General features: G+C 40.8%; 89 protein-coding genes, 17 tRNA genes, 3 rRNA genes and 5 pseudogenes (1 of these 114 running past the window's edge). 87 read left to right on the top strand and 27 right to left on the bottom strand.

Annotated elements, in window-relative coordinates; all coding sequences use genetic code 11:
• Positions 1-67: 67 nt before the first annotated feature.
• Together LOC50_RS08715 and LOC50_RS08710 are read left to right on the top strand one after the other, a co-directional pair.
• The gene (locus tag LOC50_RS08715; protein WP_250653058.1) at positions 68-658 is read left to right on the top strand and encodes an ATP-binding cassette domain-containing protein; all 591 of its coding nucleotides are present in this window, start codon (positions 68-70) and stop codon (positions 656-658) included.
• Positions 655-1,767 carry a DUF6136 family protein gene (locus LOC50_RS08710; RefSeq protein WP_250653057.1) on the top strand — a complete coding sequence of 371 codons (1,113 nt, stop codon included), beginning with the start codon at positions 655-657 and terminating at the stop codon, positions 1,765-1,767. The genes LOC50_RS08715 and LOC50_RS08710 overlap by 4 nt, the downstream gene beginning before the upstream one ends.
• Here LOC50_RS08710 and fadE read toward each other — a convergent pair whose 3' ends face one another.
• The gene (gene fadE / locus LOC50_RS08705) at positions 1,768-4,230 is read right to left on the bottom strand and encodes an acyl-CoA dehydrogenase FadE (RefSeq protein WP_248534384.1); all 2,463 of its coding nucleotides are present in this window, start codon (positions 4,228-4,230) and stop codon (positions 1,768-1,770) included.
• A 308-nt stretch (positions 4,231-4,538) separates the two neighbouring features.
• Here fadE and LOC50_RS08700 point away from each other — a divergent pair, with 308 nt between their 5' ends.
• Complete coding sequence (locus LOC50_RS08700) at positions 4,539-5,303, top strand: class II glutamine amidotransferase (RefSeq protein WP_013464565.1); 765 nt, start codon at positions 4,539-4,541, stop codon at positions 5,301-5,303.
• Positions 5,304-5,417: 114 nt separating this feature from the next.
• Here LOC50_RS08700 and LOC50_RS08695 read toward each other — a convergent pair whose 3' ends face one another.
• The 5 genes from LOC50_RS08695 to cmoA form a co-directional block, all read right to left on the bottom strand.
• Positions 5,418-6,215, bottom strand: a complete 798-nt coding sequence (locus tag LOC50_RS08695; RefSeq protein ID WP_250653922.1) for a DUF3108 domain-containing protein — start codon at positions 6,213-6,215, stop codon at positions 5,418-5,420.
• Positions 6,169-6,816, bottom strand: coding sequence for a phosphoribosylglycinamide formyltransferase (gene purN / locus LOC50_RS08690; protein WP_250653056.1), 648 nt, complete (start codon positions 6,814-6,816; stop codon positions 6,169-6,171). Before purN ends, LOC50_RS08695 begins: the two co-directional genes overlap by 47 nt.
• Entirely contained in the window at positions 6,816-7,868 is a 1,053-nt protein-coding gene (gene purM, locus LOC50_RS08685; RefSeq protein ID WP_016899473.1) for a phosphoribosylformylglycinamidine cyclo-ligase, read from the bottom strand. Before purM ends, purN begins: the two co-directional genes overlap by 1 nt.
• A 197-nt stretch (positions 7,869-8,065) precedes the next feature.
• Positions 8,066-9,034 carry a tRNA 5-methoxyuridine(34)/uridine 5-oxyacetic acid(34) synthase CmoB gene (gene cmoB, locus LOC50_RS08680; RefSeq protein ID WP_138627579.1) on the bottom strand — a complete coding sequence of 323 codons (969 nt, stop codon included), beginning with the start codon at positions 9,032-9,034 and terminating at the stop codon, positions 8,066-8,068.
• Positions 9,035-9,046: 12 nt separating this feature from the next.
• Complete coding sequence (gene cmoA / locus LOC50_RS08675; protein ID WP_004588942.1) at positions 9,047-9,772, bottom strand: carboxy-S-adenosyl-L-methionine synthase CmoA; 726 nt, start codon at positions 9,770-9,772, stop codon at positions 9,047-9,049.
• Between the two features lie 116 nt (positions 9,773-9,888).
• Here cmoA and LOC50_RS08670 point away from each other — a divergent pair, with 116 nt between their 5' ends.
• A complete protein-coding gene (locus LOC50_RS08670) occupies positions 9,889-10,575 on the top strand; it encodes a DUF3334 family protein (protein ID WP_069439913.1) in 687 nt (228 codons plus the stop codon).
• A 130-nt stretch (positions 10,576-10,705) separates the two neighbouring features.
• Here LOC50_RS08670 and LOC50_RS08665 read toward each other — a convergent pair whose 3' ends face one another.
• Together LOC50_RS08665 and LOC50_RS08660 are read right to left on the bottom strand one after the other, a co-directional pair.
• On the bottom strand, positions 10,706-11,038 hold the full coding sequence (locus LOC50_RS08665) for an EamA family transporter (RefSeq protein ID WP_250653055.1): 333 nt from the start codon (positions 11,036-11,038) through the stop codon (positions 10,706-10,708).
• An 840-nt stretch (positions 11,039-11,878) separates the two neighbouring features.
• Positions 11,879-13,135, bottom strand: a complete 1,257-nt coding sequence (locus LOC50_RS08660) for an adenylosuccinate synthase (RefSeq protein ID WP_036983139.1) — start codon at positions 13,133-13,135, stop codon at positions 11,879-11,881.
• A 122-nt stretch (positions 13,136-13,257) separates the two neighbouring features.
• On the opposite strand from LOC50_RS08660, the gene LOC50_RS08655 reads away from it, so the two are divergent.
• Positions 13,258-14,148, top strand: coding sequence for a LysR family transcriptional regulator (locus LOC50_RS08655; RefSeq protein ID WP_036983137.1), 891 nt, complete (start codon positions 13,258-13,260; stop codon positions 14,146-14,148).
• A gap of 119 nt (positions 14,149-14,267) precedes the next feature.
• Positions 14,268-15,281, top strand: coding sequence for a DUF5924 family protein (locus tag LOC50_RS08650; protein ID WP_036983135.1), 1,014 nt, complete (start codon positions 14,268-14,270; stop codon positions 15,279-15,281).
• A 19-nt stretch (positions 15,282-15,300) separates the two neighbouring features.
• On the opposite strand, the gene LOC50_RS08645 is transcribed toward LOC50_RS08650, so the two are convergent.
• On the bottom strand, positions 15,301-15,801 hold the full coding sequence (locus LOC50_RS08645) for a M48 metallopeptidase family protein (RefSeq protein WP_250653054.1): 501 nt from the start codon (positions 15,799-15,801) through the stop codon (positions 15,301-15,303).
• A 27-nt stretch (positions 15,802-15,828) separates the two neighbouring features.
• On the bottom strand, positions 15,829-16,677 hold the full coding sequence (locus LOC50_RS08640; RefSeq protein WP_036983496.1) for a DUF72 domain-containing protein: 849 nt from the start codon (positions 16,675-16,677) through the stop codon (positions 15,829-15,831).
• 237 nt (positions 16,678-16,914) lie between these two features.
• Between LOC50_RS08640 and aspS the strand changes: the two genes are divergently transcribed.
• Positions 16,915-18,693, top strand: a complete 1,779-nt coding sequence (gene aspS / locus LOC50_RS08635) for an aspartate--tRNA ligase (protein WP_248474330.1) — start codon at positions 16,915-16,917, stop codon at positions 18,691-18,693.
• Positions 18,694-18,782: 89 nt separating this feature from the next.
• A complete protein-coding gene (locus tag LOC50_RS08630) occupies positions 18,783-19,382 on the top strand; it encodes a pentapeptide repeat-containing protein (protein ID WP_036983130.1) in 600 nt (199 codons plus the stop codon).
• Between the two features lie 35 nt (positions 19,383-19,417).
• Here the strand turns inward: LOC50_RS08630 and LOC50_RS08625 are convergent, their stop codons facing one another.
• Complete coding sequence (locus tag LOC50_RS08625) at positions 19,418-19,741, bottom strand: hypothetical protein (RefSeq protein ID WP_008111621.1); 324 nt, start codon at positions 19,739-19,741, stop codon at positions 19,418-19,420.
• 120 nt (positions 19,742-19,861) lie between these two features.
• On the opposite strand from LOC50_RS08625, the pseudogene LOC50_RS08620 reads away from it, so the two are divergent.
• Positions 19,862-20,600 (top strand): annotated as a pseudogene (locus tag LOC50_RS08620) (alpha/beta hydrolase).
• A gap of 71 nt (positions 20,601-20,671) precedes the next feature.
• Here the strand turns inward: LOC50_RS08620 and LOC50_RS08615 are convergent.
• Positions 20,672-21,874, bottom strand: a complete 1,203-nt coding sequence (locus tag LOC50_RS08615) for a bifunctional alpha/beta hydrolase/OsmC family protein (protein WP_250653053.1) — start codon at positions 21,872-21,874, stop codon at positions 20,672-20,674.
• A 427-nt stretch (positions 21,875-22,301) separates the two neighbouring features.
• Here LOC50_RS08615 and LOC50_RS08610 point away from each other — a divergent pair, with 427 nt between their 5' ends.
• Together LOC50_RS08610 and LOC50_RS08605 are read left to right on the top strand one after the other, a co-directional pair.
• Complete coding sequence (locus tag LOC50_RS08610) at positions 22,302-23,141, top strand: isopenicillin N synthase family dioxygenase (RefSeq protein ID WP_076921619.1); 840 nt, start codon at positions 22,302-22,304, stop codon at positions 23,139-23,141.
• Between the two features lie 171 nt (positions 23,142-23,312).
• Positions 23,313-24,710, top strand: a complete 1,398-nt coding sequence (locus LOC50_RS08605) for a DEAD/DEAH box helicase (protein WP_076921621.1) — start codon at positions 23,313-23,315, stop codon at positions 24,708-24,710.
• 70 nt (positions 24,711-24,780) lie between these two features.
• Here LOC50_RS08605 and LOC50_RS08600 read toward each other — a convergent pair whose 3' ends face one another.
• On the bottom strand, positions 24,781-25,527 hold the full coding sequence (locus LOC50_RS08600) for a DUF3307 domain-containing protein (RefSeq protein WP_076921623.1): 747 nt from the start codon (positions 25,525-25,527) through the stop codon (positions 24,781-24,783).
• Positions 25,527-26,150 (bottom strand): hypothetical protein, encoded by a 624-nt coding sequence (locus LOC50_RS08595; protein ID WP_036983119.1) that lies wholly within the window; start codon positions 26,148-26,150, stop codon positions 25,527-25,529. Before LOC50_RS08595 ends, LOC50_RS08600 begins: the two co-directional genes overlap by 1 nt.
• 139 nt (positions 26,151-26,289) lie before the next feature.
• Here LOC50_RS08595 and LOC50_RS08590 point away from each other — a divergent pair, with 139 nt between their 5' ends.
• The 9 genes from LOC50_RS08590 to LOC50_RS08550 all read left to right on the top strand — a co-directional run bounded on the left by LOC50_RS08590 (position 26,290) and on the right by LOC50_RS08550 (position 36,259).
• On the top strand, positions 26,290-26,784 hold the full coding sequence (locus LOC50_RS08590; RefSeq protein WP_250653052.1) for a LabA-like NYN domain-containing protein: 495 nt from the start codon (positions 26,290-26,292) through the stop codon (positions 26,782-26,784).
• A 187-nt stretch (positions 26,785-26,971) separates the two neighbouring features.
• On the top strand, positions 26,972-27,898 hold the full coding sequence (nudC, locus tag LOC50_RS08585; RefSeq protein ID WP_250653051.1) for an NAD(+) diphosphatase: 927 nt from the start codon (positions 26,972-26,974) through the stop codon (positions 27,896-27,898).
• A gap of 3 nt (positions 27,899-27,901) precedes the next feature.
• Positions 27,902-29,080, top strand: a complete 1,179-nt coding sequence (locus tag LOC50_RS08580; RefSeq protein ID WP_250653050.1) for a cystathionine beta-lyase — start codon at positions 27,902-27,904, stop codon at positions 29,078-29,080.
• Positions 29,081-29,223: 143 nt separating this feature from the next.
• Positions 29,224-30,051 carry an ABC transporter permease subunit gene (locus LOC50_RS08575; protein ID WP_250653049.1) on the top strand — a complete coding sequence of 276 codons (828 nt, stop codon included), beginning with the start codon at positions 29,224-29,226 and terminating at the stop codon, positions 30,049-30,051.
• Positions 30,048-30,956 carry an ABC transporter ATP-binding protein gene (locus LOC50_RS08570; RefSeq protein ID WP_250653048.1) on the top strand — a complete coding sequence of 303 codons (909 nt, stop codon included), beginning with the start codon at positions 30,048-30,050 and terminating at the stop codon, positions 30,954-30,956. Before LOC50_RS08575 ends, LOC50_RS08570 begins: the two co-directional genes overlap by 4 nt.
• Positions 30,956-31,330: a PH domain-containing protein gene (locus LOC50_RS08565; RefSeq protein WP_036983105.1), complete on the top strand. Its 375-nt coding sequence runs from the start codon at positions 30,956-30,958 to the stop codon at positions 31,328-31,330. Before LOC50_RS08570 ends, LOC50_RS08565 begins: the two co-directional genes overlap by 1 nt.
• A gap of 207 nt (positions 31,331-31,537) precedes the next feature.
• Positions 31,538-32,326, top strand: a complete 789-nt coding sequence (locus LOC50_RS08560; protein WP_250653047.1) for a putative porin — start codon at positions 31,538-31,540, stop codon at positions 32,324-32,326.
• Between the two features lie 139 nt (positions 32,327-32,465).
• Positions 32,466-33,794, top strand: coding sequence for an IS4 family transposase (locus tag LOC50_RS08555; RefSeq protein ID WP_250653046.1), 1,329 nt, complete (start codon positions 32,466-32,468; stop codon positions 33,792-33,794).
• Between the two features lie 188 nt (positions 33,795-33,982).
• On the top strand, positions 33,983-36,259 hold the full coding sequence (locus tag LOC50_RS08550) for an acyl-CoA dehydrogenase (protein WP_036983100.1): 2,277 nt from the start codon (positions 33,983-33,985) through the stop codon (positions 36,257-36,259).
• A gap of 122 nt (positions 36,260-36,381) precedes the next feature.
• Here the strand turns inward: LOC50_RS08550 and LOC50_RS08545 are convergent, their stop codons facing one another.
• A complete protein-coding gene (locus LOC50_RS08545; RefSeq protein WP_036983098.1) occupies positions 36,382-36,831 on the bottom strand; it encodes a hypothetical protein in 450 nt (149 codons plus the stop codon).
• A 145-nt stretch (positions 36,832-36,976) separates the two neighbouring features.
• Positions 36,977-37,945: a cysteine synthase A gene (cysK, locus tag LOC50_RS08540; RefSeq protein ID WP_013464591.1), complete on the bottom strand. Its 969-nt coding sequence runs from the start codon at positions 37,943-37,945 to the stop codon at positions 36,977-36,979.
• A gap of 377 nt (positions 37,946-38,322) precedes the next feature.
• Here cysK and LOC50_RS08535 point away from each other — a divergent pair, with 377 nt between their 5' ends.
• The 12 genes from LOC50_RS08535 to LOC50_RS08480 all read left to right on the top strand — a co-directional run bounded on the left by LOC50_RS08535 (position 38,323) and on the right by LOC50_RS08480 (position 43,777).
• The gene (locus LOC50_RS08535; protein WP_036983096.1) at positions 38,323-39,474 is read left to right on the top strand and encodes a dicarboxylate/amino acid:cation symporter; all 1,152 of its coding nucleotides are present in this window, start codon (positions 38,323-38,325) and stop codon (positions 39,472-39,474) included.
• Between the two features lie 167 nt (positions 39,475-39,641).
• Positions 39,642-40,292: a UvrY/SirA/GacA family response regulator transcription factor gene (uvrY, locus tag LOC50_RS08530; RefSeq protein WP_013464592.1), complete on the top strand. Its 651-nt coding sequence runs from the start codon at positions 39,642-39,644 to the stop codon at positions 40,290-40,292.
• 9 nt (positions 40,293-40,301) lie between these two features.
• A complete protein-coding gene (uvrC, locus tag LOC50_RS08525; protein ID WP_036983092.1) occupies positions 40,302-42,125 on the top strand; it encodes an excinuclease ABC subunit UvrC in 1,824 nt (607 codons plus the stop codon).
• Positions 42,126-42,167: 42 nt separating this feature from the next.
• Complete coding sequence (gene pgsA / locus LOC50_RS08520; RefSeq protein ID WP_013464594.1) at positions 42,168-42,713, top strand: CDP-diacylglycerol--glycerol-3-phosphate 3-phosphatidyltransferase; 546 nt, start codon at positions 42,168-42,170, stop codon at positions 42,711-42,713.
• Between the two features lie 138 nt (positions 42,714-42,851).
• Positions 42,852-42,927 (top strand) — tRNA-Gly (locus LOC50_RS08515).
• Positions 42,928-42,955: 28 nt separating this feature from the next.
• Positions 42,956-43,029: transfer RNA gene (locus LOC50_RS08510), tRNA-Cys, on the top strand.
• A 36-nt stretch (positions 43,030-43,065) separates the two neighbouring features.
• Positions 43,066-43,152: transfer RNA gene (locus LOC50_RS08505), tRNA-Leu, on the top strand.
• Positions 43,153-43,218: 66 nt separating this feature from the next.
• Positions 43,219-43,294, top strand: a tRNA-Gly gene (locus LOC50_RS08500).
• 39 nt (positions 43,295-43,333) lie between these two features.
• Positions 43,334-43,420: transfer RNA gene (locus LOC50_RS08495), tRNA-Leu, on the top strand.
• Between the two features lie 65 nt (positions 43,421-43,485).
• A tRNA-Gly gene (locus tag LOC50_RS08490) sits at positions 43,486-43,561 on the top strand.
• Positions 43,562-43,579: 18 nt separating this feature from the next.
• Positions 43,580-43,653 (top strand) — tRNA-Cys (locus tag LOC50_RS08485).
• A 37-nt stretch (positions 43,654-43,690) separates the two neighbouring features.
• Positions 43,691-43,777: transfer RNA gene (locus LOC50_RS08480), tRNA-Leu, on the top strand.
• Positions 43,778-44,484: 707 nt separating this feature from the next.
• Here the strand turns inward: LOC50_RS08480 and LOC50_RS08475 are convergent.
• Positions 44,485-45,903, bottom strand: coding sequence for an alanine/glycine:cation symporter family protein (locus LOC50_RS08475; RefSeq protein ID WP_036983090.1), 1,419 nt, complete (start codon positions 45,901-45,903; stop codon positions 44,485-44,487).
• Positions 45,904-46,540: 637 nt separating this feature from the next.
• On the opposite strand from LOC50_RS08475, the gene LOC50_RS08470 reads away from it, so the two are divergent.
• The 8 genes from LOC50_RS08470 (at position 46,541) to ihfA (ending at position 57,605) form a co-directional block, all read left to right on the top strand.
• Positions 46,541-48,076: ribosomal RNA gene (locus LOC50_RS08470) — 16S ribosomal RNA — on the top strand.
• 290 nt (positions 48,077-48,366) lie between these two features.
• Positions 48,367-51,253, top strand: a 23S ribosomal RNA gene (locus LOC50_RS08465).
• A 195-nt stretch (positions 51,254-51,448) separates the two neighbouring features.
• Positions 51,449-51,563, top strand: a 5S ribosomal RNA gene (gene rrf / locus LOC50_RS08460).
• The 16S, 23S and 5S rRNA genes sit together here, the layout of an rRNA operon.
• 511 nt (positions 51,564-52,074) lie before the next feature.
• On the top strand, positions 52,075-53,130 hold the full coding sequence (locus LOC50_RS08455; protein ID WP_036983088.1) for a DUF2066 domain-containing protein: 1,056 nt from the start codon (positions 52,075-52,077) through the stop codon (positions 53,128-53,130).
• Positions 53,130-53,840, top strand: a complete 711-nt coding sequence (gene hda / locus LOC50_RS08450) for a DnaA regulatory inactivator Hda (protein ID WP_171034748.1) — start codon at positions 53,130-53,132, stop codon at positions 53,838-53,840. The genes LOC50_RS08455 and hda overlap by 1 nt, the downstream gene beginning before the upstream one ends.
• A gap of 82 nt (positions 53,841-53,922) precedes the next feature.
• Positions 53,923-54,903: a phenylalanine--tRNA ligase subunit alpha gene (gene pheS, locus LOC50_RS08445; RefSeq protein WP_013464600.1), complete on the top strand. Its 981-nt coding sequence runs from the start codon at positions 53,923-53,925 to the stop codon at positions 54,901-54,903.
• A 15-nt stretch (positions 54,904-54,918) separates the two neighbouring features.
• Entirely contained in the window at positions 54,919-57,306 is a 2,388-nt protein-coding gene (gene pheT / locus LOC50_RS08440) for a phenylalanine--tRNA ligase subunit beta (protein ID WP_036983086.1), read from the top strand.
• 2 nt (positions 57,307-57,308) lie between these two features.
• On the top strand, positions 57,309-57,605 hold the full coding sequence (gene ihfA / locus LOC50_RS08435) for an integration host factor subunit alpha (protein WP_008114070.1): 297 nt from the start codon (positions 57,309-57,311) through the stop codon (positions 57,603-57,605).
• 90 nt (positions 57,606-57,695) lie between these two features.
• On the opposite strand, the pseudogene LOC50_RS08430 reads toward ihfA, so the two are convergent.
• Positions 57,696-58,193: pseudogene (locus LOC50_RS08430) on the bottom strand (DUF2989 domain-containing protein); the annotation flags it as partial.
• Between the two features lie 348 nt (positions 58,194-58,541).
• Between LOC50_RS08430 and LOC50_RS08425 the strand changes: the two are divergent.
• The 10 genes from LOC50_RS08425 to ccoG all read left to right on the top strand — a co-directional run bounded on the left by LOC50_RS08425 (position 58,542) and on the right by ccoG (position 71,620).
• Positions 58,542-59,984 (top strand): glyceraldehyde-3-phosphate dehydrogenase, encoded by a 1,443-nt coding sequence (locus LOC50_RS08425; RefSeq protein ID WP_036983084.1) that lies wholly within the window; start codon positions 58,542-58,544, stop codon positions 59,982-59,984.
• Positions 59,985-60,177: 193 nt separating this feature from the next.
• On the top strand, positions 60,178-61,305 hold the full coding sequence (locus LOC50_RS08420; protein ID WP_036983082.1) for a M14 family metallopeptidase: 1,128 nt from the start codon (positions 60,178-60,180) through the stop codon (positions 61,303-61,305).
• Between the two features lie 373 nt (positions 61,306-61,678).
• Positions 61,679-63,181: an alanine/glycine:cation symporter family protein gene (locus LOC50_RS08415; protein WP_036983081.1), complete on the top strand. Its 1,503-nt coding sequence runs from the start codon at positions 61,679-61,681 to the stop codon at positions 63,179-63,181.
• 123 nt (positions 63,182-63,304) lie between these two features.
• Positions 63,305-63,631 carry a hypothetical protein gene (locus LOC50_RS08410; protein WP_013464606.1) on the top strand — a complete coding sequence of 109 codons (327 nt, stop codon included), beginning with the start codon at positions 63,305-63,307 and terminating at the stop codon, positions 63,629-63,631.
• A gap of 1 nt (position 63,632) precedes the next feature.
• Positions 63,633-63,914 (top strand): YeaC family protein, encoded by a 282-nt coding sequence (locus LOC50_RS08405; protein ID WP_013464607.1) that lies wholly within the window; start codon positions 63,633-63,635, stop codon positions 63,912-63,914.
• A complete protein-coding gene (locus LOC50_RS08400) occupies positions 63,904-66,588 on the top strand; it encodes a DUF349 domain-containing protein (protein ID WP_036983079.1) in 2,685 nt (894 codons plus the stop codon). The genes LOC50_RS08405 and LOC50_RS08400 overlap by 11 nt, the downstream gene beginning before the upstream one ends.
• Before the next feature lie 101 nt (positions 66,589-66,689).
• Positions 66,690-67,244, top strand: a complete 555-nt coding sequence (locus LOC50_RS08395; protein ID WP_024601178.1) for a YceB family lipoprotein — start codon at positions 66,690-66,692, stop codon at positions 67,242-67,244.
• Between the two features lie 64 nt (positions 67,245-67,308).
• Positions 67,309-68,610 carry an ABC1 kinase family protein gene (locus LOC50_RS08390; RefSeq protein WP_036983077.1) on the top strand — a complete coding sequence of 434 codons (1,302 nt, stop codon included), beginning with the start codon at positions 67,309-67,311 and terminating at the stop codon, positions 68,608-68,610.
• 55 nt (positions 68,611-68,665) lie between these two features.
• Complete coding sequence (locus tag LOC50_RS08385; RefSeq protein WP_036983075.1) at positions 68,666-70,084, top strand: sigma-54 interaction domain-containing protein; 1,419 nt, start codon at positions 68,666-68,668, stop codon at positions 70,082-70,084.
• Between the two features lie 153 nt (positions 70,085-70,237).
• The gene (gene ccoG, locus LOC50_RS08380) at positions 70,238-71,620 is read left to right on the top strand and encodes a cytochrome c oxidase accessory protein CcoG (RefSeq protein ID WP_033102667.1); all 1,383 of its coding nucleotides are present in this window, start codon (positions 70,238-70,240) and stop codon (positions 71,618-71,620) included.
• 44 nt (positions 71,621-71,664) lie between these two features.
• On the opposite strand, the gene LOC50_RS08375 is transcribed toward ccoG, so the two are convergent.
• The 3 genes from LOC50_RS08375 to LOC50_RS08365 form a co-directional block, all read right to left on the bottom strand.
• Positions 71,665-72,072, bottom strand: coding sequence for a hypothetical protein (locus tag LOC50_RS08375; protein WP_036983074.1), 408 nt, complete (start codon positions 72,070-72,072; stop codon positions 71,665-71,667).
• Positions 72,073-72,123: 51 nt separating this feature from the next.
• Positions 72,124-73,038: a M14 family metallopeptidase gene (locus LOC50_RS08370; protein ID WP_036983072.1), complete on the bottom strand. Its 915-nt coding sequence runs from the start codon at positions 73,036-73,038 to the stop codon at positions 72,124-72,126.
• Positions 73,039-73,160: 122 nt separating this feature from the next.
• The gene (locus LOC50_RS08365) at positions 73,161-73,688 is read right to left on the bottom strand and encodes a helix-turn-helix transcriptional regulator (protein ID WP_036983070.1); all 528 of its coding nucleotides are present in this window, start codon (positions 73,686-73,688) and stop codon (positions 73,161-73,163) included.
• A 183-nt stretch (positions 73,689-73,871) separates the two neighbouring features.
• Here LOC50_RS08365 and LOC50_RS08360 point away from each other — a divergent pair, with 183 nt between their 5' ends.
• The 3 genes from LOC50_RS08360 to LOC50_RS08350 are packed head-to-tail and all read left to right on the top strand — an operon-like array spanning position 73,872 to position 78,297.
• On the top strand, positions 73,872-74,924 hold the full coding sequence (locus tag LOC50_RS08360; protein ID WP_248534189.1) for an HlyD family secretion protein: 1,053 nt from the start codon (positions 73,872-73,874) through the stop codon (positions 74,922-74,924).
• Positions 74,925-77,999, top strand: coding sequence for an efflux RND transporter permease subunit (locus tag LOC50_RS08355; RefSeq protein WP_036983067.1), 3,075 nt, complete (start codon positions 74,925-74,927; stop codon positions 77,997-77,999).
• Positions 77,992-78,297 (top strand): DUF3240 family protein, encoded by a 306-nt coding sequence (locus LOC50_RS08350; protein WP_036983065.1) that lies wholly within the window; start codon positions 77,992-77,994, stop codon positions 78,295-78,297. Before LOC50_RS08355 ends, LOC50_RS08350 begins: the two co-directional genes overlap by 8 nt.
• Positions 78,298-78,347: 50 nt before the next feature.
• Here LOC50_RS08350 and iadA read toward each other — a convergent pair whose 3' ends face one another.
• Both iadA and LOC50_RS08340 read right to left on the bottom strand, forming a co-directional pair.
• Positions 78,348-79,499 (bottom strand): beta-aspartyl-peptidase, encoded by a 1,152-nt coding sequence (gene iadA / locus LOC50_RS08345; protein WP_250653045.1) that lies wholly within the window; start codon positions 79,497-79,499, stop codon positions 78,348-78,350.
• Between the two features lie 141 nt (positions 79,500-79,640).
• Positions 79,641-80,975 (bottom strand): annotated as a pseudogene (locus LOC50_RS08340) (TonB-dependent receptor domain-containing protein); the annotation flags it as partial.
• A 451-nt stretch (positions 80,976-81,426) separates the two neighbouring features.
• Here LOC50_RS08340 and LOC50_RS08335 point away from each other — a divergent pair.
• Both LOC50_RS08335 and LOC50_RS08330 read left to right on the top strand, forming a co-directional pair.
• Positions 81,427-83,127, top strand: a complete 1,701-nt coding sequence (locus LOC50_RS08335) for a cyanophycinase (protein ID WP_036983063.1) — start codon at positions 81,427-81,429, stop codon at positions 83,125-83,127.
• Positions 83,128-83,217: 90 nt separating this feature from the next.
• Positions 83,218-83,769 carry a flavodoxin family protein gene (locus tag LOC50_RS08330; RefSeq protein WP_024601163.1) on the top strand — a complete coding sequence of 184 codons (552 nt, stop codon included), beginning with the start codon at positions 83,218-83,220 and terminating at the stop codon, positions 83,767-83,769.
• 58 nt (positions 83,770-83,827) lie between these two features.
• Here LOC50_RS08330 and LOC50_RS08325 read toward each other — a convergent pair.
• Positions 83,828-84,421, bottom strand: a pseudogene (locus tag LOC50_RS08325) (hypothetical protein).
• Positions 84,422-84,810: 389 nt separating this feature from the next.
• Between LOC50_RS08325 and scpC the strand changes: the two are divergent.
• The 3 genes and pseudogenes from scpC to LOC50_RS08310 form a co-directional block, all read left to right on the top strand.
• Positions 84,811-86,304 carry a succinyl-CoA:acetate CoA-transferase ScpC gene (gene scpC / locus LOC50_RS08320; RefSeq protein WP_036983061.1) on the top strand — a complete coding sequence of 498 codons (1,494 nt, stop codon included), beginning with the start codon at positions 84,811-84,813 and terminating at the stop codon, positions 86,302-86,304.
• A 165-nt stretch (positions 86,305-86,469) separates the two neighbouring features.
• Entirely contained in the window at positions 86,470-86,718 is a 249-nt protein-coding gene (locus tag LOC50_RS08315) for a hypothetical protein (protein ID WP_008114111.1), read from the top strand.
• A 436-nt stretch (positions 86,719-87,154) separates the two neighbouring features.
• Positions 87,155-87,514 (top strand): annotated as a pseudogene (locus LOC50_RS08310) (transposase); the annotation flags it as partial.
• A 410-nt stretch (positions 87,515-87,924) separates the two neighbouring features.
• On the opposite strand, the gene LOC50_RS08305 reads toward LOC50_RS08310, so the two are convergent.
• Together LOC50_RS08305 and LOC50_RS08300 are read right to left on the bottom strand one after the other, a co-directional pair.
• Positions 87,925-88,001 (bottom strand) — tRNA-Pro (locus LOC50_RS08305).
• A gap of 116 nt (positions 88,002-88,117) precedes the next feature.
• Complete coding sequence (locus LOC50_RS08300) at positions 88,118-88,741, bottom strand: arylesterase (protein ID WP_250653043.1); 624 nt, start codon at positions 88,739-88,741, stop codon at positions 88,118-88,120.
• On the opposite strand from LOC50_RS08300, the gene LOC50_RS08295 reads away from it, so the two are divergent.
• The 23 genes from LOC50_RS08295 (at position 88,742) to LOC50_RS08185 (ending at position 107,961) form a co-directional block, all read left to right on the top strand.
• Entirely contained in the window at positions 88,742-89,455 is a 714-nt protein-coding gene (locus LOC50_RS08295) for an ABC transporter ATP-binding protein (RefSeq protein ID WP_250653921.1), read from the top strand.
• Complete coding sequence (locus tag LOC50_RS08290; protein ID WP_250653042.1) at positions 89,445-91,946, top strand: ABC transporter permease; 2,502 nt, start codon at positions 89,445-89,447, stop codon at positions 91,944-91,946. Before LOC50_RS08295 ends, LOC50_RS08290 begins: the two co-directional genes overlap by 11 nt.
• A 132-nt stretch (positions 91,947-92,078) precedes the next feature.
• Complete coding sequence (ruvC, locus tag LOC50_RS08285) at positions 92,079-92,603, top strand: crossover junction endodeoxyribonuclease RuvC (RefSeq protein WP_008114131.1); 525 nt, start codon at positions 92,079-92,081, stop codon at positions 92,601-92,603.
• A 2-nt stretch (positions 92,604-92,605) separates the two neighbouring features.
• Positions 92,606-93,223, top strand: coding sequence for a Holliday junction branch migration protein RuvA (ruvA, locus tag LOC50_RS08280; RefSeq protein WP_036983054.1), 618 nt, complete (start codon positions 92,606-92,608; stop codon positions 93,221-93,223).
• A gap of 7 nt (positions 93,224-93,230) precedes the next feature.
• Complete coding sequence (gene ruvB / locus LOC50_RS08275) at positions 93,231-94,238, top strand: Holliday junction branch migration DNA helicase RuvB (RefSeq protein ID WP_013464636.1); 1,008 nt, start codon at positions 93,231-93,233, stop codon at positions 94,236-94,238.
• Positions 94,239-95,112: 874 nt separating this feature from the next.
• Complete coding sequence (tolQ, locus tag LOC50_RS08270) at positions 95,113-95,817, top strand: protein TolQ (protein ID WP_036983052.1); 705 nt, start codon at positions 95,113-95,115, stop codon at positions 95,815-95,817.
• Positions 95,804-96,235: a protein TolR gene (gene tolR / locus LOC50_RS08265; RefSeq protein WP_016899822.1), complete on the top strand. Its 432-nt coding sequence runs from the start codon at positions 95,804-95,806 to the stop codon at positions 96,233-96,235. The genes tolQ and tolR overlap by 14 nt, the downstream gene beginning before the upstream one ends.
• A gap of 4 nt (positions 96,236-96,239) precedes the next feature.
• The gene (gene tolA, locus LOC50_RS08260; RefSeq protein ID WP_036983050.1) at positions 96,240-97,145 is read left to right on the top strand and encodes a cell envelope integrity protein TolA; all 906 of its coding nucleotides are present in this window, start codon (positions 96,240-96,242) and stop codon (positions 97,143-97,145) included.
• A gap of 8 nt (positions 97,146-97,153) precedes the next feature.
• On the top strand, positions 97,154-98,512 hold the full coding sequence (gene tolB / locus LOC50_RS08255; RefSeq protein WP_013464640.1) for a Tol-Pal system beta propeller repeat protein TolB: 1,359 nt from the start codon (positions 97,154-97,156) through the stop codon (positions 98,510-98,512).
• A 35-nt stretch (positions 98,513-98,547) separates the two neighbouring features.
• Positions 98,548-99,087, top strand: coding sequence for a peptidoglycan-associated lipoprotein Pal (pal, locus tag LOC50_RS08250; RefSeq protein WP_036983049.1), 540 nt, complete (start codon positions 98,548-98,550; stop codon positions 99,085-99,087).
• A gap of 13 nt (positions 99,088-99,100) precedes the next feature.
• Complete coding sequence (ybgF, locus tag LOC50_RS08245) at positions 99,101-99,853, top strand: tol-pal system protein YbgF (RefSeq protein WP_036983047.1); 753 nt, start codon at positions 99,101-99,103, stop codon at positions 99,851-99,853.
• Positions 99,854-100,024: 171 nt separating this feature from the next.
• Positions 100,025-100,100, top strand: a tRNA-Lys gene (locus LOC50_RS08240).
• 71 nt (positions 100,101-100,171) lie between these two features.
• A tRNA-Lys gene (locus tag LOC50_RS08235) sits at positions 100,172-100,247 on the top strand.
• A 65-nt stretch (positions 100,248-100,312) separates the two neighbouring features.
• Positions 100,313-100,388 (top strand) — tRNA-Lys (locus LOC50_RS08230).
• 73 nt (positions 100,389-100,461) lie between these two features.
• A tRNA-Lys gene (locus tag LOC50_RS08225) sits at positions 100,462-100,537 on the top strand.
• Positions 100,538-100,609: 72 nt separating this feature from the next.
• Positions 100,610-100,685 (top strand) — tRNA-Lys (locus tag LOC50_RS08220).
• 73 nt (positions 100,686-100,758) lie between these two features.
• Positions 100,759-100,834, top strand: a tRNA-Lys gene (locus tag LOC50_RS08215).
• A gap of 319 nt (positions 100,835-101,153) precedes the next feature.
• Positions 101,154-101,229: transfer RNA gene (locus tag LOC50_RS08210), tRNA-Lys, on the top strand.
• 150 nt (positions 101,230-101,379) lie between these two features.
• A complete protein-coding gene (gene nadA, locus LOC50_RS08205; RefSeq protein WP_036983045.1) occupies positions 101,380-102,420 on the top strand; it encodes a quinolinate synthase NadA in 1,041 nt (346 codons plus the stop codon).
• A 166-nt stretch (positions 102,421-102,586) separates the two neighbouring features.
• Positions 102,587-102,676, top strand: a tRNA-Ser gene (locus LOC50_RS08200).
• 181 nt (positions 102,677-102,857) lie between these two features.
• Complete coding sequence (gene csm6 / locus LOC50_RS08195) at positions 102,858-103,994, top strand: CRISPR-associated ring nuclease Csm6 (protein WP_250653041.1); 1,137 nt, start codon at positions 102,858-102,860, stop codon at positions 103,992-103,994.
• Between the two features lie 70 nt (positions 103,995-104,064).
• Positions 104,065-107,508, top strand: a complete 3,444-nt coding sequence (locus LOC50_RS08190) for a DEAD/DEAH box helicase family protein (protein ID WP_250653040.1) — start codon at positions 104,065-104,067, stop codon at positions 107,506-107,508.
• Positions 107,509-107,961 (top strand): virulence RhuM family protein, encoded by a 453-nt coding sequence (locus LOC50_RS08185; protein ID WP_250653039.1) that lies wholly within the window; start codon positions 107,509-107,511, stop codon positions 107,959-107,961.
• Between the two features lie 253 nt (positions 107,962-108,214).
• Here the strand turns inward: LOC50_RS08185 and LOC50_RS08180 are convergent, their stop codons facing one another.
• The gene (locus LOC50_RS08180) at positions 108,215-108,436 is read right to left on the bottom strand and encodes a hypothetical protein (protein ID WP_250653038.1); all 222 of its coding nucleotides are present in this window, start codon (positions 108,434-108,436) and stop codon (positions 108,215-108,217) included.
• Positions 108,437-108,471: 35 nt separating this feature from the next.
• Between LOC50_RS08180 and LOC50_RS08175 the strand changes: the two genes are divergently transcribed.
• The 6 genes from LOC50_RS08175 to LOC50_RS08150 form a co-directional block, all read left to right on the top strand.
• Positions 108,472-110,052 (top strand): type I restriction-modification system subunit M, encoded by a 1,581-nt coding sequence (locus LOC50_RS08175; RefSeq protein WP_250653037.1) that lies wholly within the window; start codon positions 108,472-108,474, stop codon positions 110,050-110,052.
• Entirely contained in the window at positions 110,049-111,203 is a 1,155-nt protein-coding gene (locus LOC50_RS08170; RefSeq protein ID WP_250653036.1) for a restriction endonuclease subunit S, read from the top strand. The genes LOC50_RS08175 and LOC50_RS08170 overlap by 4 nt, the downstream gene beginning before the upstream one ends.
• Before the next feature lie 472 nt (positions 111,204-111,675).
• Complete coding sequence (locus LOC50_RS08165) at positions 111,676-112,368, top strand: amino acid adenylation (protein WP_250653035.1); 693 nt, start codon at positions 111,676-111,678, stop codon at positions 112,366-112,368.
• A gap of 125 nt (positions 112,369-112,493) precedes the next feature.
• Positions 112,494-113,024: a HEPN domain-containing protein gene (locus LOC50_RS08160; RefSeq protein ID WP_250653034.1), complete on the top strand. Its 531-nt coding sequence runs from the start codon at positions 112,494-112,496 to the stop codon at positions 113,022-113,024.
• Between the two features lie 11 nt (positions 113,025-113,035).
• Positions 113,036-114,577 carry an AAA family ATPase gene (locus LOC50_RS08155; RefSeq protein ID WP_250653033.1) on the top strand — a complete coding sequence of 514 codons (1,542 nt, stop codon included), beginning with the start codon at positions 113,036-113,038 and terminating at the stop codon, positions 114,575-114,577.
• On the top strand, positions 114,570-115,343 hold the 5' portion of the coding sequence (locus LOC50_RS08150; RefSeq protein WP_250653032.1) for a VWA domain-containing protein. 705 nt of this gene lie beyond the right edge of the window; 774 of the gene's 1,479 nt are visible here — the first part of the coding sequence; it begins with the start codon at positions 114,570-114,572; the stop codon falls past the right edge of the window. The genes LOC50_RS08155 and LOC50_RS08150 overlap by 8 nt, the downstream gene beginning before the upstream one ends.

Raw genomic sequence — 115,343 nt, 5'->3', positions numbered from 1 at the left:
GTGGTGATGGGTTTTGTTTCTCATAAAAGTTTATTTATAATATCACGCTTACTTATAGGGATATTTTATGATTGAAGTGAAGGGCTTAAATAAGCAGTTTGCTGCCAACGTTGTTTACAATGATTACAATAAGGTGTTTAGCAGCCAAAAAGTGTGTATTGATGCACCTAATGGCCAAGGTAAAACAACGTTGTTGATGATGTTGGCAGAGCTCGAAACGCGCCAAAGTGGGCAGATTTTATTTTCTAAAAAAGCATTAACCGAACCGCATAAACAAGTTGCTATAGCCTCAGACTGTATTGCTTTACCTGACTTTCTTACGGCAAAGCAAATTATTAACTTGTCCGTGAATACGCTGGGTTGTGATTGGCCAACGACAATAATAAATGGGTTTAATTTCAATGAATTTTTAAATACTCGTTTTGATGCGCTGTCGTCAGGTAATCAAAAGAAATGCCAGTTAATTTTAGCGCTTATGCGTGATGCACCTTATTTACTTCTAGACGAACCCAGCGCAGCACTTGATCAAGCCAGTATTCAGTATTTATTAGTACTGCTTGATGAATATCTAATAAATAAGCCCAATGGGCAAATAGTCATCACCTGCCATGAACCAGCGCCATTTATTGAGCGTGGCTTTGAGTCTATACCGTTATGATTGCAAATTTAAAACAATCAATCGGGCAATATCGCTCTTTTATGGATTATCGTTATCAGGCTTACAAAACTGAACTCACGCAATTATTGTTACAACTAAAAAGCTTTGGGTTGTTATTTTTAGTGGTGTTAGGCTCGTCAGTGTTGGGTTTGATATTACTACTTTTTTTAGGCCTTGGAAAAATTATAGACAGCAGCGCAGCACCCCAATACGGTGCACAAATGGCTTTATTTTATTTGTTACTACAAAGTGTGATGCTCAGCGCAATGAAGTCAGCAATTAAAAATAGTAAGCAGCGGTTATTTCAGCAAACTATTGCACGATCAGTTTGGTTATATTTAGTCGATATTAAACTATTAACTTTAAGTAATGGTTGGCTAATAGCCAGTGTATTAATTGCGCTGGATTTAACACTGTCACAATGGGTTAAAGTACCGCATTTTATTGTATTTATGTTGCTACAGTTTAGCTTGGGCGTTTTGTGTTTATACAAACCCAGCGCACTGATATATGGTTTTTTATTTAGCACGATATTAGTGCTGGTTCCTATTCATATGCAGCCGCTCACTTATCATATGGGCTTTGCTTTATTGTTTGCGCTGAGCCTTTTTGTCCCCGTGGTTAATGTTAACGGGCGTATTGCAGTAAGTTCATTATTGGGCTTTTGGTTTTGTTATTTATTAAACCATTGTTGGACACTTGTTTGGCGCGTGTCGTTACTTTTATGTGTATTCATGGCATCAGCTGCGCTAATAAACGAACGTGCTGATTTAGTACCTATACTTGTGATATTAGCCATGGCTTTTATTGTACTCTTTAGTAGTTCATTGCAATTTGATTGCGGTAGGGTGTATGAGCAGTATCGATTATTTTTTAAAACATGCGAGCAAGAACGCGCCTTTTATATTAGCCAGTTTTTACCTAGCATATTGCTGTTTTTATTATCCACAATAAGTTATAGCGTTATTTTTGGTTACACTCATATTGTATTATTTGTCATTGGAAATATGTGGTGTGTATTACAGGTTTACCTTGCACAAAAAAAACCAGCGCATTATGCGCTGGTTTGGCTAATTTCAACAGGGTTGCTGCTAGCTTTACTAAATTAGTTAAGCGGCATCTGCCTTTTTAGATTTAGCTTTGCTATTACGCGCTGCTTTGCCGGCAAGTAAATCGGCAGGGTCAAAGTCGTCAACGTTAATAACGTCTAAGCGAGCTTGCTCAACAGCTGCTAACTTATCAGCTTCAGCTTGGCTTAAAATGCCGGCTTCTAAGCCCATTTGCGCCACTTTATCAAGTTGGAAGAATGGCAATTTAACGCCTTTCTCTTTACATACGCGTTCAAATAAAGGCTCTACCTCTAGTACGTCTTTAAGCGTTTGTTCTTGACGACCTACAAGGTTAAGCGGCTCGTTTGTAAGGTATACATAGCTTGCTAAACGATTACGCGTTTCGCTAGGCACTTGCAGTAATTGCGCTAGCTTATGCTCAAGTTTGTCGGTAGGTTTACGAACCGGGCGACCAAACGGGAATAACAATACTTTTAATACGCCACGAAGTGGTGCAGATGGCATATTGTTGATTAAATCAGCAAGCGCACGTTGACAGTGGTAAAGGTGATCCTGACAGCTCCACTGAACCAGTGCAAAATCTTCTTTTTTACGGCCTTCGTCGTTATAACGTTTAAGCGTTGCAGACACTAAGTAAAGGTAGCTTAATAAGTCACCTAAACGTGCTGAAATACGTTCTTTACGTTTAAGTGAACCACCAAATACTGCCATACTTATATCAGACATAAGTGCAAGTGATGCACTAAAGCGTGACGCTATACGGTAAAACTCTGCCGTTTCGTCTTTGTACGGTACGCTAGTAAAGCGAGCGCCAGTAAGTGCAAGCCACTTAGTACGTACAAGGTTAGACATGGTAAAGCCAATGTGGCCCATTAGCGCTTTATCAAATACGTTAAGCGCTTCTTCGCGGTCTTCAATTTCACACGCACTTAGCTCGGTAAGTACAAATGGATGACAACGAATAGCACCTTGACCATAAATAATCATATTACGGGTCAAGATGTTCGCACCTTCAACGGTAATGGCAATAGGTGCACCTTGATAGCCACGACCTAAATAGTTATTTGGCCCAAGCATAATCCCTTTACCGCCTAGCACGTCCATTGCATGAATGGTCGACTCGCGCATTTGCTCAGTAAGGTGATATTTAATAATAGCTGAAACAACCGATGGTTTTTCACCTAAATCTACGGCCCCCGTAGACATGCTAACTGCTGCATCAGAGCTGTAAGCGTAACCGGCAAGCTTCGCCAGTGACTCTTCAACACCTTCCATTTTACCAATTGGTAAGCGGAACTGACGACGAATACGGCTGTATGCACCTGTTGCTGTTGCAATTGTTTTAATGCCACCGGCAGAGTTTGACGGCAATGTAATTGCACGGCCCACCGATAAACATTCAACCAGCATACGCCAGCCTTGGCCAGCCATTTCTGGGCCACCAATAATGTAATCCAGGGGTACAAATATGTCTTTACCGCGAGTAGGGCCATTTTGGAACGGCACATTAAGCGGGAAGTGACGACGACCAATTTCAACACCAGGCGTGTTAGTTGGAATAAGTGCACAGGTAATGCCCGGCTCTTTGTTGTCGCTTAGTAAACCATCTGGATCTTGTAGTTTAAAGGCAAGACCAAGTACAGTGGCCACAGGAGCAAGGGTAATGTAACGCTTGTTCCATGTAAGGCTTACACCCACCACTTCTTCGCCATTCCATTGCCCTTTACATACTACACCGTAGTCTGGAATTGAGCTTGCATCAGAACCTGCCTCTGGCGAAGTAAGAGCAAAACATGGAATTTCTTGACCGCTTGCTAAACGCGGTAAGTAATGATTTTTTTGATCTTCAGTACCGTAGTGCTGTAATAACTCACCCGGGCCTAACGAGTTAGGTACACCAACAATTGACGAAAGCAATGTTGATTTACTGGTTAGTTTTTGCAGTACACACGATTGTGCAAATGCAGAGAATTCTAAGCCGCCGTATTCCTTTTTAATGATCATGGCAAAGAATTTATTATCTTTTAGATATTGCCATACGTCCTGAGGTAAATCAGTTAGCTCATGCGTAGCTTCCCAATCGTCCAGCATACTACATACAACTTCAACAGGGCCGTCGATAAATGCCTGCTCTTCAATAGTAAGTTTTGGAACTGGATACTGGTGAAGCTTTTTCCAATCTGGGTTACCACAAAATAAATCAGCTTCCCACCAAGTTGTACCGGCATCAATAGCTGACTTTTCGGTGTCAGACATGCTCGGTGTAACTTTTTTGAAGACCTTGAAAATAGGCTTGATAATATATTGCTGACGAATGCCAGTAACAGAAAGAGGCACTGCGATGATTAAAAAAATCACCCAGCTAATTAAACCAAAAGCACCAGCAAAGGTACCAATTAATAATGTTGCGGCAGAAACACCAAGTGCTGTGTTCCAACTCGCTCTGTGGTAAAGCGCAATGCTGAGCAGTGCGATTAAACCGAGTGTAAATATGAGTGTCATTGCTAATTCCTTAATAGAGGTCAGACCACCTCGTTTAGAGTAGCGCTAGTAACGCTAAGTTTCAAGTACATTACTTAGATTAAAGTGTAGTTATCGGTACGATTATTACAATGTGTTGTATGTTATACGAACAGTTTAACGGTAATGGTTTATTTTGGCTTATCATAAAAAATATAAGCGTTAAAAAAATCAATTAATCTAGTAGTAATATAAGTTTAATTAAGTAAATATACTTATGATGATCAGTGTACGCTTATTAAAAATAGAACGATATTCTATGTTTAGCTTTTTAAAGGTTTATTTATTTTATGTGTGAATTACTTGGCATGTCAGCCAATGTGCCAACGGATATTTGTTTTAGTTTTTCAGGGTTGTTGGAGCGTGGGGGAAATACGGGGCCACATAAAGACGGCTGGGGCATTACTTTTTATGAAGGCAAAGGTTGTAGAACCTTTAAAGATCCCGAGCCAAGTTACCAGTCAGAAATAGCTAAATTAGTTAAAGCTTATCCGATTAAAAGCGTATCAGTTATTAGCCACATTCGCCAAGGAAATCGAGGTCGGGTATGTCTTGAAAATACTCATCCGTTTACTCGTGAGTTGTGGGGGCGTGAAATAACCTATGCTCATAACGGGCAGCTTTCAAATTATCATGATTTAAAACCTGAATATTATCGACCTGTGGGTAATACCGATAGCGAGTTGGCATTTTGCTGGTTGCTTGACAAAATTCGTGAAAAGTACCCGCAGCGACCAAGTAATATGGCGTCGGTTTTTAGATATGCGGCTAAGCTTTCGCATACGCTACGTGAAAAAGGCGTGTTTAATATGTTATTGACCGATGGTGTATTTGTTTTAGCGTATTGTACTAATAATTTACATTATATAACGCGCCGTGCGCCATTTGGTAAAGCAACACTTATTGATGCTGATATGGTGGTCGACTTTCAACAAGAAACCACGCCAAACGATGTGGTAACGGTGATAGCAACAAGGCCGCTAACCAACGATGAACGCTGGCAAAAAATGCAGCCAGGAGAGTTTGCGTTATTTAAAATGGGTGAATTAATGTAGCTTGGGTAGAGTGAAATGAAACCCAGCTTAAAGTTTTAAATTAAAGTATTAAAATGAAAAGCCCAAGTTATGGTTATCACACTTGGGCGTTTCGTATTGCATCTTGTAAGTAATTTATTTGGGGGTTATTTCGTTTTTAACTTGTGCAGGTAAAGCCGGTGGATTGATCACGGTAAACGATTTCATCTGCACTTCAAACTGTTCCACACCTTTTTCACCTTTCCACATGCGCACTAGCATGTAATCCATTTCTGGGGCAAACCAGGCTAAAGCTTGGCGTTTATCGTTATCGTATAAGCGTTTAACTTTCACTGCTTCTACATTACCTATAGGCAGAGAAATCATTTCGGTTTCTACCACTTCAAAGTCGTAGTCACGGCAATTACCTTTTTTATCAACCAACGGAAACGAGAAGTTGGTTTTGCCTTTTTTAAGACCTTCACGAACTTGTACTTGATAAGAAATACCATCTTGGAAGTTATCATGCCATTGGCATTTTAACGGGTAATCGCTGGTGTTACTGTTGACAGTTTGTGTTTGACGATCAAAGTTAATTTCATACTTTTTGTCAGGCCCAGTCCCCGTGCGGATCATAGCGTACTGAATAGGCTCTACTTTATCGTTAGCAAAGCTAAAAGTTGATGACTCTTGACGTGAGTCAGAGAAAATCATCCATTCAATATCGCTGTGGTAAGTGACTTGGTAGTTATTATTATCGAGTTTTTTTAGTTCACGCTCGGCTTTGCCATGATTAGTGCCTTTGCGCAAAATATCGTAGCTGGCTTGATACTGGGTTAACTCGCCTGCAATCAGGCTGGTAGGAAGTAATAAAGTGCCCGCACATAGTAGCCAAGCACTTAATTTTTTATTTTGGGTAGTGCGCGCCGTGTGCAGGAAGTTGTTTTTCGTCAAGAACTGCATAATCTGCTTCCATCGTAAGTCGTTGTTCACTGAACCACTTGACCACCAAAGGATAAATTATGTGCTCTTGCGCATGCACACGTTTAGCGAGCGTGTCTGCTGTATCGTTTGCTAATACAGGCACTTTAGCTTGAAGAATAACGGGTCCGCCATCTAATTCTTCAGTTACAAAGTGAACACTAACGCCGTGAACGTCGTCTTTTGCATCAATTGCTCTTTGGTGGGTATTCAGCCCCTGGTACTTAGGCAACAAAGATGGATGAATGTTCAACATTTTTCCAACATATTTTTGCACTAAGCTAGGAGTTAGAATACGCATAAACCCAGCTAATACAACTAGATTTGGTTCAAAAGAGTCAATTATATGCATTAACTGGGCATCGTAAGCTTCGCGTGAGTCAAACTCTTTATGACTCAGCACGTGTGTGGCAATACCTGCATTTTTTGCACGCTCTAACCCATAAGCGTCTGCTTTGTTACTAATAACAGCCGCTATATGGGCGTTTATCTCGCCGCTTTCACAGGCGTCTATAATGGCTTGTAAATTTGAGCCACTGCCTGAGATCAAAACTACTAGACGAGTGGGTGCCATTACGCAGCACCACCTACAATTTCAACTTGCTCTTCGCCAGCAACTGCATCTTGGATTTCACCAAGGTGCCATGCGTTCTCGCCAAGATCTTTTAAGATATTTAAGCTATTTTCAAGCTCATCCGCAGGTACAACTAACACCATGCCTACACCACAGTTAAATGTGCGGTACATTTCGTGTGTTGTAATGTTGCCGTTTTCTTGCAACCAGCTAAACACACTTGGCCATTGCCAGCTATCACCTTTAACAACCGCTTTAGCAGATTCAGGTAATACGCGTGGGATATTTTCCCAAAAACCGCCACCAGTAATATGCGAAAGGGCATGCACGTCTACTTGCTTGAACAACTCAAGTAATGGTTTAACGTAAATACGTGTTGGTTCTAAAAGGTGCTCACCTAAGGTTTTGCCATCAATCACTTGATTAGTATCAGCGTTAGAGACTTCTAAAACTTTACGAATTAAAGAGAAACCATTTGAATGAGGACCGCTAGATGCAAGGGCAATAAGTTGATCGCCTGCAGCTACTTTAGTGCCATCAATAATTTTTGATTTTTCTACCACACCTGTACAAAAGCCTGCCATGTCGTAGTCTTCACCATCATACATACCTGGCATTTCAGCTGTTTCGCCACCAATTAGGGCACAACCTGAAATTTCACAACCTTTACCAATACCGGTTACTACGTCGGCTGCTGTGTCTACATCTAGTTTACCCGTTGCATAGTAATCTAGAAAAAACAGGGGTTCCGCGCCTTGTACTATTAAATCATTTACACACATCGCAACTAAGTCGATACCTACAGTATCGTGCTTTTTAAGGTCAATTGCTAAACGTAACTTAGTGCCTACACCATCGGTGCCTGCTACAAGTACGGGTTGCTTATAACCTTCAGGAATTTCGCAAAGTGCGCCAAAACCACCAATTCCGCCCATCACTTCAGGACGACGAGTTTTTTTAACTACGCCTTTAATACGCTCAACAAGAGCATTACCAGCGTCGATATCTACGCCCGCGTCTTTATAGCTTAGAGACTGTTTTTGTTCGCTCACAGGTTTTCCTCAAAATAGTTGTTTTGATGCTTACTTAGAAACGCGCGTATTTTACAACAATTGCAAGGGCGCGGCTAGTTGAAATCTGGATTTGATTTTAAAGACAAGGACAGTTGTCCGCTAGTTGCTGTATTAGTAAACAAAAAAAGCGCCCAATGGCACTTTTTAATATGGAAATAAAAAATTAATACTACGAATTAGGCTTTAGCTGTAAGTATCGCTCTAAGCGGTGCAGGGTAGCCTTCAATGGTTTTACTGGTGTCAGCGGGGTCTAAAAAGTCAACTAAAGATTCGTTTTCCATCCAGTCAGTTTTACGCTGCTCGTCGAGCGTTGTAATAGCACAATCTTTAATCTGCACATCTTTAAAGCCAACACGTTCCATCCACAATTTTAATGCCGCAGTGCTTGGAATAAACCATACATTACGCATTTTCGCGTAGCGGTCGGTTGGTACTAATACGGTGTTTTCATCGCCTTCAATCACTAATGTTTCAAGTACGAGTTCTCCGCCTGGGCGAAGCTGTGCTTTTAATTGCGCTAAAAAGTCGATAGGGGAACGACGATGATAAAGCACCCCCATTGAAAATACCGTATCAAACGCTTTGAGTTCTGGCAGGGCTTCTACACCTAATGGTAACAAATGCACGTTTTCATCTGGGTTAAAGTGTTTAATTGCCTGAAACTGACATAAAAATAAGTCAGATGGGTCAATACCCACTACAAACTGAGCACCTTCACCGCGCATACGCCATAGGTGATACCCAGAGCCACAACCAATATCTAATACAGTACGGCCTTTTAATGGCTCAATATGCGGCAGAAGTCGATCCCATTTCCAGTCACTGCGCCATTCGGTGTTTATTTCAATACCATGTACAGTAAAGGGACCTTTTCGCCATGGCATCATGCGTTTTAATAAATGCGTAGCTTGTTTTTGCTCGCCTTCGCTCATCTCACCCGATGCGCCAATTTCTACTTTAGTAGCAATATCAACGTGGGTTGTTTTTACTTCAGGCAAATTTTTAAGTACTTTTTGCCATTTTGGTAAATCACCATGGCTTGCCTCGTTTTGCCAATGTTTTAATTGACCGGGCAGGGTTTCTAGCCAGTGGCTAAGCGGGCTTTGTGCAATTGCTGCGTAAAATTGGTTAAACCATTGAGACATACATTACTCTTTTTATTTAATTGCTACCATTGAGCAAAAATTAAAACATTGATACCACACCTGCGTTTGGCTAAAACCAATGTCGCTTAAACGATTAAAGTGCGTGCTCAGCGTATCGGGGCGCATTACGTTTTCAATGGCTGTACGTTTTTGGCTTATTTCAAGCTCTGAGTAGCCATTGTGACGTTTAAAGTCGTGGTGCAAATCAATTAATAGGTTATCGCACTGCTCGTTTTCGGCTTTAATTTTTTCGCTAAGGAGTAGTACGCCACCGGGTTTTAAGTTAGCGTAAATTTTTTCAAGCACGGCTTGGCGCTGTAAAGGCGGAATAAATTGCAAGGTAAAGTTCATGGCCACAACCGACGCATTTTGAATCTCAAGCTCGTTAATATCGCCCAAAGTTACTGTAACCGGCACGTCTGACTTAAAGCCTTGTAAATGAACCTTGCAGCGCTCAACCATAGCTTGTGAGTTATCTACAGCAATAATATGGCAGTTGTCGGTACGAATATTACGGCGCATACTTAGAGTAACCGCACCAAGCGAGCAACCTAAGTCGTAAAGGTTTGAATTACTTTGCGCATATTCTCCCGCCAATTTACCCATAGTGCTGACAATGGTGGCGTATCCAGGCACAGAGCGCTGGATCATATCCGGAAAAACCTCAACCACATTTTGGTCAAAGCTAAAATCTTTTACTTGTTGCTCAGAGGCGTAAATACTGTCTTTTATACTCACTAAGGCAGTCTCTTTAAAAATAATGGCACTATTTTAACATTTTATACTGGATAGTCAGTGATAAATTCAGTAGCTTGGCTAGAATTATGAATAATAAGTATAAAAGAGAACGTTAAATGAGCAAAAGTAAGGTAATTAGCACAGACGATATATTAGCAACCCTATGTCATTCAGTGACGGAGGTACTATCATCAGCCAGTGGTAACGAAATTAGCTACTCGGCTATGGTGCAAAAAATAACGCGCACTTGTATGCGCCCAGATATTGGCTGTTTTGTATTATTTGATGGTGGCTTTACAGGGTTGGTAGTGACCAATTTTACAGCGCAAGCCGCAATGGAAATTTACGGCGATTACATGCGCAACATGGGCATGCCAGAAGAAGAAATTGCCCACAGTCATTTATCAGATGACGTTTCAAATGTAATGGGCGAGCTAATGAACCAAATAGTGGGCGACTTCACGTCAAAAGTGCGTGAACAGCTGCATACCTCTATTACCCAAAATCAGCCAAAAATGATGGCTATTAATAAACAAGTGCAAATATCGGTTGATACCACTATGGATAGACCACAAGCACGTCGTGTAACCTTCACCACGAGCAAGCAAAATATCTTCTATTTAGAGTTAGCGATGGATAAAACAGAGTTCATCAAGCTACATGACTTTGATATTATCGAAGCAGTAGACCCAGATGACATCATCGAAAACGAAGCAAAGCATAAAGCAGAAAAACAAAAAGCTGCGGACAATGCAAAAGCCAGTGATGCAGATGACGACTTTATGGCCGAGCTTGGTTTGTAAATCTACGGAGCTTTACAGCTTTAAGTAAAACAATAAAAGCGCGAGTTCATCTTGCGCTTTTTGGTTTATGAGGGTTATTGCCTTAAGTAATTTTTGGTAAATCTCGTTGCAATATAAGAAGTAAGCAATGTTAGCGATAATGAGTTAAATGTAACTTTCTTATACCTTCAATAATTAATGTGACGACCGCAAGTAAAATAGCTATGTAAGTAAGCCAATCTTTTTGGCTGATAGTCTCGCCTAAAAGAATCGCCACTATTAATAGCAGCACAGGCTCAACATAAACGAGTAAACCAAAAAGGCTTAAATTTAAATAGGGGGCAGATAGGGATTGAAACGAAAGCGCTAGAGCACTAATCCCCCCAAGTCCTACTACTAAATAAAGCAATGTTAAATTTACGGTTAACTCCGTGACAACTTGTCCATTGGCAAAGATAAAATAACAGGCTATAGGAAAGCTCAAGAGCATATCAACCCATGTGCAACCAATGTTATTAGTGTTGGTTTTTTTTTCGTAGCCAAAAATAAATAGGGTAACCTATGCATACAACCCAAACCGGCCACAAAAATGATTGAGAAACAATTAATAGATTTATAATAGCTATCAGAGCAAATAAACACGCTACTTTTTGATGCGGGGTTAAACGCTCTTGAAAAGCAAGCCGTCCGATAATTACCATCGTAATTGGCATGATAAAGTAACCTAGTGAAACCGCTAGACCATATCCATTTACGGGTGCCCACATGAATAGCCATAATTGTGCACCAACTAAAAAAGATGAAAGGAGCCGTGTTAGCCAAAAATACTTTTCATATCGCACCCTCGTTTATATGCCGAGTACAAGTGGCCAGTAACCTTTTAGTAGAATAAAAACAGTTAAAAATGGCACCGTAAATAAAACCCGCCAACCATATGTTTCGTGACCTTGAAGTTCATTTAACAGTGAAGTGTAAGCAAACATTAGTGCAAAAAGTGCTGATGAAATTATATTTAAAGTAACGCCTAATGAAGTTTTATTAGAGCTTTGCATAGTCGGTATATAGAAGATATTTGTGATAATTTTTTTCATGAAAACGATAATATCAAATCATTTAGAACCACCGTTGTACTAGAACGCGTTAAATCGAGTTTAAATGTGCTTTAAATACACTTGTGGTGATAATCAATTACTTTATGATGAAATGATTTATATTTTTGAATAACGAACTCAAAAAATTTTTAGATAGTGGATGAGGAGCTGCAATTGCCTAGCGTCTAACCCAAGCCGTTTATATAAGCACTTGGGTTATAGTCATTGAGTGTTTAGCGGATAATCATTTGCTCACGCTCAGGGCCTACAGATACCATACTCACAGGCACGCCCATCAGTGCTTCGATGCGTTCAACATAGTGCTGAGCGGCCGCAGGCAGACTGTCAAAAGTACGACAACCGGTAATATCTTCATCCCACGCTGGCATGCTTTCATAGATTGGCGTTAAAGCGGCTGTTTGTGGCCAAATAGGATTTTCGCTGTGATCGCCTGCATAACCAACACAGATTTTTAAATCCGTCATGCCCGATAGGCAATCAATTTTAGTTAATGCAATTTCAGTAGCAGCTTGTAGTTCAACTCCATTACGCGTGGCAACAGCATCAAAATAACCCATATCACGTGGGCGACCAGTTACTGCACCATACTCATTGGCGCTTTCGCGAAAATTCTCTTGCTCCGCCATTGCGGTAACGAGTGTACCTGTGCCAACAGATGAACTAAACGATTTAGCTACTGCAATAACACGTTCAGGTCTCAGTGCCGGTAAACCGCTGCCAATTCCTGCATAGGCGGCAGTGACGTTTGATGATGTAGTATAAGGGTATTCGCCATAAACTAAATCGCGGCCAGCGCCTAGTTGCGCTTCAAATAATAAGTTTGCATCTTGCTTTTGTAGCGCTTTTAAAGGCTCTGTTACATTACAAATAAATTCACGCCAAGGAGCGCTGACAGCTAATAACCACTCAGTCATTTGTTCAGCTGTTTGTGAAAAATCACAGCTTGGGTAAAGGGCTTTTAGCTGTGGCATTTTCCAATCAAGCATAAATTGAATACGCTCTAATAAAACCTCTGGTTGATTTAACCAACCAACTAAAATGCCTTTTTTCATTACTCGGTCGCCGTATGCAGGGGCAATACCTTGGCGAGTTGAGCCGTAAGCGGCATCACCTAAACGTACTTCTTCAAGTGTGTCTTCAAGAGCGTGTAGCGGTAAACACAGGGTTGCACGATCAGAAATACACAGTTTTACCTCAACGCCAGCGGTTTTAACTTCAGCGATTTCTTCGCTTAATGCGCCAGGGCTTATCACCATGCCAGGGCCTAATACGGCAATACAATCAGGATTAAAAATACCACTTGGTAATTGGTGTAATTTAAACGTACCAAACTCATTCACAACGGTATGACCGGCGTTGTTACCACCTTGAAAGCGAATACTTGCAGATGCATCCTCTGCTAAAAAATCGACGATGCGGCCCTTGCCTTCATCACCCCAGTTTGCACCTACAACAACAATTGACGGCATAAATTTCTCTCCAAATTGATTGAATGAATATGGTATGCGCACTATCTAAATAAGAGAAATTAATTATAATTATTATCCTGATAAGAATTTCATATCGATTTTAGATAGTTAAGGTCATCAAAATGTTAGATATTCATTGGTTAAAAACCTTTGTCACATTAGCACAACTAAAGCATTTTGGTAAAACCGCCAATGCGCTGCATATGACACAGCCCAATGTTAGCTTGCACATTAAGCAACTAGAAAAAATGACACGGGCGAAACTGATCGAGCGTAATCCGTTTAGTTTGACGCAAGCAGGTTTACGGCTATTGCAGTCTGGGCAAAAAACTTTGTGGGAATTACAGGTTTGCCAGTCTGATTTAAATGCGATAAATGATCTACGCCAAGGCACCCTAACGATTGCTGCAAGTGATATTATTTCTCGGTTGTTGTTGATTGAGCCGTTCCAGCTATTTAAACGTCAGTTTCCAGGAATTGACTTTACTTTGCTCAATACTACCTCATCACAAGCATCGGCGTTGGTGAAAAGTGCGGAGGCTGATCTTGGTTTTGTTATTGCGCAAAAAGAAAGTGAACCACTGCATTTTACGCAATTGCAGCAGATAAAGTGGTGTGCGCTAGGTAATCATTTACAGCTATGGCAGCAAGCTAAAAATAACAACACTATAACGCTGACTGAGCCGCCAACATTAATTTTACTCGGCCATGATACGCGTACAAGAGAGTTACTTGATAGCGCATTACCGTCTTTAAACTTACCGAATTATCGGGTAATGGAAGTGGGCAGTGTGGATGCACAAATTGATTGGGCTGAAGCGGGCTTTGGTGTTGCGATTGTGCCGGAGTTTTCACTGCGCAGTAAAGCAAATTTAACCACTACAGTCACCGCCTTACCCAAGTTTCCAACCACCAGTCTAGGCTACATTGTGCGGCAAAATCAGGTGCTGTCAAAAGCGATAAAACAATTGCTACATTGGGTGAGTGAAGAGATCTCACGTAGTTATCGCTAACAAGCGGTATTAGTTAATTTTCACAACAAAAAGTGTAAAGTTTTCATGCATATATTAAGGTGCAGTGCTGGTGGCTTTAAAGCTACAATTATTACAGATTTATGCGGACTCTTTACTGAATGAGCTATTTTAAGAATTTAATAACAAAATTTATAATTATGATGCAACAGCGGCCAGGTTTATTGGCAGTATTTGCGTTTTGTAGTGGGGTCGCAAGTTATGTATTGGTTGAACGTAAAGAGTCATTCTCGCAAATTATTGCCATATTGTTGATAGTTAGTTGGCTATGGTTGATTGTTGATAACTGGCTACGTGATAAAGTTGAGCAACGTTTTGGCGTGGCTATTTCTCCTAATGTTATGCGCTTTGCTCTGCAAATGGTGCAACAGGAAAGCCTTTTTTTTGCGCTGCCATTTTTTCTCGCGGCGACTTCTTGGAATCATCCGCAAGCTATATTTACTTCGTTAATTATTCTCTGTGCGTTTATATCAGTTGTTGATCCACTGTATTATAAAAAATTAGCTAAACACAGTGTTCTCTTTACGGTATTTCATAACTTTGCATTGTTTGTGGCCATTTCAGTCACTTTACCAATTTTACTTAACCTTACGACAAGCCAAAGCATAGAGATAGCCTTGATCACTGCCATTATTTTTACCATTCCTAGCTTAGGTAACTTAATGCCTAACGCGCGTTGGTGGCGTTTTCCTTTGTTAGTTGTATTATTGAGTGCACTTAGTGTTGGTTTATGGCAGCTACGTAGCTGGGTACCGCCAGCAGCGTTGCGCTTAACTGATATCACGTTATCCCATGAAGTCGATATTCAGCAACGCAAGCCCATCGGTAACGTTAAGGTGTTAGATGTAGATACATTAAGACGTGAAGGTTTATATAGTTGGACAGCGGTAAAAGCGCCAAGAGGGTTAAACGAAAAGATTTTTCATGTTTGGACCCTTAATAACCAAGTCGTAGATCGAATTGCATTAAATATTACAGGTGGACGAGAGCAAGGCTATAGAGCATGGACCCACAAAATGAACTTTCCAGCAGATCCAGCTGGGAAATGGCAAGTACAGGTTGTTACTGAATCAGGGCAACTAATAGGATTAGCTAAATTTACAGTGGGTTCATAATTGATAGGCTTTAAATACATTAGGGTGAATAAGGGTTGTTATTTTGCTCAACTAACACGCAAAACATACGCAAATCTAGTTCTAGCTGATGGTACTGCGGCTCCATATGGCAGCATAATTTATAAAAGCCTTTGTTATGATCTTTTTCTTTAAAATGCGCGAGTTCGTGCACCACTAATGCTTTTAATAATGGTTCCGGTGCGCGTAGTAAATCGCTGTTGATAGCTAAATCGTGCTTACGGGTTTTACCTTGCATACGATACGTGTGTGTTCCGAGTGCATTGGTGACCATATCGCCTTGTTTTTTAAATGCTGCGCGGCCAAACGGCGGTGCATTTTTTAAATACTGTTTTTTAAGCTCAGTGGCGTAGCTATACAGTAACTTATCACTGGTAATGCGATGCGCCTGCGGGTACTTTTTAAGTAAATACTCACTTACCTTTCCTGCTTTTATTAGTCCTAATACTTGCTCAACGATATTGGCAGGGTAGCCGGTAAAGTAACGTGCGTATTCACTCATTATTGTCTCTGTATTTTGAATTTATTTTTAAAAAAGTGCTTGCTGGTGGGCTTCTTTCTCGCCACTAAATGGATTGAGTACGTTGTGATTATACCCCAAATCTTGGCAAAACTGGCGAGCCAGTAAAGGCGCTTCGCGGTTATCAGCCGTATGAAAAAATACATAGGGGCTTTTGCCCTCATTAAGCCACTGGGTTACTTTGCTAAGCCAAGGCTGATAAAAGGTCTTATAATCGTTTTCTAAGTTAGCAATAACGAAGCGCGCCATAGGCTGCGAGCCCGTAGCAATAGCGTGAACTGGTAAGTGGGGCTTTTTTTGTTGGGCGTCTATTAGCGCTTCGGTGGTTGGCTTTACTGCAAAGAGTGCCCGAGTATCCATAGCAATACGGTTTATATTATTTGCCATTAAAAGCTGATTAAGTGCGATTTCGGCCTCACCTTTTTTGAAAAAATCAGGGTGGCGTACCTCAACCCCATAGTTTAGCTCTTTAGGAAGTAACTCAATAAAAGCGGCAAGCTTAGTTAAATGTTGTGGCGCAAACGCTTTAGGTAATTGCAGCATTATTTGCCCTGTTTTTTCAAATAGAGGGGCGAATAAATTAAGCCAATTAGTTAGCTCATTTTGCACGTTAGTAAGTTGGAGTTCGTGACTAAAGCGCTGATGAAACTTAAAGGTAAATTTAAACTCATCGGGTACACTGGCAGCCCATCGTAATACGGTGTCAGGCGAGGGATCGGCATAAAAACTGGTGTTACCTTCTACCGAATTAAAATGCTGCGCATATTCGCTAAGCATATCGGCATTTTTACACTGGCGTGAAAATAAATTTCCTTTCCATGCGCTGCTCGACCACTGCGGGCATCCAATATATAGCATACAAACAAAAGCCTTGATATAAAGTGCCGGTAGTGTAACAAATAACAAAACAGTGCGCTGTAAATTCCACCCCGAAAGGTAAACACGCCCTAGCATCTTCAACCTACTTGGGTATAATGCAGGGCTTAATTTGATTATTTTGAATTGCTAGCGGCTTTATTTTCATTTTGGTGTTTATAAAAACTTTTAAAACAACAGTGTTTAACCGCTATATGCCTTTTATCTGACAGGAAAACTATGCGCTCTATATACTGCGGACAGCTAAATAAAACTCACGTAGATCAGGAAGTTGAACTATGTGGCTGGATCAACAAACGACGTGACCTTGGTGGACTTATCTTTGTCGATTTACGCGATAGAGAAGGTTTAGTACAAGTTGTATTCGATCCGGAAGTTGAAGGATTAATGGAAACAGCTAACAAACTTCGTCAAGAATTTTGTGTGCAGTTAAAAGGGGTTGTTCGTGCACGCCCAGACAGCCAAGTAAATAAAGACATGGCAACCGGCGAAGTAGAAATTTTAGGTACTGAGCTAACTATTATCAACCGCTCTGAGCCGCTTCCGCTTGATTTTAATCAAACAAACTCAGAAGAGCGTCGTTTAAAATATCGTTACTTAGATTTACGTCGTTTAGAAATGAGCGACCGTATTAAATTACGTGCTAAAGCAAGCAGCTTTGTACGTCGCTTTTTAGATGAAAATGGCTTTTTAGATATCGAAACGCCAGTACTAACTAAAGCAACGCCAGAAGGTGCGCGTGATTACTTAGTGCCAAGTCGAGTACACAAAGGTAGCTTTTACGCATTACCGCAGTCGCCACAGTTATTTAAGCAATTGTTGATGATGTCGGGTTTTGACCGTTACTACCAAATTGTTAAATGTTTCCGTGATGAAGATTTACGTGCTGATCGCCAGCCAGAATTTACTCAAATAGATTTAGAAACCTCGTTCATGAGCTCTGATCAAGTACGCGGTATAACTGAAAAAATGATTCGTGAAATGTGGCAGTCATTACTAAATGTTGATTTAGGTGATTTCCCAGTTATGCCTTACTCTGAAGCAATGAGCTTATATGGTTCTGATAAGCCAGACTTACGTAACCCAATGAAGCTAATTGATGTAGCCGATTTAGTAAAAGACGTAGAGTTTAAAGTATTCTCAGGTCCAGCAAATGATGAAAAAGGCCGTGTTGCAGTACTAACGGTACCAGGTGGTGCATCACTTTCTCGTAAGCAACTAGATGACTACACTAAGTTTATCGGTATTTACGGTGCTAAAGGTTTAGCATGGATGAAAGTAAATGACCGCGATGCAGGCGTTGAGGGCGTACAATCGCCAATCGCTAAATTCTTAAATGAAGATGTGATCACGCAGTTACTTGAACGTACTAATGCACAAACAGGCGATATCATTTTATTTGGTGCGGATAAACGTAACACCGTAAATGAAGCCATGGGCGCACTTCGTTTAAAAATTGGTATTGATTTAGAAATCACTAATTTAGATAGCTGGGCACCACTTTGGGTTGTTGACTTCCCAATGTTTGAAGAAGATGACGAAGGCACATTACACGCTGTACACCATCCATTTACTGCACCAAAAGATATTAGTGCCAGTGAGCTTGAAGCAAACCCAGCAGCGGCTATTTCAGATGCTTACGATATGGTATTAAACGGCTACGAAGTGGGCGGTGGCTCGGTACGTATTCACAATGCAGATATGCAAGAAGCGGCATTTAGAATTTTAGGTATTGAAGCGCAAGAGCAGCAAGATAAATTTGGTTTCTTACTTGACGCACTTAAATACGGCACACCGCCGCATGCAGGTTTAGCGTTCGGTTTAGACCGTTTAGTTATGTTGTTATGTGGTACTGATAACATTCGTGACGTTATTGCTTTCCCTAAAACCACACAAGCATCGTGTTTATTAACCGATGCACCAAGCAAAGCTAACAACGATTCGCTGACAGAGCTTGCAATTAGTGTAGTTGAGAAAGAATTACCAAGCGCAGAATAAAGCTAGTTTTTAGTTAGATAAAAACCCCTTAGGCTAAATCCCTAAGGGGTTTTTTGTTCGGCAAAACCCAATTTAGGTGCTTTATTTTTATGAGCGAGCTATTTAAAGAAAGTCATTATTTTGATCAGTCATTTTCAAACTTTACAGCAAATGCAAAGCGCTTTAGCGATATTGAGTTTGAACAATGTCAGTTTATTGATTGCGATTTTAGTCACAGTCAATTTAGTGCCTGTCGGTTTATAGAGTGTGAGTTTATAAACTGTAATTTGAGTGAGCTTAACTGGAATTACAGCTCGCTAGAAGAGGTGAGCTTTGCAAATTGTAAACTCAATAGCATAGTGTGGGGGCAAGTAAATTGGCCGCAATTAGCGCTAACGTCACCGGTGAGTTTTAAACAGTGTGAGCTGAGCCATAGTTCGTTTTTTGAATTACAGTTAAAAGCCTTAACAATGACGAACTGTTTTGCCAAAGATGTCGATTTTAGACACGCTAACTTAGCTCAAAGCAACTTCTCGGATACTGATTTTAGAGACAGCCTGTTTCATCAAACTAATGTGAGAAAAGCAAATTTTGTTGGCGCAACGCAATTTAATATTGACATAACAAACAATGATGTGAGTAATGCAAAGTTTGAACGGCTTGAAGCGTTAAATCTATTAACAGGACTTGATATCGAGCTGGTTGATTAGCCGCAAGAGCTTACGGCTAATACGTGTATTTACTATTAGCAAGCAGGGCCATTTTTGTTACGTGCACTAGCAAGTGCGCGGGCTATGCTCAGTAGCTCAGGCGAAATATCATCAGCGCCATCTTTAATCAGTTTAGTTACATCACCTGATGAATATAAGCTATCACGCGGTGATTTAATCCCAAGCTCTCTCACAAAGTCTTTGGTTTTACCTGTACTGCCGGTTTCAATAAACTTAAAAATAATGCGTTCGTTGTTACTTTTCGGCTCGGCTTGTAACACTTTAATTTCTTCTTGGTAGGCTTCAATTCTGCTTTGTAGAATGTCGATGCGTTGTTCAATGCTGCTATATGATTTCATGAATGGATTCTTTTGCGATAATAGTAAAACAATAATCGCTATTATCGCACAAATTAGCAAAGGCGCGCGCTAACCTTTATAATAAAAACTAATACTACTTAAAAATATATCGATAATACAATGAAATGCATTTTAAAAATTATAAAAGAGCGTTTAATATTAAGTGCGCTTACTTTAAGTGCTTCGCTATTTGCATCATAAAGTTATGCCCAAGACGATGTAGTGATTGATGATAGTCGTAATCGCTCTATACCTGTAAATATTACCCTACCAACTAACCACCTTAAGTGCAGCGCGCAAGTCAAATGCCCAGTGGTATTTGTAAATGCGGGATATGGCATTAGCCACAATGAATACACCTTTGTAAGTAAGCTATTTAAGCATTGCGGTAGCACATGAGCTTAAAAGTGACCCTGCGCTTAATGGTGCGCAGCCTTATTTGACTACCCGTATGGAAAATTGGCACCGGGGTGTTGTAACCCTCAAATTTTTAGTTAATGAGCTAAGTGTTAAATACCCTGAGTATGATTTTACAAAACTCACTTTATTTGGCCACTCAAATGGTGGAGATATCTCAGCCTTGTATACAGCTATTTACCCAAGTGAAGTAAGCCAACTAACTACGCTCGATCACCGCCGCATGTTATTGCCACGCAATAAAAACATACATGTGCTCACACTTCGAGGTAGTGATTACCTAACCGATGTGAACGTGCTTTTAACCGACCAAGAGTTAACTGTTTATCCTTTTACACAAACGTTGATATCAGAATCACGTCATAACGATATGTACGATGGCGGGCCTAAATGGCTGGTGGATAGAATGAGTAAAGAGGTAGCGGCGTTTTTAGAAAATTAAACGATACAGTCAGCTTTTTAAATTAAAATCCTAAAAATAGCGCAGGCCTACTGCGCTATTTTAGTTTTAAGTTACTCTACCAGTTCACTCACCACCAAAGGGCTATTATGTAGCGTTTTATGCACGGGGCATTTATCGGCTATTTCGAGTAATCGATTTCGCTGAGCGTCAGTTAAATCACCTTGTAAGGTTATTTTGCGAGTAATAGCCTCTAAATTCCCGGTTTTTTCGCAATCATCACAATCTTGGTTGTAATTGCGGGTATGGTTGAGTTCTACTTTTACATGCTCTAACGGTAACTCTTTGCGACTTGCATACATGCGAAGTGTCATTGCAGTACACGCTCCAAGCCCAGCGAGTAAATGATCATAAGGGTCTGGGCCTAAGTTTTTACCACCAACATCAGTAGGCTCATCAGCAAGCCATGTATGGTTTTTAGTACTCACGTGCTGAGTGAATTGATGATCTTTTTCTTCAACTAATACACTGCCGTTAGTTAATTTTGCACTATAGGGTGTTTTCTCGTATTTAACATAGCGATTAGCCCACGTAGCAATGACATCGGCTGTGTAGTTAGCGTCTTCTTTATTGCTAAGTAAGTGATCGGCATTATCTAAACTTATAAAGCTTTTTGGATGCTTGGCAGCGGCGTAAATTTTTTCGGCTTCACTAATATTCACGGTGGCATCAATAGGAGAGTGCATAACCAACAAAGCACGCTTAAGCTTGCCTATATGGCTGTTATCGTATTTGGCGATGTCATCTATAAATTGCTTTTTAATCGTAAACTCACGCCCAGCTAAACACACTTTTGCTTCACCCGATTGGTTTATTTCATCTAAATGAGCAGCAAAATTATGGGTAACATGCTGGGCATCTGATGGCGCGCCTATAGTCGTAATAGCTGACACTTCGGGTATGTGCTCTGCTGCTGCAAGCACCGCAGCACCACCTAAGCTGTGACCTATTAATAACTGAGGTGCTTTAAAGTGTGTTCTTAAATGATTGGCAGCAGCCACTAAGTCTTGAATGTTTGATGAAAAGTTACTGTTAGCAAAGTCACCGTCGCTATTACCAAGCCCTGTAAAATCAAAGCGTAATACGGCAATGCCTTGCTGAGTGAGTGCGCGGCTTATTCGTGTTGCAGCCGCTACATCTTTAGAGCAGGTAAAACAGTGGGCAAATAAGGCATAAAATTTCACCTCACCAGAGGGCTGTTCAAGTTGTCCAGCAAGTTTTAATTCACCGCTTATAAAAGAGACTTTTTGTCGCATGAGAATACCTTAACTAATTGATAAAGTGTGTGGTGCTGATAAATAAGAGATTGGTACGATGGGATGAAAATTCAATATTGGCATTATTTTGATCTCGATCAAGCTAGAAAGGGCTTGCCAATTGAGTGCGGACATATGTCCTTATAATTTCAAAGGGGTTTGTCTATCCTCGCACAGCATAAAAATGCAGCCTTTATTACTTGAATTAAGTAGTTAAGCTATATTTGAATGTAATACCAATTTGCATAAACCTATGATTAATTTAATGTATTAAGTCGTTGTTTATCGGCGTTTAAAAAACTTTATCTAGAACAAGTAGATATAATTTTTTTTGCGTAGTTAGCATGTAATATTTAGTTAATTTAGTGGATCTTTACTCAAGCGAATTGGTAAATGGCTTCTAACAACCTACTTACTGGAATGTACCATGCAATTACCTACAGTTGATTATAAAGCGGACGATGCGGCTGCGCAATTTGTTGAATCGTTGAGAAATACTGGTTTTGGCGTATTAAAAAACCATCCTATTCCGCAATCTTTAGTTGAGTCTATTTATAAAAATTGGCAAGACTTTTTTAACTCAGAGCAAAAGCATGAGTTTTTATTTTCAAAAGAAACGCAAGATGGCTATTTTCCACCGTCGGTATCAGAAGTTGCTAAAGGCCATACAGTAAAAGACATTAAAGAGTACTTTCATGTTTACCCTAAAGGCCGTGTTCCTGCACAATTAGAAGCTGATGTGCGTGAGTACTACCGTTTAGCCAATGAATTTGCGGCAACATTATTAAGCTGGGTTCAGGCTGAAGCGCCTGAAGAAGTCCGTGCTAAGTTCTCTATCGATTTAAAAGATATGATTGCCCAATCTGAGCAAACGTTGTTACGTATTTTACATTACCCGCCAATGACAGGTGATGAAGAGCCTGGTGCTATTCGTGCTGCTGCGCACGGTGATATTAACTTATTAACCGTATTACCAGCGTCAAACGAGCCGGGTTTACAAGTACAAAAAACCGATGGCGATTGGTTAGACGTGCCATGTGATTTTGGTAGTCTAATTATTAATATTGGTGACATGTTACAAGAAGCATCGGGTGGCTACTTCCCATCAACGATTCACCGTGTAATTAATCCATCGGGTAAAGCAACAACCAAATCACGTATTTCATTACCATTGTTTTTACACCCTCGTCCAGATGTGGTGTTATCTGATCGCTACACAGCAGATAGCTACTTACAAGAGCGTTTACGTGAGTTAGGTGTAAAATAATCTTTTAGCGTTTGTAATGCTCAGGTAAATAAAAAGCGGCTGTTTAGCCGCTTTTTTAGTATTTGTGTGTATTGATTTGGCACAAAGTAAATAATGGCATGCATTCTGAGCCACTAAAGGTATAATGCGCGCAACTGGCCACTTTGGCCTAATTTGAAATAGAGAGTTTATATGAGTTTTGATGGTTTAGGTTTATCACAGTCTTTAGTTAATGCGGTTTTAGAAAAGGGCTATGAAACGCCAACGCCTATTCAGGCTCAAGCTATCCCAGCAATTATTGCGCGTCGCGATGTAATGGCCGCAGCACAAACAGGTACAGGTAAAACCGCTGGTTTTACTTTGCCACTAATTGAGCGTTTATCGTCGGGCACTAAAGCAAAAAGTAATCATGTTCGTGCGCTTATTTTAACGCCAACCCGTGAGCTTGCGTTGCAAGTAAGCGAAAACGTTGAAGAGTACGCTAAGCATTCAAACGTGAGTTCGTTTGTTGTTTACGGTGGTGTAAAAATTAACCCACAAATGCAGCGCCTGCGCAAAGGGGTTGATATTTTAGTGGCGACACCAGGGCGTTTAATTGATTTACACAATCAAAACGCGGTTAAATTTGATAGCGTTGAAGTACTGGTTTTAGATGAAGCCGACCGTATGTTAGACATGGGCTTTATCCACGACATTAAACGCTTAATTGCAAAAATGCCTGAAAAACGTCAAAACTTAATGTTCTCAGCAACCTTTTCTGACGACATTCGTGCATTGGCCAAAGGGTTAATTAACGATCCGGTTGAAATTTCAGTCGCTGCCAAAAACACCACTGCTAAAAGCGTGACTCAATGCGTGTACGCTGTCGATAAAGCGCGTAAAACGGCCTTATTAAGCCATTTAATTCGTAGCAATGATTGGCAACAAGTACTGGTATTTAGCCGTACTAAACATGGAGCTAATCGTTTAGTTAAGCAACTTGAACGCGATGATATTGTTGGCGCAGCAATCCATGGTAATAAATCTCAGGGCGCACGTGTTAAAGCATTGGAAGGCTTTAAAAGCGGTGAAGTGCGCGTATTAGTGGCAACTGATATTGTTGCTCGTGGTTTAGATATTGTTGAGCTTCCACACGTAGTTAACTACGACTTACCTAATGTATATGAAGATTATGTCCACCGTATTGGCCGAACTGGTCGTGCGGGTGCATCAGGGCATGCCATTTCGTTTGTAACGGTCGACGATGCAGTAGATTTATACGGTATTGAACGCTTTATTGGCGAGTTAATTCCTCGTGCTGAAGAAGAAGGCTTTGAACCGGCTAACCCTGTTGCTGAGCGCGCACTCGATGCTCGCCCACTGCCTGCTAAAAAGCCAAAGAAAAAACAACCATTTAATAAGCCTAAATCAGATAGCAGCAAGCCTAATAGCAAAAAGCCTAACAATGGTGGCAATGGTACGGGCCCACGTCGTGGTGGCTCTAAAAAGCCAGCAGCTAAAACCGATGAAAATGCACAAAACCCATGGGCAAAGCGTCAATCGGTTGGGGGTAGTGGTCAACGCCGTCGTCGTCCAGCAAATAACGACTAATTGTCACTGCGTTTAGTTAAACGCAGCTGCAAAAAAAGCGCTAGCTTTAAGGTTAGCGCTTTTTTTGTTTTTAATTTATCAGTAAGTAATTAATGCCTAGGCCAACAAACAGCGTAACGCTAACACTTAGTAACGTGCCTAGCATCACATATTCCGTGAGTTGTTTATCTTTGCTGGCACTTAAGTCGCCAAATCTAAACACGGATTTGGCGGCAATTAAAAACCCAAGCCCAGCAAACTGATCTAATAAAATAAATGTCAGCATAAGTACTCGTTCGAGCATACCAATACTTTGTCCTGCTAAAGGGAGACTACCATCACTAGAAAAGTGATTAGTTAAACGCTCTAACATCATTCTTATAAATACCGCACTGGGACTTAAAATAATAAGGTAACCAGTTATAACCCACAGCACTTTTTCGTTGAACAATAACGCCATAAAATTGTTAGTAAATTGCTGATTATCAGTGAGCCAAATGCTTATCACAATAAGGACGGTGATATGGGCAATTTGGTCTAATAAAAAAGGCACTACGCCTTTATTTGAATACGATTTAGCAATATCAATAAAGTAGTGACTGATCATAATAATGCCGGTCGCCAGTAATACGCTGCCTAATTGTTGCCAGCCAAAACTATATTCCCAAAGCGCCACAACGACTGCACTGGTAATTCCGTGAACCAATACATGGTAGTAAAGTTTTTTTGCTTTAAAATGACGGGTGTTTCTGTCGTTTACCCAGCTCATGGGTTGCCAATAAAAATCAGCGAGTAAGTGGCCAATAATCAGTGCAACGAGTAATAGTGAAAATTCCATTAGTCATGTCCTTGCTGTATGCTTTTAAGCTGTTGTTGTGCATGTAAAATAAATCGTTCTATCAGCTGATAGTTAGCAAGATTAAGCAGCTTAGTAACGTTTTCGCGGCTGGTATTGAGCTCTTTAGCTAATGCTGCATGGTTGTTATTAGTATGGGTTAAATATACATACAAAGCGTTTGCTTGTTTTTGAGTTATTTTACACAGCAATACATCAACAAACGCTAGGTTTAGCTTAAAGCTCTCATCAACTGGTTGCTTTGCAATAGCAAATGTAAAACGCTGGTTTGTCATTTTATCTAGCTCATGACCAGAGAGAGTAAACGCAGAGCCTGTGGCCGTTTTTATACTCTTACCAGGGTTATCTATGTGCCCCAACGCCATGCTTTGGCGCAGTTCATAGCCGGCAGATTTTAGCTGTAGGTAGATAAGAATAGCGGTGGTAACTAACTGTTCACTTTTTTCTACTTGCAGCTGAAATGCATCCCCACGGTAAATATCCCAAGATGTTGTTTTATTACAATTTGCACGTAAACTTTGCTCTAGCTGATAAAGCATGGCATCGTATTGTTGTTTAGGTATTTTTTGCGATTTAATAATATCGCCGCTGATCACACCAATCATAAAAATCCAGATAAATCATTTACATGTAACTAAATTAGGTTACATTGTTAAATGTAACTATAATTGGTTACGTTGGGTTTGGTAACTAATTTAGGTTACTTAACACGCAATTGCAAGTATCACTCATTAGGACATAATAATGACCTCACAACAAAGCAGTAAACCTCGTGTAGGTATTTTTGTCGATGTACAAAATATTTATTACACCTGTCGCGAAAGCCACGGTAAAAACTTTGATTACAATGCCTTTTGGCGAATGATAAAGCAACAATACGATATTAAATGTGCGTTTGCTTATGCAATATACCGAGGTGATGAAAAGCAAAATCAGTTTCAAAATATTTTGCGCGCTATTGGCTTTGAAGTAAAACTAAAACCCTTTATTCAACGCCGTGACGGCAGTGCCAAAGGCGATTGGGATGTAGGTATAACCATAGATATGCTAGAGCAGGGAAAGCAGCTTGATAAGGTTATTTTACTCTCGGGTGACGGTGACTTTGCGTTATTACTGGGGCACTTAAAAAATCAATACAATGTTCCGTGTGATGTATACGGTGCTGATAAATTAACCGCAGAGGTACTTAAGCAAAGTGCTGAGCAATTTCATTTAATTGACAATCAGTTACTACTTTAAAAAGTCTAAGCGCTGCGTTGGTTCGGTGTATTTTTGAGCAGAATGCCCACCTTCAACATGAGCATTTTTAATACAACGGGTACATAGATTAATTAAGCCTAATTTAGGCTTTTTTTATGGCGGTAATAAATTGGGTTTAGTGGATGATTATGGTAATTTTAAGAATCAATTAGTATCAAGGAATTACATGCTTAACTACAGTAATATGCCATTAGACAGAGGCTCAAATGCGCGCAAAGACCCTACTTGGGTAGACGCAAAAAAAACAGCAGACAGCTTATGGCTTTTAGTTAAAGGCAATCACACCTTATTTGCTAACAGTAGCCCTGAGGTGGTGTATTTGGCTTACCTACAGGTGGCACATTTAGATTTAACGCAGGCTATTTTTTTAGGTTCAAATAAACAGGATAAAGCCGTATTTGCGCTAGATGTAACCGCACTCGACGAGTCGTTATTAGCAACGATTATTGGTGATGCCCAGTTTGCAGATATTCGCCAGTTTGGTACACAGGTGGCGCTTGAAGATGGCTCAAATGCAGCGCTTGCCCGAGGGTTATGTTACTGGCATGCCACTCATAGTTTTTGTGGCCGTTGTGGTACCAAAAATCACTTAGTTGAAGCGGGTCACTCTCGATTATGCGACAATCCTGCGTGTTTGCACCAGACTTTTCCGCGTACCGATCCTGCGGTTATTATGGTAGTAACTAAAACATTTTCTGATGGGATTGAACGCTGCTTATTGGGTCGCCAAGCAACTTGGCCAAAAGGATTGTATTCATCGCTTGCAGGCTTTGTTGACCCTGGTGAAACCCTTGAACAAACCGTGGTCCGAGAAGTAAAAGAAGAGGCGGGTATTACTGTGGAAAAAGCAGAGTATATTGCTTCGCAACCTTGGCCGTTTCCTTCGTCAATTATGCTGGGTTTTATTGCCACAGCAAGCAGTGATGAAATAAGCACAGAGCAAGATGAACTTGAAGATGCAAAGTGGTTTTCTCGCGAAGAACTTGCGCAATTTAAAGATTGGCACCATCAAGGGGAGCATTTAAAACTACCTAGAGCTGATTCGATTTCGCGTTATTTAATTGAATATTGGCGTACTCAGATAGAAGGATGAATCATGTCGAGCAAAAATAAAAATACCCAATTAGTGTCATCAGGGCGCAAAAAAGCGTACACCCATGGCGTAGTCAATCCTGTGATACAGCGCGCTTCAACGATTGTGTTTGATTCTGTAAGCGAGCTTAAAGAAGCGGCTAAAACACGCGGTGATAAAACGTTATTTTATGGCCGTCGTGGCACCACTACGCATTTTGCTTTGCAAGAGGCAATTACCGAACTCGAAGGCGGTGAGGGCTGTGCCTTATACCCATGTGGCGCTGCGGCGATAAGCCAAACATTGTTATCGTTTTTAAAGTCCGGTGATCATATTTTAATAGTGGACACTGTTTACGAGCCAACCCGTGATTTTTGCGACAAGATTTTAGCAGGGCTGGGCATTACTGCGACCTATTATCCGCCCATGATTGGCTCAGATATAAAAGAGTACATTCAAGACAATACCAAAATGTTGTTTTTAGAATCTCCGGGTTCAATTACCATGGAAATTCAAGATGTTCCCGCTATGGTGCAAGTGGCAAATGATCATAATGTAATGACGGTGCTTGATAACACTTATGGTAATGGTTTGCACTATCGTCCACTTGAACACGGTGTTGATATTAGTATTCAAGCGGCAACCAAATATATTGTAGGTCATTCAGATGTGATGATGGGCGTAGCTGTAGCGAATAAAACATATTGGCCAACACTTCGTGAACATTCTTATTTACTCGGGCAATGCACCAGTGCAGATGATGCGTATTTAGCACTACGAGGCTTGCGTACCATGGCAGTGCGATTAAATCAGCATGAAAAAGCCGCGCTAGAAGTAGCAAAATGGCTTGAGCAACATGCGTTGGTTGATCATATTCGCCATCCAGCATTTGAAACGTGTCCTGGGCATGAATTTTTCAAACGCGATTTTGACGGTAGTAATGGTTTGTTTTCGTTTGTAATGAAAACCGGTAACCAAAAGGCCATTGATGCTTTTTTAGATAGCTTGCAGCATTTTAAAATGGGCTTTTCTTGGGGAGGCTTTGAGAGCTTAGTAACGGCAAACCTATCAATGAAAGGGCTGCGCTCGCAAACAGGATGGGAGCATGGACCTGTTATTCGTTTGCACATTGGTTTGGAAGATGTTGAAGATTTAATTGCCGACTTACAGCAAGCATTAGTTATTTATGAGCAACATTTATAATTACTAATTGGTTAAATTACATTATTTGTTACAAAGCCTATCTCTGAGTAGGCTTTTTTTTGCTAGCAATTCAACGTGTTTACACTTAGTGTTGTTGAATAACACTTATTGTAAAGCACGAACAACGTCATTAAGGATAGTCAATGGCAACACCATCACCTGTTAACGTAGGGCGCTTAACCCAAATCGCGGGTTTTGAGCTGGTACGTATGTTTTTAACTAAACGAGGACTTATTGCACTGGCGGCTTTTGGGCTAGTGTGGCTTGTTATTTTACGTTACCCCATAGGGCAGGCAGTGGGCATTATCAGCTCCCCCGATTTTGAACAAATAGCCCGTGATATTTCCGGCTCTATTGGATTAAGTAAGTTACTTGATTGGCCTGAAGCAGAATTTGCTATGTATTGGCTTATTGCTTTGTATAGTTTTCCTGTTTTTAGCTTATTTATTTGTAGTGATCAAACTGTGGGTGATAGAGAGCGCGGTACGCTAAGATTTTTATCATTACGCTCAACTCGCTTTGAAATACTCTTTGGTCGTTTTTTAGGGCAGTTAGCAGTACTAACCTGTTTAGTTGGCATCACGCTTATAGCGACATTGGGGGTGCTCGGGTTTCGCGAGCCGAGCTTACTTGCTGGTGGCCTTAGTCGTGCTGTTTCAATATTTTTAATACTCATAGTTACTTTTTCGCCGTTTGTAGCCTTAATGAGCTTAATTAATACTTTTGCGAGCTCATCTCGCTTATCTATTGTGTTAGCCATTTTATATTTTACAGCCGGTGGCATTATTGTTGGATTACTAGAGTGGCAAATACCCGCATTAAGTGTGCTTGATTATTTATTCCCTGGTGTGCAAATAGAGCTATTATCGGGACAAAACTTACCGTTACTGAGCGCATTAGCTATTCCACTTGTGCAAACAGCGGTGCTACTTGTGGTTGCTCAACGTATTTTTGCAAGGAGCTCACTATGAAATCATTAATAACAGGGCGTAACTTAAGTAAATCGTACGGCTCAAAACTGGCTCTAAATAATGTGAATTTCGAGATTCAAAAAGGCGCGCCAGTTGCATTAGTTGGCCCTAATGGCGCAGGGAAGACCACTTTATTTAGTTTGTTGTGTGGCTATATCGCACCTAGCATGGGTGAGCTTGAAATACTCGGCCATAAACCAGGCAGCGCGGCTTTATTTAATAAAGTGAGTGCGTTACCACAAGATGCACAGCTAGATCCGCGTTTTAATATAGATAAACAACTTAGCTTTTATGCCAAGCTACAAGGTATGGGCACCAAGCAAAGCCAAATAGAGGCACTTCGAGTATTAGATTTAGTGGGTCTTAGCGAGGTTGCAAAAAACCGCGCAGGGGACTTATCTCACGGTATGCGCAAGCGCGTAACCATAGCACAAGCATTAATTGGCTCACCGCAAATTGTGATGTTAGATGAGGCCACCGCAGGGCTTGATCCGATTCATGCCAGAGAAGTCAGGGAGCTGGTGTCTGAGCTATCGTCTCAAGCGACGTTTATTTTAAGCTCTCATGATTTAACGGAACTTGAACGATTATGTTCTCAAGTACTACATTTAGATAAAGGCGTATTAAGCGAGCACCAAACTAAAGCAGTGAACACCGATAAGCATTTTTACACTTTAATGCTCAGTGAAGTGTATCAAAATGTGGAGCAACAACTCCAAGCAATTGAGGGTGTGAGCCGTGTTTATATGAGCCAACATAAAGAGTATGTGATTGAGTATCAACCAACTAGCGATTCACTCGACATCGCGCTATTGCAATTTTGCCACCAACATAATTGGCAGTATAGGCAGTTAGTAAATGGTCATACGCTAGAAAATCAAATATTTAAACAGGAGAAACTATAATGGGATTATTTAGTGGTTTAATGGGTAACGCCAGTGAAGTGGATGACGCCGATTTAGAAAAAGTATTGGCAAATACCCTTATTGAAGGTGAACGAGTTGAAAAGGCGTATAAAGTTGTCCGTGATATGTTTATCTTTACTAATAAGCGACTAATTTTATTAGATAAACAAGGTGTGACAGGTTCTAAAATGGAAATGATCAGTATTGCTTACTCTAAGATAACTAAGTTCAGTAAAGAGAGTGCTGGGCACTTTGATTTAGACGCTGAGTTAAAAATATGGGTAGGTTCAGATCCAACGCCAATTAGCAAGGACTTTAAAGCTGGTGATAACATAAATGATGTTTATCGGATAATTAGCCAGTATTCATTATAGAAACAAACAAAATCGGTGTAAAATTAAAGTAATTGTTTACAGCTTGTTGCGATTACTTTAACATAAATTACTCCAACACTTTCTTACAAATTCCCTAACAAATACAATTGCTTGATTCAGTTTTTGTTCAGTTTCGTGGCGTTAGCATACCCCCACTTTAGCAATGTAGTTAAAGTACAAAAACAATGTACATAGGGATGTTTCATTATGAAAAAATTAGCAATTATTATTTCAGGTCTTTTATTATCAAGTGCTGCACACGCTGCAGATAGCTATCAATCAATCAGTAACTTAAACTACACAGATACTGATAACAACGATACTATCAGCGTGGACTCTACTTACTACTTCTCTCCAAAAAGCACACTAGGTCCATACGATCAATTCGAATACATCAATAAGCAAAGCAACGTATTTGGTGGCTACGCTGATAACGATTTTGGCGATGTGACTGCTATTGGCGGTGAATACTTCGTTGAAGATTTTGTTGTTGGTGCGTCTTACCAAAATGCTGATTTTGGTTCTAACAACGAGTCATACACACTTTCTGCTGGTTATTTCTTTAACCCAGATTTACTTGCAAAAGTAAGATTTGTAGATCAAAAAGATGGTGATAACGTTACATTCTTTTCTTTAGCATACAACCACATGCTAAACGATACAGATTACGTAGGTATCACTGTAGAATCAGATGATGATTTTGATTCTCGTTCAATAGCTGCTAAATACTTTGTTGATTTACAACAAGGTAACTACTTAACAGTAGAAGGTACATTTGTAAGCCTTGACGAAGCAGATGACCAATGGAACGTAGAAACAAACTACTACTTCTCTAAAGCGACTTCTGTATTTGCATCTTACGATAAAGAAGACAACTACAGCTTTGGTGCTCAACACTTCATCAATAAAAACATTGGTTTAAAAGTGGGTTACGGCAACAACGCAGATGACTCAGATAACGATGCTTACTTTGCTAACATGCGTTTTCAGTTTTAATTAAATAATTAAAACCAGTTAAGTAGTAAAAAGCCCGCATTTTGTGTAATGCAGATCAGTTAAGAATATTTTTATGATCACTTGACTGATCTTTCCATGGCTTCAAAATCCGATATTAGAAATAATATCGGATTTTTTTATGTCTCTCATTCAGCACTTCGATAACATGTCTTCATTTTTAAATGATGTACATACACTAGATAAACTTAAACAGGTTCTTGACCCTGATATTCTTGAACAAGCATTTAAACATGCAGGTGTTGCTACTGTGCGTAAAAGGCGATTACCGCTAGAAGCTATTATGTGGTCTGTAATTGGAATGAGTTTATTCCGAAACGAAACCGTTTGGGATATCGCTAATAGACTCGACATCTCTTTACCCGGAAAAAACAAATTAGTAGCGCCAAGTGCGCTAGTTCAAGGCCGGCAAAGGTTAGGCTATGAGTCAGTCCAACATACATTTCAATTACTTGCACACAAAACCTTTTCCACCCAGTCTTTTGAACAATGGTGCGGACTTAATTTACTCGCTGTTGATGGCGTTAGTTTTCGAACTCATGATAATCAAGATAACAGAGAAGCATTTGGCAGTGACAGTAATCAACATGGAGAAGTAAGCTACCCACAAGTACGAATGTGTAGCCTTATGGAAGTATCTAGCCATTTACTGTTAGATAGCAGCTTTGACTCCCGTCGCATAGGTGAAATGAGCTTAGCTCAACGACTATTACCAGCCGTACCAGATAATTCTCTTACCTTGTTTGACCGCGGCTATTACTCATTAGGACTGTTGCATCAGTGGCAAAACCAAGGAGATAACAGTCACTGGATGTTACCCGCGAGGAAGGATTTACAGTATCAAGTTGAACATAGTATAAATGACAATGATAAAATAGTGATTTTGTCCACAAGTCCTCAAGCCAGAAAGAAATTTGAGTCATTACCAGAGACCTTGATGGCAAGATTAACCACCTATAAAGTGGATGGAAAAAGCTATCGTGTACTTAGCTCTCTCATTGACCCTTTACGATTTCCATATGAAGAATTAACAGAGGTTTATACTCAACGCTGGGAAATTGAGCTGGCGTTTAGAGAAATAAAGCAGGGATTGAATCATAGCAAACACACGTTACGTAGTAAGAAACCAGACATGGTACGTCAAGAGTTATGGGGGTTATTACTCGCTTACAATTTAATACGTATCGTCATGCTTGATGCAACTAAAGATGAGGATATTTTGCCTACACAGCTAAGCTTTAGCCAATCTATGCGACAGGTTATCGCTTTCTTTATGTTTACGCCAATACATAGTGCAAGTAAGTTGCCTATTCATTACGATGAGTTACTGACAACACTTAGATTGTTTATCTTACCCGATAGGTTACCAGATAGGCATTATCCAAGGGTGATAAGAAAGAAGCCGAATAAGTACCCCTATAAAAGAAAATGCCAGTCAGTTCTTAACTGACTGGCATTACGCATTTTGTGGGCTTTTTGCTGTGCCTAATAAATGCGTAACTCTACTTTATCGTTATATTTTAATTACAATAGAATCGGCTCATCATTTAGTGGCACTCCTCTGACACCCCATTGTATTTAAATTAAGATCGGTCATAATTAAATCAGTGTTTTTATAACTATAAAAGGAATGTGCTCATGTCAGTATTTATTATATTACTGGTTGTGGTGATCGTGGTATTTGCTATTAAAGATATCCGCCTTAATTTAATTACTCGACCCACTTTTAAAATGTTTAAAAAAGTATTACCGCCATTATCGCAAACAGAGCGAGAAGCCATGGAAGCGGGCGATATTTGGTGGGATGGCGAGTTATTTAGTGGTGAGCCTGATTGGCAAAAATTACACAACTATCCGCGTCCGCAGTTAAGTGAAAAAGAAACTGCATTTTTAGATAATCAAGTTGAAACTTTATTAGCCATGCTTGATGACTATAAAATTGTACAAAAAGACAAAGATTTACCTAAAGAGGTGTGGGACTTTTTAAAAACCGAAGGGTTTTTTGCAATGATCATCCCTGAAAAATTTGGGGGTCTTGAATTCTCTGCTATTGCTAATTCCACCATAGTGTCAAAAATTGCGACTAAAAGCTTAACGGCCGCTGTGACGGTCATGGTACCCAATAGCTTAGGTCCTGGTGAGTTATTACTGCATTACGGAACAACTGAGCAACAAAATCGTTGGTTACCTAGCCTTGCAAAAGGTGACGATGTACCTTGTTTTGCATTAACGGGCCCTGAGGCTGGCTCAGATGCTGGCAGTATTCCTGATTCTGGCGTGGTGTGCAAAGGCGAGCATGATGGTAAGGAAGTGTTGGGACTGCGTTTAAATTGGTCAAAACGTTACATTACCCTTGCGCCTGTGGCGACTGTGTTAGGGCTTGCATTTAAAATGTACGATCCAGATGGATTGTTAGGCGATGAAAAAGAGCTCGGAATAACGTGTGCACTTATTCCAACTGATCACCCAGGTGTTAAAGCAGGAGAGCGTCATTACCCACTTAACATGGCGTTTATGAATGGCACAACGTACGGTAAGGATGTATTTATTCCGCTTGATTGGATTATTGGCGGCCAGCAAGGGGCAGGGCGCGGTTGGCGCATGCTAGTAGAGTGTTTAAGCGCAGGGCGTGGTATTTCGTTACCGGCATTAAGCACTGCAACAGGGCATTTAGCGGCTAAAATGACCTCGGCTTACTCTGTTGTTCGCCAACAGTTTGGCGTGTCAATTGGGCAATTTGAAGGCGTACAAGAAGGGTTAGCACGTATTGGCGGGCTAACTTATGCATTGGAATCATGCCGGTTAATGACCGCAGGTGCAATTGATTTAAAACTTAGCCCGTCAGTAGTGACTGCTATTGCAAAGTACCACATGACCGAAATGGGTCGAATGGTAATGAATGATGCAATGGACATTCATGCAGGTAAAGGGATTCAGGTTGGGCCTAATAACTATTTAGCACACGGTTATATGGGTATTCCCGTCTCTATTACCGTAGAGGGCGCTAATATTCTTACCCGTAACCTTATGATATTTGGCCAAGGTGCAACTCGTTGCCATCCGTTTGTATTAAAAGAGATGGAAGCGGCAGCAATGGATGACGATGATGCTGCACTTGAGCAATTTGATGGCTTATTAATGAAGCACATTGTATTTGCACTGAGTAATGCAAGTATGGCCTTGGTGCATGGTTTAACTCGCAGCCACTTTGCTAAAGCGCCTGTGTGTGGAGAGACGGCCGACTATTATAAACAATTAGGTAGAATGAGCCGAGGATTGGCGTTTACAACGGATGTTGCAATGTTGATGTTAGGTGGTGAACTTAAACGCAAAGAAATGATATCGGCACGTTTAGGCGATGTATTAAGTCATTTGTATATTGCTTCTACCGTGTTAAAACGTTTTGAAGATGAAGGGCGCCAACAAGCTGATTTACCTTTTGTTAAGTATGCAATAGAGACGTCATTGTATGAAATAGGTCAAGCATTTGACGGCTTCTTTAAAAATTTCTCTAACCCGGTGGTTAACTTTGCACTTAAGCGTATTGTTTTTCCATTAGGTAATCATTATCACAAACCAAGTGATGCCACTTCACAAAGTATTTGTGAACACATGACTCAACCAGGCGTATTTAGAAATAGGCTTACCCATTTGTGTTACGTTGATGAGAATGCAGGCACAGGAGTGATGGAAAATGCTTTTTTAGCAATGCACGATATGCAAAATCAATTTAAACAGTTAAAACAGTGGCAACGAAAAGGCAAGGTACCTGCCACCTATGATATTGAACAAGCGATTGATTACGCACTTGAACACGAGCTCGTAACGAAGGTTGATGGTGAAGCAATGCATCATGCCAATAAGCTAAGAATGCAGGCTATTGCGGTTGATAACTTTAAACCTGAAGACATTTAACACTGGATTATAATAAAGTAGATAATAAAAAAGCCTTAAATTTATGATTTAAGGCTTTTTTATGTTTTGTATTTTTTAAGCTCGAATATACGGTTATCGTTACTAAGGCTCTGAATGACTGATCAGCGCCCGTAAGGATCGGCGATGATTTTATCTACGTACCACTTACCTTTTATTTTAAGCATTTCGATACTACGGAAATCATCGATTTTTTTACCATTTAAGTAACCGGTAAATACAATGTTTATTTTAGCCTGATTGCCATACTGTTCTCGCAGGCTTGAATTTGACATATCAATTTCAATTACCACTTCATCGAATTGTAAATTAATAAGACTACGGGCAAATTGTTTTGCCGTCCCATACGATTTCATTATGCGGGCTAATTTAGGCGTTGCGAAATCGCAGGCTTTTTGCAAATTATGCTGGTTATAAAGCGCATCAAAATACACAGTAGCAGTGTCGCCTGGACGATCATTGTCAATGTACTGCTCTTTAGGTCTAGTATTTTCATTACAGCCAACGATCAAAATACTAAATATGAGTACAAAAATGGTTAAAATTGTTTTCATATTTGGTCAGGTTGATTACTTATACATAAAGTGTGTGATGGAATGGAGAAGATGTAAAGAGGAGTAGACCAAATAGATAGTAACTTATTAAAAAAGCAATAAAAAAGGATGTTAAAAAACATCCTTTTTTAATCAGTTCGCTTGATTATTGCACAAGCTCTTGTTCGCTAAACTCTTCGTCAAACATCGGGCTTGATAAGTAACGCTCTGTTGCACTTGGCAAAATAACCACAATATTTTTATCTGCATTTTCAGGACGCTCAGCAATACGTTTCGCTGCAACCACAGCCGCACCTGATGAAATACCAACTAAAATCCCTTCTTTTTTCATTAGTTCGTGACACATTGCTATACATTCTTCATTAGAGACTTGCTCTACACCATCAATTATTGATAGGTCTAAATTCCCAGGAATAAAGCCTGCACCAATACCTTGAATCTTATGTGGCCCAGGTTTTACTTCTTCACCAGCAAGTGTTTGGCTAATTACCGGAGAGTGGCTTGGCTCTACAGCGATTGATTTTACATTTAAGCCTTTTTCTTTTTTAAGATAACGGCTTACACCTGTGATAGTTCCGCCTGTACCAACACCTGCAACAAAGAAATCGATTTTGCCATCAAGTGCATCAAAGATTTCTGGGCCTGTTGTTTCAAAGTGAATTTTAGGGTTTGCAGGGTTTTCGAATTGTTGTAGCAAAATAAACTTATCAGGGTCTGCTGCTTGAATTTCTTTGGCCTTTGCAATAGCGCCATTCATGCCTTTAGCGCCATCGGTGAGCACTAGGTTAGCACCGAGTGCCTTTAATAGTTTACGACGTTCTAAGCTCATGGTGTTTGGCATTGTAAGCGTTAACTTGTAACCGCGAGAAGCAGCTACAAATGCCAATGCAATACCGGTATTGCCTGATGTTGGCTCTATAAGTTCTTTGTCTTTGGTAAGTTGACCTGATTTTTCAGCTTCCCAAATCATTGATGCACCAATACGGCATTTAATACTAAAGCTAGGATTTCGTGATTCAACTTTAGCGTATACATTCCCACCTGTAACACGGTTAAGTTTTACCAACGGTGTGTTACCGATGCTTAGTGAGTTATCTTCAAAAATAGTAGACATAATGTTCCTTTAGGTACAATCTGATCAACACGTTAACAGCTATTCTGTTAACTTTATAAGCCTACTTTACTGTGAGATAAAAAAAGTTAAAGTAAGCTTTGGCTATAACATATATTAATTACGCTTATAACGGATTGAACTAAAAACTCAATCTGTTAATTTTTTAGTTATTAAAAAGGCGAACTTGAAATCATTTGTTCGTTTTTAACTTTGTACTTTATCTTTTCTTTATGTAGTCGTTATTTAAACAAATCAACACAACACACTTATATTTTGTCGGTTAATTGTGCAAATGAACTGCGGTTGAACAGTTTATTGACACAAACTATTCAAAACATGGTAAAAACACATTATCTAAATTCAATAAAGTAATCACCATGAAGTTAATTTTAAAATTAATTACCGGTATTGTGGCCGGTATCTTAGTCGGGCTCTATATTCCCTTAACTGGCGTTGAGCTTTTATATACAGTAAAAGAACTTATCGGCCAGCTTATTAGTTTTACAATTCCACTGATTATTTTATTTTTTATTGCCTCTGGAATTGCCGGGCTTCCTAAAGGATCAGGGCATCTACTGGGAAAAACGGTGGGTTTTGCGTATGGCTCAACAATTATAGCTGGTACTTTAGCGTTTTTATTAGTGACGGCGGTTATTCCGTTTTTAAGCGGCGGTATTTCATTTGAAGCTGAAGCAGTGACCGAAGTAGGTAGCTTTATTGACTTAGAAATTCCACCATTAATGGGTGTAATGACTGCTTTAGTCACAGCATTTGTATTTGGTATTGGTATGAGCCAGCTTGGCTTAGACACATTAAAAACTGTGTCGGATCAGGGGCGCGATATTATTGATGGTTTACTTTCAAAAGTAATTATTCCGGCATTACCATTTTACATTGCAGGTGTATTTGCTGAAATGACCGTAGCAGGCACCGTTGTTGATACATTACAAGCATTTGGTGTAGTACTTATTGCTGCGTTAGTGATGCATTGGTTATGGTTGAGTGTTTTATACATTACCTCAGGCCTATTACTTAAGCGTAATCCTATTGAGCTAATTAAAAATATGTTACCTGCGTACTTTACTGCATTAGGAACCATGTCGAGCGTGGCAACCATTCCAGTATCTTTGCAATCAAGTAAAGCAAATAACGTTAAAGAGGATGTAGCTAACTTTACAGTGCCATTATGCGCCACTATTCATTTGTCAGGTTCAACAATTACAATAGTTACCTGTGCTATGGCTGTAATGTTTTTATCGCCTAGCATGGAAGTACCTTCACTAATGGCTATGTTGCCATTCATTATGATGTTAGGTGTAGTGATGATTGCAGCGCCAGGCGCCCCAGGTGGTGCGGTAATGTCGGCGTTAGGTTTATTAACTAGCATGCTTGGTTTCAATGAAGGTGCGGTGGCACTAATGATTGCACTTTACCTAGCGCAAGATAGCTTCGGCACTGCGTGTAATGTAACTGGCGATGGTATTATTGCTTTATGGGTAGACCGTTTTAGTGAAAAGGCGTCAGCATAAATCATTGGGGCGTATTTACCTGCTGTAGGTAAATACGCTTTTAATCATATCGGTCATAAAGACCGATTACGAAAGCATAATATTAGTTATGGTTTCGTCGTATCTATGCTAATGTTGAGAATTAATTTTGTTAACTTGCATCTTATTAGGCTAGTGAGGGTGTTCCATTGATTAACGTACTTTTAGTTGATGACCATGAACTTGTGCGCACAGGGATCAGACGTATTCTTGATGATATACGTGGTTTTAAAGTAATAGGTGAAGCTAAAACAGGCGAAGAGGCTGTGCAGTTTTGTCGTCAACATGCGCCAAATATAGTATTAATGGATATGAACATGCCTGGTATGGGCGGGCTTGAGGCAACTAAAAAGGTTTGCCGTTATTGTCCCGATGTAAAAATTATTGTGCTTACAGTTAATTGTGAAGACCCATTTCCAAGTAAGGTTATGCAAATTGGTGCTCATGGTTTTTTAACCAAGGGGGCAGGATCTGATGAAATGGTGCGTGCTATACGTTGCGTGCATGCAGGGCAACGTTATATTGCGCCAGAAATAGCGCAACAGATTGCACTTGCACAGGTAACCGGGCGTACCGATGAAAACCCATTTCAAAGTTTGTCTGAGCGTGAACTACAAATAATGCTAATGATCACCAAAGGTGAAAAAGCACAGGATATTGCTGAGCGCTTAAATTTAAGCTCTAAAACAGTAAACAGTTATCGTTATCGTATGTTTGAAAAGCTTAACGTAGGAGGCGATGTAGAGCTTACTCATTTAGCCATACGTTACAAAATGATTGATATAGATATCTCTTACTAGTCGATATATATGTCTGAATTTGATCATGCCCAGTTTTTAAAAACATTATCGAGTGAGCCTGGCGTTTATCGCATGCTCGATAATGACAACCAAGTTATCTATGTCGGTAAAGCTAAAAGTTTAAAAAAGCGGGTGAGCAGTTACTTTCGCAGCAACATTACCGACAGTAAAACCCGTGTTTTAGTGAGTAATATTTGTAATATTGAAGTCACACTTACTAATACAGAGACAGAAGCTTTACTGCTCGAAAACAACCTGATTAAAAAATATCAGCCACGTTATAATATTCTGTTACGTGATGATAAGTCGTACCCTTATATACTGCTCACTAATCATAAGCATCCTCGCTTAGCCTTTCATCGTGGTAGCAGAAAAGTAAAAGGTGAATATTTTGGTCCGTTTCCAAGCGCGGGGGCGGTTTCAGAAAGTTTGCGCTTAATGCAAAAAATATTTCCGGTACGCCAATGTGAAGACGCCTACTACCGTGCGCGTAGTCGGCCATGCTTGCAATACCAATTAAAACGTTGCTCTGCGCCGTGTGTTAATAAAGTCTCTGAAGATGAATACGCGCAGCAAGTTGATTATGTCCGTAAATTTTTAACCGGTAAATCCCATGAAGTAATAGCTGATCTTATCGCTAAAATGGAAAAAGCCAGTGAGCAGCTTAATTTTGAACTCGCAGCTAAAGTTCGCGACCAAATTATGCTATTGCGTAAAATGCAGGAGCAGCAGTCTATCTCAGGTAATTTTGCTGAAATGGATGTTGTAGGTTTTGCTCATTTAAATGGCTTAAATGGGATTCATCTATTAATGATCCGTGATCATAAAGTGCTGGGTAGTAAAACTTATTTTCCAAAGGTGCCTAAAGACTCACAGGAGCAGGAAATCTTAACCTCTTTCTTAGGCCAATATTACTTAGCACCGGGAGCAACAGGGCGCATTGCCAAAGAAATCATCTTACCATTTGAAATAGAAGAAAGTGATGCGCTCAGCGAAGCACTAACTCAAATTAGTGAACGTAAAGTATCGCTTAAAGTGGTTACTCGTGGTGAGCGAGCACAGTACTTACAGTTAGCCAATAAAAACGCATTAAATAGTATTACGGTTAAGCAAAGCACTCAAGACTCTATAAACAAGCGTTATGCGCAATTAAAGGCTACCTTGCGTCTTGATGACATTAATCGCATGGAATGTTTTGATATCAGTCACACCATGGGTGAAAACACCGTGGCCAGTTGTGTTGTATTTGATTCTCAAGGCCCTAACAATAAAGAGTATCGTCGTTATAACGTGACCGGTATTACCGGTGGTGATGATTACGCCGCTATGGAGTTTGCACTAAACAAACGTTACAACAAGTTGGTTGATGAGGAGAAAATTCCTGATGTTATTTTTATTGATGGTGGTAAAGGCCAATTAGGTAGGGCAGAACAATACTTTGAAAACTGGCCGCATGCAAAAATGCCACTATTAGTTGGGGTTGCAAAAGGCACTAGCCGTAAACCAGGCCTTGAAACTTTACTTATTGACGGCGGGCGTAAAACTATACCTATGGATTCTGATGCACCCGCACTGCATTTGATTCAGCATATTCGCGATGAATCCCATCGTTTTGCAATTGCAGGGCACCGTAACAAGCGCCAAAAACAACGTACTCAGTCGTTATTAGAAGAAATAGATGGCGTTGGTTCCAAGCGTCGACAAACATTATTAAAATATTTAGGGGGCATGCAAGGCGTAAAAGCTGCTAATATAGAACAGCTAAAGAAAGTTCCTGGGATCAGTCCTGACATGGCTGAGAAGATATTTAACCATTTGCATGACAAGGGCTAGCCCTATGTGCGAATATAGAAAAAAAGACATATCCAAGTAGTTATGTGGAATATTCCAAACACACTCACAACGTTTAGACTCTTTCTTATCCCCATTTTTTTGGTGATATTTTATATGCCTTATTCATGGGCATTCTTTGTTGCTGCCTTTATTTTTTGGCTTGCTTCAATCACAGACATACTCGATGGCTATTTAGCGCGTAAGCTTGAACAATCAACGCCTTTTGGTGCGTTTTTAGACCCTGTTGCTGATAAAGTAATGGTGTGCGCTGCCTTGGTTGCTTTATCTGAGCATTATCAATCTTTGTATATGACTATTCCTGCGCTTATTATTATAAGCCGTGAAATTGTTATATCGGCGCTACGAGAATGGATGGCTGAGCAAGGCAAACGCGGCAATGTAGCTGTGTCCGATATGGGTAAATTAAAAACCGCAGCGCAAATGTTAGCCATTATTGGCCTAATTTGGCAGTACGATACCTGGATGATGTATTTAAGCTATGGCTTACTTTACATAGCGACGTTTTTAACGCTTAGCTCTATGGTGCAATATTTAGTTGCAGCATGGGCAGAATTGACCAAAAATTGATTGTAAACGTCTAATAACGCACCATTTTAGATAAAAAATAATCAAACAGTTCAAAAGTAGCATTTTTTGTGTTGACGCGTTTAATAATCTCTGTAGAATGCGTCCGTGTTGAGAGGGCATAGCCCCTAGATAAACAAAGCGGCACTAGCTCAGTTGGTAGAGCGCGACCTTGCCAAGGTCGAGGTCACGAGTTCGAGCCTCGTGTGCCGCTCCAGTTTATCTCAAAGCTAACCTAGTATTGAGGCGGAATGGCAGAGTGGCCATGCACCGGATTGCAAATCCGTTTACCCCGGTTCGACTCCGGGTTCCGCCTCCAATCAACACTCCACACGCTTTAATTAGCAAACTCGATGCCCGAGTGGTGGAATTGGTAGACACAAGGGATTTAAAATCCCTCGACTAACAAGTCGTGCCGGTTCAAGTCCGGCCTCGGGCACCACGTTGTGGTTTGGTTACATACACCAATATGTAACTTATAAAAAATCTTATTTAGAATTAATATGATGCGGCACTAGCTCAGTTGGTAGAGCGCGACCTTGCCAAGGTCGAGGTCACGAGTTCGAGCCTCGTGTGCCGCTCCATATTAGTTTTATCCACTTGCTTTAAATAGCAAACTCGATGCCCGAGTGGTGGAATTGGTAGACACAAGGGATTTAAAATCCCTCGACTAACAAGTCGTGCCGGTTCAAGTCCGGCCTCGGGCACCACTTTGTGGTTTGGTTACATACACCAATATGTAACTTATGAAAAAATTATTTAGAATTAATATTATGCGGCACTAGCTCAGTTGGTAGAGCGCGACCTTGCCAAGGTCGAGGTCACGAGTTCGAGCCTCGTGTGCCGCTCCAAATTATTTGATATGTTTAGGCGGAATGGCAGAGTGGCCATGCACCGGATTGCAAATCCGTTTACCCCGGTTCGACTCCGGGTTCCGCCTCCAAATAATGACTCCACACGCTTTAATTAGCAAACTCGATGCCCGAGTGGTGGAATTGGTAGACACAAGGGATTTAAAATCCCTCGACTAACAAGTCGTGCCGGTTCAAGTCCGGCCTCGGGCACCACTTTACGTTATTTCTATAACACCCAATTAAATCATCACATTTTTATTACTAAACCCCACTAAGCACACTAATTTACCACCCCCTGTTGTTAGCAATAACTTTTTGTTCAACACCTTAAGAGCTCGTGTTTTGTTGCAAGGGCTGATACATACTCTTGGCTCATCAATAGACTGTCACTGATCACTTCAGACTTTTTACAAATTAACCCAGAGTGTAGCTCGTTAGCTAAATCATAAACTAGACTCTTTAATACCAATTCGCTTAATTAAGCGGTCTATTTTGAGGCAGGAAAAACGGGTTGATAGCTAGGCAAAAAATTCGCTATTTAGTTGTTCTAAATGAGAATTTTTTAACACAGATAGCGACACGTTTAGCCCCGCAAAATGATTGAGTATTATTGCGGATTGGTATAATAAGCGCAGTGTTAGTTATTATGGTTATGCAGTAATGTATATAAACCTAAGCAGGGATGTCGTTATAAGCATGAGACCTACTACATAGGTTATTAAATTTACTTGTAGGATGCTTATAATGTTTGGATAAGGTGAGCTTATAGGCAGGTTGGGCGGCTTTAATAACGTCTATCTTCGCATTAGTAATTTATAAGTGGCTACTGTTATCAGTAACTTTAAGATTAAAGTTAAATCAATAAAAAACCCGAAATAACAATGGCCGTTTCGGGTTTTAACTTGAAGTATAAAAACTAATTATTTATGCCAAATACCTTTTGGAATAGTTTTATTGAGTTTGTCGTTCTTACTTGGATCAAACGTCGGTAACTTTCCGACGCGTCGCTGAGCGTTATAATCTTTAGCAAGCCACACGACAACACCTGAGAGCATAAATAATGCGATTACGTTCACTATTGCCATTAAGCCCATAGATACATCAGCTAATGTCCACACTAGTGGTAATTCGCCCAATGCACCAAACATTACCATACCTAACACTAATAACCTGAAGATCAACATGCCAGATGCGTGGTTATGCTCTAAGAATAATAAGTTCGTTTCTGCATAAGAATAGTTAGCTACTATTGATGTAAAAGCAAAAAACAAAATAGCGACTGCAACAAATATTGCGCCCCAGCTACCAACATGCTCCTCAAGCGCTGCTTGTGTAAGTGCTATACCCGTTACATCAGAGCCTGGTACTAACTGTTCTGATAATAAAATAAGAGCAGCAGTTGCAGTACAAATAATAATAGTATCTACAAATACACCCAGCATTTGTACATACCCCTGTGAAGCAGGGTGAGGTGGGTTTGGCGTTGCCGTTGCTGCAGCATTCGCAGCACTACCCATACCGGCTTCGTTTGAGAACAAGCCGCGTTTGATCCCTTGGATCATCGCCTGCATCACCCCATAACCAATTGCACCGGCACCAGCTTGTTCAAGACCAAAGGCACTTCTAATCACATGCATAAATACATCAGGTAATTCAGTGTAATTTACAGCACATATATAAAGTGCAACCATAAGGTAAGCAGCAGCCATAAATGGAACGGCTAATTCAGCAAATCGAGAAATTGTTTTCAGACCGCCAAATATAATAATACCTGAACCAATTACAAGAGCGATACCGACTATATAGTTAGGGATACCAAAGGCGACTTCAAAAGCCGCAGCAATAGAATTTGACTGTACTGCGTTAAAAACTAAACCAAAGGCTAAAATTAAGCACAATGAAAAGACAACACCCATCCAACGCTTGCCAAGTCCGTACTCCATATAATAGGCCGGACCACCACGGAAGTTACCTTCTTCATCTCGAGTTTTATAAACTTGTGCCAATGTACTTTCAGCAAAGCTAGTAGCCATACCAATTAAAGCAATTAACCACATCCAAAAAATAGCACCTGCACCACCTAAATAAAGCGCAACGGCAACACCTGCCATATTACCAGTACCGACACGGGCTGCTAAAGAAGTACAAAATGCTTGGAAAGAGGAAATACCGCCATCTGACCCTTGGCGACTCTGAAACATAACTTTAATCATGTGTGGGAATTGTACAAATTGGATGAAACCAAGGCGTATGGTAAAAAATAACCCTGCTGCTATTAATAAGTACACTAAAATATGACCCCATAAGAGACCACTTATACTATTTATTATATCTGTCATGTGCGTTACCTAGTGAACGAGTTGTAAATATCGGGCGCAACTTACCATAAGCACAGTAAATAGTTTAGTAAACAGCATAAAAAAATGAGTTATCCACAGGGTTTTGTGGGTATCATGTGTGTCTAGGTCGGGTATCTTTGGGGTAAAAATTAAATGCAAAAAAGCGTTTAAAAACGCTTGCGTTAAAATTGATTCTCCCTATAATGCGACCCCACTGAGACGGGTAACGCCAACGCATAGCGAGGCACGAGCTAATCAGTGAGTTGAGTAAAACTTAGTTTAGAAAACTTTCAAGTTTAACAAAATTAAGTGTTGACAAAAAAATAGGAAAGCGTAATATGCGCAGCCCTAGCGAGGTAAAGTTAAACGCTTTAATCGCAACGTTCTTTAACAATATAAAGCAATCATCTGTGTGGGCACTCGTACAGATTGAGTTCTAACAGCCAAGCTACTTCGTTCTTTATTGAGCAAGTAACGAGGCAAGCAAATTTAGAGTCTCAATGTGATTTCTCGAAAGAGAAACTGAGTGACCAACAGAATAGTTACTTTTAGTAATTATTCAGCACAGTCAATTCAATATCGAAAGATATTAAATAAATTCAGAATTCATTGAGCTGTCGAAAGACATAAAACTTTTTAATTGAAGAGTTTGATCATGGCTCAGATTGAACGCTGGCGGCAGGCCTAACACATGCAAGTCGAGCGGTAACAGAAAGTAGCTTGCTACTTTGCTGACGAGCGGCGGACGGGTGAGTAATGCTTGGGAACATGCCTTGAGGTGGGGGACAACAGTTGGAAACGACTGCTAATACCGCATAATGTCTACGGACCAAAGGGGGCTTCGGCTCTCGCCTTTAGATTGGCCCAAGTGGGATTAGCTAGTTGGTGAGGTAATGGCTCACCAAGGCGACGATCCCTAGCTGGTTTGAGAGGATGATCAGCCACACTGGGACTGAGACACGGCCCAGACTCCTACGGGAGGCAGCAGTGGGGAATATTGCACAATGGGCGCAAGCCTGATGCAGCCATGCCGCGTGTGTGAAGAAGGCCTTCGGGTTGTAAAGCACTTTCAGTCAGGAGGAAAGGGATGTAGTTAATACCTGCATCCTGTGACGTTACTGACAGAAGAAGCACCGGCTAACTCCGTGCCAGCAGCCGCGGTAATACGGAGGGTGCGAGCGTTAATCGGAATTACTGGGCGTAAAGCGTACGCAGGCGGTTTGTTAAGCGAGATGTGAAAGCCCCGGGCTCAACCTGGGAACTGCATTTCGAACTGGCAAACTAGAGTGTGATAGAGGGTGGTAGAATTTCAGGTGTAGCGGTGAAATGCGTAGAGATCTGAAGGAATACCGATGGCGAAGGCAGCCACCTGGGTCAACACTGACGCTCATGTACGAAAGCGTGGGGAGCAAACAGGATTAGATACCCTGGTAGTCCACGCCGTAAACGATGTCTACTAGAAGCTCGGAACCTCGGTTCTGTTTTTCAAAGCTAACGCATTAAGTAGACCGCCTGGGGAGTACGGCCGCAAGGTTAAAACTCAAATGAATTGACGGGGGCCCGCACAAGCGGTGGAGCATGTGGTTTAATTCGATGCAACGCGAAGAACCTTACCTACACTTGACATACAGAGAACTTACTAGAGATAGTTTGGTGCCTTCGGGAACTCTGATACAGGTGCTGCATGGCTGTCGTCAGCTCGTGTTGTGAGATGTTGGGTTAAGTCCCGCAACGAGCGCAACCCCTATCCTTAGTTGCTAGCAGGTAATGCTGAGAACTCTAAGGAGACTGCCGGTGATAAACCGGAGGAAGGTGGGGACGACGTCAAGTCATCATGGCCCTTACGTGTAGGGCTACACACGTGCTACAATGGCGCATACAGAGTGCTGCGAACTCGCGAGAGTAAGCGAATCACTTAAAGTGCGTCGTAGTCCGGATTGGAGTCTGCAACTCGACTCCATGAAGTCGGAATCGCTAGTAATCGCGTATCAGAATGACGCGGTGAATACGTTCCCGGGCCTTGTACACACCGCCCGTCACACCATGGGAGTGGGTTGCTCCAGAAGTAGATAGTCTAACCCTCGGGAGGACGTTTACCACGGAGTGATTCATGACTGGGGTGAAGTCGTAACAAGGTAGCCCTAGGGGAACCTGGGGCTGGATCACCTCCTTATACGATTTAGAACTTATTTGTTCGTAGTGTCCACACAGATGATTGTTAGTTAGCTAAGCCACTGGCTTAACTAATTAATATGCTCTTTAAAAATTTGGAAAAGCTGATAATAAAATTCGTATGAATAACAGTGTTATTTGTACAGAGTTTTCAAAAGTAAAAAAGAATGATAGCAGTATCATTCAGTGCCAATTTAATCATTTATGATTAATTGGTATCTACTTTAGTATTCAATATTAACTTCTGGCGAAGTTAAACTGTCACAAAACAAAGACCCGTTTGGGTTGTATGGTTAAGTGACTAAGCGTACACGGTGGATGCCTTGGCAGTTGGAGGCGATGAAGGACGTATTAACTTGCGATAAGCCTAGTCAAGCTAGTAAAAAGCACTTGAGACTAGGATTTCCGAATGGGGAAACCCACCTGCTTGCAGGTATCGTTAACTGAATACATAGGTTAACGAGGCGAACGCGGAGAACTGAAACATCTAAGTACCCGTAGGAAAAGAAATCAACCGAGATTCCGAGAGTAGCGGCGAGCGAAATCGGAACAGCCCTTAAGCTTATTATGTGTTAATGGAAGGCTCTGGAAAGTGCCACGATACAGGGTGATAGTCCCGTACATGAAAACGCATTTTAAGTGAAATCGAGTAGGTCGGAGCACGTGAAACTTTGACTGAATATAGGTGGACCATCATCTAAGGCTAAATACTCCCAACTGACCGATAGTGAACCAGTACCGTGAGGGAAAGGCGAAAAGAACCCCTGTGAGGGGAGTGAAATAGAACCTGAAACCGTGTACGTACAAGCAGTAGGAGCAGACTTGTTCTGTGACTGCGTACCTTTTGTATAATGGGTCAGCGACTTATATTTTGTAGCGAGGTTAACCGATTAGGGTAGCCGTAGGGAAACCGAGTCTTAACTGGGCGAATAGTTGCAAGGTATAGACCCGAAACCCGGTGATCTAGCCATGGGCAGGTTGAAGGTTGAGTAACATCAACTGGAGGACCGAACCCACTAACGTTGAAAAGTTAGGGGATGACCTGTGGTTAGGAGTGAAAGGCTAATCAAACCGGGAGATAGCTGGTTCTCCCCGAAATCTATTTAGGTAGAGCCTCGGACGAATACTTACGGGGGTAGAGCACTGTTAAGGCTAGGGGGTCATCCCGACTTACCAACCCTTTGCAAACTCCGAATACCGTAAAGTACTATCCGGGAGACACACGGCGGGTGCTAACGTCCGTCGTGAAGAGGGAAACAACCCAGACCGCCAGCTAAGGTCCCAAAGTCATAGTTAAGTGGGAAACGATGTGGAAAGGCCCAGACAGCCAGGAGGTTGGCTTAGAAGCAGCCATCCTTTAAAGAAAGCGTAATAGCTCACTGGTCGAGTCGGTCTGCGCGGAAGATGTAACGGGGCTAAACTATGCACCGAAGCTGCGGATTCAAAATTTATTTTGAGTGGTAGGGGAGCGTTCTGTAAGCCGTTGAAGGTGTGCCGGGAGGCATGCTGGAGGTATCAGAAGTGCGAATGCTGACATGAGTAACGATAATGCGGGTGAAAAACCCGCACGCCGGAAGACCAAGGGTTCCTATCCCATGTTAATCAGGGTAGGGTAAGTCGACCCCTAAGGCGAGGCCGAAAGGCGTAGTCGATGGGAAACGGATTAATATTTCCGTACTTGGTATAATTGCGATGGGGGGACGGAGCAGGCTAAGCAAGCATGGCGATGGTAGTCCATGTGAAAGTGTGTAGGCTAGTGACTTAGGTAAATCCGGGTTGCTGTTAGGCTGAGACACGAGACGAGTCACCACGGTGATGAAGTTGCTGATGCCATACTTCCAGGAAAAGCCTCTAAGCTTCAGATTATACCGAATCGTACCCCAAACCGACACAGGTGGTCAGGTAGAGAATACTAAGGCGCTTGAGAGAACTCGGGTGAAGGAACTAGGCAAAATCGTACCGTAACTTCGGGAGAAGGTACGCTCCTATCTGTGATGAGACTTGCTCTCTAAGCGGACGGGAGCCGCAGTGACCAGGTGGCTGGGACTGTTTATTAAAAACACAGCACTGTGCAAAATCGCAAGATGACGTATACGGTGTGACACCTGCCCGGTGCCGGAAGGTTAATTGATGGGGTTATCTTCGGAGAAGCTCTTGATCGAAGCCCCGGTAAACGGCGGCCGTAACTATAACGGTCCTAAGGTAGCGAAATTCCTTGTCGGGTAAGTTCCGACCTGCACGAATGGTGTAACCATGGCCACGCTGTCTCCACCCGAGACTCAGTGAAATTGAAATCGCAGTGAAGATGCTGTGTACCCGCGGCTAGACGGAAAGACCCCGTGAACCTTTACTACAGCTTGGCACTGAACATTGAACCTACATGTGTAGGATAGGTGGGAGACTTAGAAGCAGAGACGCTAGTTTTTGTGGAGTCGTCCTTGAAATACCACCCTTGTAGTTTTGATGTTCTAACGTTGGCCCCTGAATCGGGGTTACGGACAGTGCCTGGTGGGTAGTTTGACTGGGGCGGTCTCCTCCCAAAGAGTAACGGAGGAGCACGAAGGTTGGCTAAGTACGGTCGGACATCGTACGGTTAGTGTAATGGTAGAAGCCAGCTTAACTGCGAGACAGACACGTCGAGCAGGTACGAAAGTAGGTCATAGTGATCCGGTGGTTCTGAATGGAAGGGCCATCGCTCAACGGATAAAAGGTACTCCGGGGATAACAGGCTGATACCGCCCAAGAGTTCATATCGACGGCGGTGTTTGGCACCTCGATGTCGGCTCATCACATCCTGGGGCTGAAGTCGGTCCCAAGGGTATGGCTGTTCGCCATTTAAAGTGGTACGCGAGCTGGGTTTAGAACGTCGTGAGACAGTTCGGTCCCTATCTGCCGTGGGCGTTTGAGAATTGAGAGGGGTTGCTCCTAGTACGAGAGGACCGGAGTGAACGAACCGCTGGTGTTCGGGTTGTCATGCCAATGGCATTGCCCGGTAGCTACGTTCGGAACTGATAAGCGCTGAAAGCATCTAAGCGCGAAGCAGGCCTCGAGATGAGTTCTCACTAGACTTTTAAAGTCTCTGAAGGGCCGTTGAAGACTACAACGTTGATAGGCAAGATGTGGAAGTGGTGTGAGCCATTAAGCTAACTTGTACTAATTACCCGTGAGGCTTAACCATACAACGCCAAACGCGTTTTATGTGACAGTTTAAGCAAGAAGTTAATATAACTAAAGTAGATTACTGAAAACTTTATTATCAGAAATTCCAAATTTATGAGGTGGCTCTTAGCGCGTAGCGTTAACATTGAGGCACCTTGCGCAAAGGAAATGTAAGCACTACGTGCTTTGTCATTAATCCTTTGCACCATATTTGCTTGGTGACAATAGCGTTTTGGACCCACCTGACCCCATGCCGAACTCAGTAGTGAAACGAAACAGCGCCGATGATAGTGTAGCATTTGCTATGTGAAAGTAGGACATTACCAGGCTCCAAATAAGAGAAAGCCCGACTAGCAATAGTCGGGCTTTTTTACGTCTGCAGGAAAGTAAAAGCGCAGGTGAAAGGTAAAGGGCATCAGGTAAAAGGAAAATAATAAGCGCCTAATGTCGACTCTATACATTTGCTATGTGGCTCTCTACCGCTGTGGGCACCACGACATTACCAGGCTCCAAATAAGAGAAACCCGTTACAGCAATGTAGCGGGTTTTTTACGTCTGCAGAAAAGTAAAAACGCAGGTGAAAGGTGAAAGGTAAAAGGCATCAGGTAAAAGGAAAATAATAAGCGCCTAATGACGACTCTATACATTTGCTATGTGGCTCTCTACCGCTGTGGGCACTACGACATTCTACTGCGTTGTCGCTACGAAGTAGCGCAGCGACTCTTAATACAAGAAAGTTCGACTTAACCAGCAGCTTTATTCACTGTAAAAATATAATTTTGCTTTGTTAGTGGCTTTGATTTAGGATCAAAACAGTTTAAAACCAAGAATGATTTGCCTGTGTATAGATTATTAATTAGCGCCTTATCCATTTTCTTTTGTGTTTCTGTATCTGCAGTTGAAGTAACTGATCTATATCAAGATATTTTGGTTGTAGAAGATAAATCTCGTGATGCGCGTTTAGACGCTAGTCGCAAAGCGCTTCTTAACGTACTAGTAAAAGTGAGTGGTGATAAAAGTGCAGATGAAAATCAGATAGCACAGCAACGCACCAAAGATATATCTGATTATATGCTGAAATTTGAATACGATGAGCGTATTCCCGGAACGCTTAAGTTACTAGTTAAATTTGAAGCGCGAAAGATCAATGCACTAATAAAAGATCTTAATTTGCCGTTGTGGGGAGCTCAACGTCCACTGGTTGCTATCTGGTTAGGCATTGAAGATAACAGGCAGCGAGAGCTGGTTACTCAAGAGAGTTATCCGCAATTAGAGCAACTGATTTACGACAAAGCAAGTCGCCGCGGTTTGCCGGTTGTTGTGCCTCTACTCGATTTACAAGACAGACGGCTTGTTGGTGTCCCTGAAGTTTGGGGAAATTTTTCTGGGCCTGTAGAAGAGGCATCTAAACGCTACAGTGCTGAGCGAAGTATTACTGCTAGAATGTATCAAGCGTTTAACTCTGATAATTGGGTACTAGATTGGCGCTTTACCAATGATGAGATGTTTGAATCTAACCGTATCACAGGCTATAGACAGCAAATAGTTGCGCAAATGATTGATGATTTAGCACAAGGTTTAGCTGGTGAATATGCGATTGATCCTAATGCTTATTATGAGCAGCGTACTGCCAATTTAACTTTAAAAGGGACTGAGAGCTTTGTTGATATTGAGTTGGCTAAGCGCCGCTTAATGAATCTAAGCGTAGTAACTCAAGCTGTTATTTTACGCAAAACACCCGATTCGGTTGAGTTTGAGCTTCATCATACGGGGACTGTGAGTGACCTTAAAAAAGCCCTTGGCCTGGATAACGCCTTTAAAGACTATGTTGATCCTCGTGCTTTTTATCACATAGTTGATGAGCAAAGCCTAGAGTATCAATGGGTTGTAGATTAATGCTGACTCAAGAGCCAATACAAATGGCATTGCCGGTTACTTTACCGGACGATGAAACATTTGCATCCTACTTTGGCGGTGAGGACTCACTCGAGGTAAATCATCTCAAAGATAGCTTTTCTAAGCTTGTTCACTCTTTTCAGTATACCTATTTGTGTGGCTTAGGAGATTCTGGTAAATCTCACTTACTATATGCCACTTGTATTCAGGCACAAGAGCGTGGCTTATCTAATATGCTGCTTTCCATGCGCGAGGTCATTCATTTTGGACCAATGGTTTTAGATGGGCTTGAAGCATTGGATGTATTGTGTATTGATGATGTGCACTTGGTAGCAGGCAATGATGCATGGGAAAAAGCGTTATTTAACTTTTTTAATCGCTTTAATGAGCCCAATAAAATGCTGGTAGTGACTGCCGATTTACTGCCAAACATGCTTAATATTAGCTTGCCCGACTTAGAATCACGTTTAAAGTGGGGCACTACGTTTCAAATTCGTTCTATGAGTGACGATGATAAAGCACAAGCGCTGGTTAAGCGGGCAAATATGCGTGGGCTTGAATTGAGCGATGAATGTGCGCGATTTTTATTAACCCGTTTGAGTCGTGATATGCGTGCTTTATTGGATGTATTAGACAAATTAGATCACGCATCCATGGCTGCACAACGAAAATTGACTATTCCTTTTATAAAATCAACGCTAAAGCTGTAGTAGGTCTAGAATCTAGACCCTGCTTTCAGTTATCATTAGCTAACTAAATTGTAATCACCTTCTGTGAAAGATCAGGTATCGAATGAACTTAGAAAACATATTAGCGCAAGCACTTGAGGCGGTAGCCAGTGCCAGTGAAATCGCGCAGCTAGAAGAGATCAGGGTTAACTATCTTGGTAAAAAAGGCGAAATTACCAGCTTACTTAAAACGTTAGGTAAAATTGCCCCTGAAGAACGTAAAGAAGCAGGCCAAGTAATTAACCAAGCTAAGCAAGACGTGCAAGTTGCGATTAATGACAAGCGTGAATTGTTAGCAAGTAAAGCATTAGAAGAAAAACTAGCGGCAGAAACAATCGATGTAACTTTACCAGGGCGTGTTATGCCATCGGGTGGTTTGCACCCAGTGACTCGCACCATTGAGCGTATTGAAAGCTTCTTTGGTGAACTTGGGTTTGCTGTTAAATCAGGCCCTGAAGTTGAAGATGATTTTCATAACTTTGATGCGTTAAATATACCAGAGCATCACCCTGCTCGCGCCGATCACGATACCTTTTACTTTAATCCTAAGTTGGTTTTACGTACTCAAACCAGTGGTGTACAAATTCGTACTATGGAAACTGAGCAACCGCCACTGCGTATTATTTCGCCAGGGCGTGTATACCGTAACGATTACGACCAAACACACACGCCTATGTTCCATCAGGTGGAAGGGTTGATGGTTGATACTGATGTAAGCTTCACTGAGCTTAAAGGTATTTTACATGACTTTTTACGTAACTTTTTTGAAGAAGACATGGAAATTCGTTTTCGTCCTTCATTCTTCCCGTTTACAGAGCCTTCAGCAGAAGTGGACGTGATGGGTAAAGACGGTAAATGGTTAGAAGTATTAGGCTGCGGCATGGTTCATCCTAACGTACTTAAGTCTGTAGGCATCGATCCTGAAAAATACACAGGTTTCGCTTTTGGTATGGGTGTTGAGCGCTTAACCATGTTGCGTTACGGCGTAAACGATTTACGTGCGTTTTTCGAAAATGACTTAAAATTCCTAAACCAGTTCCGTTAAGAGTGAAGAGATAAAATGAAATTTAGTGAAAAGTGGTTAAGAGAGTGGGTAAATCCTGCAATTGATACGCAAGCTCTTTCGGAACAGCTTTCAATGGCTGGTTTAGAAGTAGATGGCGTTGAGCCGGCAGCAGCCAAATTTAATGGCGTTGTGGTAGGTGAAGTGGTTGAGTGTGGCCAGCACCCAGATGCAGATAAACTACGTGTAACAAAAATTAATGTTGGTGATGATGAGCTACTGGATATCGTATGTGGTGCACCAAATTGTCGCCAAGGTATTAAAGTTGCAGTTGCCACTGTTGGCGCAGTGTTACCAGGCGATTTCAAAATTAAAAAAGCCAAACTTCGTGGTCAGCCTTCACACGGCATGTTATGTGCGTTTGATGAGCTAGGTATTAGTGAAGAAGGCGATGGCATTATGGAATTGCCACTTGATGCGCCTATTGGTGCCGATTTACGCGAATATTTAGCGCTTGATGACAACATTATTGACGTAGATTTAACACCTAACCGTGGCGACTGTTTAGGTATCAAAGGGCTTGCCCGCGAAGTCGGCGTACTTAACAGTATTGATGTAAATACATTAAGCATTCCAGCGGTAACCCCGACAATTGAAGACAAAGTATCTATTGAGTTGGTTAACGATGATGCCTGTCCTCGCTATTTAGGGCGTGTTATCAAAGGCATTAACCTAGACGCTGAGACGCCATTATGGATGGTTGAAAAGCTACGTCGTAGTGGTGTACGTTCAATCGATCCGGTTGTTGATGTGACTAACTTTGTATTACTAGAGCTTGGTCACCCAATGCATGCATTTGATTTAAATGCAATTGAAGGTGGAATTAAAGTACGTAGTGCATCCCCAGGTGAAGAGCTGGTTTTATTAGACGGTAATACGGCTAAATTAAATGAATCGACATTAGTGATTGCCGATCATCATAAAGCGCTAGCCATTGCTGGTATTTTTGGCGGTGAGCAATCGGGTGTTACTGAAAAAACAGCAGATATTTTACTAGAAAGCGCATTCTTCAACCCAGTGGCTATTGCAGGACAAGCACGTAGCTATGGTTTGCACACTGATGCATCTCATCGCTATGAGCGTGGGGTCGACTTTGCACTACAACACGATGCCATGGAGCGCGCTACAGCGTTACTTCTGGAGATTGTAGGTGGTAACGCAGGTCCAATCGTTGAAGCGGTTGCTGCTGATAAGTTACCAAAAGTAACTGAAGTGCGTTTACGTCGTTCACGTTTAGACCGTGTTATTGGTCATCACATTGACGATGCTAAAGTAACCGATATACTTACGCGTTTAGGTCTTGATGTTAAATTTGATAATGATAGCTGGAGCGCTGATGTACCAAGCTACCGTTTTGATATTCGTATTGAAGAAGATTTAATTGAAGAAGTAGCACGTGTTTACGGTTATAACAGTATTCCTAATGTGGCACCAACTGCAAAACTTAAAATGACCACACATGATGAGTCAACTGTTGCCCTGAGCCGTTTTCGTAATGCGCTAGTAACTCGTGGCTATCAAGAAGCCATTACTTACAGTTTTGTTGATCCTAAAGCGCAAGCTATTTTACATCCAGAGTGTAACGCATTGGTATTGCCGCACCCAATTTCAATTGAAATGTCAGCGATGCGTGTAAGTTTAATGCCTGGCTTATTAGCTTCTGTTGCCTATAACCAAAACCGCCAGCAACCACGTATTCGCTTATTTGAACACGGCCTTAAGTTTATCAGCGATGAAAGCGCAGAAAATGGCGTTTACCAAGTGCCGGTTATTGGTGGTGTTATTACCGGGCTTGTGCATGGCGAACATTGGGTTGAAGAAAAACGTAACGTTGATTTTTACGACCTAAAAGGGGATGTTGAAGCATTACTTGCAATTACCAACGATGTTAGCCGCTTTGAAATTAAAGCCGAGCAATCAGATGGCCTTCATCCTGGTCAATCAGCCGTTATTTATGTTGATGGTAAAAAAGTAGGTTTCTTTGGTGCATTACACCCTCAGGCGCAAAAATCGTTAGATATCAATAACGCTACTTTTGTGTTTGAAATTGAAATGTCAGCGTTAGAAAAAAGAAATTTACCGCAGGCTGTAGGGGTGTCTAAATTCCCATCAAATCGCCGCGACATCGCGATTTTAGTACAAGACAGCGTTAAAATAGGTGATATTTTAAACGTCATCGGAAAAGTTGGCGGAAATCAATTGGTTGACCTAAACTTATTCGATGTGTATAAGGGCAAAGGTATTGAGCCAAATTATAAGAGTTTGGCGATTGCTCTAACACTGCAAGCGGTTGATAGAACACTCGAAGAGAAAGATATCAATCAGGTAGTTGATAACGTGGTGGCCGCACTGGCCGAACAGTTTAATGCATCGTTGAGGGACTAGATATGGCGCTTACTAAAGCCGACATAGCTGAACACCTATTTGAAAAGCTCGGGATCAATAAAAAAGATGCCAAAGATTTAGTTGAAGCGTTTTTTGAAGAAATCCGCTCAGCGCTTGAAAAAGGCGAGCAGATTAAGCTCTCTGGATTTGGTAACTTTGATCTTCGAGATAAGAAAGAAAGGCCGGGACGTAACCCGAAAACGGGAGAAGATATCCCAATTTCAGCACGTCGCGTGGTTACCTTTAGACCGGGGCAAAAGTTAAAAACCCGTGTCGAAGTAGGCACAAGCAAAAAATAAAACAAAAAGGCAGCGTAAGCTGCCTTTTTTGTATCTGTTTTATTATTTCCGGGGGGAAATAAACGTTCCTTGATCTATTTGTTGCAAAGTCTACTCGGCTAACCTATCTAAACTCTCTAAATTCTTTCCTTGTGCTATTAACTGCTGCTCATTTAACAGTATATCAATATGTTCAATACCAGAGAGCTGAGCTATTTTGGCAAAAATATAAGCATGTTTATATTATTGGTGTTTATAAAACAGGCTGATCAAAGACATATATATTTCAGGATTCGGTTCATGCTTGGCTTTATTCCGCGCTAGCGTGTTGTATAAAAAATTAATCGCTTTTTCTTCATCAACCTTAATGTAATAAGACGCTAAGTAAAATTGCATCTCAGCACTTTGTTCAACTTCTGCAGTATGTTCTAAAGCGAGCAAACGTGTTAATGCACTTTCGTCATTGTTTCTTGACCAATGATAATAAAGCAAGCCCGGATGGCTGGTGTGTTTTGTCTGTTGATAAATCCGCGCCATTTCCCTCATACTCGTTAAGTGGGCACGTTGGCGAGCCGTGGTTTTGCTTTTTAATTTAATGTGCTGAATGTTGCCTACATGGATGTAGGTAAGGGGCGTGAGCAGAACGCGGAAGCTTTGCTCGGTTTTTACTTATTCTTACATGGATGTAAGCCAGTAGAATAACGCAGGAGCAGTTATCGAGCCCACTAGGTTACAAACCTCGCGCCGCGATTAAATTGTCCCTAGTTTGAACAAATTTTAATCCACAAAGGTCAACAGACCCTCATATAGTATTATTCTAGCCTAAACTTTAGTCTCTAACAGTAGAGAATAAAATGAGATTAAATTAGAATAGGCCTGCCCGAAGGAATGCATTGCTCTCAAAATTCGATGCACTCTTAGGCTATCCGTTCAAAATTGTTTAATTAGGTAAAAAAAATGACCTCATCTCACGAGTTAGAATACACAAGTAGCTGGCAAGAACGTCAAGATTACGCAGAAAGCATGCAGCCTATTATTGGTAAATTGTATCGTAATCGTGGTATTGAAATCGCTGTTTACGGCCGTCCATTAGTAAATTCAAGCACTATTGATATTATCAAGTCTCACAAATCAGTAGCTCAATTTGAAGGGACTAAACTGCGCCTACGTGAAAGCTTCCCATTCTTAGAAGCTATCAGCAAAATGGAATTAAATTCTGCCCGTATCGATATTGGTAAATTAGCATACAGCTATTTATACACAGATGCAGCGAATGGTCGTTCAGTAGAAGAGTTTGTTAAAGATGAACTTGCTGAAATTGTTGACTCTAAACCAAAAGCACCACGTGACGTTGTACTTTACGGTTTTGGTCGTATCGGTCGCTTATTAGCGCGTTTATTAATTGAAAAATCAGGCCCGTATGCCGATTTAAACCTTCGCGCTATTGTTGTGCGTGGCGGTAAAGATGGCGATTTAGAGAAACGTGCAAGCTTATTACGTCGTGACTCTATCCATGGTCCATTTAATGGTTCTATCACCATCGATAAAGAGCGTAATGCAATTAAAGCAAACGGTAGCTACATTCAAGTTATCTACGCTAACTCGCCAAGTGAAGTTGATTACAGCGCCTACGGTATCGAAAACGCATTAGTCGTTGATAACACAGGTATCTGGAAAGATGAAGCCGGCCTTGGTCAGCATTTAGAATCTAAAGGGGCTGTAAAAGTATTATTAACAGCGCCTGCTAAAGGTAATATTAAAAATATTGTTTACGGTGTAAACAACCAAGATATTTTACCGGAAGACAAAATTGTCTGTGCAGCAAGTTGTACAACCAATGCAATTACGCCAACACTTAAAGCATTAAACGATCAGTTTGGTATTAAGAATGGTCACGTTGAAACGGTTCACTCGTACACTAATGACCAAAACTTAATTGATAATTACCACAAAGCAGAACGTCGTGGTCGTGCTGCGGCACTAAACATGGTTATCACTGAAACAGGTGCAGCGAAAGCGGTTTCTAAAGCATTACCAGAGCTTGAAGGTAAACTAACAGGTAACGCAATCCGTGTACCTACACCAAACGTATCGTTAGCTATCTTAAACTTGAACCTTGAAAAGAGTACAACGGTTGAAGAGCTTAATGCGTTTTTACGTGAAACAGCACTTCACTCAGACCTACGTGATCAAATTGATTACACAGCATCAACTGAAATCGTCTCTACCGATTTAGTGGGTAGCCGTTACGCAGGTGTTGTTGATTCTCAAGCAACGATTGTTGATGATAACCGCGTAGTACTTTACGTATGGTACGACAATGAGTTTGGTTATAGCTGCCAAGTAGTTCGCTGTATGCGCGACATGGCAGAAGTCTCATTCCCAAGTTTACCTCGATAAACACATGAGCAATTAAGAAAAGCCAGCACTTGCTGGCTTTTTTAGGTCTGAAGATTTTTAAAGTGAAGCGGTTATGGTACGCTTTATTAAATTGGGTACGCGTTTATACACTTATAAAGTGCAGTAACACGTATTTACCTCTTGGCTAAATGCCTTAGTCAAAGACACACAGTTAACTAATAGGTTTGTTGTAATGAAAATCAGTAGCAATTTCGACAGTGGTAATATTAAAGTTATTGAAGCCACCGATCCGTTAAATATTCAGCTAGAAATTAATAAAGATCATCAGTCTGAGTTTTATCAGTGGTTTCACTTTCGTCTTGAGACAACGCCTTATCAACTTCATCAGTTAAATATTAATAATCTTGATAAGTCTGCATACCCTGATGGTTGGGTAGACTACCAAGCTGTTGCCTCATACGACCGTCAAACATGGTTCCGTGTACCGTCTTCGTATGAAAATGGCACATTAACATTTGAGCTTGAGCCTGAGTGCAGCAGCGTTTACTTCGCCTACTTTGCACCTTACAGCTACGATCGTCATTTAGACTTATTAGCATGGGCGCAAAGTCAAGAAATTTGCCAACTAGAAACACTAGGTCAAACGCTTGATGGGCGTGACATGAGCGTGCTTAAAATTGGTCAGCCAAGCGCCGATAAAAAAGTAATTTGGATCACTGCTCGTCAACACCCAGGTGAAACAATGGCAGAGTGGTTTGTAGAAGGCTTAGTACACAAGCTACTTGATGATGAAGACCCACATGCAGCAGCGTTACTATCAAAAGCGGTATTCTATGTAGTGCCAAACATGAATCCAGATGGCAGTGCACGTGGTCACTTACGTACTAATGCTAAAGGGGTTAATTTAAACCGTGAATGGCAAACACCCAGCATGGAAAACAGCCCAGAAGTTTACTTAGTGCTTAATAAAATGCGCGAAGCCGGCTTAGACATGCACCTAGACATTCATGGTGATGAAGCCATTCCATATAATTTTGTTGCCGGTAGCGAAGGCATACCAAGCTATGATGCACGCCTAAAAGGCCTAGAGGATAGCTTTAAAGCCGCGCTTTTAACTATTACTCCAGAATTTCAAGATACGCATGGCTACGATAAAGACGAACCAGGTCAAGCTAATTTAACAGTAGGTTCATCAGCCACAGCAGAAGAATTTAAAGCACTAACTTACACAGTTGAAATGCCATTTAAAGATAATAATGACTTACCCGATCCAGATTATGGTTGGTCAGATCGTCGTTCTTATCAATTTGGTCAAGATACCTTAGCAGCCATTGTTAATGTTGTAGACGACTTAAGATAAAACGTTTGCTTTAAGGGTATCAATAAATATTGATACCCTTTTTATTTTAGGCTAAACCAACTGTATTAAAAAATAAAAATCATTTCCCACCACAACACTAAAACGTTTCAATATACCTTCTCGACAGATTTAATACCATATAGTCTAAATCAATTCCCACTCAGTTAAACCTTGTCTTAGCAGGCTCAATATAAATCAACAATGAGTTGTTTTGAAAATTAACTGTTAACAACATTGGGTACTTAAGTTAATATCGATTGAGCAATAAGAAAAACGGAAAAGATTACCCCCTTATTTCGTAAAGCTTATGACAGGTATTCTGAGTGGCAGAGTATGGTAATTAATAATAATAAATATAACTGTGAGGATGTTCATGGAAGCTTTTGTAAGCGCCGTTAATGATGTTGTTTGGAGTGATGCACTCATCTATTTATGCCTAGGCGCAGGCTTATTTTACTCCGTATTAACTCGATTTGCTCAAGTTAGACATTTTAAAGAAATGTGTAAGCTATTATTTAGCCCTAACACCTCAGAAAAAGGCATCTCATCTTTTCAAGCTCTTGCTGTTTCATTATCTGGCCGAGTAGGGGTTGGTAATATTGCCGGTGTGGCAGCCGCAATTGGTTTTGGTGGCCCTGGCGCTATTTTTTGGATGTGGGTTGTTGCTTTTTTAGGTGCAAGTACTGCATACGCGGAGTCAACATTAGGTCAAATTTATAAATTAGAAGAAGACGGCCAATACCGCGGTGGCCCAGCGTATTATTTTGACCGTTGTTTAGGGCAAAAGTGGCTAGCTGTATTATTTGCTGTGTCGGCAATTATAGCGTGTGGGGTTTTCCTGCCGGGCGTGCAAGCAAATGCTGTGGGCAATGCATTTACTCAAGTATTTGGCGATGGCACTATGGTGTCTACAAGTTTTGGTGACGTAGGCAGTTTTAAACTGGTTGCGTTGGCCATTATTCTTATTGTTTTAGCCTTTATTATCTTCGGTGGTATAAAGCGCATTGCTAATTTTACGCAAATTGTAGTGCCATTTATGGCGCTTGGTTACATCGTACTGGCCTTAATTATCGTATTTTTAAATATAGACAAAGTACCAGGCATTTTCTCGCTCATTATTGGTGATGCATTTACAGCTCAAGCAGGCTTTGGCGCTGCAATTGGTTGGGGTGTTAAGCGTGGTATCTATTCTAATGAAGCCGGTCAAGGTACAGGTCCTCATGCGGCGGCTGCGGCAGAAGTTGATCACCCTGCACAGCAAGGGTTAGTGCAAGCTTTTTCTGTTTATGTTGATACACTTTTTGTATGTACAGCAACGGCATTAATGATCTTAATGACGCAGCAATACAATGTAGTCGGCACTTTGCCAGAAGGGCAATTCATTATACAAAATGTCGATGCGGCAACTGAAGTGGGATCAGCAGCATTCACCCAAATGGCGTTGTTTAGTGTATTTGGAAGCTTTGGAGAAGCGTTTGTAGGTATCGCTTTATTCTTCTTTGCTTTTACCACCATACTGGCCTATTACTTCATTGCTGAGACGAATATCGCGTACTTAAATCGCTACTTTAAAGGAAGTATTCCGCTTGTAGTGGTAAAACTTATGATTATGTTTATGGTAGCCTACGGCATGGTTAACAGTTCCGGTTATATATGGACTATTGGCGACATAGGCGTTGGCTTAATGGCGTGGATCAACATATTGGGTATATTAGCCATTTTCTTTGTCGCTAAACCGGCCTTAACATGTTTGAGTGATTATGAAGACCAGAAGAAAAAAGGTGGCAAAATCACATTTGACCCAGTTAAGTTAGGGATTAAAAATGCTACCTTCTGGGAAAAGCGCCTTGAAAAGCAATCAAAAGACGCTGAATAAACAGTTCCCAATAACCTAATATCATCTATTGGGTTAAATTCAAAAAAGACAAAGAGCAATAAAACAAGTACAATGAAAAGCGCCGAAAGGCGCTTTTTTTATGCGTAGTATGGAGAGAGATGTATGGCGATTATTCGTTGCCCCAAATGTGCAAAATCAATTTCAGATAAACATTCGCAGTGTCCACATTGCCAAAGTAACGTTGCTGAATTAAATGCCGAGCAAGTTCAACAACTTCAACGTGAGCAGCGAATTAAAAAGCAGCAAATGTTTATGAACCACTCCTTTTTAGCGCTGATCTTATTTTTAGGTGGCTTCTTTTGTTTGTACTTCCTACAACCTCAAGAAAAAACACTTCAGTGGTATGCGTATACCTCGGCCATTGGCATCGGCTGTATTTGGTACCTTATTAACCGTATTATTTTAGTGACTCTGAAAAAGAAAAAATGACATGAATATTGACAACCTAGTACAGAATATTACTCCAGAATTATTTGAGCGCTTACAGTATGGCGCGGCAACGGGAAAGTGGCCAGATGGCACGCCTTTATCAGATGAGCAAAAGCAACAAACAGTGCAACTAGTGATGTTGTACCAAGCAAAAGTAGCACAATCAAACGAGCAGTTTACCATTGGTGCAAATGGAGAAATGATCCAAAAAACCAAAGCGCAACTACAAAAAGAATTCAAATCAGATAACGAAATAGCTAGGTTCAGTGAAAATGATCTTTAAACACCTTTTTACACCAAAATGGAAACACCCGAAGCAACAAGTTCGTTTAGATGCGATTGAAAAACTTGATGTGGTACGTGACGTAACAATTTTAAGCACCTTAGCCCTTGAAGACTCATCGGCTGAAATCCGTCGTAAAGCACTGCAAAAAGTAAACGACTTACCACTGTGGTGGAAAGCTTACAAACAAGATCAGGCATTGAAAGATGTTGCTGAACAACAAATCTCATCGGCTGTATTAAACAGTGAAAGTAGCTTATCGGCGCAGATTAAAAATGAGTATATTGAACGCTTTGCACCGGTTAAAACCCTTGAAAAACTAGCATTTGCTGAAAAAGAACTGCAAGTGAGAGTTAAGCTATTAAAACGCCTAGCTAACCCAAAGCTGATTGAAAAAGCCTTTAAAGAAGCAAACGAAGAGCTGCAAAAACAGTTAGTTGATTTAGTCATTACTCAGCAGCTAACTAAAGCACTGTTAAAGCATGCTCAAGGTGAAGCCAAAGTTGTGCTAGAAAGTCATCTTGAAAACGAGCGTTTAGCGCTTGAAATGCCATCGCAAGTTGAAAACGCAACCCGTGTAATTTTAGCAAAGCTTAATGCATTGCGTGATAAAAATGACTACGCCATTGTTAACTCACAGGCTGCAGAACTCATAGCGCAGTGGCAAGCTCTTGAATTAAAATGGCTAAGTGAAGAACATGTAAAAACCCTTGATGCCAAATATATATCAATTACCGATAAGCTTGATGCTCACATTGCAACTTTAAAAGCGCAACACGAAATAGAGCAGCAGCGTTTAGTGCAGCAACAACGTCAAGTGTTAGCATTAGCAACGTTAGAAGCGCTGAGTGAAGAAATTGAAAATGCATTGCAACTTGGATTAGAAACCCCAGAGCAAATTCAGCAAGATTGGCTTAATGCAAAAGTAGCACAAGCAAAAGACACATTAGATAAAACGCAACTAATGGCTGATCAGCAATCAAAACAAGTGATTAATAAGCTTGAGCAACTATTTTTACAAGTTGCCAAGTTACCTGAGCTAACCGCGGCGATTAAAGAATATAAAATTGCTTACAATGCGCTATGCGAAATAAAACCCGCCGAGCAGCTCAGTGATTACGATCAACAACTTAGTGCTTTTAATCATACATTTAAAGAGGCACGCGGCCATTTAGCTGTACTTAGCAATGATTTACAAGCGTCGTTTAAAACCCAACTTAATGCCCATAAAAAGCAATTTTTAGCTGCAATGAGCGAACTCACTAAGCCGCTTGAAAAAACGCAAAGCCAAGCTAAACGTAAGGCACGTGATGTTAAACGTTTAATTGAAGAAGGGCGCTTTAATGTTGCATTTGGTGTGTTTAAAGGCTTTGAAGAGTTATTTAACGAATTGACCGAGAAATATCAACAACCGCTGGTTAATTTAAAAGCAGACCTAGAAGCGCAATTAGCCGATGCTAAAGATTGGCAAAAATATGCGGCCGCACCAAAACGTGCAGCACTTTTAGAAGAAGTAACAGCGTTAGTTGATGAGCCGTGTAACGATCCGCAACAGCGCGCTGATCACGTTAAAGTACTTCGCAAGCGTTGGAACGAACTTGGACGCCTTGATACAGAGCAAGAGAAACAACAGGGCAACGAGTTCGATGAAAAAATTGAGCTTTTATTTGCTCCTTGTCGCAGCTACTTCGCTGAGCAAGAAGTGCAACGTGAGGCAGCAAAAGCAGAGCGCGAGCAATTGATTGCTGATATGCATGCATTGCATTTACAAGCGACAGGGGATGCTGATTTAGATTGGAAACAACTAGAAAGCAACTATAATCGTTTGCAAAAGGCATGGCGAAGTGTGGGTAAAGTTGACCCGAAAACATACCGCGTGTTGAACGAGCGTTATAAGGCAGAGCAGCAACAGGTTGTAGCGTCACTTAACGCGTTTCATAAAGGCAATGCTGCACTTAAAAATGAGATCGTTGAACAAGCACAGCAATTATCACAAAGCGATAATTTAGCAGATGCTTGCCAACAGCTAAAACAGTTACAGCAACAGTGGCAAACCATAGGATTTGCAGGTTTAAAAGCTGAAAACGCATTGTGGCAAAAATTCCGTGAGTTTAATGATGCAACATTCACTAAACGAAGCGAAGAGTTTGAACAGCAAAAGCGCGAACAAAGCGAGTCAGATAAGCTGGCAACAACTGAGCTGAATGAGCTTGAAGCAGCATTAAATAGTGTAGAAGGTAAAGCCCAATTACTTGATTTACAAACCAAAGTTAAAGGGTATACACAGTTTAAATCGTTAACCCCTAAAGTGTCTGCTTTGTTATCAGCCATAGATGAAAAGCTGACAGGCTTAGCGGCTAAAAATGAGCAAGCTAATTTAGATGCTTTATTTGTTGCACTTGAGAACAACGAGCCAGTCCCGAGCCAATTTAATGATACAGTTAAAACAGCATTGAGCTGTGAGCAGCTGCTAACGCGTATGGAAATACTTGCGAGCGTAAGTTCGCACAACTCAGCGCAAAGAATGGTAGAGCAAGTAGCCATGCTTGATGATAAGCACCGTGGCGAACACGCTGATTTAAATTATTATTTAAAGCAGTTATTAGCACTCAGCGAGGGTTCAGTTACAGCTGACACACTAGCAAGATTAAAAGTTATTTTTGCTGTAAAGTAAGCGCAATTACTTTTATCAACTAAAATAAAAAAAAACCGCTATTCAAGCGGTTTTTTATTATGGCTACTTACTGCCAAGACGATTAATAAATAGGGTTTTGCATGAAAATTTTTGTTTTTATTTCACTATTATTTTTAACTGCCTGTAACAGTACGCAGGGTATTTCGGTTTATTCATTTACAAATTCAGAGGTTGAGTCGTTACTAAATAAAGAGTTACCTAAATTAAGTGAAAAAGTTAGCCTGATGGGCTTACCTGTGCAGTTTGATGTGAATGATTTAAGCGTTAATATTGGCCCAGATAATAGTGATTATGTTTTATTAGGTGCTGATTCTAGCGCCGAAATTAATGCTTTTGCGTTAAAGTACCCAGTGCGCTTAAAGCTGCAAATACAGGGCACCCCTTTTTATGACAGCGAGAAAAAAGCGGTATTTTTACGTAATGTTAAGTTACTCGACTCAAGCATTGATGCGGGTGGCTTTAAAGGTAATTTAGAAGTGCTGGATAACGAGGCCATGGATGTAATGAATGCCTTTTTAGCCGTTAACCCCGTTTATAAGTTAAATATGAACGATCCTAAAATGGCATTATTAAGTAATTTACCTTTAGATTTAAAAGTAGTAGAAGGCGCTATTAAGCTAGTCCCTCGGTTATAATTTAGATCTAATAAGCGTAATAAAACGTATTAATTGACCTTATTATTAATAGATTAGGTTAATTATGGCTAATGAGCGATCCGTTCCCACCTCTCGACTTTCACGATTTGCAAAGTTAGGCTCATTGGCCACCGGCGTTGCCACAAATATGTTAGTGGGCGGTGCCAAAAGTGCGCTTAGTGGTAAAGGTTGGGATAATAAGAGCTTATTACTCCAGCCGAAAAATATTGAAAACTTAGCCACTCAGCTGTCGCATCTTCGCGGTGCGGCAATGAAGCTTGGGCAGTTACTTTCAATGGATGCTGGCGACTTATTAACTCCCGAGCTTGCGCAGTTACTGTCTTTGTTACGTGCCGATGCCAACCCAATGCCACATAAGCAATTAGTGAGCGTGCTAAAAGAGCAATGGGGGGATGACTGGTTATCGCGTTTTTCTCATATTGAACTAAGACCGTTTGCAGCTGCATCAATTGGGCAGGTTCATTTAGCTTATATAGAAAATGGTGATCAATTAGCCGTTAAAATTCAATATCCAGGTATTGCTAAAAGTGTGGTAAGCGATGTGGATAATGTGATCACTTTACTTACTTTATCGCGATTATTACCTAAAGAATTGGATATAAAACCCTTAGTTGAAGAAGCTAAGGCACAGCTATTAGCTGAGGCTGATTACACCCTAGAAGCACAGTATTTAGCACGTTACAAAAACCTGTTAGCAGATAACGCGCATTTCAAAGTCCCTAGCGTGTATCCTCAGCACAGTACTGCGCAAGTGCTAACCATGGAGTATGTAGATGCCAAGCCTATAGAGGGCATTACATATTTACCACAATCAGAGCGAAGCCGAGTTGCTGAACAACTGATTGATTTATTTTTTAAAGAAATGTTTGTCTTTAATTTAATCCAAACCGACCCTAACTTTGCAAATTTTCATTACCAACCTGAATCACAAAAAATAGTATTATTTGACTTTGGTGCCACACGCGAAATTACCCCAGCACTAAGTAATGCCTACCTAGCTTTATTTAAAGCTGGTAGTAATAATGATCGTGAAGGGGTGCTCAATGCTGCCACCGATATTGGTTATTTTAAAGATTCGCTCAAAGACAATTACAAAGAAAAAGTGATTGATTTGTTTTTAATGGCCTGCGAGCCACTGCGTTATCACGGTGAGTTTGATTTTAAAAACAGCGAGCTTGCTAGCAATATTAAAGATGCTGGCTTGCAGTTAAGCGCACAGTCACAGCAATGGCATACGCCTCCTGTTGATGCGTTGTTTATTCACCGTAAGCTAGCGGGCTTGTATTTAATTGCAGCACGGCTAGAAGCAAAAATAGATATTAAGGCATTATTTAGCCATTACTAGGTGCTAAAGCAGGAGAGAATTGGCATAATACTCGCGATATTTCGCGAGGTCTGCAATGATAAAAAACTTTTTAAACGATCCTACTTTATTACTTAATGCGGTAGGTGAGGGCATATACGGATTTGATTTATCTGGTAATGCGGTATTTGTAAACCCAGCCGCAGAGCGAATGACGGGTTGGACGGCCGAAGAATTGCTGGGTAAAAAAATACATCAATATCATCATCATAGCCATGCCGATGGCACGCCTTATCCTGCCGATGAATGCCAAATTTACTGCACCATGTTTGATGGCAAACGCCGCGAGGTTAAAAACGAAGTATTTTGGCGTAAAGATGGCAGCGCCTTTGCTGTTGAATATACCTCCACGCCTGTTTATAAAAATAGCCAGCTTATTGGTGCCGTGGCCGTTTTTCGCGATATATCAGCGCAGCAGCGAACCCAAACCGCGCTCCAAGATGCTTTAGCGCAAGTAAAGCATTTAAGCGAGCAGCTCAAAGATGAAAACGACTACCTTACTGCCGAGCTAAATCAGGATTGGCAAGACTCAGGGCTTGTAGGGCGCAGTGATGTATTTCAACGTATGTTGCAGCAAATACAGTTAGTGAGCGAAACCGACAGTACGGTGTTGATACTTGGCGAAAACGGTACTGGTAAAGAGCTGGTGGCGCGTAACTTACATAGATTAAGCAAGCGCAATGAGCAGGCGTTTATAAAAGTTAATTGTGCGGCGTTTACCCCTAGCTTATTAGAATCGGAGTTGTTTGGACACGAACGAGGCTCGTTTACCGGCGCAAATGAGCGACGTAAAGGGCGTTTTGAACTTGCTGATAAGGGCACTTTATTTTTAGATGAAGTGGCAGAGCTGCCGTTAGAGTCACAAAGTAAATTATTACGAGTATTACAAGAGCGCGAATTTGAGCGAGTAGGGGGCAGCCAAACCCTAAAAGTCGATATTCGTATCATTGCTGCAACCAATCGTAACTTGTGGGAAATGGTACAAGCAGGGCAGTTTAGAATGGACTTATATTATCGTTTAAACGTGTTCCCTATCAAAGTGCCAGCACTAAAAGAGCGAAAAGAAGATATACCTTTTTTATGTCAAAACTTAATTGTGCAAATAAACAAGCGGCTAGGTAAGCAATTACAGGGGTTAAGTAACAAAGCTATTAGGCAACTACAGGCCTATGACTGGCCCGGTAATATCAGAGAGCTGCAAAATGTGTTGGAGCGAGAAGCTATTTTGTCTACACAGCCCACGCTGCAGTTAAGTCAGCCGCTAAAAGCGGGTGATGCGAGTACTGTTAACCCAACGCTTACACTAGATGAGGCGCAAAGGCAGCATATTATCTCCGTACTGATGTTATGTAACTGGAAAATTGCAGGCGAACAAGGCGCGGCAAATAAGCTGGGCTTACCTGAGAGTACGCTTCGCTCAAAAATGCGAAAATTGGCAGTGCAACGCACACCTTAACTCGCGATATATCGTGCATGTCGTTAAATGTCGCGAATTTTTGCTTGGGTAATTTGTGTAAAATCAAAAAATATCAATAAGTTAAATTAGCTTTCACTGTGGTCTGAAAGTTGCAAAAGCATACTTAATACCCGTCACTATTAAGTAAGTAGCATGAAGTTTGATATTAAAGAAGAAGACATGATCATTAAGCCCTACAAAGAAGAAGGGCCGATTTATATACGCGAGCAAAAAGGGTTTTTTCAGCGTATACGCCGTAATTTAGGCTGGCTGCTAATGCTCAGCTTTATCGCCATTCCTTGGATTCAATATAACGGTCAGCAAGCGGTTTTATTGGATGTGGCCACCCAAAAGTTTACTATTTTTGGCCTAACCTTATTACCTCAAGACTTTATGATTCTCGCCATGCTATTTATGGTGGGGGCGTTTGCGTTATTTTTTGTGACCAATTGGCTTGGCCGTGTGTGGTGCGGCTATACTTGCCCGCAAACAATTTGGATGTTGATGTTCTCTTGGGTGGAACAACGTATTGAGGGGACGCGTAACCAACGTATTAAGCTTGATAAAAGCCCATGGGATATTACCAAGTGGCGTAAAAAAATTACTAAGCACAGTGCATGGCTGGTTATTTCACTCTTAACTGCCACTTCTTTTTTAGCGTATTTTATTCCAGCTAAAACCTTATACCTAGAAATGGTTAATTTTGAATGGTCTGGGATCACTAGTTTTTGGGTGTTTTTATTTGCATTTTGTACCTATGGCAACGCAGGTTTTTTACGAGAAAAAATGTGTACAGTGGCGTGTCCGTATTCGCGCTTTCAATCTGTGATGTTTGATAAAGACACGCTGGTGGTAACCTATGATAGCGAACGAGGTGAAAACCGCGGCCCACGTAAACGTAAAGCCGATCCTAAAGCGCTTAATTTAGGTGACTGTGTAGACTGTAACTTATGTGTTGAAGTGTGCCCTGCTGGGATTGATATTCGCAATGGACTGCAATATGAATGTATTAACTGTGGCTTATGTATTGATGCCTGTGACGATACCATGGATAAGTTTGGCTACGAAAAAGGCTTAATTAAATACGCCAGTGAAAAGCAAATGGCGGGGCAAAAAACTAATCCATTTAGGCTCAAGTTAGTGGGCTATGGCGCTTTAACTGCGCTGTTAATTATTTCTATGTTTGCTTGGATGCTACAACGTACGCCTATCGAAGCCTCTGTCCTTAGAGACAGAAACGCACTGTATCGGGTAAATTATGAAGGGTTAGTCGAAAACCCTTATACACTCACCATCATTAACAAAACGCAGCAACCTTTGCATTATTCTATTTCAATTAGTGGGTTAGAAGGTGCGAGCTTGCAAAGTCCTAACGCCGTGTTGGTAGAGCCAGGGTTGATGAAAAGTGTTCCTGTAACGGTTACTGCCGATGGATATGATATACCCACGAAGGTGAGTAAGCTGCAGTTTAAAATCACCGCACAAGAGGACAATAGCATTTCTATTACTAAAGAGAGTCAGTTTTATAAAAACTAGCCCATTTGGTTTTTCGTTGACTATGCCTCGGTCGTGTCATTGATTTACTCGGCTGAGGTAAGCTGACTTTTTATAAACGCTTTAGCGCTTGGCAAGTCATCAAATAAGCAATCTTGTAAATGAGCGTCACGACCTGAGCTGTGCATAATACGTTTTAGTTGCCTTATGGCTATGGGAGAGGTGAGTATAAAGGCACTCATTATGCAATTATTTATCCCCATTGTTTGGCTAACATCGATCATATTTTTTTCAGCGTCAGGGGTGGCGGCCACAACGTCAGGCGAGTGGCTAATATAGCCCCAAGGTTGATGTTTAAACGTTGCAATGGTGTCTAACAGAGCGGCTTTAAAGTGATTTAATAACTCAGGGTTTAAGTTGCCTTTAAATTGCGCAATAACAATATTACCCTCAACATAAAAACTGTAACTGCCGTAATTATTTTTAAATTTCAATAGCCGCTCCTTTGTCTAGACCTTATTATGTGCTGATGGATACCATAACTATTACTTATTAATAATGTAGTCCAACGCACCCGAAATTGCCGCAACTTGCGCTAATATGCATTCTTCAGGGGTGGCCGTTGCACTATCTGGGTAAACTTCCGTGGTTGTAACGTAGGTCGCATCAGATAACCCCATGCATAAACCTAACTCTTTTGCTGCATAGTTTATTACCCCAAATTGTTCTTGAGGTACACCAATTAATTGTTTATTTTCATCGCTTGGAGCGATGTGTGTGACCTTTTCAACACATTCAATAATAGCTTTTTGAAAAGCAGGCTCTGGTTTGTTGCTGTCAGCGACTAAATAAAAACCGTCTGGAATATTCCAATTAGTATTTACTTTACCTTCGCGCGCTGCAAGTGCAGGGCGAAATTCACTGTTATCTGAATCAGTGGTTTCATGCAAATCGATATGCGCGATTAAATCAGTATTTAAAGATTGCACATAATTCATTACCAATGCAGATTCTTGCGCTGGGCTGCCTTCATAAAAAGAACGGTTTGGATCAATTGCTTCTGGGTTCCAGCGGTTTATTGTTTCATAACCCCATGGGCTAATGCAGGGAGTAATCACCAGATTAAATTTCTCTGCGTATTGAGTTGCCAATGTTTTTGCAAACCTTAACGCACCGTGTACTCCGCTGGTTTCGTAACCATGTACGCCGCCAGTGATTAGCACTGTGTGTTTATTTTTATCAAAGTTTTGGGTTTTTAATGCAAACAAAGGGTAACTGTTTTGAGCATAATTAAGTTCACCATATTGCTCTACAATAAGCGTATCTTTTAGCTCATTAATTAGCGTTAATACTTCATCGTTATAGCTGCGTTTAATTTTCTGGGCTTCAAGCCATTGGAGTTTATGATTGTTATTCCATTTTTCACCAGGGTTGCCAATAGGGTAGGTACTGTTATTCATATTAAACCTTTACGTTGAATTATCTCTGCGGGCTATAGAGCACATAGACCATAATGACGAAAATAAAGCGTTAGCTTAACGCTGACTAAAATAGCGCGCAAGTATATGCGATAGTCACTGCATTAGTTAATGGCTGAGCTTGAATGCGGATAGTGCCTTTGTTGCATAAAGTCTTCTAAAAACCATGCGGCAAACTCATGTCTGCCCTCTACATCGGCTTTACTATAGATGTCTGATGCTTGTTGGCGTACTGTTTTTTCTTTAGTGTTTCTTAGTGCGCTTATTTCTTTAAAGCTTAAGCCTTTAAGTAATAACATCGCGACTTCTTGCTCACTGCGAGTCAATGTCCATTGTGAAAATTGGGTTTGAATAACACCACTGTATTCATGACGCGCGTCTTTCATTTCCTGCGATATGTTGTTTAACTGAGTCACAGAACTGTGTAATTCGCGCTTAAGGTTAATAATTTTTTTAGTTCGCGTGTTAATATCTTTAATTAAATACAGAGCACCCAAGGCAGAAATAATCACAATTAAGCTCTCAGTAAAAATATGCCACTGCGGCACCCCTAATTTTAAATCCATGATCACGTCAAAAAAATTTAACACCATGATCACCAATAGCGTTGCTGCGATTATTTTATCTCTCATTAAGTTCTCTAATATCAGTAGGTTAAATTTGCAATGGACATATGTACTGTACTGCCAAAATCAGGGTTTATAAGCATATTAAGGCGTTTGCCTGATGATTTAACAGTCTAAAAAAGTCATGGTTGATTCTATAAAATTAATCAAATGTGAACAAACTAAATGCTGTTAAATTTTACAAAAAAAATGCGTCATTTTTTGCGTATTCAATATACGTTATTTTTCTTCTTTACGGTGACTTTATTAACATTTAATCCTGTGTTTGCTTCGCAAAATTTAGCACCTGTAGGGCTTTCTTCACTCAGTGGTTTTGATGTTGAATTTGCGCCGATTCAAAAAACAGAGTTTATTAACAGGCAAAGTTTAATTGGTGAAGTTAATTTCAAACCTGGGGTCAATTATACGGTGCTGTTTGCGTTTGATGTACAGCAGGTTCGTTACTTATACCCTAACGGCAGCATGGTTGAAAAGGGCGCCACTATTGCAAGCGTTGAGGGCAGTGATGTACACCATTTTTTAGATGCCTATCAATCAGCAAAAGACATGCTCGCTATTGCTAAAAGCCATTACGACATAAACCAACAACACTTAAAAAACAAAATAATAAGAAGTTCTGAATGGGTTGAAATCACAAAAAGCTATTTTGAAGCCAAGCTAAATTTTGAACATATGCAACATCAAATGGCATTTTTAAACATTGATGATAATGAAAACGTGACCTTAGTGAGTCCAAAAACGGGCATTTTAAAACTCACTAATGAGTCGGGAAACCGTGTGATGGGTGACACCGCGTTTGATATTATCGATGCAAGTAGTATTCGCGTTAAGATTAAAGTCCCTCTTAGTTTTTCCAACACGTTAGCGCATTTCAAGCTGTCAGAAAGTTGCAGCTTAAATATTGAGAGCTATGACAGTATTGCAGATAAATACCATCAAATAGTGTGGGCGTCGCCAAGCTCAAATGAGTGCCAGCTTAGACTGGGGCAAACTATCAAAGTCACACCGGTAAATAAATTAACGGGCTTTAAAATAGCAAAGTCAGCGGTGTTTGAATTTGAAGATGTTAATTATATTGCTTTAAAGTCTGGCGATAAGCTTGAGTTACTGCCGATTGAGCTCAAGGGTACACAAGGCAAAGACTATGTATTTACTGCTAACAAAAACCTAGATGATCAGCAGGTACTAATAAGCTCGGTAAGTGCGCTACAGGGTATGTTGCTTCACTTAGGGAGAGAGTAAATGTTAAACCAGCTTATTAAGTTTTCACTTACTCAGCGTTTGTTTGTTAGTATTTTTGTTATTGTTGCTATGGCCATTGGTGCTAAATCTTGGTTAAGTATTCCGGTGGATGCTTTTCCAGAAATATCGCCCACCCAAGTTAAAATAGTTTACAAATTACCCGGCATGAACGCCCTTGAAATAGAATCGCAAGTAACACGGGTGATTGAAACCGAATTACTGGGTATTCCGTCACAGCAAATGCTGCGCTCTACCACTAAGTATTCTATTACCGATATTACCATTGACTTTGAAGAGGGCACCGACATTTATTGGGCGCGTCAGCAAGTGAATGAGCGTTTATTAAATATTTTGCCCACCTTGCCCAGTAATATTAGTGGCGGCATGGCGCCAATGAGCACGCCTTTGAGCGAGGTGTTCATGTTTACTATAGAAAGTACTCACTTATCGCTGATTGAAAAAAGAGAGCTTTTAGATTGGCAAATTCGTCCATTACTGCGCACTGTAACCGGTGTTGCAGATGTAAATAGCCTTGGCGGCTTTTCAAAAACCTATGAAATACTTCCCAATACTTTATTGATGCAACAGCATCAAGTCAGCTTTGATGAAATGAAGTTAGCAATCACGCAAACGAATCAAAACGGTGGCATAGGGCGCTTAGAAAAAGGCAACGACACCTTAATTTTGCGCACTGAGGGCAAATACACCGATATAACCGCCATTGAAAATACCGTGATTAAGTCCACTCAAAATAAGGTTATTCGGTTAAGTGATATTGCCACGGTACACGTTGGCAGTTTAACCCGTTATGGCGCAGTTACTAAAAACAGTGAAGAGGCGGTACAAGGGCTTATAATTGCGCTTAAAAATAGTAATACAGCGCAAGTTGTTGAAGATGTAAAAGATAAACTTCGCACCATTGAAGCGTCATTACCGCAAGGCACAAAAATTAATGTGTTTTACGACCGTTCTAACTTAATAAATACCGCAATTAGCACCATTACTAGCGCACTAGGCCAAGCGATTATTTTAGTGATAGTGCTACTTGCCTTGTTTTTAGGTGATATTCGCTCTTCATTGGTGGTGTCTTTGTCTTTACCTATGTCGGCATTGCTGACATTTATAATGATGAAGCAGTTTGATTTATCGGCTAATTTAATGAGTTTAGGTGGCTTAGTGATTGCCATTGGTATGCTGGTGGACTCATCGGTAGTTATTGTTGAAAACATAGTGAATCGGTTGGCTAATAATCAGCACCTCCCTCGGCTGCATGTTATTTATCGCGCCTGTAAAGAAGTCGCGGCGCCAGTGTTCTCAGGCACAATCATTATAATTATCGTGTTTTCACCGCTATTAATGCTAACAGGGTTAGAAGGCAAGTTATTTACCCCAGTGGCGCTCACTATCGTGTTTGCCATGCTTAGTGCGCTGTTGTTATCGTTAACGGTTATTCCAATTTTAGCCTCGTTGTTATTAAAAAATGAACCCGTAACCCAGCCTAAAATGGTCACGCTATTACAAGGTTTTTATACTAAAACACTTGCCCAAGCAATTAAAAAGCCGGTGGCTATTAGTGTTATATCAGTTGCTGTTTTAGTGCTCAGTGGGGTGTTATTTCAGGGACTTGGTAAAAGCTTTATGCCCGTTTTAGATGAAGGCGACATTATTGTGCAACTGGAAAAATCGCCGAGTATTTCCTTGCAAGCCTCGTTGGATATAGATAAACAAATTGAAGCCACACTGTTAAAAAACACCCCTGAAATCGTACAAATTGTTGCCCGTACCGGATCCGATGAACTCGGGCTTGATCCTATGGGATTAAACGAAACCGATGTGTTTATGGAATTAGCGCCAAAAGATACGTGGCGTTTTGACTCCAAAGCGCGGCTAATCGAGGATATTCGACAAACACTTGCGCAATTTCCTGGGGTAAATATTGGCTTTACTCAACCAATACAAATGCGGGTATCAGAAATGCTCACCGGTGGCACCGGTGATATTTCGATTAAAGTATTCGGTAATGACATTGCGACACTTTCCTCATTAGCTGAAAAAATCACGGCACTTGCCACTAACATTGACGGCGCAAGTGATGTGCAAATGGCGCTTATCGAAGGGGGTAAATACGTAAATATTAAACTTATTCCTGAGGTTGCTAGTCAGTTTGGTTTAACCACCGAAGGATTAAGTGATTATTTAAAGTCGCAATTAGAAGGCCTACAGGTATCGGCACTGCAAGAAGGAAACCGCGTGATCCCAATTGTGTTTAATGCACAAAAAGGCGAAAGCGCAGCACACTTTGAGTTATCGTCAATGAGCGCATTAAAACAAAAGCTAATTTTAATGCCCGACAACAGCCTACTACCACTTGAAGAGGTGGCTAATATTAGCTTTAAAACGGGGCCATTGTTAATAGAGCGAGAAAAAGCAAAGCGCTTTGCTTCTGTAAGCGTTAATGTGGATAACCGCGATGTGGTTAGTTATGTAAATGAACTGGAAGCTAAAATTAATAGCAGCATAAAATTACCCAGTGGTTTTACCTTGTCGTTTGGTGGCGAATTTGAAAGCCAGCAACGTGCAACACAAAACTTGCTGGTGCTTATTCCGGTGGCATTAATACTGATTTTCATTATTTTATTTACCACGTTTAAATCCTTATCTAAATCAACGCTGATAATTGCTAATATTCCGTTTGCGTTAATGGGGGGAGTGATTGCCCTGTTTATTAGTAATGAATACCTGTCGGTGCCTGCATCGGTTGGTTTTGTTGCTTTACTTGGCGTAGCGGTACTCAATGGTATTGTGATGATCAGCTACTTTGAGCAAATGAAAATGTTTTCTGCCAATGTAACGCAGCGCATTTTAGATGGCGCAAGCAGACGCCTTCGCCCAGTGTTAATGACAGCCACAACCGCCATGTTTGGTTTACTGCCACTGGTATTTGCCACCGGCCCTGGCGCTGAGATTCAAAAACCATTGGCAATTGTGGTTATTGGCGGGTTAATTACCTCAACAATTACAACACTTTATTTATTACCTATCTTTTATGGTTGGTTGGAGAAAAAACATGGCTGAACAGTTACTTTTTACCCTAAATGTACCCACAAACATAAAAGATGACGTGGTTGATATATTAATTGGCATAGACTGCATTACCGGCTTTAACTTAAAAAACATTGAAGGCTACAGTAAAGAGCACAGTGAATTTGACATTGCCGAGCAAGTAGAAGGGCATCGCAGCTTTTATCAGTTTGAGGTGCATATATTATTACCTGAACTTGCCATAGTAAAAACGGCGTTAAGCCCTGTTTGTAAGTACACGCCGTTAAAATATTGGGTAACCCCAATTTATGAAAGTGGGCACTTAGGATAACTCAGTATCTAGCATTTTATGCTGCTGAGCATTCTCAGCAGCATTGCGTGTTACTCGAACACTCCTTTTATGACTGCATGGGTGTTTTGCACCATTAAAGTGCCGTTAGCCCATACATACTCAGGGGTTAGGGTCTCTTTATCGAGAAGGACAACATCCGCGTCGCTTGTTGCTTTAAGGCGGCCTTTATCAAGTCCTAAAATATCGGCAGGGTTACTTGTTATGCTCATTAAAGCGTGCTCTATAGGGACGTTGTATTCTTTGACTGCTTGCTGAAACGAACTCAGTAGTGATGCCTCTTTGCCTACCTCAAGCCCCAATAAATTAAAGTCTTTATCAAAAATAGGTAAGCTGGCATGGCCATCTGAGCTCATAGTAAGTTGATTTGGTGCTACACCTTGTTCTAAGCAGTAAGCAAGAGCATGGGCTGCTGCATATTCACCATGGGCTAAATCATAGTCGGTTGTGCTGGTGGTAAAGTCGATAGTACCGCCCTGATCACAAAAGTGAATACCGGCATCAAGAAGTGCTTTATTGCGGTTCATATGCGTAGGGTAAAACTGTTTAAGCTTAATATCACTTTGCTCAGCCACCTGATGTAAAATAGTTAAATGGCTATCAACAGGGCCAACATGAATACTCACAGTGCCTTTTTTACCACTGAGCATACCGGCTACTTTGGCCTCTGCTGCCAATTCTGCTAATTGCTGTACCGTAGGTTGGCTCCTGCGATGATCAGAAATCGCCACTTCGCCAACACCTATAAACTCCTCTATATACATGATGTCGTCAGTAATTGAGTGGGTGAGTGTTTTCGCGGGTAAATGATACGAACCGGTATGGCAAAATACATTCAGCCCTTGCTCTTTTAGGCCTTTTGCTTTGGCAACCAAGTTGGTCAGTGTACGTGAGCTTGAATCGGTACCCAGTGCGGCCACCACCGTGGTGGTGCCCGATAAGGTTGCATCGGTTAGGTTCATTTCAGGGGTGCGGCTGGCAAATCCAGCCTCGCCACCTTGTGCAAAAACAGGTGGTGATTGTTGGTCGTTAACTGCTTGATATTGTGAAAGCTGCACAGTATGGCTGTCAGGCTCTGCATTAAATACCCCAGAGGTAATAAATACCGTGGCCATATAGGCAATCACTGCCACGCAAAGCAAAATGATGCTTGCATCGGGCATAGAAAATTGTTTTTGTTTCATAATTTCACTTTAATAAAAGGTCATTGTGTTGATGCGTAAATAAACGCTTAAACGTACTTTAGCACTTAATAGGCAGTGTCACTGTAGCCATGACCTGTAATAAAAGGAATGCCGCAAAGCGTTTGCTTTGCGGCTAAGCGGTTAAAAACGGTAGCTAATACTTAATTTGTAATTAGCACCTAGGGCATTATGGTTGATTGAATCAAAGCCACGGCTTGAACCATAAAGTGTGGGTGGCTCTTTATCAAAAATATTATTGATGCGCGCGCAAAGTCAGCGATTTATTAACATAGTAACCCGCAGATAAATCCCAAACGAGCCAGTCATCAACCTGATGCTCACCTTTTGAGTCTAGTACGCCAAGTGAATCTAGCTCATCAATTTCACGGCTACGCAGGCCTTCTATATCATCTTCGTAGCTGCTGGTGTAGTTTGCACCTAATTAAGGTAGTAACTTTGCGCTTCCCAATCTATTGACATACGCGCAATATTTTCAGGATAACGATAAGTTCCCACCAGCTTCTCTAACTAGTCAGACCCCGGTTTATTACGTTCAAACTCAAGGTAATGAGTGCCGTCAAACGCAAAGGTTAAATCGCCGCTTGGTAATACAAACCTATGGTCAAACTTAAAGTCTATGCCAGCTAATGTTTGTGACCCAGTGTTTTCAAGTGGGATTGCATGATCGCGAAACAGCGGTAAAAATAGCTCGTCATCACGTGGGTTAAATTCACCTATATAATTGCTTAAAATCTCAGTTAAATTAGCGCCGTCTTGCTCTATGTTTATATTACTGTTGTCGGTGACATCACATAATGCTTCATCGTACGATATGCCTTGCTCGCCCGGTGGTACAATGCCACAGTGACGAAGTGACGCATCGGTTATGGCGCGGTCGAGCACTGCGGTCATGTTGGTATCGATTACTTCTTCATGATCAAACTGCCAATAATCAATGGTTAAATTAGTATTAGCCGAGGGACTCCATGCAAAACCAACACTAATAGCCTCAGATTCTTCTGCATTTAGATTTGGGTTACCTAACTCTAACGAATTAACACTCACTTGGGTGCCATCACCCATACAGTATAAATCGGCTACAGCTTGGTTTGCACCACAGTCAAAAGTAGATTGTGTGGTTCTTAATTTAACGCCAGCCTGCGTTAATGATGGTGCTCTAAACGAGGTTGACCATGAACCACGAACAACCAACGAATCAGTTGGACGATAGCTCAAACCTATTTTAGGATTAAAGGTGCCACCAAAATCATCGTAATGATCGTATCGACCTGCTGCTTGCAGCTCTATTTGCTCTGTGAGTGAAATACTTAATTCAGCAAACGCTGCATATTGAGTGAGATCGGCTTCTGATAAACTAGAGCCAAAGCCAAATACATCAACAAGATAGTCTTTATCTGCTTGAGCTTGTGAATCAAGCGAAGGAATGTCTCTTAGCTCTTCACGGCGTGCTTCTACTCGTTCAATGTTGGTGTCGGTGTTGGTTTCTTGTGCATGTGCAAAAGTGATCGGGTTCAGTAATGCGCTTACTGTGGCCGCAATTGTTAGTTGACGAAACATCTTAAATACCTTTTGTCTTTTTAAGCGCACAAAAACATACAAACAGATCTGTGGCTTTTAATTGTTATATTTTTAGACAGGGCAGTGGTGAAATGACACGCTAAGCCCCTCACTGTGAAAAAGTGAGGTGGTGGGCTACTCGTCAAACCACTCCGAAAGGTAGTGTGGTGAGTAGAAATATGTTGTAAGCAAACGTGCTTTTTTAAACATAACTCTCATTCCAAAAGGTTTTTGACAAAGCCAGCAAAGGGGTGCTAGCTTACTCGCGTTTTAAAGTTCCTTTTTTCACAGCAAGTGAGAGACGCTCTCGCAAGTTATTTCTTATAATTTTTTACATGAGTATAACATAATGGAACGAATATATTTACCAAACAAACGGTTAGCTAAATCGCGTACAGTAACGGCTGTTTTTTCGTTTTTTATTGCTTTTTCGCTGCAGTTAAGCGCAAAAGAATCTGAACAAACGTTAGTATTAGTCGGCGGTGCACTCACAACGTGTGCTAGTTTAAGCCCTAAAAATTGTGAAAAAAACACACAAATTCCGGGTAAAATACATAATGTATTTGCGCTCTCCCACGCTAAAATTAGTCAAATAAAGCTACAATGGCCAAGTAAAAATACGCAAGCTAAAAACAAAACTATTAAAAATTTAGCAACAATGCAGGCTAAATCATCACCCACATTGTCAAAAAAAGAGCTGTTATGGTTATGGCGCGATATTGATAGTAAACAGCTCAATAGTTTAACGGATCAAGAATACAATTTTGTAATAGATATGCTTGAAGTAGCGCAGCTGCAGAGCGACAATACGCGACTAAAAGAGCAGGTCAATACCGCGCTTAATAGCGAATCCGCCGCGACAGATATTTTGCAATTTATATCGGGCAGTTTAAAAGTAAAAAGTACTAACCCGAGCATACTAGCCATTACCGCCTCAAGCAGAGACCCTTATGAATCTGCTGATTTTTACGAAGGATTACTTCGTTTTCCCAATATAAATTCACAATGGCTTGCATTAACTCCTGCGCTTGCTAAAGCAATAACTACCAATAAATGTGATGATTTAAACACGCTTAGGCACTCTGAAATGGGGCTATATCAACGTGAATATATTTACCCTGATCGCACTCAAGCAGAATATTTGCTGTGTAAAAACGGCACAGACGCTCTAGTGCAGCTAATCAAAAATAGTACCGGTGTTATGTTTAATGGCGGCGATCAAAGCTTAACGCGCAAGGTATTGTTTGATGAAAATAATCAGCCATATCCATGGACAAAAGCGTTACAGTCTCGCCCTGTTGTTGTAGGTACAAGTGCAGGCACCGCAGTGCAAAGTGGCGGGCAAGCGCACGGTGGTAATGTGGTTATGATCACTAATGGCACAAGTTTATCGGCATTGAAAGAAGGCGCGCAAGCCATTGATGCACCCAGTGAGCGCTCAAACAGCGATAGTTTAACTTACAACCGCTTTGGGGGTTTAGGCACATTTAGTTACGGTGTACTCGATACACACTTTAGTGAGCGAAACCGTACATTAAGACTAGGCACCTTGCTCGACAGCTTCAGTGCAAATCAAGCTCAACCCGCATTTGGTTTTGGTGTAGACGAAACCACCGCCTTAGTGGTTATTAAATCTGAATCAGGGAATTTAATGACCGTAATTGGTAAAAATGGTGTGGTGATGGTTAAATCAACAGGGCAGGCTCAGGCTGAAACTAAAACCTACAGTTACTCGTACTGGCCTGCTGGCAGTGTGATTGATATTAAAAATAATGATTTTACCTTAAGTCAGCGCAGTATTAGCCAAGCATTACCAGCAATTAAAATACCGCCTTTACCGGTTCAGCGTTTCGGCAGTATTTTAACGGATGCCAAATTGCGCTCTTTAACGCAAGCCATGTGCTTGAGCCAAGAACAAACCGCTGTTGGTCAGCAAGATGCGTTTATTATTAGTCTATCAACTAAGCCTGAGTCGGTTTATCACCGTATTAGTGCTGAGCAGTATGGCTGTGCGGTGAGTAATTTAGAAATTTCAGTGAGTACCTTTTAATTTAATTAAACACGCTGCTTAGTTGATTTTAGATTAAGCGGCCATACTATATTTAAAGCGTGTTATTAAATCACAACAAAAGGAAGGTTCATGAGTAAAGTAGCGGTTATTTATTTTTCTGGATATGGCCATACCAAAAAAGTGGCGGAATTTGTGGCTGATGGAGCAAACGCTCAGCTTATTGCAATCGATGAAAATGGTGATATTAAAGACACCGATTGGGATGCATTAAACAATGCAGACGCCATTATTTTTGGTGCACCTACCTATATGGGCTCATACCCTTGGCAGTTTAAAAAGTTTGTTGATGCCACCTCTAAAGTGTGGTTTACCATGGGTTGGAAAGATAAAGTGTTTGGCGGTTTTACTAATAGCGGCAGCCTAAATGGCGACAAACAAGTCACCCTAATTAGTATGCAAACGTTAGCTTCACAGCATGGTGGAATTTGGGTAAGCCTAGGGTTACCACCCGCCAATAAATTGGAATCAACCCGTCAAGACATCAATAACTTAGGCGGTTCGGTTGGCGTATTAGTACAATCACCTACTGATGCTGACGAAACGGCTATTCCATCAGGCGATTTAGAAACGGCTCGTTTATACGGTGAGCGCGTTGCTGAAATAGCAAAACGATTAAAGTAAAAATGACCTAAATTAAGTTTATTTAATCCGTAAAGCCACACTTAATTAGTGTGGCTTTTTAGTTTGATAGCCCCAGTTCTTGCCTATGCTCAAGTTGATATAAGCTTGAATATTCACGTTTATGAACTTCAAATAAATACGCTCTCAGTTGCTCTTTACCATGGTGAATATGCTTTATTTTAGCTGCTATGCCACACTCACTGTGCCTAACGGGTTCTATGTCTAATGATATAGCCGCTTCATTGGGTAAAATAAATTGCATATTTTGTAACTCATCAAGCTCACTGTTTATTGATGTGGATTTTAAAAATATTCCTGTGCTTGAGATAGATTCAATGCAAAAACCTTGGCTTTGAATATTTAATTCACTTAATCGCCAGCTACGTTGAGTGCCTTTAGTATCAATCACTTCTGGGGCTGCTAACACAGTACTGAAATGGCCTAATTCATCAGTTTTAAATTGAAGTGGAAATCACAGTTGGTAATGAGCTACTTCTGCTAATAGGGTTAATTTAGCCTGACCAAGTAAATGCGCAATACCATCTGGTATTGATGTTTGTACTGTTAGTTTTGTTTCATTAATTAATGCTGTACTTTGACTAGGTTCAAACAACCCAGATAAAAAGTTAATTTCTTCGTCAGACAAATCTATGTATTTTCCTTAATACCTAAATCGTAGATTCTATTCCTTACAAGGTTTCTGCCCAATGAATGACCCGTTTATTATTTTGTAGGATTTAGCCTGTACGGCTTTATTTTTATACAATTTATAATTTTAGCTTTTCTGGCTAAAAATATAAGCACTTGATTTAAAGTAATTATATTTGTTTTTAAGCTTATTTAGTTAAATGATTGAATAGATTTTTTGGTATTCTACCCCCCAATAACAGCAATAAGTTAAGTAATGAAGTGTACAAAATTAAAGCGCTCTGCAACGTTTTTATACCAACTATGCGTAAATGAGACTTAGGTCTAGCTTACGAAGCATAAGGAAATACTTAAAATAGCGCCCAAATAATAATGGGGTTTAAGGGGTTCCAAATGCAATTAGAACGAATTCGTCATAGTGATTTACACAACAAAGTGATGTCTGCACAGCAGGCCAGTTTATTTATTAAAGACGGCATGACCGTAGGTATGAGTGGTTTTACTCGTGCCGGTGAAGCGAAAGCTGTACCACGTGCGCTTGCCGAGCGAGTACGTGAAAACCCAATGAAAATTAACCTAATGACGGGCGCGTCATTAGGTAACGACTTAGATAAGCTACTTACTGAATCAGGTGCGTTAGCGCGTCGTATGCCATTTCAGGTAGACAGCACATTACGTAAAGCAATTAACAACGGTGAGGTCATGTTTATTGACCAGCATTTATCTGAAACTGTTGAACAGTTACGTAATCATCAGTTAACTATGCCTGATGTAGCGGTGATTGAAGCCGTTGCTATTACAGAAGAAGGCCACATAGTACCAACTACGTCAGTAGGTAACTCAGCAAGTTTTGCTATTTTTGCCAAACAGGTAATTGTAGAAATTAACATGTTACATCAGCCAGAGCTTGAAGGGCTGCATGATATTTACATCCCTTCGTATCGTCCTACGCGTACTCCAGTGCCGCTCGTGAAAGTAGATGACCGTATCGGTAGTACTGCTATTCCAATCGATCCGGCTAAAATTGTGGGTATTGTATTTACCAATCAAAGTGACTCATTTTCAACAGTAACCGACCCAGATGCAGATACCGCCTCTATTGCACGCCATTTAGTTAACTTTTTTAAAGAAGAAGTAGCGCAACAGCGCATGCCTGCAAATTTAGGCCCATTACAAGCGGGTATTGGTAACATAGCCAATGCAGTCATGATGGGTTTATTAGACTCAGATTTTAAAGACCTCACTATGTACTCAGAGGTATTACAAGATTCTACCTTTGACTTAATTGATGCGGGTAAACTTAATTTTGCCTCTGGGTGTTCAATTATTTTATCAGAGCGTTGTAACGCACAAGTATTTAATAACCTTGAAAAGTACCGCGATAAGCTAGTACTTCGCCCACAAGAAATGTCGAATCACCCTGAAATTGTGCGTCGTTTAGGTATTATTGCAATTAACACGGCACTTGAGTTTGATATATATGGCAACGTTAACTCAACTCATGTGTGTGGTACTAAAATGATGAACGGCATTGGTGGCTCAGGCGACTTTGCACGTAATGCGCATGTATCGGTGTTTGTAACTAAATCAATTGCTAAAGGCGGCGCTATTTCAAGCGTGGTACCTATGGTAAGCCACGTCGATCATACCGAGCACGATGTTGATATTTTAGTAACCGAGCAAGGCCTAGCTGATTTACGTGGTTTAGCGCCACGCGAACGTGCTGTTGAAGTAATTAAACACTGTGTACACCCAGATTATCGCAACGCTATGCTTGATTACTACGAGCGTGCTTGTGTACGTGGCGGCCATACGCCTCATATTTTAGAAGAAGCATTCAGCTGGCATACCCGCCTTGAACAACAAGGCACAATGAAGCAAAGCTAATACATAAACCCCGCATTTGCGGGGTTTTTAATTTATGATGCCGATGCTTTATAGCGCGTTGTTATTGTTTTGCCATAAGGTGGTTTAAGTTTTTACTGTGTGCTGTAAAATAACTGCATATTTTTTACAGACTCGCCGTGGCGAGCAACATACAGAGTAACCATAATGGAAAATAAACTAACCGCAATCGACACTCTCGCGGAACTTGAAAGCTTTTTACTGCAAGTGGAAAACGGCGGTTTAGGTTTAACTGGCGTAGCAGGCGTCGGCATGGCAACTAATAATGCCGACGGCAGCCGTTTTGTCGCGGTGTTTGATGACAAGCAACAGCTTTTATTAGCCCGTGAAATTACCGAAGAGATTTTTCAAAGCGGCCAAGATATGGTGCGCAACGGCGTAGGGCGTAAACACTAATACCTTACTACTAATTTAAAAAGCGCCAAATGGCGCTTTTTTTGTGGTTTATTTTAAACAGGTGTTAAATATAAAATAAATGGTAATTATTCACCAAGACAAACTATTTTCTAAGGATCTTTTTTAGCTATTGGCTGATCCTGCCAGTGTGCCAAGCTAGAGCGATTACCCTATCGCTCTAGCTTTAATGAATTTAAACAGCATAAATATCACTGAAATAGTTGAGCAAACTAAAATTCAGTTACAAGAAGATAAAACACTCTCGCCAGCGTTGAAGATGTCTATTGAACTCATTCTTGTTGTCGTTGTTATGCTAGCTAACCTGAGCTGCACATAAGAAATGGAACTAAATGCCCTTGCGGTGATCAGATCTTTCGACCAAGAAACATAAGATTACCGAGGCAAGGGCATGAATAACTTAAATGCAATTTACGTAGATGTCGATGATTTTTGTTTATTATTAGATATGGTCGATAATGTTACAGGTAGTTTATACGCAGATAAAGGTTATGTATCTGCAAACCTAAAAGCGGAACTTGCTGAGCAAGGGATTGATTTTATTACAGGTCAACGACGTAATATGAAACGTCAGCCAATATCATCTTGGGATAGAGCGATGTTATCAACGCGTTTCATCATTGAAACAGTTTTCGACCAGCTGAAAAATATGGCTCAAATAGACCACACAAGGCACCGCAGCTGCATCTCATTTATGGCTAATTTAATTTTAATGGCTGGATTAATTGCCTATACTTTTCAGACTAAAAAGCCGAGTATAAAAGTGACTCGGCTTTAATTCTTATGCAGATCTGAGATTAACTAGACCCTCTACACCTGAAAATTGTAATACTAAAAGGCATGGTATTGAGCCAAACACAATTGCAAATAATTTCATCAAACAATAAGGGTAAAGTGGTTTTTCTTTTTTGATCGATCTGCATAACATTCTCTATTGTATTTTTAGACTCAAATTACAATTTGAAAAACATGGAGACAAGTTAAATGTGTTTATTTTTTAAAATAATGAGAAAGCTGGTTTAGGAGGGTGCCATTAGCTCTCTTCCTATATATCCCCCCCAATCAGAATCAGAAAGTAGAAAATAAATTAGATTAAAAAGGGTGCGATAAATATTTAGAAAGGCAAATTTTATAGTGCGATAAAGAGGATGTTTTAATTTATAACTAATTGAAGTTAACAAAATTAATTGGTCGGTATGGAGAGATTCGAACTCTCGACCCCTGCCACCCCATGACAGTGCGCTACCAAGCTGCGCCACATACCGACTTCGATTGCAATAGTACGTGTATTTATAAAAAAATCAATAAGCTTTTGTTTGTTTGGATATTTATTGCGCAAGCGTTTAATATTAAGCGCTTGCGCCAGAAGTTTTACACGGCTTTACTCTTTATTTAACCACTGGTTGATCGTGTTATACATTTCATCTCGTAGTATTGGTTGCGCAGTTTTGTTAGGGTGTAAGTTATCGTTTTGCATTAGCTCGTTTTTTCCTGCTACTTTAAGTACAAAAAACGGCATTAAATAAGAGCCTGTGGCTTTGCTAACACTGGCAAAACTATCGGTGAACATTTTACTGTAACGTGGGCCATAGTTAGGTGGAATATAAATTTCCATAAGTGCGGTTTGTGCATTTGCAGCTTGGCTTTTTTCAATTAAAGCCGTTAAGTTAGTTTGCATTTTTGTGATTGGAAAACCGCGCAGGCCATCATTAGCACCAAGCTCAATGAGCACGTGAGTTGGTTGGTATTGCTCAAGTAGCGCGTCTAATCGGCGCAATGCACCGCCGGTGGTTTCGCCGCTAATACTGGCATTTACTAAGTTGATAGGGCGTTGCTCGTTATCGTATTTATCTTGTAACAATTGCACCCAGCCTTGTTCTTGTTTTAAGCCATAGGCTGCGCTTAAACTATCACCAAGTATTAAAATCGTGTTGTTAGCTACCGCGTGTAGTGGGTTAATAACTAAAAATAAAATGAATACACAACGTAGGATTGAATGGGTCATATGTCAGCGCTTTCTCAATTAAATATAATTCAAGTAAATGGTTTATCTAAAGTTGTATCTACCCTTGAAGGTGAGTTGTCCATCCTCAGCGACATCAGCTTTAATGTCAAGCATGGTGAGTCTGTTGCTGTTGTTGGCACGTCGGGCTCAGGTAAATCCACTTTATTAAGTTTATTAGCAGGGCTTGATACGGCCAGCAGCGGCGAAGTAATGTTAGATGGGGAGCCGCTGCACGAATTAGACGAAGAAGCACGTGCAGCACTCAGAGCTGCAAAAGTTGGCTTTGTATTTCAGTCTTTTATGTTGGTACAAAGTTTAACTGCACTTGAGAACGTCATGCTACCGGCAGAGCTTGCAGGTAAAGAAGACGCCAAAGAACAAGCGCTCGCATTACTTGAAAAAGTCGGCTTGAGTCACCGTGTTGATCATTACCCGTCGCAGTTATCTGGTGGTGAGCAACAACGTGTTGCCATTGCTCGCGCATTCGTGGGTTCGCCTAAAATACTGTTTGCCGACGAGCCATCAGCTAACCTAGATAGCAAAAACGGCCACATGATAGAAGCGTTATTATTTGATTTAAATAAACAAAATGGCACTACGCTTATTTTAGTTACCCACGATGAAGCACTGGCGCAAAAGTGTGAACGCATTATTCAGATTGAAGCCGGTGAGCTGGTACACAATTCAACAGAGGAAATGGCAAATGTGGGCTAAATTAGCGCTTAAACTATTTTCTCGTGAGTTTCGCCGTGGTGAACTAACCGTAATAAGCGCAGCCATTGCACTGGCAGTATTAACCGTGCTTACTTTATCTATGGTAACTGAGCGAATCGCACAAAGTATTGCCCAAAAAAGCAGTGCCTTTATAGCAGCAGATCGTGTTCTTGCCAGCAATCACGCCATAGATACCGCCTTTATAACCAAAGCAGAACAACAAAACTTACAAACTGCACAAATGGTGTACTTTGACACTATGCTGTTTGCAAACGATGAAATGCAATTTAGCTCGGTAAAGGCTGCATCAAACAGTTACCCGCTTAAAGGCCAATTGAAAGTTAAGTCGGGTTTGAATGCTCAAACTGAGGTTGCACCCGGTGCTCCAAGCCCTGGTAACGTATGGTTAAGTGAATCGGTTTTTTACAGTTTAAACATAAACGTAGGCGACCAAGTTGAATTAGGTGCCGCGTTATTCAATGTGGAAAAAGTGATTGTAGAAGAACCCGATGCGCCATTTAATGTGTTCTCTAGCAGTCGCAGAGTACTTATTAATATTGATGATGTACCAAAAACTGAAGTAATACAGCCCGGTAGCCGTGTATTTTACCGCCAGTTGTATGCAGGTGATGAAAGCGACATCAATAGTTTTTACGATTGGTTAAAACCGCAACTTAAAGAAAACCAAAACTGGTATGGTGTAAAAGACCGTCAATCGCCCATTTCAAATAGCTTAAACAGAGCCGAAAGCTTTTTATTGTTAGCAGGTTTGCTGGGCATTATATTAGCCGCAGTTGCTATTGCGGTATCGGCTAAGCGCTATTGTGAGCGTCAATACGATCCCGTCGCGATGATGAAAACCTTAGGTGGCAGCCGCGATATGATCCGCAAAATTTACCTTATGCACTTATTAATGGTGTGTACCATGGCGGTAGTCGTTGGCCTTGCTATTGGTTACGGCTTACAAGAAGTTGCAACTGGTTACCTTGCAAAAAGCATGGGAACCGAACTGCCCATGGCAGGGTTTAAACCGTGGTTAGTCGCCATTAGCACCGGGGTTATTTGTGCGGTTATGTTTTCTATTAAGCCATTGTTAGATTTATTTGATATTCCACCACTTAGAGTGCTTCGCCGTAATTTAGGCGACCGCCTTGCGGTAAGTAAAATCCATTTAGGGCTTAGCGCCTTAACGGTATTTTTATTAATGTGGTTATTTAGTAACAATATTAAAATTACCCTTATTTTATTTGCCTCAACGCTTGCGCTTATTTTAGTGTTGTTTTTAATTTCTAAATTAATATTTGGCGGTGGCCGAAAGCTTGGCTTAAAGCCAGGTAACAGCTGGTCGTTGGCTATTGCGTCTATTCAAAAGCGCGCCAACGTTAATGCGGTGCAGCTAATTAGTTTTTCGCTAGCGATTAAATTACTGTTGCTTTTAATTGTGCTAAAAAACGACATTATTTCGGATTGGCAGTCTCAGTTACCAAGCGATGCACCTAATGCCTTTTTGGTTAATATTACGCAAAATGAGCTGGATCCGGTAAATGAATACTTAGCGCAAAAAGGCATTCAAGTGTCGGAGTTTTACCCAACGATTCGTGGCCGCGTAAATGCAGTAAATGGCGAAGCAGTAGCACGTGAAGTGTCATTGCAAGACAACGAGAAAAAAGACGAAGAAGCCCGCTCAGGTATTGGCCGCGAGCTTAACTTAACTTGGCTTAACGAAGTCCCCTCACAAAATGACATTATCGATGGCCAGTGGTTTGGCGATGACGCAGTAGCTGAGGCCTCACTTGAAGAGTCGATGATGAAGCGCCTTGATGTGAAAATGGGCGATACCCTCACGTTTTTAATTGGTGCGCAGTCGTTCGACGCTAAAATTACCAGTGTACGTAAAGTTAATTGGGCCACGCTTAAACCTAACTTTTTCATTATTTTAAGCCCTGATGTGTTGAGCAGCTTTCCGGCCACGTATATTTCATCAGTACGTATTGAGCCTGAGCAAAAGCGCGACTTTAGCCAGTTATTACGTACATATCCTACGATTACAGCAATTGATGTAGACAACTTTGTTAAACAAATTCAATCGACTATTGAGCAAGTGTCGTTAGCTATTGGCTTTGTACTGGCTATTGTGGTGTTATGTGGCGCGTTGGTACTTATATCGCAGGTGCAAGCAAGCTTAGGTGAGCGGATGCAAGAAATTGTGATACTGCGTACTTTGGGCGCTAAAAGCCGATTAATCAAAAATGCCACCTTGTATGAATTTTTATTACTGGGCGGTTTAGCCGGACTGGTGGCTGCATTTTTCAGCGATATTGCGTTATTGATTGTTCAGCAGCAAATGTTTGATTTAGCGGGTAAGCTGCATCCTAATATTTGGATTATTGGCCCCGTTGCTGGTGGCGTGTTTGTAGCAGGGTTAGGCTATTTTATGATTGCCCGTACGCTTAAACAAAATACCCAAGGCTTAGTACGCGCATTGGCGTAAACTTTTCAGCCAAATAGCGTTTAAATGCCTACTTTTTATGTAGGCATTTTTGTTTTGGCTTGGTACTGGTAATTTATACAGTGCTCTGGCATTATTAGCACTATTAATAAATAACAATAATGGGAGTGCTGTTTGGCCATAATTTTAGGGATCGATCCGGGCTCGCGTTTAACGGGTTACGGTGTGGTTGCGCACCAAGGGGCTAAGTTTACTTACTTAGGCAGTGGCTGTATTAAATTAGCCGATCATGACTTTCCCACCCGACTTAAAATGATTTACCAGGGCATTACGCAACTTATAGAGCAATTTTCGCCTGAAACATTTGCTATAGAAAAAGTATTTATGGCGCATAACCCTGATTCTGCTTTAAAGCTAGGTCAAGCTCGTGGCGCTGCGATTGTCGGTGCCTCTATGGCCGACTTACCGGTTTTTGAATACTCAGCACGGCAAATAAAGCAAGCCGTTGTGGGTAACGGTGGGGCAGATAAATCGCAAGTTCAACATATGGTTAAAAACATACTTAAACTGCCAGGTACGCCGCAAGCCGATGCGGCGGATGCGCTTGCAATTGCAATTTGCCATGCCCACTCTGAACAAAATTTAATAAAACTAGCGGGTAGCGCAAGCAAAACCGTTAGAGGACGTCTAAGGAAATAACAATGATAGGTCGCTTAAACGGCGTGTTAGTTGAAAAACAGCCCCCAGAAATACTATTAGAAGTGAGCGGCGTTGGCTACGAAGTACAAATGCCAATGACCTGTTTTTACGATTTGCCTAAAGTGGGCGACAACGCCATTGTGTACACTCATTTTGTAGTACGCGAAGACGCACAGTTATTGTTTGGCTTTAATAATAAAACCGAACGTGCGTTATTTAGAGAGCTGTTAAAAGCCAATGGAGTAGGGCCTAAATTAGGCTTAGCCATTTTGTCGGGCATGTCGGCGCAGCAGTTTGTAAGTTGTGTAAATAATGAAGATGCCACTGCCTTGGTTAAACTGCCAGGGGTGGGCAAAAAGACCGCAGAGCGCTTAGTGCTCGAAATGAAAGACAGATTAAAAAATTGGGGTAATGACTTATTTACCCCATTTAGCGATAGCGCCGTAATAGAGCCTGCGAGCGATGCAACTATAGCCAATAATGCAGCCGATGATGCGGTTTCGGCGTTAGTGGCGCTCGGTTATAAATTGCCACAAGCGCAAAAAGCAGTAAAATCAATAAGCAAACCCGATATGTCGACTGAGGTTCTAATTAAAGAATCTTTGAAATCAATGCTGTGAGTAAATTATGATCGAAGCTGATCGCTTAATAGATGCTGCTGAAAAAACCAACGAAGACACCATAGATCGCGCTATTAGGCCTAAGTTACTGGCCGACTATCGTGGTCAGCCGCATGTTAAGCAACAAATGGAAATATTTATTGAAGCCGCGCGTAGCCGCAGCGAAGCGTTGGATCATTTATTAATATTCGGTCCGCCAGGCTTAGGTAAAACCACGCTTGCCAATATTGTAGCCAACGAATTAAATGTAAATATTAAAACCACCTCGGGCCCTGTGCTTGAAAAAGCGGGCGACTTAGCCGCATTGCTTACTAACCTTGAAGAAGGTGATGTACTGTTTATTGATGAAATTCACCGTTTGAGCCCGCAAGTTGAAGAAATACTCTACCCGGCAATGGAAGATTACCAGCTCGATATTATGATAGGTGAAGGGCCAGCAGCACGCTCTATTAAGCTTGATTTACCCGCGTTTACACTCATTGGTGCAACTACCCGTGCAGGATCATTAACCTCACCACTGCGTGACCGTTTTGGTATTGTTCAACGCTTAGAGTTTTACTCTGTGGAAGACTTATCACACATTGTGGGGCGCTCAGCGCATTATCTTAGTTTAGAAATGTGTGACGATGGCGCCGCCGAAATAGCCAAACGTTCGCGCGGTACGCCACGTATTGCAAATCGATTATTGCGTCGAGTGCGCGATTACACCCAAGTAAAGTCAGACGGTACGGTTAATGCTGAGGTAGCCCAACAAGCCCTCGACATGATTGACGTTGATAAAAGCGGTTTTGATTACATGGATCGTAAATATTTACTCGCCATCATCGAAAAGTTTATGGGTGGCCCTGTTGGCCTTGACAACCTAGCCGCGGCAATAGGCGAAGAGAAAGAAACCATAGAAGATGTGATCGAACCGTTTTTAATTCAACAAGGATTTATTCAGCGCACGCCGCGAGGGCGAATTGTCTCTGATAATGCGTATCACCATTTTGGCTTGTTACCTAAAAAAGATTAAATAACCAGAATAACGAGACTCTTTCTAAAGCCACTGTCATTTTAACGACAGTGGCTTTTTAGTATAAGCAAAGGCTAAATTTGGACGTATTTTACTTTGCCAATAATTCACTGAGCGTTAAGACACATCAGGCTATTGTGCGGCTGCAGTAATGGTATTGAGCCCGAGTGTAACTAATTTTACAAATTGCGGGCAAAAAAAAGCCCGCAAATAATGCGGGCAAACAACAAGTTTAAGGAAGTAATCTAGGGAACTACGTTTTACTTGTTGAGGTCATACCCCAAGAAGTAAAAAAGTAATACGAAATAAATCATATTACGAAGAACTGGATTCAATGAAATAGCTTTCATTTAATGCGCTAGCTCGGTATAGGAGAATAATACCGAAGCGGCAGAATTTGTTCAAACTAGAAAATTTATATTTTCAGATTAAAAAAACTAATAGCAGGGGTTTTCTGTTTTTACTTAATGTTGCATGTTAATTAACCATTAATTCTATAAGTTAATGAAATGCTTTGTTTATGTGTATTAACATATAAACGTTCGGTATTAGTTTTACTATTACGTTAAGGTAAGCGTGTAGTGTTTATGAGTGCTTATGCATTAATTTTGAATAAACAGCGTATTTTTGTGACTCTTTAGTGAAATTAAGCGGGCTTATAGATAGTCTTGTTGTTATTTATTTATACAGTAAAACAAGAGTTAAGTAGTAAAATTATTTTTTTAACGTTTTTTGTTGGCTATTCACAGCAATATCGTTGTCAGCAGGAAATACACTAGATACACTAGCTGAACTTTAATGGTGGCTAATGTGTTACAAAGTTACCTTACTCAAATAAATCAATTTGATGTTTTTAATTATTTAGGAGTTTAACGTGGGATCAGGGCTTAATTTTTTAGATCTAATTCTAGAGGCCAGTTTGCTTGTGCAATTAGTAATGCTAGCGTTGGTTGCTATGTCGGTTATGTCGTGGGCTATTATTTTCCAACGTAAAAAAGCCATCTCTGACGCCTTAGCAAATGCCAAAAAATTTGAGCATCGTTTTTGGTCTGGTGTTGACCTAAGTAAGCTATATAACGAAATTTCATCACGCGGTGGTCAATCAACGGGTATTGAAGCGTTATTCACCTCAGGTTTCAAAGAGTTTGCACGCCACAAAAAAAATACCTTTCAAAGTGCAGGCATTGTTATGGAAGGCACGCATCGTTCAATGCGGGTTGCGCTTTCTCGTGAAATAGAAAAACTAGAATCAAGCTTATCGTTTTTAGCAACCGTTGGCTCAATTAGCCCCTACATAGGTTTGTTTGGTACAGTATGGGGTATTATGAATGCCTTTATTGCCTTAGGTGAAGTAAAACAAGCAACCTTACAAATGGTTGCACCAGGTATAGCAGAAGCTTTGATTGCAACAGCAATGGGTTTATTTGCGGCTATTCCTGCCGTTATTGCCTATAACCGATTTGCTAATAAAGTTGAAAAGTTAGAATCTCATTACATTAACTTTATGGAAGAATTTGCCAATATTTTACACCGTCAAGCAGCTACCCAAATAGAGGCTCAAGCGAATGTACCAGCGTAAAAAGCGTCGCCCAGTCGCAGAAATTAATGTAGTACCATACATTGATGTAATGTTGGTGTTGCTTATTATATTTATGGCCACTGCGCCATTAATAACCCATGGCGTAAAAGTAGACCTACCAAAAATGGAAGAGTCAGACTTAGTTGATACCAAAGATACGCCGCCCATTATTGCCTCTATTGATTCGCAAGGTAAGTATTATGTAAGCATAGGTACTGATCCGGAAGAGCCAATGGAAGCATTAGATGTAGCCGCTGTAATTAAACTACAACTAATGAAAAACCCTGATACCCCAGTAATGATTAAAGGCTCAGGTAAAGTGTCGTATCAAGAAGTGTTACTGCTCATGGATTTTTTGAAGAATGCAGGTGTACCATCGGTAGGCTTAATGACCGAATCCTTTGAGGGGACCAAGTAGTCATATGAATACGTCGTTAATCAAATCAGTAATACTGCATTTAGCATTAGGGGGATTTTTGTATGCATCAGCAAACATTCATCCACCTAAACCTAAAGTAATGGAAGTGACGCTTAATGCCGCCATTCCTGAGCCAGAAAATGCGGTGTCTGCTGTGACCGTGGATCAACAGCAGGTTGAGCAAAAAATTGCTGAGTTACGCAAAAAAGAAGAAGATAAAAAGCGCGCTGAAGATAAACGCATTCGTGATTTAGAGCGCCGCGCAGCAGAAGCACGTAAGCAAAGTGAATCTGAAGCAAGACGCATTAAAAAGCTAGAGCAGCAGCGCAAAGCTAAAGAGAAAGAAAGAGCCGAAGCCGAAGCTCAAGCTAAAAAAGCCCGCGAAATAGAACAACGTGAGCGAGCAAAAGCCAAACAAGCGCAAAAGCAAAAGCAAGAGGCTGAAGATGCTGCTAAAGCGGCTGCCGACAAACGCAAAGCCGAAGAAGCCGCGCTTAAAAAAGCCGAAGAAGAGCGTAAAAAACGTGCTGAAGAAGCTGAGCGTAAACGTCAGCAAGCATTACAAGAACAAATACTGCAAGAGCAACTTGCCAAAGAGCAGGCTGCACGCAATAAAATACGTCAACAGCAAGTAGTGAGTGAAGTTGATAAATACCGTGCATTAATTATGGCGCGTATTCAGCAAAACTTATTAATTGATGAAAAAATGAAAAACCAGCAATGCCGCATTAATCTCCGTCTTGGGTTTAATGGCTTGGTTACGCAGGTTAAGTCGTTAGGTGGTGATAAGTTAGTGTGTGAAGCTGCTTTAAGAGCGGTTCGCATGGCCGACACATTACCGGTATCGAAAGATAAAGACGTATTCGAACAATTAAAGAATATTAATATAACCATCGCGCCAGAGTTTTAAGGGATGACATGTTTAACAAAATTAAAATAGCCTGTTTAGTTTTAATATTAGGGTTTCAGGGTGTTGCACACGCGGCACTTGAAATTGTTATTACTGAAGGTATAGACGGTGCAAGACCGATTGCGATTGTGCCTTTTAAATATCAAGGTATTGGCCCTATTCCAGAGCAGCTTAGCGATGTTATTGCTGCTGATTTAATGCGCAGTGGCAAATTTAAGCCAGTTAGCGTTTCACAAATGCCTCAACAACCACATAAAGACGGCGATATTGATTACGGCGCTTGGGTTAATAAAGGCGTTGAAGCGGTTTTAGTGGGTGAAGTAGAACAGCAAACCAACGGACGTTACTTAGTACGTTATGAGCTTGTTGATGTTATTCGCGGCCAAATTACTGGCGGTGAAACACAAATGATGAGCAACGGTAAGCTTGTTCAAAGCCAAGACCATATTTTAGAAGCACGTCAAAGCGTAATTGGTGAAACTGGATTTCGTCGATACTCGCACCGCATTAGTGATGTTATTTATGAAAAGCTAACTGGCGAAAAAGGCGCGTTTTTAACAAAAATAGCCTATGTTATTGTACGTGATACCGAAGAAAAGCCTTATCAGTTAGTCGTTGCTGATTACGATGGTTTTAATGAACAAGTATTATTGCGTTCAAAAGAGCCATTAATGTCGCCGGTTTGGTCACCTGACGGTACTAAGTTAGCGTATGTAACCTTTGAAAATCGCCAGAGCCAAATTTACATTCAAGACATTTATACGGGTAAACGCGAATTGATCACCAGCTACAAGGGAATTAACGGCGCGCCGCAATTCTCGCCAGATGGTAAAAAGTTACTGCTCGTGCTGTCAAAAGATAAAACTGGTGCAACTGAGGTTTACTTATTAGACTTACTAACACGTAAAGAGACGCGATTAACACGCCATCGTAGTATAGATACCGAACCTTCGTGGTACCCAAATGGTGAAGATATAGTATTTACGTCGGAAAGGGGTGGTAATGCTCAGATTTATAAGTTAAATTTAAAAACTGGCAGAACGCAAAGATTAACCTTTGACGGTGACATGAACCTAGCGGGTTCTATTTCGCCAGACGGAAAAGAATTAGTGATGGTAAACCGTACTAACGGACAGTATCATCTTGCTAAGAAAGAGTTGGCTACAGGTGCGTTTCAAGTTTTAACACGAACTCGCCTTGACGAATCACCGAGCATAGCGCCAAATGGCTCGATGATTATATACAGCACGCTCCACAATAATAAACAGGTACTTGCGCTAGTATCGATGGACGGTCGTTTTAAAGCACGTTTACCTGTGCTTGATGGACAAGTAAAGGCACCTGCTTGGTCGCCATATTTACAGTAATAATTGCTGGTTTACTCAAAATAGGAATCTACTCAATGCAACTTAACAAAATACTTAAAGGCCTGCTAATTGCTGTGCCAGTAATGACACTAGCAGCTTGTAGCTCATCTTCAGATATCGACGAAAATGCAGCTAACCAGTCAAACCAAGCAACTGTTGAGCAAACAACAACGGATACAGTTGAAGTAGCCACAATGACGCCAGAGCAACAAGCAGAAGAGCAACTTCGTCAAAAGTACGAAGCGCTTCGTCAAGAGCAAATTATCTACTTTGACTTTGATAAAGCCACAGTTGAAAGCAAATATGCAGACTTACTTCGTGCACACGCTGAGTTTTTAGTTAAAAATCCTTCTGTTAAAGTATTAATTGAAGGCCACGCAGATGAGCGCGGTACGCCAGAGTACAACATTGCACTTGGTGAGCACCGTGGACAAGCAGTTGAAAAATACCTACAAAGCTTAGGTGTTTCTGCAAGCCAAATGTCAGTAGTTAGCTACGGCGAAGAAAAGCCAATGGTTAAATCTCGCACTGAGTCTGCTTTCGCTAAAAACCGCCGTGCGGTACTAGTTTACTAAGATAAGAGATATTATGAAGCCGAAAATTATTTTGGCAGCCATGATATTGAGCGGGAGCACCCAAGTTTTGGCTGCTCCCGCTCCTGTTTCAGAAGCTGCAAGTTCACAGTCAAGCATTGAAAAGCGTTTAGCAACACTTGAAAGTATGATGCAACAGCGTAATTTTTTACAAGTAGAGTTACAGCAACAGCTCAATTTACTGCAAGATGAAGTTAGTCAAATACGCGGAGTAACAGAAGAGCAAAGCTATAAGCTTGAAAAAGTACTCCAGCGTCAACGCGAGCTTTATCAAGAAATTGAGAACCGTGTTAGCCAAGCGTATGCAAAGCCGACCGCTCCAGCGCCTACAACAGACTACACACAGCCTAGTAACGAGCAGAGCTACAGCAGCGATTTATCTGAAAACGAAGCGTACGAACGTGCTGTTGCGCTTATAATGAAAGATAAACGCTACGACCAAGCTATTCCAGAATTTCAAGCGTTCTTAACAACGTATCCAAATTCAGTGTACACCTCAAACGCACATTATTGGCTGGGACAACTATTAACGATTAAAAATGACGGTGTAAAAGCAGCCGAGCACTTTAAAGTAGTTGTTAACGAATTTCCAAATTCAAATAAACGCCCAGATGCGATGTTAAAGCTTGGTACACTTTTACAAGAGCAAGGTTTGAAGGCAGAAGCACAAAAAATACTGAATGAGCTTATCAATCAGTACCCAAGTACAACTGCTGCTAAATTAGCCACAGAACGCTTATCAAAATAAATGTTGATGCTTGATTAGACTGCTTTTTGTCATAAGCGGTCTAAAATTGCTCAACTAGACATAAAAACTTAAAAAAAGAGACAATTTCGGTTGCACTCATTTTATAAATAAGTATTATAAGCGCCCGCAGCAAACGAATGGTAACCCCACTCGAAATGCGGCAAAAAGAGCGGGTCATTAGCTCAGTTGGTAGAGCAGTGGACTTTTAATCCATTGGTCGATGGTTCAAGTCCATCATGACCCACCATTCTTTTTTATATTTAGAATGGTCTAATCGGCGGATTTACGCGTACTTACTTTTTATAAGTAAACCAGAGCGGGTCATTAGCTCAGTTGGTAGAGCAGTGGACTTTTAATCCATTGGTCGATGGTTCAAGTCCATCATGACCCACCATTCTCTATTGAATGGTTATAATCGGCGGATTTACGCGCACTTACTTTTTATAAGTAAACCAGAGCGGGTCATTAGCTCAGTTGGTAGAGCAGTGGACTTTTAATCCATTGGTCGATGGTTCAAGTCCATCATGACCCACCATTCTTTATTTAGGTAAAGATTGGTTTAATCGGCGGGTTTACGCAGCGTGTTAATTCTACACAGAATTTAGAGCGGGTCATTAGCTCAGTTGGTAGAGCAGTGGACTTTTAATCCATTGGTCGATGGTTCAAGTCCATCATGACCCACCATTCTTTATCAAGATAAAGTTTGGTTTAATCGGCGGATTTACGCAGCTCACTTAAATAGTAAGCACACAGAGCGGGTCATTAGCTCAGTTGGTAGAGCAGTGGACTTTTAATCCATTGGTCGATGGTTCAAGTCCATCATGACCCACCATTCTTTATTTAGGTAAAGATTGGTTTAATCGGCGGATTTACGCAGCGTGTTAATTCTACACAGAATTTAGAGCGGGTCATTAGCTCAGTTGGTAGAGCAGTGGACTTTTAATCCATTGGTCGATGGTTCAAGTCCATCATGACCCACCATTCTTTATTTAAGTAAAGATTGGTTTAATCGGCGGATTTACGCAGCATGTTAATTCTACACAGAATTTAGAGCGGGTCATTAGCTCAGTTGGGTGAATAAAAACCGAAACGAAGTTTCGCAGTCTTATGAACGCGAGTCAGGACGACGAGCCGGTCCCAAGCTTCAGGATGAATTAATGGCAGTTAGACACAGAGCGGGTCATTAGCTCAGTTGGGTGAATAAAAACCGAAACGAAGTTTCGCAGTCTTATGAACGCGAGTCAGGACGACGAGCCGGTCCCAAGCTTCAGGATGAATTAATGGCAGTTAGACACAGAGCGGGTCATTAGCTCAGTTGGTAGAGCAGTGGACTTTTAATCCATTGGTCGATGGTTCAAGTCCATCATGACCCACCACTTCTAAAAAATCTCAACATTCCTCTTATTATATTTAAATTAGTTTGTTATTTTTATTTATAAACAGCATGCCCAGATAGCTGTTATTTACCTGCGTATTCTCGTATAATTTGCCGTAATTAATGCACTGTAGATGAAGTGGTCGAGAACATGAGTCTAGCTCAAACTATTATGCCTGAAGGTTATATCTTTCCTCCTAAGCCAGCGCCGTTAACTAAAGACGAGCAAGGCGAATATAAAGCACGTATTAAGCAACTACTGCAAGATAAAAATGCAGTGCTTGTAGCCCATTACTACACAGATCCTGAAATTCAGGCACTTGCCGAAGAAACAGGGGGCTGTGTAGCCGATTCACTAGAAATGGCACGTTTTGGTGCTCGCCACGATGCCGACATGATCATCGTCGCAGGCGTACGTTTTATGGGTGAAACCGCTAAAATTTTAACGCCTAATAAAACTGTGGTCATGCCAACGCTAGAAGCAACCTGTTCGTTAGATATTGGTTGCCCTGTGGATGAGTTTTCAGCATTTTGTGATCAACACCCAGATCGCAAAGTGGTGGTATACGCTAACACCTCTACCGCGGTTAAAGCGCGTGCTGATTGGATAGTTACCTCATCGTGTGCACTTGAAATAGTAGAGCACTTAGATGAGCAAGGCGAAAAAATTATTTGGGGCCCAGATAAGCATTTAGGTAGCTACATTCAAAAAAATACCGGCGCCGATATGATCATGTGGAACGGCGCATGTATCGTACACGATGAATTTAAAACCAAAGCGCTTAAAGATATGAAAGCCCTACACCCAGACGCAGGTGTATTGGTTCACCCAGAGTCACCTGCCGAAATAGTAGCACTGGCAGATGCGGTGGGTTCAACAAGCCAGCTAATTAAAGCTGCGCAAACTATGCCTAATAAAAAGTTTATTGTAGCCACCGATCGCGGTATTTTTTATAAAATGCAGCAACTATGCCCAGAGAAAGAGTTTTTTGAAGCGCCAACGGCTGGTAGCGGCGCTACGTGTAAAACTTGCGCTCACTGCCCTTGGATGGCAATGAACGGCTTACAAGCGATTGAGGAAGCACTGATTGATGCCAGCGGTAAAGAAGTATTTGTAGATATGGACTTACGCGAAGGCGCGCTCAAGTCACTTAATCGCATGTTAGACTTTACAGCCAACATGGCAAAGTAAACATCACTTCGTATAAAAACGGCTAATCCTACTGGGTTAGCCGTTTTTTTATGCCTAAAGTAAATTGCTGATTGATTATTAGGCACTTAGCAGCACAAATTTAAAAATGCCTTGCACCTATGTAACCTATTTCATACTATAACGCGCTGTTGCAATGCAACACCGTGGAGGAATGGCTGAGTGGCTGAAGGCGCACGCCTGGAAAGTGTGTTTAGGTTAATCCCTAACGAGGGTTCGAATCCCTCTTCCTCCACCATTATTCAATATTAGGACGCTTTTTAGCGTCCTTTTTTTGTGCCCTAAATTAAACTTTTTTTTGCAAGTATTCGGGCGTTTTATCACTTCACTTTATTTCACTTAATCCACTGAGCTCAAACAAGTTTCATTAACTATGTAATTTATGTATTATGCAGATCCCTCATACAAAAGGATCGTTGATGAAGTATGTACTACTAATAGTTACCGGTGCCAGCCCACAAGTATTAACCGAAACGCTTTTTGCGCTTTATCAGCAGGGTAAACCCATGCCTAAAGAAGTATTTGTTATAACTACAAAAAGCACCAAGGCCATGCTCACCGATGGACTATTTGAGCAGGGCCATTTAGCTAAACTAATAGCAGATTATAAACTTCCTAATATTGAACTCCCCGATGAAAACATATGGCTAATAGAAGATGATAAAGGCCAAGCTATTAATGATGCTAAATCTGAAATAGAACAAACCTACATGGCCGACTTTATTACGCGTAAAGTGTTTGAACTTACCAATAAAAACGATATTAGTATTCATGCATCTATAGCGGGTGGACGTAAAACAATGGCGTTTTATTTAGGCTATGCCATGTCTTTATTGGGGCGCGAGCAAGACTCTCTCAGTCATGTATTCGTTAATGATGAATTTGAATTTGTAAAAGACTTTTACTATCCAACACCATACAGCCAAGTTATTAAAGGTAAAAATGGTAAACAGGTTGATTGTATTAATGCAAAGGTAACCCTTGCCGAGATCCCATTTGTACGAATGCGCCAATCTATCGACGAAACCCTCATTGCCAATATGCAAAGTGCATCGTTTAGCCAAACAGTCGCAAGCTTAAACTCAGCCCATAAAAAAGATTTAACCCTAGAGGTAAACGCAAAAGCAAAAACACTCACCTTTGCAGGTATCGAAATTAAACTTACCGCAAAAGAAACCGCCTTTTATTTATGGTTAAATCAATACAGCCAAAGTGAGAATAAACAGTTAGTGGTAAGTCGTGATTTTGAAAAGTCTTTGCGTTACAGCAAAGAATACCTCATGCTTTTACAGCAAAATAGCAGTGATTTACGTATATTCCGTGATACGTTTGGCATAGAGCCCGAAGATTTTAGAGACGGTCTACACAGTAATTTAAAGGTAATGGAAAAAACCTTTGTGCAGCAAACGCGTAGTCGCATAAATAATAAAATAAATAAGGTGTTACCCAACGAGCTTGCTAAAAAAATAGCGATTGACTCCAATAACCAAAGCTTTGAAACAAGCTACTGGATAAGTGCAGTAACACATAATATAAAAATAAATATAACGGCTTAATATTCGCAAGCTTGCAAACGCATAAAAATAATAACGCATGGTAAATTAGTTGATAAGGAAGTAATCAGGAATGAAGCAATCAATGAACTTTGAACACATTCAATCTAAGTGGCCAGAGCTACACCAATTAGCCGCTTTTGCAGAAGAGTATGCTATTAGCGATCCGCAAAGCGCATTGGTGAAATTACGTTGCTTTGCTGAAAAAGTAGTAGGCTACCTATACAAAGAACTTAGTTTACCTGTTTTACCCACTTCTAATATTTTTGATAAACTTACCGCCGACGACTTTACCAGTGCCGTGCCGCGTTTAATTACCGATAAGCTCCACGCCATACGTAAAAGCGGTAACCAAGCGGCTCACGAAGGCAAAGTAGATCAACAACAAGCTATTTGGATATTAAAAGAAAGCTACTTTGTAGCCTCTTATTTGTTTATGGCTTATGCCAATGGCACGCAACAAGAATGCCCAGAGTTTAAAGCACCTGAGCAAACACAGCCAACTAATCAAAGTGATGCTCAGTTTGCTAAAAAGAACAAACAACTCACTCAGCAGCTAGCCGAAAACCAAGCCCGTTTAAAACACGCACTTGACGAACTAGAAGCCGCAGAACTTGCACAAAAACAAGCGCAGCAGCAAGCTGCAAAACTAAAACAAACGATTGATGCAGAAAAGCTTACTCAGGTTAAAACCCGAAATGAGCAAATTGTTAACTCAAGCTTTAACTTTAACGAACACGAAACCCGTAAACGCATTATCGACTTAGATTTACGCAATGCAGGTTGGAACGTAGCACTTGGCGACGAATCAACAGAAGACGTAGGCAAAGAAGTAAAAGTAACCGACCAACCTACAACAACAGGCGTAGGCTATGTTGACTACGTGTTATGGGATGACGACGGCAAACCACTTGCCGTAATAGAGGCAAAACGCACCCGCGAAAATATCGAAAAAGGCCGCCAGCAAGCAACGCTTTATGCCAACGCGCTCGAAAAACAATATGGGCAACGCCCCGTTATTTTTTATTCTAACGGCTGGGATATAAAAATACTCGACGACGCGCAAGGCTATAATAGCCGCGGTTTATACGGTTACTACTCAAAAGACTCCCTGCAGTATTTAATAAAACAGCGCACACTTAAAAAAGATTTAAATAAAACGCCGATAGATACCGCAGTAGCTGGGCGTTTGTATCAAATGGAAACCATAACCCGTGTGTGTGAGCGCTTTAGCGATAAACACCGCAAGGCGCTTATTGTGCAAGCCACCGGCACGGGTAAAACACGCGTATCTATTGCCCTTGCAAAGCGCCTGCTCGATGCCGGTTGGGCAAAGCGGGTACTGTTTTTATGTGACCGAAAAGAGCTGCGTAAACAAGCGGGTAACGCCTTTAGCGAACACACCAAAGAGCCAGTGCATATTGTAGGCAAAAGCGCTAAAAACACCGCAGCCAGTGCCCGTGTATTTATAGCAACCTACCCAGGCATGCTACGCATAATGAACACGTACGACGTAGGCCATTTTGACCTAATAGTAGCCGATGAATCGCACCGTTCAATTTACAATATTTATGGCGATATTTTTAAATACTTTGACGCACTCGAAGTAGGCTTAACCGCCACACCGGTAGAAATGGTATCGCGCTCAACCTGTGATTTATTTGGCTGCGACTACAAAATGCCCACAGCCAATTACCCACTCGAAGACGCCATAGAACAAGGCAACTTAGTGCCTTACAAAATTGTAAGTTACACCACGCAGTTTTTACGCGAAGGCATTAAAAAAGATAACCTCACCGATGAGCAAATAGCCCAATTAGAAGAGCAAGGGATTGATCCGAACGAGCTCGACTTTGACGCCAAACAAATAGACGAAGCTATTAAAAATAAAGACACCAACAGGCTAATACTACGTAATTTAATGGAAAAAGGCCTGCGCGATAAAGACGGCCAGCTGCCAGGTAAAACAATTATATTTGCCCGTAACATAGCCCACGCTGAATTATTAGCGCAGCTATTTAGCGAGCTTTACCCACAACATGGTGCTAATTTTTGCCGCGTTATTCACTCAAAGTACGAACGCGCCGAAGAGCTAATAGACGACTTTAAATCAAGCGACGAAACCAGTATGCGTATTGCGGTGTCGGTCGATATGCTCGACACCGGTATAGACGTACCTGAATGTGTAAACCTGGTTTTTGCAAAACCCATAAAATCAAAAGTAAAGTTTTGGCAAATGATTGGCCGTGGTACACGCTTATGCGAAAACCTTTATGGCCCTGGCAAGCACAAAACTCACTTTTTAATATTCGACCACTGGGCAAACTTTGAATACTTTGATGAAAACCCAGAAGAAGAAGACGTAAAACAAGCCAAATCGTTACTGCAAAAGCTATTTGAAGCGCGGGTAACCCTTGCACAAACCGCCCTTAAAAAAGCCAATATGGATGTATTTGACCAAACAATAAAATTAATTCACGACGATATTTGCTTACTGCCAATGGAGTCGATATCGGTACGCGACAATTGGCAAGTGGTCGAAACCTATAAAGACCTTAAACGTCTTAATCAATTTGCACCGCAAACAGTAAGCGACTTGCTCGAAAAAGTTGCGCCGCTTATGCAATGGCGTAACATAATGGGGCAAAGTGAAGCCTATAAATTTGATTCTGAGCTTACCACTATTCAAACCCTATTACTTACCGACGCCAGCCAAATCGATTTAGCTAAACAAAGCATAATGAACAAGGTTGAATCGCTACAAATGCACTTAAACGAAGTGCGTAGCAAAGCACCAGCTATAGCTGACATACAAACCGAGCAATATTGGCAATATTTAACCCATGCAGCGCTTGAGCAAAGCCGTATTAATTTGCGCAGTATTATTCACCTACGTAATAAAAGCGTGAAGCCGCCAACAAGTGATTTTGTGCTCGACATAAAAGAAGACACAAACCAAATTAAAGAGGCTGATAGGCTTACAAAAATAGTCTCTATAGATTATCAAATATATCGTCAAGAGGTTGAAAAAACGCTCACCCCGTTATTTGAAACCGACAGCGTACTTAAAAAAATTCGCAACGGCGAACCAGTAACCGAAGCCGACTTAGCGCAATTAAGCTCGTTAGTACATACGCAAAACCCAAGTGTTGATTTAAATACATTAAAAGAGTTTTTTCCCGAATCAACCGCTAGCTTAGACAAAATATTGCGTACCATAGTCGGCATGGATAAAAACGCCATAGAGCAGAGCTTTACAACCTTTGTGCAGCAAATACACACCCATGTAAATGCCAAGCAACAGCGCTTTATTGGTATGTTAAAAAACCACCTAATTCGCCACGGCGCTATCGAAATAGCCCAGCTTTACGATGCGCCTTTTACACAAATACACGACATGGGACTCGATGGCGTATTTAGCCAGCAACAAGCCGACGTAATAGAGCAATTTATTAAGCAGTTTGATGTACAATTGGGTGATAAAAACCAAACGGTAGATAAAGAAGTGATAGTGTAAATGGCTAATCAAGTAGAAGTGTTTCAAAATGAAGATGGTAGCCTACAGTTAGCAGTGCAAGTGCAGCAAGAAAGTATCTGGTTATCGCAATCTCAGCTTGCTGAGCTGTTTAAAACATCAACCGACAACATTAGTTTACACCTAAAAAACATATATCAATCAGGTGAACTTGATGAAAACGCAACTATCGAGGATTACTCGGTAGTTCGCCAAGAGGGTAAACGCCAAGTAAAACGTAAATTAAAACACTACAACCTTGATGCAATAATATCTGTGGACTACCGCGTTAACTCAACTCAAGCAACACGCTTTCGCCAGTGGGCAACTAAAACGTTAAAGCAGCATTTATTAAAAGGTTACACCTTAAATCAAGAGCGATTAGCACAAAACGCAACAGAGCTAGATAATGCATTGCAACTCGTTAAACGTATTGCTATTGCCACAAAACAGTGAGTTTGGTGCAGGGCTAGTAGATATAATTGCCAGTTACACGCAAACCTTTTTATGGCTACAACAGTATGATGAAGGACTGCTTAATTCACCAAAAGGTGAGTTAGGCGGTACACTTACGCCACTTAATGATGCAAAAGCCGCAATTACTCAGCTTAAGCAAAACCTTATAAACAAAGGCGAAGCTACCAAGCTATTTGCACAAGAGCGTAACAGCGGCCTAGGTGCAATTAATCGAAAATTTATTAAGCCAAAATTAAATAGCACAAAACGTAGGTCGGATAAGCAAAGCGCCATCCGACGGTGTTGGATAAGGCAAAGCGCCATCCGACGGTGTTGGATAAGGCAAAGCGCCATCCGACGGTGTTGGATAAGGCAAAGCGCCATCCGACGGTGTTGGATAAGCAAAGCGCCATCCGACGATGTTGGATAAGCCAAAGCGCCATCCAACAATGCCATATAAAAAATTAATTAACACAATGAGCGCAATAAACCGCTCACACTAGGAAAACTATGATAACCGGACCTTTAAAAAGTAAAATCGACAAACTATGGGAAGAATTTTGGACAGGCGGCATAACTAACCCGCTGACCGTAGTAGAGCAAATTACTTTTTTAATGTACGCCCGTATGCTCGACATGAACGAGCAAGCCGACGAAAAACGCAGCGCCCGTACTAAGCAGCCATTTAATCGCCGCTTTAGCGACAGTGAACAACACATTCGTTGGCAAAACCTGCGCCATTTAGGAGCCGAAGAGTTATACAAACTGGTTAAAGATGAGCTGTTTCCGTACTTTTCAAAAACCTCAGACGACGTATCGCCAGAAGGCGCGATATTTAACGAGTTTATGAAAGACGCGCAATTGATGATCCAAAAGCAAAGCTTATTGGTAAAAGCGGTTGAAATGGTCAACGACCTACCGCTTGAAAACTCAGACACCAAAGGCGATTTGTACGAATACTTGCTTAGCAAACTCACCACCGCAGGCATAAACGGCCAATTTAGAACCCCGCGCCACATTATACGCGCTATGGTCGAAATGATGGACCCAGATGTTACCAGTCAAATTTGCGACCCATCAACCGGCACCGGTGGCTTTTTATCAGTAAGTTACGAATACCTTTTACAAAAATACACATCAGCCGAGGGCATCGACCGTGAACCCGTGCTTGACGTAAATGGTAATATACAGCTTGATGACAGCGGTAAACCGCTCGAAAACCTGCTTTACTCAGGCGATTTAATAACCCCAGAGCAGCGCAGCCACATAGATGCTCACATGTTCAACGGCTTTGACTTTGACGCAACCATGTTACGCGTAGCCGCCATGAACTTAGTAATGCACGGCATTAAACAACCGGGCATACATTATCAAGATACCCTAAGCCAAAACTTTAAAGAGCATTACCCGCAAAAGGCCAAAGAAGGCTTTGACATAATACTCGCCAACCCGCCATTCAAAGGCTCATTGGATGAAGAGGACGTTTGCCCAGAAATTTTACGTAAAGTAAAAACTAAAAAGACTGAGCTGCTGTTTGTAGCGTTGATTGAGCGCATGTTACGTATTGGAGGTCGCTCTGCGACTATCGTGCCAGACGGTGTATTGTTTGGCTCATCAAAAGCGCATCAACAATTGCGTAAATTACTGGTTGATAATAACCAGCTTGAAGCAGTTATATCCTTGCCTAGCGGGGTATTTAAACCCTATGCAGGTGTATCAACCGCGATTTTAATTTTCACCAAAGGCGGTAGTACCGACCATGTGTGGTTTTATGACGTACAAGCCGATGGCTTTTCGCTAGACGATAAACGCACACCAATCAAAGGTAACGACCTACCAGATTTAGTCGCGCAGTTTAAAGCCCGTGATAAAGCAGTGGCCGCAAGTGCTGCAAACGACAAAACCCAAAAAGCATTTTGGGTAAGCAAAGCCGATATCGTAGCCAATAAATACGACTTGTCGATAAACCGCTACAAAGAAGTGGTTTATGAAGAAGAGCACTACGATCCACCAAAAGAAATCTTAGGCAAGTTAGTTTCATTGGAAAATGAGATATTGGCTGATTTAAAAGAGCTGGAGGCAATGCTGTGAGTTGGCCTGTTGTAGAACTGGGTTCTGTTGTATCGTTTATTGGCGGATCGCAACCACCTAAATCGACTTTTAAATATGAATTGGAAGATGGATATGTTCGATTGTTACAGATTAGAGATTATAAATCGGACGACAATTTAACTTATATTCCAGAGAATTCGACTAAGAAGTTTTGCTCCAAAGATGATGTAATGATTGGGCGTTATGGCCCTCCTGTCTTCCAGATATTAAGGGGATTAGAGGGCGCATATAATGTGGCACTCATGAAAGCGCAGCCAAGTGAAAAAGTAGATCGAGACTACTTATTTTATTTTTTAAAACAAGAAAAGCTGTTTCGCTTAATCGATGGGTTGTCGCAGAGGACAGCAGGTCAAAGTGGTGTTGATATGGATGCATTGAAAGCTTATCCAATGCTTTTACCACCACTTGAAGAACAAAAACGCATCGCCGCGATTTTAGCTAAAGCCGACAGCGTGCGCCGAAAACGCCAACAAGCCATCGACCTCGCCGACGACTTCCTCCGTAGCGTCTTCCTAGATATGTTCGGCGATCCGGTGACTAACCCTAAAGGGTGGAAACAAGGGAGTTTTAGCGATATTAGCGTCATAAACCCAAAAGCCGAAAAATATGATGATGAACTTCCAGTTTCATTTGTCCCAATGCCAAGTGTTTCCGAAGATTCGCATGTTTTGGATTCTTCAGATATTCGAGTTTATTCAGATGTTAAAAAAGGTTTTACAGCTTTTAAAGAAGGTGATGTGCTTTTCGCTAAGATTACTCCGTGTATGGAAAACGGAAAAGCTGCGATTGCAACAGGACTGAAAAACGGAATAGGGTTTGGCTCAACGGAGTTCCATGTATTTAGACCTGATAACAACAACTACGCCCCATTCATATATAGCTTGATACATTTGCCTCTTTTTAGAAAAGTTGCTGCTAGCAACTTTTCCGGTGCTGTTGGTCACAAACGAGTACCAAAAGACTTTTTAAGCGATTTTAAACTTATACTTCCACCGATTGAGTTGGTAATAAAATTTAAAAATGTTTTTGAAGCAGTAAATGAAAGCAAAACTAAATTTTCAGCAAATACAACTGGAAGTAATGAGTTGTTTCACTCACTAAGCCAAAAAGCTTTCGCTGGTGAATTATAACGTAATTTATAAAAATAAGAACAAGGAAGTTAAATAACCGAACGTGAATTAAATAAAAACATAACCGACGTTCAGCTTTTAAAACAAGCTGTTTACCTTGTACGTAAGGATAAATAAAAAATGCAGGCACAAATAAACGGCCGTACGTCGGGTTATTTGTTAATGTTGGGTGGTGTGGCTTCGCCACTTAAACAACCTACGTTTTTAACTCAATTATGTAGGTTGGATAAGTCGCAGGCGTCATCCGTCGTTTTGGGTTCATACCATTCGTGATAAGCATGATTATTGGCAGCCAGTGAATTATGCCCACTTTAATTCCCTTAAGCATGGGTTAGTTGGAGGAGTGATTGGCTTTATTCAAGTTTTCAAAAGTCGGTTGGATCAGGTCTATTTTCGCTATTGGTGTGGGGAATAGTTAGTTGAAATATCACTGTAATTAATCAATCTCAAAAATAAAAGAGTTAAAAAATAAATGTTATTTTGTCTAAACGCCTCAAACGCACTTAACAAATACCTAAAAGCTGATTTACCTCGCCTGCCACATGAACCAGGAAAACAAGCGGGGGTAAATACCCGCATAAGCGATAAAAATTGCTTTAACTGGCAATTACAGATTATTGATAACAGCTATAAATCTCGTGAAAAAACAATCATTGTTTGTGAGGCGAATAGCCGTTTTACGTTTTTTATACCGGTTAGTTTAAAGCTATCGCAAGAAGAGTTAACGCAGTGCCTACAATATGAGTGGCAATTAATGATGGCAGAAACGCTTGAGGTGTATCAGCTAATACCACGCAGCGATATAGCGGTGCTGTTGAGTGAACTATCTAAAACAGAGTTTACTCCACACTGGGTTAAAAATACCGATTTGAGTATAAGTGGGCATATTAGCGACGCTGCACTTTGGGTTACTCAAACACTACAAGAAGAGGGACTTTATGATTTACCTAAAGAGCTTGCCATTGAGTTAGCTATTCACTTAAACACCCAACCTAAACGTATTACTAATAAAACAACTGGCCGCAAAGAAAAGTTTATACCCATAGAGCGTTTATTAACTTATTGCCAATCGCTTGTCACTGATCAACAACATGATGATGGTCCATCAAACGAAATAACAGATACCAGTAATATCATTAATTTTAGTGATTATAAAAAAGATTAAAGCCAGCTAGATTAAATTTTCACAAGCTTGTGAAACTATATTTTTATAAAACTTTGTATAGCATTACAAAAAATAAAGCAGTACTAACAAACACCTAATTGTTAGTTAAATATTTAAGGAAGAAAATGACCCTCTCATTACAAAATTTTAATAGAGCCCTATCTGAAGCAGAACAACTCTTAGCATGCTTTGAAACGTTAAATAACCATCCAGAATTATGCTCGTATGATGTTTTAAAAAAAGCGAGCTTAATAATGACGCTAACAGCATGGGAAACCTATGTTGAAGATGTGGTAACTGAAATTTTTGAGGCTAAGTTTAGCTTAATTAAAGGCTCTCAATTTGGTCACTTTGCAGAAAAGCAATTAAACGAACGCTTAAAGTTTTTTCATAACCCGAATTCAAATAAAACCAAAAAGCTATTTGAAGAGTTTTTTGGTGTAGATGTTACTGAGCAGTGGATATGGCCAAACGTGTTGCCAAAAGATGCCAGAGAACAGCTAAACAAGTGGATTTCTAAACGGGGCGAGGCCGTACACCGTGCGCAGTTTGATACTACTCAACCACAAATAATTAAAAAAGATGAGCTTGAAAAGTGTTTGCGCTTTTTTAAAGCACTTGCACAAGCAACAGACAAAGCATTAGAAGTAATTTAAAGGAATAACCAATGAGTTTACAAACAAGAATAAAAAAATTAATTGATCAAATTTCGGTAGGTATGCATGAGCGTGAGGAGATAATCCCTATTGCATTACTTGGTGCACTCACTGGGCAAAATACATTTTTATATGGGCCACCAGGCACAGCTAAAAGTTTGATATCGCGACGTATTGCTAAAGCATTTGATAAACCGCCTTATTTTGAATATTTAATGAACCGTTTTAGTACACCAGAAGAGGTATTTGGGCCGGTATCGATTAAAGCGTTAAAAGAAGATCAATATACACGTAAAACTGAAAATTATTTACCTAAAGCAGAGTTTGCATTTTTAGATGAAATTTGGAAGTCGAGCCCTGCAATATTAAATAGTTTATTAACACTCATAAATGAGGGTATTTACAAAAACGGGCAAGAGCTTGAAAAAGCGCCCTTAAAGGCCTTAATTGCGGCATCAAACGAAACGCCGGAAGAAAACCAAGGGTTAGATGCTCTGTATGATCGCTTTATTATTAGGTTAATGGTTGGCCCAATTGAAATAAAAGAAAACTTTGAAAGCTTAATTAGTAGTAAGCCAACTCATGCTGAAGTGAGAATTACTGATGATGTAGTCATTAAGAATAACGAATGGGCTAGTTGGCTTAAAAAGATTGATACGGTTGAACTTTCACAAGATACGTTAACAATTATTCATTTAATAAGAAAAGAGCTGTCGGAACAATTTGAAGAGCTTGGTGTTTATGTATCAGACAGACGTTGGCAAAAAGCAGCTCAATTGCTAAAAGCCTCGGCATTTTTTAATAACCGCAAACAAACTAACCACAGTGATGCTTTATTATTACGCTATTGCCTTTGGACCACCGAGAATAATCGCGAAGATGTTGAGAGCATAGTAAATAATGCCATAGAAAAATCTGGTTTTTCACCAGAGCTAAGCTTAGCTGAGCTTGATAGAAAGAAAGATGCACTTGATAAAGAAATTACTCATGAAATTTTTCATGAAAAAGATGTTTACGATACTGTGAATATTGATGGAAAAGAGTTTTTTAAAGCAGTTATGAATTTCGAGTTTGGCGACCATTGGGGCAGAGAAAGGGCACAAAAAACACTCTATATCCCAAAAAATAATATGAATAGTGAAGAAACTTTTATTCCAGTAAATACTCAAGCGGTTGAACTGGATGGTTATGAGGGATGTTTTAATAAACAAGGAAGCTGTTCAATTAAAGTCACAAGAATAAATCGAACTCGATGGAGCGCGGAAGGTGTTTTTACTCCAAAAATTTTATACAAAAAAGGGCAAAAGAAACAAAACGTAAATAACCGCCTAATTAATGCTTTAAAAGCTGAAGTTAACAAGCTTACACAGAGCTTGAGGACAACTTTAGAATTATGTGAGGCTAAGCAAGCAGAGTATGTGTCTAGCTTGTACTCACCGTTTGTATCTGAACAATCATGTAATATAGCGCTAAAAGGCATTAATCAGCAAATAAGTGATTTGAAGTTAAGAATTAAAGATTGTGACCGTTTAAAAGGGTTATGTAGTGCGTAAAGTTGATGAGTATACAACCACTATGCTGTCTGAAATACATAACGATTACCAGCATGTATTTGAGCAAGCGCCCAACTTAACATTACAAGTAGAAGAGCGCTTAAAAAATTGGGCCGATAAAACGTACCGGCATTGCTTATTAGAGTACCCTTATTACGATGATCAAAATGAATTGGATGCGTTTACTGGTTTAGACTTTGATAGCATAACCACAAAAAAATATGAGCTTGCGTTAAAAAAATACAAAGCTTTGTGTTTAAAAAGTAACGTTAATTACAACAAAGACTTTTGGGATACAGATTTAGTTCACCTCAAAAATGAGGCTGTTGCGTCAAAAAGTAAGAACGTTAAAGCTGCTAGTGATTTAGCCACTTCTGCTAATTTATTGGCAAAGGAGTGGCAAAAATTACTACGCTCACTATATGAGCAATGGGAGCTAGAGCAAATAATTTTATTGAGAGAAAAGTTTTTAAAAAGCTTAGCTAAAAAACTAAAGCTTATTGACGAAATGCTTACTTTATTATGTACGCTAGGTCTTGAGCCAGGCATTTTACTAGATCTTTCGAGTGGTTCTTTAAAGCTAAATAATTTAGCTAAAGTTAAAAGCTTAATGGAACGAATTCATAGTGATGAAGGAATTAAAAAGCTATTAGACTTATTAGGTCGTATTAACCAAGTTAAAAAAAGTGAAAGAATAGAAACAGTTACTCATTCTTATATACAAAAATCTCCCATAATTGATATTAACTCTAAAGAAGAAATAGTA

This window comes from Pseudoalteromonas sp. SCSIO 43095 (assembly GCF_023650455.1).
Taxonomy (GTDB): Bacteria; Pseudomonadota; Gammaproteobacteria; order Enterobacterales; family Alteromonadaceae; genus Pseudoalteromonas; species Pseudoalteromonas tetraodonis.
This window is presented reverse-complemented; position numbering and strand designations above follow the sequence as displayed.

Bases quoted from the DNA above. Each gene is read 5' to 3' on its own strand.
- hda (WP_171034748.1), top strand. From the start codon at position 53,130: ATGCTGACTCAAGAGCCAATACAAATGGCATTGCCGGTTACTTTACCG.
- LOC50_RS08655 (WP_036983137.1), top strand. From the start codon at position 13,258: ATGTTAGATATTCATTGGTTAAAAACCTTTGTCACATTAGCACAACTA.
- pgsA (WP_013464594.1), top strand. From the start codon at position 42,168: ATGTGGAATATTCCAAACACACTCACAACGTTTAGACTCTTTCTTATC.
- nadA (WP_036983045.1), top strand. From the start codon at position 101,380: ATGAGTCTAGCTCAAACTATTATGCCTGAAGGTTATATCTTTCCTCCT.
- pal (WP_036983049.1), top strand. From the start codon at position 98,548: ATGCAACTTAACAAAATACTTAAAGGCCTGCTAATTGCTGTGCCAGTA.
- LOC50_RS08630 (WP_036983130.1), top strand. From the start codon at position 18,783: ATGAGCGAGCTATTTAAAGAAAGTCATTATTTTGATCAGTCATTTTCA.
- ruvB (WP_013464636.1), top strand. From the start codon at position 93,231: ATGATCGAAGCTGATCGCTTAATAGATGCTGCTGAAAAAACCAACGAA.
- iadA (WP_250653045.1), bottom strand. From the start codon at position 79,499: ATGAAACAAAAACAATTTTCTATGCCCGATGCAAGCATCATTTTGCTT.
- LOC50_RS08555 (WP_250653046.1), top strand. From the start codon at position 32,466: ATGTCTCTCATTCAGCACTTCGATAACATGTCTTCATTTTTAAATGAT.
- cmoB (WP_138627579.1), bottom strand. From the start codon at position 9,034: ATGTCTCAATGGTTTAACCAATTTTACGCAGCAATTGCACAAAGCCCG.
- nudC (WP_250653051.1), top strand. From the start codon at position 26,972: ATGCTTAACTACAGTAATATGCCATTAGACAGAGGCTCAAATGCGCGC.
- LOC50_RS08575 (WP_250653049.1), top strand. From the start codon at position 29,224: ATGGCAACACCATCACCTGTTAACGTAGGGCGCTTAACCCAAATCGCG.
- LOC50_RS08295 (WP_250653921.1), top strand. From the start codon at position 88,742: ATGTCAGCGCTTTCTCAATTAAATATAATTCAAGTAAATGGTTTATCT.
- LOC50_RS08335 (WP_036983063.1), top strand. From the start codon at position 81,427: ATGGAACGAATATATTTACCAAACAAACGGTTAGCTAAATCGCGTACA.
- LOC50_RS08300 (WP_250653043.1), bottom strand. From the start codon at position 88,741: ATGACCCATTCAATCCTACGTTGTGTATTCATTTTATTTTTAGTTATT.
- LOC50_RS08645 (WP_250653054.1), bottom strand. From the start codon at position 15,801: ATGAGTGAATACGCACGTTACTTTACCGGCTACCCTGCCAATATCGTT.
- tolB (WP_013464640.1), top strand. From the start codon at position 97,154: ATGTTTAACAAAATTAAAATAGCCTGTTTAGTTTTAATATTAGGGTTT.
- LOC50_RS08605 (WP_076921621.1), top strand. From the start codon at position 23,313: ATGAGTTTTGATGGTTTAGGTTTATCACAGTCTTTAGTTAATGCGGTT.
- LOC50_RS08185 (WP_250653039.1), top strand. From the start codon at position 107,509: ATGGCTAATCAAGTAGAAGTGTTTCAAAATGAAGATGGTAGCCTACAG.
- LOC50_RS08330 (WP_024601163.1), top strand. From the start codon at position 83,218: ATGAGTAAAGTAGCGGTTATTTATTTTTCTGGATATGGCCATACCAAA.
- LOC50_RS08570 (WP_250653048.1), top strand. From the start codon at position 30,048: ATGAAATCATTAATAACAGGGCGTAACTTAAGTAAATCGTACGGCTCA.
- LOC50_RS08560 (WP_250653047.1), top strand. From the start codon at position 31,538: ATGAAAAAATTAGCAATTATTATTTCAGGTCTTTTATTATCAAGTGCT.
- purN (WP_250653056.1), bottom strand. From the start codon at position 6,816: ATGGCACCCACTCGTCTAGTAGTTTTGATCTCAGGCAGTGGCTCAAAT.
- LOC50_RS08385 (WP_036983075.1), top strand. From the start codon at position 68,666: ATGATAAAAAACTTTTTAAACGATCCTACTTTATTACTTAATGCGGTA.
- LOC50_RS08660 (WP_036983139.1), bottom strand. From the start codon at position 13,135: ATGCCGTCAATTGTTGTTGTAGGTGCAAACTGGGGTGATGAAGGCAAG.
- fadE (WP_248534384.1), bottom strand. From the start codon at position 4,230: ATGACACTCATATTTACACTCGGTTTAATCGCACTGCTCAGCATTGCG.
- ybgF (WP_036983047.1), top strand. From the start codon at position 99,101: ATGAAGCCGAAAATTATTTTGGCAGCCATGATATTGAGCGGGAGCACC.
- pheT (WP_036983086.1), top strand. From the start codon at position 54,919: ATGAAATTTAGTGAAAAGTGGTTAAGAGAGTGGGTAAATCCTGCAATT.
- LOC50_RS08290 (WP_250653042.1), top strand. From the start codon at position 89,445: ATGTGGGCTAAATTAGCGCTTAAACTATTTTCTCGTGAGTTTCGCCGT.
- LOC50_RS08155 (WP_250653033.1), top strand. From the start codon at position 113,036: ATGAGTTTACAAACAAGAATAAAAAAATTAATTGATCAAATTTCGGTA.
- LOC50_RS08475 (WP_036983090.1), bottom strand. From the start codon at position 45,903: ATGACAGATATAATAAATAGTATAAGTGGTCTCTTATGGGGTCATATT.
- ruvA (WP_036983054.1), top strand. From the start codon at position 92,606: ATGATAGGTCGCTTAAACGGCGTGTTAGTTGAAAAACAGCCCCCAGAA.
- LOC50_RS08600 (WP_076921623.1), bottom strand. From the start codon at position 25,527: ATGGAATTTTCACTATTACTCGTTGCACTGATTATTGGCCACTTACTC.
- LOC50_RS08400 (WP_036983079.1), top strand. From the start codon at position 63,904: ATGATCTTTAAACACCTTTTTACACCAAAATGGAAACACCCGAAGCAA.
- LOC50_RS08595 (WP_036983119.1), bottom strand. From the start codon at position 26,150: ATGATTGGTGTGATCAGCGGCGATATTATTAAATCGCAAAAAATACCT.
- LOC50_RS08175 (WP_250653037.1), top strand. From the start codon at position 108,472: ATGATAACCGGACCTTTAAAAAGTAAAATCGACAAACTATGGGAAGAA.
- LOC50_RS08415 (WP_036983081.1), top strand. From the start codon at position 61,679: ATGGAAGCTTTTGTAAGCGCCGTTAATGATGTTGTTTGGAGTGATGCA.
- LOC50_RS08625 (WP_008111621.1), bottom strand. From the start codon at position 19,741: ATGAAATCATATAGCAGCATTGAACAACGCATCGACATTCTACAAAGC.
- aspS (WP_248474330.1), top strand. From the start codon at position 16,915: ATGCGCTCTATATACTGCGGACAGCTAAATAAAACTCACGTAGATCAG.
- LOC50_RS08535 (WP_036983096.1), top strand. From the start codon at position 38,323: ATGAAGTTAATTTTAAAATTAATTACCGGTATTGTGGCCGGTATCTTA.
- LOC50_RS08365 (WP_036983070.1), bottom strand. From the start codon at position 73,688: ATGAGAGATAAAATAATCGCAGCAACGCTATTGGTGATCATGGTGTTA.
- ccoG (WP_033102667.1), top strand. From the start codon at position 70,238: ATGAAGTTTGATATTAAAGAAGAAGACATGATCATTAAGCCCTACAAA.
- LOC50_RS08410 (WP_013464606.1), top strand. From the start codon at position 63,305: ATGGCGATTATTCGTTGCCCCAAATGTGCAAAATCAATTTCAGATAAA.
- tolR (WP_016899822.1), top strand. From the start codon at position 95,804: ATGTACCAGCGTAAAAAGCGTCGCCCAGTCGCAGAAATTAATGTAGTA.
- LOC50_RS08670 (WP_069439913.1), top strand. From the start codon at position 9,889: ATGAGCAAAAGTAAGGTAATTAGCACAGACGATATATTAGCAACCCTA.
- LOC50_RS08390 (WP_036983077.1), top strand. From the start codon at position 67,309: ATGGCTAATGAGCGATCCGTTCCCACCTCTCGACTTTCACGATTTGCA.
- scpC (WP_036983061.1), top strand. From the start codon at position 84,811: ATGCAATTAGAACGAATTCGTCATAGTGATTTACACAACAAAGTGATG.
- LOC50_RS08360 (WP_248534189.1), top strand. From the start codon at position 73,872: ATGCGTCATTTTTTGCGTATTCAATATACGTTATTTTTCTTCTTTACG.
- LOC50_RS08640 (WP_036983496.1), bottom strand. From the start codon at position 16,677: ATGCTATATATTGGATGCCCGCAGTGGTCGAGCAGCGCATGGAAAGGA.
- ihfA (WP_008114070.1), top strand. From the start codon at position 57,309: ATGGCGCTTACTAAAGCCGACATAGCTGAACACCTATTTGAAAAGCTC.
- LOC50_RS08405 (WP_013464607.1), top strand. From the start codon at position 63,633: ATGAATATTGACAACCTAGTACAGAATATTACTCCAGAATTATTTGAG.
- LOC50_RS08710 (WP_250653057.1), top strand. From the start codon at position 655: ATGATTGCAAATTTAAAACAATCAATCGGGCAATATCGCTCTTTTATG.
- uvrC (WP_036983092.1), top strand. From the start codon at position 40,302: ATGTCTGAATTTGATCATGCCCAGTTTTTAAAAACATTATCGAGTGAG.
- LOC50_RS08650 (WP_036983135.1), top strand. From the start codon at position 14,268: ATGAGCTATTTTAAGAATTTAATAACAAAATTTATAATTATGATGCAA.
- LOC50_RS08580 (WP_250653050.1), top strand. From the start codon at position 27,902: ATGTCGAGCAAAAATAAAAATACCCAATTAGTGTCATCAGGGCGCAAA.
- cysK (WP_013464591.1), bottom strand. From the start codon at position 37,945: ATGTCTACTATTTTTGAAGATAACTCACTAAGCATCGGTAACACACCG.
- LOC50_RS08590 (WP_250653052.1), top strand. From the start codon at position 26,290: ATGACCTCACAACAAAGCAGTAAACCTCGTGTAGGTATTTTTGTCGAT.
- LOC50_RS08610 (WP_076921619.1), top strand. From the start codon at position 22,302: ATGCAATTACCTACAGTTGATTATAAAGCGGACGATGCGGCTGCGCAA.
- LOC50_RS08370 (WP_036983072.1), bottom strand. From the start codon at position 73,038: ATGAATAACAGTACCTACCCTATTGGCAACCCTGGTGAAAAATGGAAT.
- LOC50_RS08565 (WP_036983105.1), top strand. From the start codon at position 30,956: ATGGGATTATTTAGTGGTTTAATGGGTAACGCCAGTGAAGTGGATGAC.
- LOC50_RS08545 (WP_036983098.1), bottom strand. From the start codon at position 36,831: ATGAAAACAATTTTAACCATTTTTGTACTCATATTTAGTATTTTGATC.
- LOC50_RS08615 (WP_250653053.1), bottom strand. From the start codon at position 21,874: ATGCGACAAAAAGTCTCTTTTATAAGCGGTGAATTAAAACTTGCTGGA.
- LOC50_RS08165 (WP_250653035.1), top strand. From the start codon at position 111,676: ATGTTATTTTGTCTAAACGCCTCAAACGCACTTAACAAATACCTAAAA.
- csm6 (WP_250653041.1), top strand. From the start codon at position 102,858: ATGAAGTATGTACTACTAATAGTTACCGGTGCCAGCCCACAAGTATTA.
- LOC50_RS08395 (WP_024601178.1), top strand. From the start codon at position 66,690: ATGAAAATTTTTGTTTTTATTTCACTATTATTTTTAACTGCCTGTAAC.
- pheS (WP_013464600.1), top strand. From the start codon at position 53,923: ATGAACTTAGAAAACATATTAGCGCAAGCACTTGAGGCGGTAGCCAGT.
- LOC50_RS08420 (WP_036983082.1), top strand. From the start codon at position 60,178: ATGAAAATCAGTAGCAATTTCGACAGTGGTAATATTAAAGTTATTGAA.
- tolA (WP_036983050.1), top strand. From the start codon at position 96,240: ATGAATACGTCGTTAATCAAATCAGTAATACTGCATTTAGCATTAGGG.
- LOC50_RS08550 (WP_036983100.1), top strand. From the start codon at position 33,983: ATGTCAGTATTTATTATATTACTGGTTGTGGTGATCGTGGTATTTGCT.
- LOC50_RS08160 (WP_250653034.1), top strand. From the start codon at position 112,494: ATGACCCTCTCATTACAAAATTTTAATAGAGCCCTATCTGAAGCAGAA.
- LOC50_RS08715 (WP_250653058.1), top strand. From the start codon at position 68: ATGATTGAAGTGAAGGGCTTAAATAAGCAGTTTGCTGCCAACGTTGTT.
- LOC50_RS08315 (WP_008114111.1), top strand. From the start codon at position 86,470: ATGGAAAATAAACTAACCGCAATCGACACTCTCGCGGAACTTGAAAGC.
- LOC50_RS08190 (WP_250653040.1), top strand. From the start codon at position 104,065: ATGAAGCAATCAATGAACTTTGAACACATTCAATCTAAGTGGCCAGAG.
- LOC50_RS08355 (WP_036983067.1), top strand. From the start codon at position 74,925: ATGTTAAACCAGCTTATTAAGTTTTCACTTACTCAGCGTTTGTTTGTT.
- LOC50_RS08425 (WP_036983084.1), top strand. From the start codon at position 58,542: ATGACCTCATCTCACGAGTTAGAATACACAAGTAGCTGGCAAGAACGT.
- LOC50_RS08700 (WP_013464565.1), top strand. From the start codon at position 4,539: ATGTGTGAATTACTTGGCATGTCAGCCAATGTGCCAACGGATATTTGT.
- LOC50_RS08350 (WP_036983065.1), top strand. From the start codon at position 77,992: ATGGCTGAACAGTTACTTTTTACCCTAAATGTACCCACAAACATAAAA.